This is a genomic window from Sandaracinobacteroides sp. A072 (assembly GCF_052616365.1).
On the sequence record NZ_JBQXGU010000005.1, the window covers coordinates 1 to 111,011 of the forward strand.

Sequence of the window (111,011 nt, forward strand, 5' to 3'; positions counted from 1 at the left end):
GTTCGAAATCTCCCCATGTGACACCTCCAAATCCATCTTCAGGGTGTCCACCAAAGCGGGTCAACTCCAACTCCAAAGAGGCGTCTTGACGTAGATGTGCTCCATCCCAAAGCCCGTCCCCGTTCGGACCTCGGCCAAGAGGCCAGCCCACGCCAAAGGTCGCAGCACATAGCAATACAGGATTGCTGTAAGGATGTAGTCGCGCTTGGCCTGCTCCTCGCTCACACCGAGAATGGCTGCGTAAATCTTGTCGTCAGTCGCGCCGTCGTGGGCCTCGAAATTGATTATGTTCAGGATCACCCGCCAGTCGCCGTCGAACTGGTCGGGACGGCGCATGTATCGCCCATGGTCCGTATGCCACAGGATTTGGGCCGTTAGGAGGTGCCATAGCCGGTCAGGCTCCTTGGCAAATGTCCGTCCCTTGTTCGTGAGCGCCAGGTGCCCCTTGTAGTGGCGGGCCAGCTTGGTCGCGATCAGCAGATCGTGAAGCACGACGAGCGGAGGGAAGTCATGCTCGTTCAGGACCTTGTTGACGGCATAGAGATCGTCGGCGGTGAAATGTGGCCATTCGAAAGCCCCGGCGGCCCATTCGACAAAGTAACGCTTCAATGCTTTGGAAGGGGTCAATGCAATCGGGCCGTTGGCTTCGATGTAGCGAAGCGTGTGAAGCGTGGCACGCAGCAGGGGCGAGTGCTGAAGAGCAAGGTCGGTCTCAATCGCAGAGGCAAGTGACGGATGGGTCGTCACTAGCTGAGATTCCATCCACCGCCGCGCACAACGTGCGCATCACGTTCCCGCAAGGCGAGATCAAGACCCAGCTCCGCGTTCAGCAGTGTAGCCACCTCGCCGATGAGATTGTCGAGAGGCCGCATCTCTTGCGAGAAGTTGGCGGACAGGCCTTCTATGGTTTCAAGGAGCTCTCTTGCTGTTGAAACCAGGATCCTTCTCGCGCCAGCAGCAGGAATGCCAAGAGCGACGGAAAAAATCTCCAAGTCGGCGGCCGTTATCTCATGGGGGAGTTGGGCATTCCCGATCCGAAAAGCGAGATCCTCGCGGAAGCCCGCAACCATCTGCACCGGCACCAAGTCATAGAATGGTGCCAGCACGGGGGCCTGGCCCGGCACATGCAGGAGGGCGTGGTTCTTCGCGTGGTTGTCATTGTTCCCGACGAGCAGATTGAACAGCGTCAAACGTAGAAACTGCTCTCGGGCCAGTGCGGGCCGGTCCGTAGCATCAAGCACGCGGGCTATGGCTTCGGTATCGAAGCGGCGTCCCTCACGGCCACGCCGTTCGTACTTAAGATCGGCAGGAAGACCTAGTGCTTGCGCGAAGTCTTCCTGATGGACACGGTAAACCCGGTCTTCCTCCACCCACCGATCATAGCGGGTGATGAGCAACACCTCTTGACCCTCGACTTCCCCCGCAACACACGCGCCGACATTGAAACCGGCCTGTTGGGCCAGTGCAGTAACAAACTCTTCGTGGCGGGCTTCGTGGCGATGGTTCGGGTCAGGAATTTTGAGGATGTGGGTAGTCGGTGCCCCTGAGCCTACTTTTGGCAGTCCGAACCGGTCGCCCGGCAAGGCGGCAAGCGAGATCTTCCTGCGAAAGCCTGCGACCGGCGATGGGTCGCGCATCTCTGCTGGCAGCGGGCGCCCTTGTGCAAGGCGCAAGACGAGATCGGCAAAGTCCTTTTCACTCAGGACATCGTAGTCCTGTCCGAGCGAGCCCGGGCGCTTGATCGGGGGATGATCATCCGGGAGGACGCTGACCGACCCCGAGCAATCCGCGCCGACATGGGCCAGCAGGCCTACGATGTCCCCGCGATCAAGCCCTTCTCGCGCGATGACTCGTTCGAGTTGATCGTTTTCTTGCAGAAGGTTGCTGAAGAAAGCGCGCGAGATCGAATCGCCAAAAGGATCCTCGCGCGGAGGCAGGGACAGGGACAGCGGAAAGTTCGCGGCAGATTGGATCCACGCCGGTGCGTAGCTGAATTGTATCGCTCCGTTGTCGTCCGAATTCAGCAGACCAACAGGCTCAGAGAATGCTTCAACCCAGACGTTAAGGGAGCGCATCAGACGCGGCGCTTCTTGGCGAAGAGGTCGACACCAGCGGCTGCAGCGCAGGCTAGGACTTTATCGAACTCCAGGCTGGGCTTGCCTCCCTCGAGCTCGGAAACGAACCGGCGGCCAACACCGGCATGTGCCGCGAATTCGGTCTGGTTCATCTTCATCGCCTTGCGGGCATCACGGACCATCAGCCCAAGCTCGGCAATTGATGTGAACGGCGTGCGGGTCGTACCGACCGCTTCGGCGATGACCGGTTTCGGATTTCTCTCTGCCGCGTAGAGTTGGGACGGGATCGCAACGTTGGGATGCAGCGCATTGAGCACTTCACCCCGCGCGACTAGCGGATGCTTTCCAAGTGCCGTGATCAATGCCGCGCCCGAGCCCGCCGGCAACATGCGTGATGCGAGTAGCAGGTTTGCGGCTGCCGGCAGTTTGGACTCTTTGCTCATGACTTGCGCCCTTTCGGGAGCATATAGGCTGAAAATTGCCCCCAAGTCAATGAATGCCCCCGTTCGGGATCAATTACTTCATTCGCGAGCATTCTCCGGAAATTTGCTACCGTTCGGGAGCGACATAGCTGCTACGGCTTCGAGCACCTCTGCACCACGCACCACGCACCACAACGCGGTGAGCTATTCTGACTGGCCTGCATCCCTCCATTTCGAGGTCATAAACAGCTTTCAACCCTGAGGCAGAAGGGATCGCTAGAGAACAACTGGAACATGCTGGAACGTTCCATGAACGATTTTTCGTGGGCCTTTCGGTCCTTTCAAGCTACAATTTTCTGCTTTTGTTCACGGTTAGAGAATGGCGGAAATCCGCCACTTTTTGAAGATTCGAGTCCCATGAAAAGACTCGAACCTCTAAGCCACATTGAAATGCGGGCTTTTCTGCGGGCCTTCACAAAAACCACATCGACTATGTTGCTGTTATATCACACAAAATATAATAAGATGCGAGTCCTCTCCTGGCACCAAGGGTCTGATTAAAGCCCTTTCATTCCCGATAAATCAGTTGTGACGCGGGGATCAGGACCGGCCACGGGCGGGCCTTTGCATTGGTGGTTGCGACATTCTCCGCGCAGATGCGGAGTGGGGCATTTGCGGCGATTTCGTGCATTTCCTGTTGCGCCGGTGGCGATTTTCCGCCCCAAGGGCCGTGCAAAATGAGAGAAGACGCACAGGAACCGGAAAATTGCACAAGATCGACGAAAAGCTGCAGCCCATCCTGGAAGAGGTTCTGCGCCGCAACGCCGGCGAGGCGGAATTTCACCAGGCCGTCCGCGAAGTTCTGGAGAGCCTTGGCCGCGTGATCGCCAAGCATCCGGAATATGCCGACAACGCCCTGATCGAGCGAATCTGCGAACCCGAGCGCCAGATCATCTTCCGCGTTCCATGGGTTGATGATCATGGCAAGGTCCATATCAACCGGGGTTTCCGCGTACAGTTCAACTCGGCGCTGGGGCCATACAAGGGCGGCATCCGCTTCCACCCGTCCGTCAATATCGGAATCATCAAGTTCCTCGGTTTCGAGCAGATCTTCAAGAATGCGCTGACCGGCATGCCCATCGGCGGCGGCAAGGGCGGGTCCGATTTCAATCCGCGCGGGCGGTCCGACGGCGAGATCATGCGATTCTGCCAGTCCTTCATGACCGAACTCTACCGCCATATCGGCGAATATACCGATGTGCCCGCCGGTGACATCGGCGTGGGCGGGCGCGAAGTGGGCTACATGTTCGGCCAGTACAAGCGGCTGACGAACCGCTACGAAGCCGGTGTGCTGACGGGCAAGGGCCTTGTCTATGGTGGCTCGCGCGCCCGCACCGAGGCGACCGGCTATGGCGCGGTCTATTTTGTCGAGCGCATGCTTTCCACCCGTAACGAGGGGCTGGAGGGCAAGCGGGCCGTGGTTTCCGGATCGGGCAATGTCGCCATCTACACCATCGAGAAGCTCCAGGCCTTCGGCGCCAGGGTCGTCGCCTGCTCCGATTCCAATGGTTATGTGGTGGACGAAGCGGGGATCGACCTCGATCTCGTGAAGGACATCAAGGAAATCCGCCGCGGCAGGATTTCCGACTATGTCGCAGCGCGCGGCAAGGGCGCCCATTATGTCGAGAAGGGCTCGGTATGGGATGTGCCCTGCGACATCGCCATGCCCTCGGCCACCCAGAACGAACTGACAGGCAAGGATGCGCGCGTGCTGATCGGCAATGGTGTGAAGGCCGTTGGCGAAGGCGCCAACATGCCCTGCACCCCCGAGGCCGTGCGCCTGTTCCAGGAAGCGGGCGTGCTGTTCGGCCCCGGCAAGGCGGCCAATGCCGGCGGTGTCGCCACATCGGCGCTGGAAATGCAGCAAAATGCCTCGCGCGACAGCTGGAGCTTCGAAAAGACCGAGGACCGGCTGGCTGGCATCATGCGCGACATTCACGACAGCTGCGCCCAAACTGCCGAGGAATTCGGCACGCCGGGCGATTATGTGCTGGGGGCGAACATCGCCGGCTTCGTGCGCGTGGCGGAAGCCATGCGCGCCATGGGCGTCATCTGAGGCAGGACGTTGCCGGGCAGTGCGTGGCCGGGCAGGCTGCTCTGCCCGGCCGCGGCTGCCCGACCTGTTTCCCGGTCAGCTCATCAGTGCTTCGGCTGGCTCATCCTGTCGACATAGGCGATACCGATTGCCGAGATGATGAAGACGCTGTGGATGATCGTCTGCCACATCACGCCTTCGGCCGTGACAGTTGCGGTATCGCGGCCGATGTTCGAGGCCTCGATGAAGGTGCGGAGCAGGTGGATGGAGGATATGCCGATGATGGCCATCGCCAGCTTCACCTTGAGCACTCCGGCATTCACATGGCTCAGCCATTCCGGCTGATCCGGGTGGCCCTGCAGGCCAAGGCGCGAAACGAACGTCTCGTAGCCGCCGACGATCACCATCACCAGAAGATTGGAAATCATCACCACGTCGATGAGGCCAAGGACGACCAGCATGATCTGCTGTTCGCCGAACTCGGTCGCGTGCGAGACAAGGTGCAGCAGTTCCTTCAGGAACAGGAACACATAGACGCACTGGGCGACGATGAGGCCGAGATAGAGCGGCAACTGCAGCCAGCGCGAGCTGAAGATGAGAAGCGGCAGGGGCCGAAGCGGGGATGCGGGATCGGTTTTCTTCATGGCGGCGCCGTCTAGCCCAGCCACGCCCCGGCTTTCCAGATGATTTGATGGCGGGACATGGCCAAGGCGTGCCGTGCCGCCTGGCGCGCCTGCCCGTCAGCGCGAAATGGTGGTCCCGACAGGATTCGAACCTGTGGCCTACGGTTTAGGAAACCGCCGCTCTATCCTGCTGAGCTACGGGACCATGAAGCCTCCATGCGCGAAGCCGGCGAAAGGTTCAAGCGGCTGGCGCATGCCGGCTAGACTCAGGCATCGGCCCTCTGGCGCGGACGGAATGGCAGGGGGGCAATCTCGATACCCTCCGACAGCAACTCGACAGCATCGGCAAGGCTGGCCTCGCCGTAGATGCCGCGCACTTGTGGCTTGCCGGCTTCAGCATATGATCGGGCACTGTGGTCCGAAGGCGTTTCGTCATCCGGCCCGGCGGCTGCGCTCTTGTGGCGCCGCCGCGCTTCGGCCACGAAATCCGCGCCGACATAATCGCACTCGGATTCCAGCCTGGCCTGAAGGGCCGCCAGTTCGCGCAGGGCTTCCTTGCGCGCCATATCGCTGGCTGTCTGGTTGCCCTTGGGGCCGACCGAGGGCGCCATCACGGCTTTCTCGATCGCCCGGTCCTCGCAGATGGGGCAGGCCACGAGATTGCGCGCGCGCTGCTCCGCATAATCCTCGCTGGACCCGAACCATGCCTCGAAGACATGGCCGTGCCCGCATTTCAGATCGAAGACGATCACCGGCCGCCACCTGCGATGACGGGCTGGGGAAGCGGGCGGGAATGGGTCAGATTCGGGATGCGCGCGCGGGCATCCTCGACCCGTGCGAGATCGAGGCCGACCATGGCTTCGCCGGGCCTGTCGCCCATGTCGAAAAGGACATGGCCCCAGGGATCGACCACGAGGGAATGGCCATAGGTTTCGCGCCCGTCCTCGTGCAGGCCGGTCTGGGCGGCGGCAATGATGAAACTTCCCGTCTCGATGGCGCGCGCCCGCATCAGCACATGCCAATGGGCCTCGCCCGTCGGCACGGTGAAGGCCGCTGGCTGCGCGATCACATGCGCGCCGGCGCGGGCAAGCGCCGCATGAAGATGCGGGAAGCGCAGGTCGTAGCAGATGGCGAGGCCGAGCCGGCCCCAGTCAAGCTGCACCAGCCGGAGATCGGCGCCCGGCTCGAAACTGGCCGATTCCCGGTATCTGTCCCCATTGGGGAGATCGACATCGAAAAGATGGATCTTGTCATAGCGGGCCAGGATGGACCCATCCGGCCCGATCACGAAACTGCGGTTGGCAAGCTTTCCGCCACCGGTGCGGATGGCAAGCGAGCCGATGCTGACCGCCACCTGCCTTTCACGGGCAACAGTGCGCAGGGCGGCAAGCGTCGGATCATCCTCTTCCGCCATGGCATTGGCTGCCAAGCGCTTCGAATTGCGGTCGAGAAGGCCGCACATCTCGGGCGTGAAGACGATATCCGCCCCGGCTTCGGCCAGACGGTCGACCGCCGCGGCCAGATCCGCCGCGTTGCGGGACGGGTCAAGACCCGTCGTCGTCTGGACCAGCCCGGCTTTCAGCATCAGGCGGCAAGAAGAGGGTCGAGGCCACCGGCTTCATCGAGCGCGGCAAGATCATCGGAGCCGCCGATATGGCGACCGTCTATGAAGACCTGGGGAACGGTCGTGCGACCATTGGCGCGCTCGAGCATCTCCGTCCGCTTCGGCCCGCCCATGGTGATGTCAAATTCCTCGAACTGGACGCCCTTGGAGGACAGCAGCGCCTTGGCGCGCGTGCAGTAGGGGCAGAAGAATTTGGTGTAGATTTCAATCTTCGCCATGCGCGTCCTGTCTTTCCATTTCCCGAGGATAGGTGCTCGCATCGGCCATCGCAACCCGTGCGAATGTGAGGACCCCGACACGCGCGGCGCCGCCACGCTTCAGGACGCGGGCGCAGGCCGAGGCGGTCGCGCCGCTTGTCATCACATCATCGACGAGAAGGATGGCGCGCCCTCCGATCCGGGCGCCGGCTGCCGGGGCGAGGCGGAAGGCGCCCTGCACATTGCGCTGGCGCTGCCGCCGCGTGAGGCCCTGGCTGCGCGGTGTGGCGCGCACACGCCGGAGACCGTCGACGAGAAGATCGGACCTGGTCGATTCGGCAAGCGCCCGGGCAAGCAATGCGGCCTGATTGTAGCCGCGCCCGGACAGGCGCCAGCGATGCAGCGGAACCGGCACGAGCAGGGGCTGACCTTCGAGCATGGCCGGTGCGGCACGGGCCATGGCGGCGGCCATCATGGCGGCATAGGCATGGCGGCCGTTCTTGAAGGCGAGAACGGCCGAGCGCGCGGGGCCTTCGTAAAGATAGGCGGCGCGGGCGCCGTCATGGTCTGGCGGTTCGGCAAGGCAGCCAAGGCAATGGCTTTCAGCCGACCACTGAACCGGCAGCGGGTGGCCACAGGACTGACAGGACGCCGCCGGCACCATCGGCAGGGCCGACCAGCAATCCGCGCAGAAGGCATGAAGGCCCTGCGCCGGGCCGCCGCCCGCGACCGGGGCCTTGCAGGCGATGCAGGCAGGCGGCATCAGCAGATCGACAAGGCCGCGCAGTCCATGGCTGAAGCCATCGGCGAAGCGGGCTGAAAGGGCCTGCGGAAAGGGCATTGCGCGACCCTAGCGCGAACAGCGGAGGCAGGCGAGATGGAAGCTATGGAGCCATTTGACCGTGATGCGCGCCGCAGGGCACGCGACCGGGCAGCCCGCCTGCTGGGTGACCGTGACGATATCCTGCGCCACGTGGCCGGGGAACTGGCCGAAAGGGCGCGCCTTCTCGGTCCGGTGCCGGATGGTCCGGCATTACGGATCGGGCTGATGGTGCCGCCGCCGCAAGGGGTGATTTGTGCCGACCCCGGCTTCGACCTTGCGCGCAGGCATGGCGGGGTCCAGTGCGACGAGGACAGGCTGCCGTTTGCCGATGCAGCCTTTGCGCACATTGTCGGCCTGATGACGCTGCACGGCGTGAACGACCTGCCGGGCGCGCTGATCCTCTGCCGCAGGGCGCTGAAGCCCGGTGGCCGGTTTCAGGCCGCCTTCCCGGCAGGCCTGTCGCTTGGCGGCGTGCGCCAGGCGTTTCTGGCCGCTGACATGCAGTCGGGACGCGGCGTGCCTGTGCGGCTTGGCCCGGCAGTGGATCCAGCCGAGGCGGCCGGGCTGCTGCAGCGCGCCGGTTTCGTGGACCCGGTAGCGGAAGTGGAGACACTGCGTCTTCGGTTCGCAAGCCTTGCCGCGCTGGCGCGCGATGTCCGCGCCCATGGAGACAGTGGCTGGCTTGCAGCCCGCGCGCGTGGGCTGACGACGCCGCGCCGCTGGATGCTGGCCGAGCGTGCATTTGCCGAAGGCGCCGACCCGGATGGTCGCATCGGCGTGGATCTGCAAATCCTCTACCTTTCGGCGCGCGCGCCCTGACGGCTTCGCTATCGGACGGCCTTCAATCAGGCCGTTCAGGAATCAGGCTGTTCTGGAATCAGGCTGTTCAGGGCATCCGTTCCAGATAGGGGCGCACCAGATCCGGGTGCGTGACAGGCAGGAAGTGGCCGGTGCCCGGAAAACGCAGCACGGTTGCGTCCGGGTGCATGGCGGCGATCAGCTGCTCTTCCCGCTCGGGCACGGTGCTGCCGTCTGAAGCACACAGGAGCGTGAAGGGAAAATCACAGGCCTTCATGCTGTCTTCGAGGGTGGTTGAGACACCGCGGAAGCTGGTGGATTCCCATGCCGGCGAGCAGGCCAGACGGACGCCTTCGCCATCGGGCAGGAAACCGCCCTCAAGATAGGCATCGAGTGCGCTGTCGGACCAGTCGGCGAAGACGCCCCGGCCATGATAGGCCTCTCGGGCCGCGGCAAGGCTCGGAAAACTGCCGCGCCGGCGGGCCGCCCGGTCGGCCATGAAATTCGAAGGCGCCCCGCTTGCCTCGCGAACGGCGCGATAGGCCGAAGCCTCGGCAAAGGGAATGAAAGGCGGATCGATCAGCGTAACACTGCTGGCAAGACCGGGGTTTTCAACGGCCGTCTCGAAAGCCGAAGTGGCCCCGAAGCTGTGCCCGGCCAGCCGCACCGGGCCGCCGCCCAGCGCATCCAGAAGCGCCTTCATGTCCTGCCGGTAGATGTGCCAGTCGACAGGAATGGCCGCCGGGTCGGCCTCCAGTTCGGTGCGCCCGTGGCCACGGGCGTCGAAGGCGACGACGCGGAACTTCGCCCCGAGCGGCCGGAGAAGATCGACATAGAGGCGGGCGCACATGCCGGTTGCATGGGCAAACAGGAAAAGCGGGCCTTCCCCCCATTGCAGGGTGAAGATGCGGCCGCCCGGCACCGCTACGTAGCGTTCGAGAATTTCAGTCATTGCAGAAGTACATGCACGGCTTCGGCGTGCCATCCAAGCCAGACATCCTCGTCCCAGCTGAAATCCTCCTGGTCCCAGCGGGTCAGGTTGGGCCTGATCACGCGCACGCGCCGCCCCCCTTCCAGACGCACGTCATAAACGGATTCCGAGCCGAGATAGGCAATATCCATGATCCGGCCCTTGAGGACATTGTAGCCGGGTGGCGTGCCCTCCATCACGGGCGGCGGCTCGTTGTTGGAGCGCTTGTGAAGCTCGACCTTCTCGGGCCGGACCGAAAGCCAGATCTGGACGGTTCCCGAAGCGCCCGTGCCATGATCGAGCCAGGCGCGGATTCCCACCTCGGGCAGGTTGATGATGGCATGATCGCTTTCGTCAGTCTCGACCCGGCCCTCGAACAGGTTCACCGAGCCGATGAAATCGGCCACCAGGCGCGAAGCCGGAAATTCGTAGATGTCGGCCGGCGTCGCCACCTGCATCAACGATCCCTTGTGCATCACGGCGCAGCGGGTCGCGAGGGCGAGGGCTTCGTCCTGGTCATGGGTCACCATGACGAAAGTGATGCCGAGCTGATCCTGCAGCGCGGACATTTCGAAGCGCAGTTCCTCGCGCAGCTTGGCGTCGAGCGCCGAAAGCGGCTCATCGAGCAGGAGCACGCGCGGCCGCTTGACGATGGCGCGAGCCAGCGCGACGCGCTGGCGCTGGCCACCCGAAAGCTGGTCCGGCATGCGGTCGCCATAGCCCTCGAGCTGGACGAGCGCGAGTGCAGCCTCTGCCCGCGCGCGCCGCTCGGCAGCGACCACGCCTTCCATCCTGAGGCCATATTCGATGTTCCGCATCACCGAGAGGTGCGGAAACACGGCATAGTTCTGGAACACCATGTTCACCGGCCGCCGGTTGGGCGGGACATGTGTCACATCCTTGCCGTCGATCAGGATCTGGCCGCTCGAGGGAGTCTCGAAACCGGCCAGCATGCGCAGCAGGGTGGTCTTGCCGCATCCGGATGGGCCGAGCAGGGCAAAAAACTCCCGCTCTTCAATGCTGAGGCTGACATTGTCGACCGCCGTGACCGCGCCGAAGCGCTTTGTGATGTTGCGGAATTCTATGATGGAACCCATCAGCGGCGGACCTCGGCAAGAGCACGCGCCTGCAGGCGCAATGCCATGAAGGTGAGCGCGATGGTCAACAGAAGGAGCATGGTGGAAATGGCGTTCACCTTGGGCGTTACCGAGAAGCGGACCATCGAATAGACCTTCACCGGAAAGGTGACGGTGTCCGGGCCGGCCGTGAAGAAGGTGATGACGAAATCGTCAAGCGAAAGGGTGAAGGCCAGCAGCGCCCCCGCAAGAAGCGCCGGCCTGATATGCGGGATCACGACGTCGCGCAGGGCCTGCCACTGGCTGGCGCCAAGGTCCCGCGCAGCCTCTTCCTGTGACCTGTCAAAGCTTTGCAGCCGCGCCCGGACGACGACGGCGACAAAGGGAAAGCTGAAGGCGACATGGGCGATGACGATGGGGCCAAGGGAAAACGGCCAGGGCATGCCGACAGGCCAGGGCATCACCCGCGCGAAGAAGATGAGCATCGCGACACCCATGCAGATTTCGGGCACCACGATCGGCAGGGCGAAGGCGCCATCGACAAGCGTGCGCCCGCCGAAGCGGAAGCGCCACAGGGCAAGTGCGGCCAGCGTGCCGAGCAACAGGCTGATGATGGTGGAAAGCGCCGCGATCATCAGCGAATTGCCAAGCGCCGCAATCAGCTCAGGATCGCGAAAGACGGCGGCATACCAGTCAAGGGTGAAGCCCTTCCACTGGGTGGTTCGACGGCTGTCGTTGAAGCTCATCAGCACGAGGACGAGCAGGGGCAGATAGAGAAACAGCCCCACGCCCGCGAGCACGAGCCGAAGCGGCCAGCGGCGCGCATAGTCAAGCAGGCCGGGCGGCTCGCGCATCAGCCGGCGTCCGCCGCGCGTCGACGACGCGCCATTGCCTGCAGCGCAATGCCGATGAAGGTCAGGTACATCAGCATGAAGGCCAGCGCAGCGCCGAACGGCCAGTCGTTGGCGCGCTTGAATTGCCGCTCGATCACATTGGCGATCATCTGGCTGTCCGGCCCGCCGAGAAGATCAGGAGCGAGGTAACTGCCAAGCACCGGAATGAAGGTGAGAAGCAGGCCGGACAGGATGCCCGGCAGGGCCAGCGGCAGGACGATCGCGAATATGGTGCGAACATGCCCGGCACCCAGATCGAGGCTCGCCTCGATCAGCGATCGGTCAAGCCGGTCGAGCGCGGCATAAAGAGGCAGGACCATGAACGGCAGATGCACATAGACCAGGCCGACAAGCACGGCGAAATTGCTGTGCATCATGTTCAGCCGCTCGAAGCCGGCCCATCCGAAGGCGCCTTCGAGCGCCATGTTGATGAACCCCTCATCCCGGAGCAGCGCGATCAGTGCATAGGTGCGGATGAGCAGGTTGGTCCAGAAAGGCAGCATCACGCCGATCAGCAGCAAGGCTTTCATCTGCGGCGTGGCGAAGCTGATGGCGAGCGCGACAGGAAATCCGATGATCAGGCAGACAAGCGTTGCAAGCCCCGCGAAGGCGAGGGACTTGGCCAGGATGCCGAGGTAGAGCGGTTCCAGGGCGCGGGCATAGTTGGCGAAGGTGCCGGATATCCGTATGTCGGCGACCCCTTCGTTGGTTCCGAAGCTGTAGGCCAGAACCACGGCCATGGGCACCGCGAAGAAAATGAGGAACCAGCCAAGCGGCGGCCCCAGAAGGGCGGCGAGGCCCGCCGGGCTTCGCCGCCAGTCAACCCCCTGCTCCATGCCCTGCCCCTCTCAGCCGCGTCAGTCAGCCGCGTCAGGCGGCCCGGACGCGGGTGATCGCTTCCTCGAAGATCCGGGCCTGTTCGGAACCCTCGAACCGCCCCCATTCGCTGGCCTCGATGCCGGCGCCGGTGGGGAAGATGATGGAATTCTGCTGATAGCTTTCGGGCATCAGCGCCTTGGCCGCCGTGTTGGGCGTGGGGTAAAGGATGGTCTCGGTGATATGCTTGCCGACTTCCCCGTCCAGCAGGAAGTTGATGAACCGGTGCGCCTCCGCCATGCGGGGCGCGCCCTTGGGAATGCACAGCGTGTCGGCATTCAGGAGCGAGCCTTCCTTCGGCACCACGAAGCCGATGTCGGGATCTTCCTGCGCGACCTGCGCGATGTCGCCGTTGGTTTCGAGCACCAGGTCAACGTCGCCGGCGAGCAGCATGTCCTGACCATTGTCTTCGTGGAAGGCCTTGATGTTGCCCTTCTGCCGGATGAGCATCTCCTCCACCGCCCTGGTCGTGGCGGCATCGATGCCGTTCAGCGACTTGCCAAGATATTTGGCGCCAAGGCGGATGAGATCCGCAGCTTCCGACGTCATGGCAATGCGGCCCTTGTAGAGATCGCTGTCGAACAGCCATTTCCAGCTGTCCGGCACGCCGTTCACGCGGGATTTGCGATAGCCGATGCCCAGCACCAGCCAGGTGTAGGGCACGCTGTGCTTGGGCGCCGGATCATATTCGGCATCCTGATATTCCGGGGCGATGTTGGCGAAATTCGGTATGAGCGACATGTCGAGCGGTTCGAGCATGTCGGCCTCGCGCATGCGGGTGACGAATTCGTTCGATGGAACGATCACATCATAGCCGGGATTGCCCGCCTTGAGCTTTGCAAACAGCTCGTCATTGGTCGCGAAATAGCTCGCCTGAACCCGAATTCCGCTTGCCTTTTCGAAATCGGCAAGGGTGTTTTCACCGATGTAGGTGTCCCAGGTATAGAAATTCAGCTTTGATGCGGGCTCTTCCCCGGATCCCGAACCCGAGCCGCAGGCCTGCAGGCTGAAGCCGACCGCTGCGACGCCGAGGGTGGAAAGAAGACCCCGTCGGGAAAGACGCTTCTGGGCAAGACCGGACCAGATTGCCATCCCCTGAGTGTCATGCCGGTCATCGCTTGCCATGAAAGTGCCTCCTCTGAATGTGCCTGTATCAAGCACTAGAGCAGCCACGCGCGCAGGTTAAGCCTCTTTGTGCGGCGCACCAGGCGCGGTTCGCCCCGGGGTCATCGCCTGGGGACGGGGCCTCCTTCGGCGCTGCCCTGCTCGGCGCTGCCCTGCTCGGCGCTGCCTTGCTCGACCAGCGCCTCGAGGATTCCGTCGTTCAGGTCACCGGGCTCGGCAAGCATGTCCGCCACCTGGATGCGGCGGCCAGTGTCCCGGGCGGCAAGAACGGTAAAACCGGAGGAAAGCAGCGTTTCGACATTGCTGTCCCGCGCCACGCGAGAGGGCCCGCCAAGGACAACAGCAATCAGGCGACGTCCGTCCCGAACGGCGGAGGCCGCAAGGGTGAAGCCCGCAGCGCGCGTGAAACCCGTCTTGATCCCGTCAACGCCGGGCATTGTGCGCAGAAGATGGTTGTGATTGCGCAGTACCTGGTTGCCAAAGGCGAACTGCTGCTGCTGAAAATATTGATAGTATTGCGGAAAATGCTGGATCATCGCCCGCGACAGAATGAAGATGTCACGTGCGGACGTCACCTGACGAGCATCTGGCAGGCCATGGGGGTTGACGAAATGGCTATTGGACATGCCCAGCGTCTTTGCACGCGCCGTCATCAGCCGGCCAAATTCGGGCACGCTGCCGGCGACATGCTCGGCAAGGGCAACCGACACGTCATTGGCGGATTTGGTGGCAAGGCTGCGTATGGCCTGATCGACAGTCAGGCTTTCCCCCGGCTTCAGTCCCAGCTTGGATGGCTGCTGCCGCGCGGCATTCTCACTGAAAACAACCCTGTCGTCCAGCTTGAGCGTTCCCGCCGCAAGGCGCTCGAACACCATGTAAAGCGTCATCACCTTCGTGATGGATGCAGGGAAGCGCTGGGCATCGGCATGCCGCGAATAAAGCACTTCACCAGTTTCGGCATCGGCAAGAAAGGCGGCATATTTCGGCTGCTCGAACAGGCTGGACGCCTGCACCGGCGCCACCGCCAGCAACCCGGATGCAACAAACAGGGACGCCGAAACGCCCATGCAGCGGAAGAAATGTCCGAATATCTTCGCCATTTCTTGATGCTAGCACGCATGATGCACATCGGCCAAGGGGGCACATGTGGACAGAGGTCCATCCCGGCACTGGTTTTGCCGGGCAACGAGGGCTATCTGGCGCATATGAACGAGCCCGGCTCCGCCCCTCGCCCCGCGCCTGTCTGGCGCCATGAATCCGGGCCTGTTCCCTATCCTGAATCGCTTGCGCGCATGGAAGCCCATGTCGAAGCCATGGCCGCGGGCGCGGCGGGGGAGGAAATATGGCTGGTCGAGCATCCGCCCGTCATCACCGCCGGCACGAGTGCCAAGCCGGAAGATCTTGTGGAGCCTGACCGTTTTCCCGTGCTGCAGGCAGGACGTGGCGGGCGTTACACATACCATGGACCGGGCCAGAGGGTCGTCTACCCCATGCTCGATCTTGGGCGACGCGGGCGAGACGTCCGCCGCCATGTCGAGAAGCTGGAACGCTGGGTGATCCTCGCCCTCGGGGATCTGGGCATCAAAGCTTTCACCAGCGATATCGGCACGGGCATTTGGGTGGAAGGAGCCGATGGCCTGGCAAAGATCGGTGCGATCGGTGTACGTGTGCGCCGATGGATCAGCTTTCACGGCCTCTCCATCAATGTGTCCACCGATCTAGGGCATTTCGGAGCCATCATTCCATGCGGCATCAGCGGCCATGGCGTGGCGCGCATCATCGATATCAACCCCGATGCCACCATGGCTGACCTCGACATGGCCCTGTTCAACCGATGGGCCGACGCATTCGATGGCGGGCTTCGCAACTGACAATCGCTTCCGGAAGCGGCTTGAGGCAATATGAGAATGCAGCTAGGTTCCCATGCAGTTCGGGGCCTGCGACATGGCAAGGCTCCTGAACTCCGAGGGAAATATTCAGGAGTCAGACGATGGGTGAAGTTTTGCAAAAGGTGAAGACGGCCGCTCTGGTTGCCGGCGCGGCTCTTTTCATCGTGGCCTGCAACAATGCAAAGCCGGCCGAAGAAGCCGCCCCGGCTGAAGCCGAAGCTGCGCCGGTCGACGCTACGGTAGAGGCTCTGCCGAGCGAGCCTGCTGCGGACATGGCTGCAGCAGACGCAGCCGTCGTCGACCCGATGGCGGATCCGATGGCCGACCCGATGGCCGAACCGGCTGCGACAGAATCGGCCCCCGCACAATAAGGCGGCTGCCAACCGGGCCATTCGGCCCGGCTGGGTTTTGAAGGGCCGCCACGATGGCGGCCTTTCTTGTGATCAGATGGGGAGATGACCATGAGCCTTAACGAAATCACGCAGGGCATGTCCGAAAAGGTCGCCAAGAATGGCGCCATTTCCGGAAAGGCTGTCACCTTCGATTTCGGTTCCGACGGAGCCGTGCGGATCGATGGACGTGCCGATCCGGCAACCGTTACCAACGACAATGGCGACACGGATTGCCGCATCAAGGTTTCCATGTCCGATTTCATGGACATGGCTTCGGGTAAACAAAACCCGCAAATGGCCTTCATGATGGGCAAGCTCAAGGTCGAGGGTGACATGGGCATTGCCATGCAACTCGGAAAGCTGCTCGGCTGATGCTATCGCACGGGAAGACAATGTCACATTCCACAGCGCACAAGAGCTGGAGAATACTGCGGGTCTCCTGTGCAATTCTGGGATTGGCCCTTGCGGGAGCGCCGGCGCATGCAACACCGGGCGCTCTCGCGGGGCTTTCACCCCAGGAAATGAAAGCGGATGCTGTCTGGAAGGTGCGCGCCGGCCTCAATGTCGCGGCGCTGCAATGTCAATTCTCACCTTTCCTCGCCACTGTCCCGACCTACAATGCGCTCCTGCGCCAGCACTCCGATGAACTCGCACAGGCCTTCAAGGTCATGACCGGCTACTTCGTTCGCACCATGGGGCAACGCGCCGGCCAAAGGGCTTTCGATACCTACGCCACGCGCACAAACCAGTCCTGGGCCACTTTCGACGCCCAGTTGAGTTTTTGTGACGCCGCAGCCAGAACCGCAAGGCGTGCGCTGTGGGCGCCGAAAGGCACCTTTGCCAGTTTCGCTGAAGCAGAATTGCCTGGAATGCTTGAAAGCCTGACAGGCAATGCGCGGTCTCCCCTTATCGATGTGCGTCTCGAATGGGCCCAGGTTCCCGATCTGACTGATCCCTGCTTCGGCAAATCACGCAGGCGCTGCCGCTAAGACTTCAGGAAACAGCCCGGAAGCGAAATCCTTGGCTGCTCATGGTTCGGGCCTGCACTTGTTGGCGCCTTGAATCGCCACTCATCCGCATAAAATCAGCGCCAGCTCGGCTGAAGACGTGGTGCACCATTCTGCGCTCATCATAACGCCATCCGGATTGTGGCTACGGGGCATATCGTTAGCTACGCTGCCACGGTTCCGGATCGATGCGACGTATCTGGTTACACGCTAAAAAGAAAAGGTCCGCTACCCGTATCCGGGTAACGGACCTTCATTGCCTGATGACAGGGGCGGGAGTTAGCCGCCCCTGAACTATCAGTTCGCCTGACCGAAGATGATTTCGGCGCGACGGTTTTGCGGCTCACGCACGCCAAGCGGCGTGTCAACCAGCAGGCGGTTGAAGCCGAAGCCACGCGTGGTCATCTGGCTGTCCGGGATGCCCTTGCCAGCCATGTAGGACTTCACGGCGCCAGCGCGACGCTCGGAAAGACCCTGGTTGTAGGTGGCGGAGCCCGAAGTGTCGGTATGACCTTCGATCACAACCGAAGACTGGCCGGTCTGCATGTAGGCCTCGGCAGCGCGATCGAGGATCGCGGCAGCTTCCGGCGTGATGTCAGCCTTGTCCCAGTCGAAGAAGACCAGGAACGGTCCCGGAATCACCTGAGCCGGCGGCGGAGGCGGCGGAGGCGGCGGGGGCGGAGGCGGCGGGGGCGGGGGCGGAGGCGGCGGAGCCGCTTCTTCACCCAGGTTGAACGCCAGACCCAGCAGCACGCTGTGGCTGCGCCAGCGACCGTCAAGGTCCGCACCGGTGGTGGACTTCAGGTCAAGACCCGACACGTTGAAGAAACGATACTTCAGCGAGAGGTCGACACGATCGGACAGCGAGCGACGCACGCCGGCGAGAACCTGCCAGGCAACACCAGTGTCGCTGTCGTCGGAGAAAGCCGGACCGGTTTCGTCGACGAGCTGATAAAGGTGCGCCTTGGTGCGGGCGATGCCGACACCACCGCCAACGAAACCACCCCAAGCGGATTCGTCATTGTTGCCGAAGTCGAACATGCCGTTCAGCATGAACGACAGGATCTTGGTGCCACCACCGGCTTCGGTGTAGGTGCCGGCCGGACGCTGGTTCGGCTCGACAAAGGCGCCACCGGCAACGGTCACGCGATCAAGGTTTGCGGTCTTGTAGCCGACTTCGAATTCCGTGCGGAAAGCACCGAAGTCATAGCCAAGCGTACCACCGAAATCCCAGCCGGCATCATGCTTGGTGCGGATGCCCTTCGAGAGGCCCACGCCTGCCGGGCTGGTGACGTCGAAGCTCGTGGCTTCTGACAGCATCCCGCCTGCATCCAGGCCAATGTACCAAGCCTGGTCGCGCGCACTTGCGCTCCCGGCGAGCACCGTGGTCGCAAGTGCGACCCCGACGGCGAACTTCCTCATGATTATCCCCTTCTACGTACTAGTCGCACTCAGGCCCATTCATTTAAACGAGCATCACTGGGGATAGCAAGGGGCTGCACAACACAAACTGTGCCTTAACTGCAACAGACTGGTCGACAAATCATTCCAGTCACGGTTTCTCAGGCTGACAACAGTCCCGCTCCGACAAGCCGCGCGACCAGAGAACCGATGGCATCACGCGCCTGCTGATCGACGACATCGCCACCCCCCGGCACGGGAAGCGCTTCCAGCGGTTCGCCAAAAGGCAGGTCCAGCACCCAGCCCCCGTCGGAGTGGCGCAGGCGCCTGCCCTCGTCCTTTACCCAGAGCTGCCCGCCCTCCGGCATGCCAAGGTAACGCCAGCCCCCCTCGGTCCAGCACGCAAGCGCCCCATCCCGCCCCTGCCACGCACCCTCGCATCCTTCCGGCAACAGCCAGCACGTTCCCGCCACCGGCATGGCAGGCGGCACTGAAACTGACCGGCTGACGACCGCGCACTGTAGCAGCAGGTCAATGGAGACGACCGCTTCATTATGGGTCACATCCTTCTGGCCCTGTCCCGGCTGGAGCAGGGAAAGCGCATGCCTTGCAGTCCGTTCCACCATCATTCCCCTTTCATTTCACATTCGCCCCACCCCTCGGGCGGGCGGGCTCAGTTCGCTCAGATTGCATGGCGGCGGCTCGTCCGCATCCACGCCGGCCCATCCCCTATCGCCACGATCTCGACAGTGCCTGAAGGCAACAGCCCGCCCGCCCGTTCCATCTGGGCATCAGGGGAAAGCTCCAGCATGGTTCCGCTCACCTGCCAGTCGAACACAGGCCCCGAGTCGCTCCTGAAACGCCAGATAAGGTTCGCCGCTGCGGGCTCGGCATCATTCCAGCTCCAGGCCTCGCGCCCCCGCATGATCCAGCTGCTGCGAATCGCACCATCCGGCTGTCGTTCCACCCGCACATGCACCGGCGCCATCGGCCCGAACCCTGCGCCACTCACCACCACCTGCGCGAGCGTCCCGCCAGCCGGGTCGCCAGGGCCGATTGCCAGGACCGAAAGTATCCGCCCGATCGAATCGGCGCCAATGCCGTACGCTGGCAGGCTGTCAGGCCGAACAAGATGAACGGCTGACCCGGCCATATGGCCCGCCACCGGCTGCGCCGTGCCGAAACAGCCGCGCAACAGGCCCGAAAGGCGGACAAGCCCGCCCTCTTCTGGCCAGGCATCCCGAAACTGGAGCAACTCCTCGCCCACGCGAACCAGGTTCGCGCCCTCCAATATGGCCGCGGCAGACCGGCTCTCGAACATCTCCTGTCCCGCCTGTTGCCGAACCAGCAGGCTGTTCCGCTCATCCCAGAGGTTATCAGGCCCGATTCCCAGCGGCGCCACAAGCTCGCCTTGCGGAAATGCCCGGGAAACCGTGCCCAGGGCAATGTCCTCGCCCTGCCCTGCGATGCTGAGCTCCGCGCCTCTCCAGCCTGCCCCGCCCGTCGCCAGAATCCGGAGCGCAGGCAGCCCTTCCCGCAAGGGCACTGGCGTCTCGAACGCGACAATCCGCGTCACCGACGCAGGAATCACGGGCGCCGGAAGCACACGGCCAGGGTCGGCAGGTCTCTGCACAAGCGGCAACGCCTCGCTCAGCATTTCCGCCACCACAATGAGCCTGAGGCCGCGAACATCCAGCCGCACCACCCGCCATCGTCCGGGCCGGCCCTCCAGCTCCACATGATCCCCAGCCGAAAGACCAAGCCACCGCCACCCCAGGGCGATTTCAAGCGTCTCGACTGCGGCCTCGGCCTCGCGCAGCCAGTGCCCGGCAAGCGCCCTTGCCTGATCAGCCCGCGCGACAACCAGAGCAGATACCGACAATTCCTCTCCCGTGCGCCCACGCGCGACCAACTGCCGGCCAGCCTGATAATCCCTGTCAGGGTCCAGATAGGTCAGGCTGCAACCCGCAGGACGCGCATTCGCGGCCAGACCACGTCGCGCGACCATCCAACCACCGTTGCCGCCACCCACGGCATCCTCATCGGCCTCGGCCAGATCACTGGCAGCGATACTGTGCAGTGGCGGCGCCCCGTCCAGAACAAAGGCGCCATGCCTGTATCCGGCCCCTGTCCCCGACAGACGCGCAAGCGCCTGGACATCCCCGGCAATCCGCGGACGCGTCGCCACATAGCCCTGCGCCATCCGCGCGCCATCAGGTCCCCGCACGACCTCGCCGGCCAAAGCCCTGATCCAGTCCTGTGGGCTGCCCGAATCCGCGAAGACCTCGAAACCAAGATTGGGCAACCTGTTACCGAAGGCCTGCAAGCCGAAATCCTCGAACACGACATAGGCGCAACCAGGATAGGCGGGCGCACGCCCGACCCCTTCGGCCGCCACGATCAACGGATCGGCCACCCCGGAACCGCGGCCGTCATGCAGCCGCATGGTCGTCGGCATTTCGAACTGCCCGTCGGCACCACGGATCTCCCGCCCGTCAGCCCAGATCCGCCCGATGCCCGTAATGGGCCCGCTGGAAAGAAGAATGGCGAAACTGGCCATCGAGCCAGAGCGCCGGCTCCCCTTGCCACCTGGCGTCGCAAAGGGAAGCGCCCACACGAGCTGGCCGGCAACCCGGCAGGTCCCGAAAAGCCGCGGCAAAGGCTCGCCATAGGCCGACTTCTGAAAAAAGATGTCCGCCACAGGCATGGAAGAGCGTCGCCCGGACAAGGCACCATCGAGGGTCCCGCCTACAACTGCACCCACGGCAGCGCCCAGCGGGCCGCCTATCGCCTGGCCCACCGTCGAAAATACAACAGACGCCATCAGTTCCCCTCCATCGGAAGCCGCCACGCCGAATCCCAGCACTCACCCGGCCACAACGGGCGCTCGGTCACACGCCGCACGCCGGCATGCGCTTCCAGAACCCCGACATCGGTCCTGATGGCCAGATGCACCTGCAAGACTGCAGGGGCCGCAAGCAGCACGTCACCCGGTCGTGCCAGACCAGTACTGCCCAGCGGCGCCAGCCCGGCCTCCAGAAGCGCAGTGCGCGCGAACGTTATCGCAGTCCCCCGCATCGGGAAGGCCGGCGGCATGCGAAGGCCAAGCCCCGCACCATGCGCCGCCAGCCAGACAAGACCCACGCAATCCAGCCCGTCGCGCCCGCGCCCCTGCGGCCTGAACCTGCAGCCTGTCAGGGCACGCGCCGCAGCCACCAGCGCATCGGCTGCGGGGTGGGCGTCACGCGTCACCATAGCGGAACAGGGCGTCCATTCCGGGCACATGCGGCTCGCCGTGAAAACGCCCGGCGTTTGCGAACCGCGACACGCATGTCTCGAACCGCTTGTCGCACCCCTCCCATATCCGGATCATCGCCCCCTCAAGGCCCTCCCCGCGCAGCGGTTCTTCCAGATGGAGATGCACCCCGTCGATGGCGGCAATGCGCCGGTCGATACCGGCCATCGGGCCGGAGATGATGCGCAAACGCCCCCAGGCATAGGCATCCGGCTGCTCCGGAGGCCCCTCCAGCATCAGAAGGCCCCCCCCAGCGGACAGGATTCGCGCCTCGCGCCGACGAGAGGCCATGTCCACGCCGCAGGCGCCATCACCCAGTTCCGCACGGCACAAAGGTGAGCACAGGGGCGCACCCGCCGCCTGCAGCCGCTCTGCATCCGAAATCAGCTCCAGCACATAGCTTCCGGCATTGTCGTCGCCGCCAGCACCGAAATCCCGGCTCACATCGCCGACTGTTCCCTGCAGCACCCGCAAGGCCCCGGCTTCGGGCTGCGTCCAGTCGCACACCGAAAGATCGACCCGCGCGCCCGTCCAGCGCCCGCAATCAAGGTCGCTCGCCGAAAGGCTGGCAGCGGAAAGCACACCACCAATCTCCATGCTTCCGGCCTCGAAGCTGTTCGTCAGGCTGATTGCAGAGGGCGTCATTCCTGGTCGCGCGGCATGCCGCACACCCTCCAGCCAGATATCGGCGTCATGGCTGGTAAAACCCAGGACCAGCCCGTCCCCGCGCGTCAGCCGCCAGCACAATGCCAGCGTCGTCAGCTCGCCCGCCAGTGCGGCCTCGGGAATCTTGCTCATTCGCGCACCTCCACCAGCGGCACGGAAAGCGGCTCACCGGCCCGCCAGCCGGAAAGGGAAATATCCAGACGGTCGGTGGCAAAGCGCACCGGCACGTCAAAGGCAAAACCGGCACGCACCTCGGCGCCATCGCCCGGCGGGTCGTCAAACTGCACCATGCCATAGGGCAGCAGCTGCCACCCGCTCTCCAGGGCCAGGCCTCCCACGGAAATGCGAAGGCTCCCGGTGACCGGGCGGCTGATCCTGCGCGCATCCGCCATTCCATCCGGCCCATAGGTGCGCAGCAGCGGGAACCCCAGCCGCGCCCCGTCCCCAACGCCGATCAGCTGGTCGAAGGGCGTGATCGCAGCGAGGCTCCCGGCCGTGCACCAGTCCAGCGGATCCCGGAATCGAAAGCCGAAAGCCCGTCCACGCCGTGCCCTGAAAAAGTCGAGCAGCCGCAACAGATCCTCTTCCGAGCGAATGCCAAGCCCGGCGTCATAGCGCAGCCGTGCCTGGCTCCACTGCATGTTCCGCTGTTCGTGGCCGGATGCCAGGGTCACGACCTGAGTGGCAAACTCCGGCCCGCCCACCGCCTCGAACCCGGGCTCGAGCGGAAAAAGCACATCATGAAAAGCCTGCACCCCCGCCTCCTCATCTTCGGTCGCTCCGCCAGCCTCGTCCACGAACGGCCCGGTCCACTGAAAGCCGTCGCGGGCAACCTGCGGCCACGCCCACACAAAAACCTGCGGCACCCCACGCTTCATGGCCGCCTTCGCCGCTTCGCCAATCCGCTGCCATTCCAGGATTGCCCGCTCGGGGGTCAGCACAAAGCCGGCAAGATAATGCTGCCTCTCAACGGGATAGCCGAGGCGGGCCGCCACGGCCGCGCGCCCGCGCGCCATCCCCGCCTCATCCGCTTCGGTGACGAAGCTGTAATCCTCCAGCTGCAGCACATCCCATTCGGGAAAGGCCCAGCCCGTCGGCATGTTGGCGCGCGCAACTTCGGGCCGCGCGCTGTCGAGCACCTGCGGCGCATAGAAAAGCAGATGCGAAACAAAATCCGTATTGCCCGACGCCGCGCGGCCCGCCTCGCGCACTGCAGCCGTTGCCGCCGCAAGCCGCGCCCCCAGCCAGTCTAGAAACAGCAACTCCGCTTCCGACCGTTCGCCCACGACATCGGCCATCGGTGGCGGCGTGACTCCAGTCTCAGCCAGATAAAGCGAAACCGTCGCCGCATCGTGGAAACAGGGTGCGCCATCGGGGCCCACCCACCACCATGGCTCGCCCACCTGGAAGCGCACGGGCAGCCCTTCGGCCGCAAGCAGGGCACAGAACGACGCGGCAATTCCCTCCAGCCAGCCGACCGCTTCGGCATTGCAGGGTGAAAGCAGGGTCGATGGCGGCTCCCAGCCCGTCAACGCCCGGTTGCCCTCCACATCCCGCTGCACCCAGGCGTCTGGCGCATGGGCGTCGAACAGCTCGAAGGAAAGCGAGACGATCGGCTCCATGCGCGCCTGCCGCAGGGCGCGGAACAGGGCCGCATGCCATGCCACGGCCGAAGCACAGAGTCCGCCAGCAGCTTCATACCGGCCCCCGCCAACATCGGCGAGGGCAGGAAAGTGGCTCATACCGACATAATGGTTGAGAAGTCCGCGATAGCCGAGGGCCTGCCACTGCGCCACAAGGCGCTCGGGCGCCTGATTATAGCTGTCGTCATAGCCCGAGGCCATGCGCAGCCCATGCTCGGGCAGAAAGGCATCGCCGGTCACAAGGGTCGATCGCGGCCCACTGGCCACCATCCCGCGCAACTCCACATGGGTCGAAACCGGCTGCGCCAGCGCCACGCCGCTGCCTTCGTAAAGGGCTGGCACCAGCGAAATGAAAAGGCGGTCGATATCGGCTGCATGGACAATGTCGCCATCAGGCCCGAAACCTGCCCGCAACGCATCGAAATCCAGCCTGATGCGCGCTTCCGCCGGGCTGCCCTCGGCATAGTTCCAGAGCCGCACATACCAGGTGCGCGGCACGCCTTCGGCATCCCGTCCCTCGATGGTGAGCACCGCACCGTTCAGCGCATCGAGCGGCATCAGCCCCGGCGCCGCCACCCAGTCGAATTCCAGCCGCACCCCCCGATAATCCCGGTCGGTGCGGTAGGCGAGCAGCGGATGCGACCAGCGATCCCCGCTCTCCCAGACAAGGCCGGCCAGATCCGATGTCGTCAGGAAATCGAGATCGAGGCGCAGCGTGCCCGGATCGGGCGCCGTCACGGCCGCCATCATCGGGCGCGGAAAATCGACAGTCCAGCAGGCCGGCGCAAAGCGCTTCATCCAGCCGGTGCGCTGCTGGTCGCCGGCAGAGGCAAGAAAATGCGCCACCTCAGCCCTCCCAGCGCGACAGCGCGCGGCGCACGTCGCGCGCCACCTGCCGCCCCGTCTGCGCCATGAAGGCAGCGCCCGCCGCACCCTCGCGCGGGGCAGCCACATGCACGTTCACCGTCACCGGCCCGCGGCTGCTGCCACCCGCCTCGACACGCCCGCTCATGGTCGGCACGAACAGTTCCGGCCCGCGCTCCCCCACGACATAGGCGCGCCCCGGAGAGACAGGTCCGCCCGTCGCCCGGCCCGGCAAGCCCGAAACGGCGGCCGAAGCGCCCGCCAGGATCCGCCCCGCGCCGGCAAGGCCGCCGCCTGCATCCAGCTTCAGCGCCGCCGCGGCCAGTTCGCCAAGCGCCCTCGCACCGGCCCGCGCCAGATCCTCGAACTCGATCCGCCCGCTGCGCGCCGCCCGGCGCAAGGCCGTCTCGACACCCCGCGCCGCTGCATCTGCGCCCGAGGACAATCCCTCGGCCAGCACGCGGCGCATCTCGCCCACCTCGCGGACAAAGCCATCGCTGTCCGTCCGCACTCGCAGGGCAAGACCTTCGAAATCCTCAACCATCGGGAAATTTCTCCTTCAGTCGCACAAGCTCCGGAACACCAAGCGGCCCGTCGGCCGCCGCATCGGGCAGCAGCCCCTCGATCGCGATGCGAAGCTCGGCCGGCGTTGCCTGCCAGAAATCCCCGGGCCGCCAGCCAAGGCGCCCCGTGGCCAGCCCGGCCGCCTGTCGGGCAAAGGCGGCATAGGTTCGCACGTCAGTCCCCGAAGATGGCGCCCAGAAGCGCGCGATAGGGGCGCAGCAGGGCCTGCGGCCCGGCTGCCAGCAGCCGCGCCTCGAAATCCGCGCGCGCACCCCGGTCCGCTGCCGCAAGGCAATGCCAGAACAGGGCGCCCATGTCGGCCAGCCGCAAGTCGCCCGCCCCGGCCCGCTCCAGCATGGCGAACAGGCTGCCCGCTTCCGTCTCGGCCGCCACCAGCGCCGCAAAATCCGGCCGCAGGCAAAGCCGTGCCTCGCCCAGAACCAGCGACACCTCCCCGCGCACGGGGTTCGCCGTCTTCGTCAAGCCCGGCACGCTCAAACCCTGCCCGCTCAAATCCGGCACGATCACAGGGCCTCCACCACGCCCGAGCTTTCAAGCGAAAGCGTGTAGCTGCGCTCCCCGTTGAAATCCCCGGCATAGTCCAGCCGTGTCACCTGGAAGCTTCCACGCAGCCGCTCGCCCCCTTCGAAGCTCACCTCGAAACGGTCCATCGCCCCGTTCAGCACCCGCGCCTTCAGGGCCATTTCCGCGTCGGAACCGGTGAACACCCCCGCCCCGGAAATCGAAACGGAGCGGATCCCGCCACTCGGCAGAAGCTCGCGCCATCCGCCGGACCCCTTGTTGGTCACCACCACCGGCTCGGCCATCAGGCTCATCTGCGTCGTGCGCAGCCCGGCCATCGTCCTGAAGCTTTCAGGGGCGCCACCATCGCTCATCTTCAGAAGAAACGCCGCCCCGCTCTCGATCGCCATTCCGGTTCTCCCCACTTTTCCATCACTGTCAGTTTTCCATCACTGTCAGGGCACGAAACTCCAGCACCCCCTGGATCCACCCCCGGTTCGCCCGCCGCACGCTCGCCCGCAGCAACCGCAGCTGCACCAGCCGGAAGCCGGCGAAACTGCGCGGCATGGCCAGGACCACCCGCTCAACCTCCGCCAGAACCGATTTCACCGCCGCCAGCCCGTCGCGCGTTTCCCAGAGCGTCAGGGAAAACCGGTGGTCCCAGCCACCGCCTCCTTTCCACCCCCGCTCGGTCACAACGTCGGCGCCCACCGAAAGATAGGGCGGCCTGGCATCGGCCGGCGGCCCGTCGAACAGCCGCAGGCCCGAAGCATCGAGCACGGCATCGGCGGTCAGCGCGGCCACGAGCGCGCGCTGCAATTCAAGACTTGCCCGCATGTCTGTCTCCTCAGGCGGCCGGGTCTTCCACCCACAGCAGGGTCAGCCCCGGCCGCGCGGGATCGCGAGCGATCCCCGAAATGCGCAGGGCCTCGCCCCGCCACACAAGCCGCATGCCCAGCTGCACCGCGATCCCGTCGCGCAGCGTCACCCGCCAGCGACGGGCAGGGTGCCGGGTGTCGGCGGCCAGTACCGAAGCCGTCACCCTTTCCACGGGCTCCACGGCAGCCCAGCGTTCCGCCAGGGTGCGCCATTGCGCGCTGGCCTCGCCAGCCTCGCCTCGGCCCTCGGGCAGCACCTCGATACGAACACGCTCCGAAAGCCGCCCGGCAAGCTCCTCTGTCCGGGCCAAGGTCACAGCATCCGCCGCGCGCGCCATGGGGCCAGCATGCGCGCCACCGCCACCGGCAACCCCGGATCATCCGGTGCATCGCGGACACGGTGAACATGGGCTGCGGCCCGCAGCACGGCCAGGCGCAAAAGCTCCGGCAGGCCGTTCCAGTCCTCCGCCATCCCGGCCCGATAGGAAGCTTCCACCTCCACACCGTCGGCAATCCCCGAAAGCCCCACGCGCCCGCGGCCATGAGCGGAAAGCTCCAGCAACGCCCTGCCGGGCTCCAGCATCCCCCATTCGCCATCAGCCCCGGGCAACAACACCCCCTCGAGCGCCAGCACCGGCTCCACGCCAAGGGCCACCACCCCGGATCGCACCCGTTGCCGCTCCACCACCGCCCGTGCGATCAGCACACGCCCAAGGCTGGCTTCGACTGCTTCGGTCGCCGCCCGCAGAAAGGCGGCCAGCAGCGCATCCTCCTCATCCCCCTCGATCCGCAAAAAGGCCTTCAGCTCGGCCACCGCCGCTGCGGGCGGCGCCTTTTCCCCTGCCGCCATCAGCGTTCCTCCACCCGCACCATCAGGCTGCGCTCGTCGCGCCCGCCATCCGAAAAGCCCACCCGGTTCGTCACCCGGTAAAGATGCCCCGCCACGCCGCCGTCCAGGCGGGCAATGGCAAGATTTCCCGCAAGGGCATCAGACACCACGGCCACGCCGCCGGCTTCCGCCGGCACCACCATCCACTCGCTCGCGGCAATCGTCACATCGGCGCCAAGCGCCTCCGTCCAGTCAACCCGATAGTCGACCCGCGCCGCCGGATCCTTCAGGAACATGCCCCTCTCCCCCCAGGCCTCCGCCAACCCCTCAGAGTGGCGCGCCAATCTCCACCGTCCAGGTGTCGAAGTTCACGCTTCCGCCCGCCGGCAGCTGCCTTGCAGGGCAAGTCGTCACGTAAAGCAGCCGCGCATTGGCGCTGTCGGCAAGCGCTACATGGCTGGCGCTTCCTTCCTGCAGCACGGAAAGCCCGGCTTTCGCCGAGACTGCCACCTTGCGCCCCGAAACATCGCCGGCCGAAAAGCTGAAATCCCCGGCCGCAAGCGGCGCCGCGGCCAGTTGCGATGCAACCGCCCCGGCATAATCCGCCGGCTGTCCCGGCAAGGCCAGCATCAGGTCGGCGCCCGCAAGAACGGCAAGCGCTCCATCAAGCACCTCATCCGCAACCCATTTCCCCATGTCGGAAACTCCTCTCCAGATTGTTCGCCGCTCAGTTCGCGCCCGCCGGCAACGTCCGCGGCCCGGCCCGCACGGTGATGCGCCGCCCCGCGCCAGGCCCCGGCTCATTGCCCTTTCCGGGCGGCTCCTCCGCTTCGGGCGGCACTGCCGTCAGCACGGGCGGCGCGCCACCGGTCGCCAGTCGACCGGACGCACCTGCCACCACGCCGGACCAGCCAGGCCCCGCACCCGAATCCGCAGACAGATGCCGCGCAGAATCGGGCGTCAGCACCGCCACCATGGGTGCCTCGCCTTCCAGCGCCCCGGCGGCAAAGGGCGCCAGTCGCGGCTGGCCGGCCATGTCCACGTCGATCTGCGCCCGAAGCCCGCGTGCCATCAGCGGCGATCCGGGCTGCGGCCGGTAATCGCCCCAGCCGCTGTTGGTCCCGTAATAGCTGCGGTCATCGCCAAAGGCCGGCCAGCCCATGTCGGGCACCGGGTCCTTGCCGTCATTCGGGTTGGTGGCAGCCCCCGGGCCGTAATATTCCATCACCTGCCCGTTGAGGCCGCCATCCCCGAACCGCTGGCCATCCACCATGCCCTCGTGCAGCTGCCCCATCAGGGCCACCCAGCCCCGGGTCAGATGCCGCCGGCGGCCATTGCCCGCACCGCCGCCGCGCAACGCATTCACCACCGGGTTGTCGAAACAGTCCTGCTTGATGGCAATGCGGTCGTAATAGCTGTTGGCCACCCGGCAGTGGCCATAGCTGTTGTCCATGGTGAAGGTCGCCGCCAGATCCGGCGGGTTGGGGTCGTTGTACAGGCTGTTCGCCCGGTCCCCCAGGAATGTGCAGCCCTCGATCACCAGCCCGCTCACATCGAGCGGGGTCGTATTGCCCTCGCCAAGCACATAGGCGGGCGCAGTCCCCGCCCCGATCTTCTCGAACAGCGAATTCACGCACACGAAGCGCAGCGCCTTCAGCCGCCCGTCCGCGCCGATGCGCTGCGGAATGCTGAAGGCCCAGCCGGTCACCGGGTGGACACCCCGGCCATCGCAACCCCAGATGAAGCGGTCCGCAACGGACTCCACCGATGTCGTCCCGGCAGGGTAGGTGGTCACCGCATGGGTCGGGTCGGAAGGCTGCGGCAGGCTCGGGTCGGCGATGCGGGCGCAATTCGCCGCCACATTGGTGGCGATGCCGCGCGCATGCTCCACGCTGCGCGCCAGTTCCACCACCATTGACGATCCGCCAAGCGTCGTGCCCGATTTCCACCACCGGCTCTTCACCTGCCAGTGGTTCACTTCTTCCGCAGCCGCCGCGGCAGACCAATAGGAACCCGCGCTCGCCTCGTAACCGGGCTTTGCCGATACATCCACGTCCGGTCCCACCAGCCGCACGGTCGTGCCCGGCAGGCTGACCTGCCCACCCAGAAGCCGCATGTCCCGGAACTGCACCATGGCCGCACGGATGCCGCTACTCGATGCAGCGGACACCAGCGTCGTCGCATCCGCTCCGGCGCCTTTCAGCACCACCGGGCATTCAGTGGCAGACGTGCCCACCACCGCATTGCCACCCGGGATCTGGTGCGTCCCGGCCGGCAGGAAGATTTCCCAGCCGTCGATGGCGCCCACTGCAATGGCGGCCTGGCCGTTGGCCGCCGGCAGGGCGCGCCCCAGGTAACGCAGCACATTGGTGGCCGTCACAAGGTTGGCGGGCCGGTTGGCCACGGCAAGGGCGGCAGTACGCGCTTCCTCGGGCGTGTTGCCGAAACCCGCCAGCCCTTCAGCCGCCGTCCGGTTGCTTGCTGTCGCAGTCCCGGCGGGGTCCACCGCCACGCAGACATAGGGGAAATAGGTCGACGGCGCCGGCGCATGGCTTGCCTGTGTGGTATAGCCATAGCGCTGCCCGCCGGGGTCATGGGCGATCGCCAGCGGCTTCTCGGCCGTCGCGGCGCGCGCGGCGACGGCGACGGTCGCGGAATGCTGCGGGCTCAGCGCCGGGTCGGCCGCTCCGCTGCTGTGCCGCACCGCCCCCACCCACGGAAAGACGGACCAGTGGGCCGAAACAAGGCCCGGAGAAAGCCCGGTCAGGTCCACCTCGGCTGTCCAGCAGCGCAGGGCATCGCCATAAAGCGTCGATGTCCCGATCACCGCCCAGGCCGTGCGGATCGCCACGCCATCCGTCACCGAAAAGCGCACGCCCGCCACGGCGGATTGTCCTTCGGGCGCCCAGTGCGCCACCAGCAGGTCAAGGCGCACACGGTTGTCGGTCACCCGCTCGAAGGGCATGCGTGCCCAGCGCGCCGCCGGTTTCTCATGCACCAGCTGGGAAAGGTTCACGGCAACAAGGGCAGCGCCCGGCTCGCCCGCGCGCCACCCGGGCGCAAATGCAAGGCTCACGGCCTCGCCCGCCGCCACCGGCTGGTGCAGCATCATCCGCACCCGCCTGAGGCCATTGCCCAGTTCGGTCTCGTCCAGCGGCAGGATGGGCTTGCCCTTGTCCTCGCCCGTCTCCACGAAATCGGGCACCGGCCCGCCTTCCACGGGCGCTCCGGCCGGCACCCGCAGCATCCGGATCGCCGGAAACTGCCGCACCCGTCCCGGCGCCGCCACGGCTTCCACGCCCTGGCGCTCATGGCCCGGTCCCGTGGCTGTCAGCACCACGCGGGGGCTGCCATCCGGATCCAGCATGAAATCCGCGAAGGCCGAAGCAGGCCAGTCGCCATCCACAGCCAGGATGCTGCCATTGCTCTCGATGGATGCCGCAAGGATTGCCATCGCCCACTCCGAAATCGCCAGTCAAAAAAAGGGGGGGCGCATGGCCCCCCCCCAGTTCGCGCCCTGCGCTGGCAGGGCGGCAGCCTGCGCTCAGCTTGCCGAGAAGCGCATCAGCTTCACGGCCTCGCTGTTCACCAGCGCCCCGCCCACGCGACGGGTCGCATAGAAATGCACGAACGGCTTGTTCGAATAGGGGTCGCGCAGAACGGCGGTCTCGCCACGCTCGGCGATCACATAGGCCGAACGGAACTGTCCGAAGGCGATGGAAAGGGCGTTGGCCGCAATATCCGGCATGGCATCCGACTCGATCACCGGATAGCCCAGCAGCGTCGCCGGCTCGCCTTCCGAAAGGCCCGGCCGCCAGATGAAGGCGCCGTCCCCGTCCTTGAACTTGCGGATGACGGACAGGGTGCTGGAATTCATCACCCATGCCGCACCCTGGCGGTAGGGTGTGCGCAGCGCGTGCACCAGATCGATCAGACTGTCGGCCGGGCTGGATGCGGCAAAGGCGCCGGACGCACCCGAGGGCACATATTGCACCGTACCCAGCGGGCGCGTCGCATCGCCTGCGGTCGATACCGGATAGGTCAGGAAACCCTTGGGCTGGTTGACGCCCGTGCCGTTCACGAAGGCCACGCCCTCGGCGCGGGCGAATTCGGTCGCGATTTCGCCAGCCAGCCAGGCTTCCACGTCGAACATGGCGTCGTCCAGCATGGCCTGGGTGGCGGCCGGGTTGGCATAGATCTCGCCCATCGGCGGCACGATCTCGGCAAAGCCAGGCGTCGCCGTCTCGGGTCTCTCGGCCACTTCCGAAACCCAGCCCGAGGCAACGCCGCCCAGCGCCACCAGCTTGCGGTAACTGGCGCTCCCCACCTTCACCACATCGGCAATGGCGCGCAGCGGGGAAATCTGCTTCAGCGTCGCCTCGATGCGGGCATCGATCTCGGTTGGAACGGCAAGGCCGCCCTCGCCAGCCACGCCCACCGAAAGCCGCTTGGCCTCGAAATCGGCCTCGATCCCCTTGCGCAGATAGCTGTCGGCGAATGCGGACCGCCCCACGCTTCCCGCTGCCCGGCCAAGCGGCGGCGGCGCCAGCATCCGGCGCGAAAGCTGCGCCACGTCCCGCTTCACTTCCAGGCGCAGGGCGTCCAGAGCCTGCCGGATATCCGCATCGCCCTGCACCATGTCCGCCGCAACATCCCCGGAAACGGCCGCATCTGCGGCCGTCACCACGGCATCGGCCTTGGTTTCATAATAGGTCATCGCCTTCTCCTCACTGAAACACTCTGGTCCCTGCGCCCCCGGCGCAGTCCTCATGCGCGGCCATCAGCCGCCGATCCGCTCCACCCGCGCATCCGCATGCATCGGCAGCGTCACGACCGAACATTCGATCAGATCCACCGCCAGAAGCTCGCGCCCGCCACCGGGCCGCTTGCGCGCCCGCTTCACCCGGTATCCGAACGAAAGCCCGTCGACGGCGCCGGCGCGCATCAGCGCCAGCGCGTCCTGGCCGTCGCGGCAACCGGCGCTCAGCGCCGCTTCCATCCGCAGGCCCCTTGCATCCTCCTGCAACCGCAGCACCCGGCCGATCGGTCGTGCCGGGTCATGCTGCCACAAAAGCGGCACATCGGCCCTCAGGCCCAGGAAAGCCCGCGGCCGTACCACGTCCCCGCTCCTGTCCGGCGTATCGAATCGGCTCACATAGCCGGTCAGGGTCACCGTCCCGTTCATGTCCACCTCCCCGGGGTCAGCCATCGGCCCGACGGGCCCAGCCCAGCATCTCGCGCTTCTCGTCGTCACTCAGGAAGGCGGCGCTCCCCACGTGTCGCCACAGCCGCTCCCGGTCGCCCCACAGGGCCGGCACCATGTCGAGGTCAGGCTCCAGCCGCAGCTCCGGCCACCATGTGCCCAGATGCACCGAAAGCCCGTCCAGAATGCGCGCCAGCAACGGCAGGATGGTCAGCCGCCACAGCGCGACATTGGCCTCGGCATAATTGGCATGGGTCGAATCCCCCGGCAGGCCCAGCAGCATCGGCGGCACGCCAAAGGCCAGCGCCACTTCACGCGCCGCGCTTTCGCGCGCCTTCTGGAAATCCATTTCGGCAGGCGTCATCGCCAGCGGCTGCCAGCGCAGGCCGCCTTCCAGCAGCATCGGGCGTCCGGCATTGGCAGCCCCCTGGAATCCCGCCTCGATTTCCTCCAGCAGCCGGGCATGCTGTTCGGCCGAAAGCGGCCCCTCCTCGCTGTCCAGCACCAGCGCCCCCGAAGGCCGCGCCGCATTGGCCAGCAAGGCCCGGTTCCATCGCCCCGCTGCCTGCAACATGGCAACCGGCTCCGATGCCGCCTCCAGCACCCCCATCCCAAGATGGTCATCCAGCGGGTTCATCGCCTTCAGGTGCAGAAGCGCCGGCGTCGCTGCATCGCCTTCGGCAGGGTAGCGCTCCACGCGGCTCCCCACGCGGTAAACCCATTCACGCGGCCAGCCGTTTGCATCCGTCTCCAGCCGCATCCGCTCCGGCCGGAGAACCCACAGCGCCGCCGGCAGGCCGCGATGGTCGAGCGCCGTATCGATATAGGCGTTTCCATGCAGCAGAAGATGCGTGGAAACCGCTTCCATCAGCCCCGGCGCAATCAGGCCCAGCGCCGGATGGTCCTCGCCGCCCGCCACCAGCCTGACACTCGAAAGCCCTTCCGAAACCAGCCTGATGGCGCGCAGCGCCACGGCATTGGCAAAGGCTGCGCGCACCTGCGCCTCATAACCGCGTGGTCGCTCTGTGGCGGCCTGTGCAAGGCCTGCCCAGGCGCCGGGCCGCGGGGCTGATTTTCGCTCCAGCCCGAGCATCCGCCGCGCCCAGCTCACCAGCTGCCGCTCCGCGGGTCGTCATCACCGGCATCCCCGTCCGCAGGCGGGCCGGCCGTCACCAGCCCGCCGCCGATGATCAGCGATACCGCCTGCACGATACCATGGGCCTGCATCGGGTCCGAACCCATCACGATGGCGATCATCGCCAGCCCAGCCCATGTCGAAGGCTCCCGGACACGCTTCCGCATCCAGCACAGAAAATGCTGCATTTCCCTGTTCTCCAGCTATCCGCCCAGCACCCGCACGCCGGGCCGTCCTCCGGTCGCGCCAAGCATCAGCTCGGTCAGCGCCCACACCAGCGCATCCGCCCGGTCGGGGGATTGTCCGGGCCCGGCATAGCCCCCGCCCAGCATCAGCCCGCACATCTCGTCCTCGAGCGGCGCGAACATGCCCACATGCCGCACGCGCCCGGCGGCATAGAGGGTGGCGACAGGCTCCGCCCGCGCCGCCTTGCCCCGGCTCGCCCGCACCTGCTTCACTGGCAGGCTGGCGCCCGCGGCCCGCAGCGTCGCCTCCACCATGTCGCCGCCATTGTTCGTTTCCACGACGATCCGGTCCGCCCCGTGCCGCCGGTAGGCAGCCGCCACCGCTGCGGCCCAGATCTCGGGCTTCACCGCCCGCAGGCTTGCATCGGCAAGCACATGGCCGATCCCGTCCGCATCGATTCCGGCGACGATGATTCCGCAACCGCCAGGCCCGGCCGGGGGGTCCACCCCCACCACCACCCGCGTCATCGGCGGCGCCTCGGCCACCCGGCACCCGTCCAGCCCGTCCCGGCTCCACAGCGCGCCTTCGCGGCTGTCCAGCAGTTCACCCATCACTTCCTGGCGTCCCAGCGACGTCCCGGCATAGGCCCGCGTCACATCCTCCAGAAAGCCGGGCGGCAGATTGGCCCGGTTGTCATAGGTGGACCCGCGCGCCACCACCACGCCCGGCGCTTCGGCAAGCTGCTTCAGAAAGGGCAGAGGCCTCGGCGTCGTCGTCACAACGGCGCGCGGCCGCGCACCCAGCCGCAGGCCCATGCGCAGATTGTCCCAGTTTTCCTTCGGTCGCGGCCAGGCCGCAAGCTCGTCGCACCAGGCGAAATGAAACTGCGGCCCGCGCAACTGGTCCGGCTCCACCGCCGACAATAATGTCGCGATCGATCCGTTCGGCCAGCGCAATTGCCGCTTCGAAGCCTTCCAGTCAGGCCGGAACCCTGGTGGCGCCACCGCCAGCAGGCCCGATTCCCCTTCCAGCATCACCGCCACGGTATCGTGGGCCGTCGTCCCGATCAGCGCGAACCGCGCCCCGGCGTGGCGCCGCGCCATGGCCGTCACCCATTCGGAGCCCGCCCGGGTCTTGCCGAAGCCACGCCCGGCCATGATCAGCCAGACAGACCATTCCCCGTCCGGCGGCAATTGCGCCGGACGCGCCAGCATCGGCCAGCTTTCCAGCAGCGCCAGCCGCTCCGACGGCGCCAGTCCCCCCAAAACCCTGTCCCGCTCGGGGTGAGGCAGGCGCACCAGCCGCTCCAGTCGCGAAAGACTGCGCTCCACCCCACCCCCCTTTTCCAGACGCCACCACACACGGCCCGACAGAAGGCCCGACAGAGGGCCGACGCCACGCCATCCGGCGGCCCGCCCCCATCAGACCGCCGGACAAGCCTTGCCGACTTGCTTAGCCGACATGCTGGCCCACCCGCGCCGGAATGGCCCCCCAAAGCCTCCCGTCACCCGGCCCCGCCAGCACCATAAGGCCCGCCCTGTCGGAAATGCCGCCATGCGGCAGCGCCCGCTCCATCACCCGCCCGATCCGCCAACCATCCTCGGGCGCAATTCCGGAGCATGCATGAACCCCTATACCAGATCGTCACGCTTGTCAATTAGAATTAACCAGAATGGTTATCATAATGATCGGCCAGCCGGTCCAGTGCCATGCCAAGCACCAGCTTGGCCGCCCGCGCAGGCCATCCAAGCCCCCTTTCCGCCACCGAAAGCCCCTCCCCCTCGCAGGCGACCCGCCACAATATGTCCGCCAATCCCGGGCCAACAGCTGCCAGAGCAGCATCGAATCGCCGCCTGGCGTCGATACCCCCCAGCATCTGCCGGTCCGCACCGCCACCGCTCCGCCCACGCGAATCGGCGGGCGCCACATCCCAGCGCATCGTCACGCGCGCGCCAAGCCCCGAAAGCCCATGGTCTGTCCGCAACCGTTCGCCGGCAGTCACCTGCCGCTCCGTCAGATGCCCGCGCCGCGCCAGCCAGGCGAGCGGCGATTCGGTCAGGTTCACGGCCACTTCCAGCCGGTCCACGGCATCCGAAGGTGCCAGGCGGCGTATCCCCAGCATCCGGTTCGGATATTTCTCGGCATCGATCATCGGCAAAACCCTTCTTTCCTGCTGGACATTCCGGGCCGTTAATTGCCATATTGGCATTTCTGTAGGAAAGGGCTTAACCAGATCATGAAAAACCGGCTCCGGGAACTTCGCAAGGCCCGCAACCTGACACTCGCCGATGTCGCCGCCCGCTGCCGGCCGGAAACCACAGCCGTCACCATCGGCCGGCTGGAAACAGGCACACGCCAGCTCACCCTCGCCTGGCTCGATCGCCTCGCGGCGGCGCTTGCAGTCGATCCAGGCGAAATCCTGGCCCAGCCGGGCGATACAAGGGTGCCTGTCGCCGCCACCCTCGATGCCGATGGCCCGCACGCCCTCTCCGCCACGCTCGATTTTCAGCCACCGGTCCCCGGCGCCGGCCACATCGGGCTCCTCGTCCGCGCGTCACAGGGCGATTACCGCGCCGGAGACCAGCTGTGGCTGGAACAGCTCCCGCCCGAACGCTTCAGCGAAGCCATCAACACAGACATCCTCGTGCAACGCCCCGTCGGCCGCTTCGCCTTCGGCCGCCTTCTCGCCACGTCGGATGGCAGGCTGCACCTGCTGCCGGCACGCCCCGGCAGCCGCCAGGCCGTGCTTGCCGAAGCCCCATGGATTGCGCGAACCCGCCTGCTGATCCGTGCGCTCTGAACCCACCGCCGCCCACTGTCGTCAATTAACTTGAAAGGCGCGGCAAACGGGGCCAGAATAGCAAGCAATTGAACGAATGTGGAAAAGCCCGGTTTTCCACCGGATTCAGACTGCGAAACCCCACCTTCCGCAGCCCGTTTGACAATTTTGTTGACGATTATCCCCCCGCAGCCATAACCTCCCGCGCAACAGGGCCGGCATGAATCTGGCCCATCCATGGGAGGATCATGAAGTGCAAGGACTATCCAGACACCTGTCGACCGTCGCTCTCGGCCCCCTTCTGCTGCTGGGTGGCACGGCCGTCCATGCACAGGAAGGCTTCGGCGACATCATCGTCACCGCCCAGAAGCGCGAGACCCTGCTCGAAAAGACCCCGATGACCATCAACGTCGTCAGCGGCGACCAGCTCGGCGAACTCGGCGTCGTCGAGATCAAGGGTCTCGCCGCCAATGTTCCGGGTCTCAGCCTGCATGAATCGCCGGGCGGCCTCAGCGGCGTCAGCATCCGGGGCGTCGGAACCTCGGCCGGCAGCCAGGTGTTCGAACAGTCGGTCGGCCTCTTCGTCGATGGCGTCTACCACCCCCGCGCCCGCCAGTATCGTGATTCCCTGTTCGATATCGCCCGCGTCGAAGTCATCAAGGGCAGCCAGGGGGTTCTCTTCGGCAAGAACACCAGCGTCGGCGCCGTCAGCGTCGTCACCCGCGATCCCGGCACCCGCACCGGCGGCCATGTCCAGGGCCAGGTCGAAGCCAATTACGGCAAATGGTCGCTCGAAGGCGGCCTCGACATCGTCGCCACCGATACGCTCAGCTTCCGCGTCGCCGGCCTCTACGAAAGCGATCCGGGCTACATCCGCAACCTCGCGCTCGATCGCAAGGAACCCTCGGGTGACCGCCATGTTCTGCGTGCCGTCGCTGTCTGGGAACCGGCCGACGGCCTTCGCGTCCGCGCCAAGGTGCAGACCAGCCGGATGAGCATGTCCGGCACCAGCTTCGAATTTCTCGGCAACCAGAATGTCGCCGGCCTCCAGGCCCTTGGCGTTCTCGACGGCGGCCTGACCAACTACACGAAATATGAGAACAACGGCGCGGGCGATTACCAGAAGAGCTGGGATCCCTCGCTGGAAATCAGCTACGAATTCGACAGCGGCTACTCCATCACCTCCATCTCCGGCTATTCCGGGTTCAACTTCCAGAACAGCTTCGATTCCGATTCCACCCCCCAGCCTTTCCTGATGTCGACCTTCAACGAGGATTTCGACCAGTTCACGCAGGAAATCCGCCTCGCCTCGCCAACAGGCCGTACGCTGGAGTTCATCGTCGGGGGCTTCTACCTCCATTCCACGGTGAAATATGATTATATCAGCAATTACAATGGATTCCCGGTTCTGGGCGGCCTCTACGGCAAGACTTCGCAGAAGTTCGACCAGACCGAGAATGCCTTCGCCGGTTTCGGCCAGCTCACCTGGCACATGGCGGATAATCTGCAGCTGAACCTCGGTGGCCGCTTCTCGACCGACACCAAGGATGCCGATTACGAAAAGTCCCTGCTCGACGACAACGGCTACCCGAACAATCTGGTGTCCATTCTCACCGTGGGCTCCGGCACCAGCAAGAAAATCACGGATGACACCTTCGATTTCTCGGCGACCCTCAGCTACAACCCCACGGAAAGCTCCACCCTCTATGCCTCGGTCGGCCAAGGCAACAAGGGCTCGGGCTTCGTCAACCAGTCGGCGCTCGCCCTGCCCTTCCCGGATCCCTTCCTGATCCCGGTCGAAAAGGTCACCACCTTCGAGGCCGGCTTCAAGGGTCGCTTCCTCGACGGTCGCGGCTATGTCTCGATCGCCGCCTACCACCTCGACATCAAGGACTATCAGGACAGCTTCTACAACGCAGAAGCGCGCGCCTTCCAGGTCCGCTCGCTCGATGCGAAGAGCACGGGCGTCGAGGCGGAAGCCCGTTTCCAGCTGGCTGACTGGCTCAGCGCCTATGGCAACCTGGCGTTCAACCCCACGGCGGAACTCGACAATGGCGAACGCATGCAGCGCTCGCCGCGCTTCACCTCCACGCTGGGCGCGCGCTTCAACGCCGATCTCGATCAGGAATTCAACGTCGGCGGCTTCGTGCAGTGGGTCCATTCCGATGCCATGCTGCACCAGCCCGCGTCCGCGCCGGGTGACAACTGGAGCCTGCCCTCCGATCTGCTGAGCGCCCGCCTCCAGGTCACGCACATCCCCAGCGACTTCAGCGTCTATGTCACGGGCAGCAACCTCACGAAGAATGTGTATCGCACCTTCGTGTTCGGCAGCCCCATCGGCATGGGGATGGTCGGCGCGCTCAATGAACCGCGGATGATCACCATCGGCGTCCGCAAGAACTTCTAGAAACCGACAGGAAATCACCCCCGGCGCGCGCCTTCGCGCCGGGGGTTTTTCATGCTCCCGAAAGCAGCAAGGCCATGAACAGCGATAAAGCCGGCAGCCGGCCGGGCGCCTATGCCTATTATGTCGTCGCCCTCCTCACGCTGGCCTATATGCTCTCCTTCCTCGACCGGATCCTGATCAGCCTCGTGGTCGATCCCATCCGGCAGGAATTCGGCGTCGGCGACGCGGCAATCGGCCTTCTCGTCGGCTTCGGCTTCGTTCTTCTCTACTCGATCATGGGCCTTCCCTTCGGCAAGCTGGCCGACAGGGGAAACCGCCGCAACCTCATCGTCTTCGGCATCATCGGCTGGAGCCTCGCCACCATGGCCTGCGGGCTGGCCGGCAGCTTCGCCATGCTTGCAATCGCCCGCGCCCTTGTCGGAATCGGCGAAGCCACCCTGTCGCCCGCCGCCTATTCCACCATTGCGGATCGCTTCCCGGCCGCCAGCCGGGGCTTTGCCATCAGCCTCTATTCGCTGGGCGTCACGCTGGGCGGCGGCCTTGCCATGGTCTTCGGCGGGCAGCTCGTCGAATGGACCAGCGGCGTCAGCCTCAGCCTGCCTTTCGGAATCGAAGTCGGCGAATGGCGCCTCGCCTTCCTCGCCGTCGGCTTCCTCGGATTCCCGCTCGCGCTCCTGCTCCTCGCCACCATGCGCGAAGCCGGCCGCCAGGTCCCGGCCATCCAGCCGGCTGACGGCAGCAAGGCCAGCGAAGACGGCGGCTTCGACATTCTCTTCGCCTGGATGCGCCAGCACCGGCGCGCCTTCATCACGATCCTGTCCGGCTATTCCGTGCTCATCATTGCCACCTACATGCCCATGCTCTGGGCGCCGGCCCATTTCGCCCGGCTGCACGGCATGTCCCCGTCCGAAATCGGCAGCCATTTCGGCCTGATGATCGGTGGCCTCGGCTCGGCGGGCCTCATCCTCGGCGGCCTCTGGTCAGACAGGCTCGCCCGCCGCGGCCATATCGACGCCCCCGTGCGGATCGTCATCCTCTCCATCCTGATGCAGCTTGCCACCATGGTGGCCGCCTATCTCGTCACCGATCGCAGCCTTGCCCTGCTGCTGCTCGCCGCCGGCATGCTTGCCGTCTCGCTCATTGGCGGGCTTCAGGCCGCCACACTTCAGGCCATGGTCCCGCCGCTGCTGCGCGGCCGCGTCAGCGCGGTCTATCTGCTGTTCGCGAACCTCGCCGGCATGGGCATCGGCCCGCTTCTCGTCGGCCTCTTCAGCGAGCATGTCTTTGCCGGCCCCAACAGCCTCGGCCTTTCGCTCGCGTCCCTCAGCGGTACATCGCTGGTCGTGGCGCTGGCCATCCTGCTGGCCGGCCGCAGGTCGGTCGCGGCAACCATGCGCGCCACCAGTTGACAGTGTCCCGACTCAGGCCGCGCCCGGCTTGTCAGGGGGAATGCGGATCGCATCCTCGCCAAACAGGGCAATCTTTGCCGCGCGCGTTTCCTTCGTCCAGTCTGCAAGGCGCGCCCGGCCGGTCCGCTCCTCCTCGGCCAGGATCGCGTCATGGTCCGGCACCCGGCAGGTGAACTCCACCTGCAGCCCATTGGGGTCATACATATAGACGGATTTCACGAACCCATGGTCGATCGGCCCGTGGCAGCTCTTGCCATGCGCCCGCATCCGCGCCTGCATGGCCAGCAGATCCTCTTCCGATTTCACCTCGATCGCGAGATGCACGTCGAAACTGTCCTTGCGCGCGGCGGATTCAGGCCGCGCCCCGTCCGGCTGGTCGAAGAAGGCGATGTAGGACTTGTCCGGCAGTTCGAAGAAGATATGGGCGTAGCACGAATCGACATAGGTGCCCTCGATGCCGTCGGCCAGCACCACCCCGGCAAAGCGCAAGCCGATCACCTCCTCGTAAAACCAGAGGGTCTGCGCCGCATCCAGGCAGCGATAGGCCGCGTGATGTATTCCCTTCAGATGTCTGGCACTGCTCTCGCTCATCGCGGCCTCCTGTTCATGCTGCGCAACATAACGTCAAAAAAGTTGACGGAATATCCGGCATGCACACCGGCATGTCAGGGGAAAATCCCCCATGACAGCTTGCCGCCATTCCTCCCCGCCACGCTATCGCACAGGCTGTTACAGTCAACTAAATTGACACTCTTGCACTGCCTGCACTAACCTCGGACCATATTTGGCCGGGGCATCAGCCCCGGATTTCAGCCTGGAAGCACACGTGGAACTCACCCAAGGCCTGCACAGATCGGCGCGTCTCAGGCCCGATTCCATCGCCACCGTCGACGGCACGCGCACGCGCAACTGGCGCCAGGTCAGGGCCGATGTCGCCTGCCTCGCAGCCCTCTTCCGCGCCAATGGCATCACCGTCGGAGACCGCATCGCCGTCCTCGCCCACAACAGCGACCATTTCTTCGACTGCTATTTCGCCTGCTTCTGGGCCGGCGCGATCATCGTGCCGCTCAACACCCGCCTGTCCGTGGCCGAACTCGCCTTCCAGCTCAGCGATGTCGGCGCCAGCCTGCTGCTCGTCGGCGACGGCTTCGCGGCCCAGGCAGAAGGGCTGGCAAGCGAATTGCCCGGCCTCGCCATGCTTGCCCTCGACGAAGCGGGCGGCAGCCTCCGCGCCCGCGCCGCAGCCCTCGCCCCGATCAAAGACGCCGCCCGCGCCGATCAGGACATCGCCGGCATCTTCTACACCGGCGGCACCACGGGCCGCCCCAAGGGCGTCATGCTCACCCATCGCAACCTCGTGTCGGTTGCCTCCAATCTCATCATGATGATCGGCTTCGATGAAAGCTGCATCAATCTCCACGCCGCCCCGATGTTCCACCTGGCCGACATCGGCCTGTTCAGCGTCACCATGGTGGCAGGAACCCATGTCTTCGCGCCACGGCTCGATGCCGCCAGCCTGCTGCCCCTCGCGGCCCGGCACCGCGTCACCCATCTCTTCACCGTGCCCGCCGTCATCGACCAGATCGCGCGAAGCGGCCATGCCGCCCTTGATCTCGGCGCCCTGCGGATGCTGGGCTACGGCGGTTCGCCCATGCCGCAGGCCACGTACGAGCGCGTGCGCGCCACCCTGCCCGACATCCAGCTGATCCAGGGCTTCGGGATGACGGAAATGCCCTCGCTCACCTTCCTGCTTCCGCGCCATCATCAGACCGAAGACAAGCTGCGCTCGGTCGGCATTCCCGGCTATGGCTATGACGCCCGCGTTGTCGATGCCAATGGCCGCGAACTGCCCCGTGGCCAGACTGGCGAGATCGTCGGCCGCGGCCCCTGCGTCATGGCGGGCTACTGGAACCGCCCCGCGGAAACGGCCGAAGCGCTGCGCGGCGGCTGGATGCACTCGCAGGATGCCGGCTACATGGACGAGGACGGCTTCCTCTACATCACCGACCGCCTGAAGGACATGATCGTCTCCGGCGCCGAGAACATCTATTCCATCGAAGTCGAAAACGCCCTTGGCCTGCACCCGGCCATCCGCGAATGCGCGGTCATCGGCGTTCCGGATGACCGCTGGGGCGAACGCGTCCATGCCATCATCGTGCCGAACAAGGGAATGGCGGTCGATGACGCCAGCATCGCTGCCCATCTCGAAGGCCGGCTGGCCCGCTACAAATGGCCGAAAAGCCTCGAACTGCGCGAAACGCCCCTGCCGCGCAGCCCCATCGGCAAGATCCTGAAGGCCGATCTGCGCAAACCCCATTGGGCCGGACGCGACCGACAGGTCTGAATACGCCTATTCGGCGGCGCTGGCAGAGGGTTTTACCCGTTCCTCCGTTTCGAAATCGACCGGCTCGCCCCAGTCCATGCCAAAGGCCGTGAGCAGGGCGGCCACCGGCGCCGCCCCGATCCGGTCGGCAAGCCGCCGCGTCATCAGCTGCACCGAATGCTGGGCGTCACGCCGCATCGGCTCGCCCATCTCCGTCAGCACCACGATCTTCGATCGCCGGTCGGACGGATCGTTGCGAAACTGGATCATGCCCAGCTTTTCCATCTGCATCAGGGTGACATGAACCGCCTGGCGGCTCACTCCGATGCTGCGGGCAATGTCGGCCGGCCGCGTCGTCCCGGTGGCGATGTGCAGCATCACCATGGACTGGCTATGCGTCAGCGTCGGCCAGCCGCGTGACCGCAGAAAGCTCTGCAACCCGGCGTCAAACCAGTAGAAACCCTGCAGCAGGGATACGATCAGATAGGGGGATTTCATCCGGCTCCTCCGCACATGGCGGGAAAGCGGTGCAGGCCGTCAATCATGCTTACTTTATCCGGCAAGCACGCCGCCACGGCAACGGGGAAAACGCATCCCATATAGTAAACTTCATTGACAATATGGCACTGTCATGATGCATTCCCCGAAAGTGACATGGTCCGCCCGTGCGGCGACCATCCAGCGGGAGGATCCGGCAATGCACACAACGCCCCTCAAGACGGCGCCCCTCAAGACGGCGCCCCTCAAGACGACCACGGGCCAGCCTTGGTCCGAATGGGCCGACTCCATGGCCCTGCGCCTTGCCGAACGCGCGCAACAGGCCGAGGAAATCCGTTCGCTGCCGGAAGACACCGTACGCGAAGCAACGGAAGCCGGCTTCTTCGCCATGCTCGCCCCCCGCGGCGCGGGTGGACAGGGCGCCACCTTCGCGGACTTCATGGACGTCGTCCGCCGCCTCTCCAACGGCTGCACCTCCAGCGCCTGGACCCTCTCCTTCCTCGCCCTTCACGCCTGGATGCTGGCGAAGTTCGGCGCCGAGGCGCAGGCCGATTTCTTCCACGATGGCGCCATGCCGCTCGCTCCGGCCCCGCTCGCCCCAACCGGCAAGGCCGAGCGCACGGAAGGCGGCTTCCGCGTCAACGGTCGCTGGGAATGGGCCACCGGCATCAACCATGCCGACTGGGTGCTCGTGAACGCAATCGATACCGAAACCATGATCCCGCGCTTCTGCGCCCTGCCCGTCGCCGATGTCACGGTGGAAAAAGTCTGGCAGGTCTCCGGCATGGTCGCCACAGGCAGCCACGCCGTCGTCGTCCGCGATGTCGTCGTCCCCGAATATCGCACGCTTCCCGCCATGCAGATGGCGGCCGGCGCATCGCCGGGCGAAGCGCTCCATCCCGGCTCGACCCTTGCCTATCCCATGCGCGCCGCCCTCGCGCTGGTGGCTGCAACGCCCGCGCTCGGCGCGGCCGACAGCTCCATCGCCTGGTTCACCAACCGCATGAAGACCAAACTTCAGGCCTTCAGCGGCGGCGCCCGCCAGGTCGAGGTCCAGTCCACCCACCTGCGCCTCGGCGAGGCCATGGCGCTGGCGAACGCCGCCCGCCTCCTCTGGGAAGACACGGTTGCCCGTCTTGAGGAAATCGGCCCCGATGGCGCTTCCGCGCCCACCGAAACCGTCGTGCAGATGCGGCTTGCCTGCGCCCAGATCGTCCGCCTCGCCCAGCAGGCGGTGGACACGCTCGGCGCATCGGCCGGCGCAAGCTCGGGCTTCCTCTCCGTGCCGCTCCAGCGCAACCTGCGCGATCTCCAGATGATGCGCGGCCATGTCGTGTTCGACTGGGATCGCACGGCAAGCCTCGCCGGCCGTGTCGCCCTCGGCTTGCCGACCACCCCCGCCGATCTGTTGTGACACCGTCCGCCTTCACCCTGCTGGAGCCCGTGGCCTTCGCCGAAGGCCACCCGCACGCCGTCTACGACAGGCTGCGCGCCGAAGCCCCCGTCTACCGGGATCCCGGCTCCCCCACGCAGCCGCCCGTCCATCTGCTCACCCGTCACGAGGACATCCGAAGCGTCTCCCTCGATGGCGCGAACTTCACCTCCACCCGGGGCTTCCGGATCGCAACCGACCGGCGCGCGGCAATGGATCCGGAAATCGCCCGCACCCTTGCCCGCTTCATGCTGGCGATGGACGATCCCGAACATGCCGCCTTCCGCGGCCTCGTCGCAAACGCGTTCCTCCCATCGGCGCTCGCCCGGCTCGAGCCGCGCATCCGCGCCTCAGTGGACAGGCTGCTCAACAGCCTGGAAGGCGAGAGCGACGTCGATTTCGTGAACGATGTCGGCGCGAAGGTTCCAATCCAGACCATCTGCGCCATCATGGGCGTGCCGGAAGAGGATGAATGGCGCGTCTTCGAATTCACCAACGCCGTCTTCGGCACCGATGATCCGGATTACGCGCCCAGCCTCGAGGTTGCGAACGAACGCTATCTCGCCATCTTCGACTATGGCTGGCACCTGCTCGAAGACCGCCGCCGCAACCCGCGCGATGATCTGCTGACAATCATCGCCAAAGCCCGGGTCGATGGCCGCCCGCTCGACCGGACGGAACAGGTCAGCTTCTTCTCCAACATGATCGCCGCCGGCAATGAAACCACCCGCAGTTCGCTGGCAGGGGCCATATGGGCGCTGCATCTCCACCCGCAGGAACGCAGCCGTATCGTCGCGGATCCGGGCTGCCTGCGCCATGGCGTGCAGGAATTGCTGCGCTGGGTCAGCCCTGTCTTTCACATGGCGCGAACGGCAACGCGGGATGTCGAGATCGCCGGCTCGCCCATCCTCGCCGGGGAGCGCGTGGCCATGCTCTATGGCGCGGGCAACCATGATCCCGCCTTGTTCGATGATCCCCACCGGTTGTGGCTGGATCGCCCCAACGCCAACCGGCACCTCGGCTTCGGCCATGGCATTCACCATTGCCTCGGCGCGCGCCTCGCACTCATGCAGCTGCGCATCCTCCTGGAAGCGCTGCTGCCTGCCTTCCCTGACTATGAAGTGCTCGAAAAGCCGGCCTATATCCGGTCCAGTTTCGTGGCCGCAATGAAGGCGCTCCCCATCCGCCTTCGCCGCTAGACTGGAGCGGGGGCGGGGGCGGCGCGGAAGACCGCACCGCCCCCGCCGACATCACTCAACCAGCATCACACCAGCGGGTTGTTCGGCGGCAGGTCCAGCAATTGCCGGCCCACCAGCTCGCGGGTCGCGTCCCAGTCCCAGAAGGCATGGGAACAGACCGTATTCAGGTCGCGCCAGAAACGCTGCAGCGGCATGTCCGCATGAAAGCTCGATGCACCGGCATTGGCCATCATCGCGTTCACCGTGTCGCGGCAATGCTTTGATACAAAGGCCACATGGCCCTTCATCGCCAGCCTGTCCTCAAGCGTGATGGGCCGCTTGCCGATCATCGCCTCGGCACGGTCGAAAGTCTGGCGCGCCAGATCCCCGGCAATCCGGGTCCGGATTTCCATGTCGCCCAGCTCGATGTGGGCATGCTGCTGGTCCTTCACCACCACGCCGCTGAAGTTCCGCACCCGGCGCTTCACCAGCGTCTCATATTCGCCCATGGCGCCCTTCAGCCCGCCCGTCAGCACGCCGACGATGGTGCAATAGGCCAGCACCAGGAAGGGCGTCGCATAGAGCGGGTTTGCATGGATGGCGGACCCGGCCGTCGCTCCCTGGTGAAAGTCGATCCCGCTGACGGTGCGGTGATCCGGCACGAACACCTTGTCCACGACAAAGTCGTTGCTGCCCGTCCCGGCCATGCCGGTATAATGCCAGACATCCTTCACCTCGACATCGGTTACAGGCAGCAGGAAGGACCGCGGGCCTTCCTCGGTCCGCCCGCTCACCAGCACCCAGTCGGCGTGCATGATCCCCGTCCCCCAGGAAGCGCGGCCGCTGATCTCCCAGCCACCCGGCCGCCGCTCGGCAACCATGGTGGGCGCGGTCGCGGCGGGCAGCAGCGTGTAGCCGCGCGGCCCGAACACCTCTTCCTGCGCCTGCTCGTCGAACTTCCCCACATAGATGTTGTGACCGATGTAGAAGGCCGTAACCCAGCCCGTCGAAACGCAGGCGCTGCTGATTTCCTCCACCACGTCCAGCATGGTGCCAAGGCGGGCTTCCGATCCGCCCCAGCGCTTCGGCACGAACATCTGCAGGATCCCGGCCTCGGCCAGTTCGCGCATCGTGTCGTCATGCGGGCGGCGCAGCCGCTCCGTCTCGGCAGCGCGCGCCCTGATGGCGGGCGCAAGCGCGCGGGCGCTGGCAATCAATTGCTCGTCGGTCGGCACAGGCATCTCCTTCCCTGGTTGCCGGATTCGGGTGCCATATAAATATACACTTGTCTATTATTCTTCTGCATCGCCCCTGACCATGCTAGGCAGGGCGCATGGAGCAGCCTGAAACCCGCCGCAAAAGGGGGCGACCCTCCGCCGAAGACGGCGAAATCCTGAACGAGTCCGCCTGCCTCGAAACCGCGCTCGCAGCCTTTGCCGAGCGCGGATTCGAAGGGGCTTCCATACGTGAAATCGCGCGCCAGCTCGGCGTCAGCCATGGCCTCCTGAACGCCCGCTTCGGGTCCAAGCACAGTCTCTGGCGCGCCGCCGTCGATCACGGCATGGAACGCCTCCTCGCCTGCATGTCCCGCATCAACGACGATAGCGCCGCCGCCACAGACATTCCCGGTCAGATGCACCGCGCCTGCGTCAACTTCCTTCTCGGAATGGCCGAACAGCCCGCCATCCTTCAGGTCATGAACAACGAAGGCACGCGCCCAAGCGACCGGCTCGACCATGTGGTCGAAACCTTCTTCCGCTCCCGCGCCTGGCCGTTCGCCACGCTCCTCAGAAAAGGGCAGGAAAGCGGGATCTTCCGGCCCGTCAACATCATCGTGCCCTTCACCATGCTCGCCCATGGCGCCGGCGCAATCGTCGCCCTGCGCCCCTTCATGGCTGCGGTCGATGCGGGCTGGAGCACGGCCCCCGGCAGCATCCGGCGCGCCGCCGAAGATGCCGCCGACATCCTTGTCAACGGCCTGATGGCGAAAGGCGCGGCCTCAGCCAGCCAGGATCAGTAGATGCCGCCCTGCTGGCGCAGGAAGTCGCTGTCCGAACGCACCCGCTCCTGCGGTTGCACCGGCTGCAGGGCCTTCAGGTCCTGGGCGGTGCGATAGATCCGCCGTGGCTCGCTGTCGGCCTTGAAGGCCTCCCAGATCACGGCCGAGCGCGGGTCTGCCGAAGGCCAGGCCCCGAACACCCGCCTGCCGGAGCGCCGGTCGATCCGCACCATCCGCACGCCGGCCGGCGCGATGAAGGGGTCCGGGTCGGGCGGATTGTCCTTGAAGGCGCGCAGGTAGAAATCGCGCCATATGGGCGCCGCGAAGGTGCCGCCCTGAACGCCGCCCAGGTTCCGCGGCTGGTCGAACCCGATGTACAGGCCGGCCACGAAATGCGGTGTCCCGCCCACAAACCACACATCCTTGGGTCCGGTCGTCGTTCCGGTCTTGCCCATGATCGGCACGCCCAGCGAACTCAGTGTCCGCGCCGTTCCGCGCTCGATCACGCCTTCCAGCATGTGGGTCACCTGATAGGCGGTGCGCGCGTCCATCACCTGCCGCCGCGCATCGGCCGGCCGCGGCATCGCCTGCCCCTGCCAGCGTGTTGCATTGCAGCCATCGCAGGGGCGCGTGTCCGCCCGGAAGATGGGCTTGCCCGTCCGGTCCATCACCAGGTCGTAAAGCACCGGCTCCACGGCCCTGCCGCCATTCACCAGCATCGAATAGGCGTTCACCAGCTTCATCGGCGTGGTCTCGCCAGCCCCCAGCGCGATCGCCAGCACCGGGTCATAGTCGCCAATGCCCAGGTCCTTCGCCAGCTTCACCACATTGTCCATGCCGCTGTTGTAGGCGATGCGGATGGTCATCAGGTTGCGCGACTGCTCCAGCCCCCAGCGCATGGTCTGGGCCCCGGCATAGCCGCCGCTGAAGTTGCGGAAGCATTTCGTGCCCAGCCTGGCGGACTGGTAGACGCAATAGGGCGCGTCCGAAACGATCGAGGCCGGCGTCATCCCGTTGTCGAGGCCGGCGGCATAGACGAAGGGCTTGAAGCTGGAACCCGGCTGGCGTTTGGCCTGGGTCGCCCGGTTGAAGCTCGATCCGCGCACGTCGAAGCCGCCCACCATGGCCAGCACGCGGCCCGTCTGCGGCTCCTGCACCACCAGCGCGCCCGAAACCTCGGGGATCTGCCGCAGGGCATAGCGGTTGCCGCCCGTGCCCGTCACCGGCACCACGTCACCCGGCTTCAAAAGCTGCCAGGCCGGAACCCCGCCCTTCGCGCGCACGGCATCGCCATTGGCCATGAAACCGGTCGCGCCATCCTCGAATCCCAGCCGCATGCCGCCAGCCTGCTTTTCCAGCACCACGGCGGCGCGCCATTCCGGATAGCCCGTGCCGACGGCCTTGGCACGCAGGCGCCGCGCCCAGCCCTCGCCAGTCTCGATGGTGGCCGCCGGCCCGCGCCACGCCCGCCCCGAATCATAGCGCACAAGACCGTTGCGCAACGCCCTCTCGGCAGCTTCCTGCATCAGCGGGTCGATGGTCGTGCGCACCCAGAGGCCGCCGGCATAGACGCTGTTCGGCCCGTCCTTTGCCTCCTCGCCGAATCGATCAATCAGCTGGCGACGAACCTCCTCGATGAAATAGCCGCCCACGTCGGCCTGCCGCAGCGGCATGCTGCCTTCGGTCACGGCCAGCGGCAGGGCCTGCAGGCTGCGCGAGGTTTCCGGGCTGATGTGGCCATTGCGCGCCATTTCGCCCAGCACATAGTTGCGCCGCTGCAGCGCGCGCGCGTAATTGCTGTTGGGGTTGAACGCCGAGGGCGCCTTGGGCAGGCCACCCAGGAAGGCAGCCTCCTCCACCTTCAGCTCGGCGGCCGGCTTGCCGAAATAGGCCTGCGCCGCCGCCTCGATCCCATAGGCGTTCCGGCCCAGGAAAATCTCGTTCAGATAGAGTTCGAGGATTTCCTCCTTGCTGAACTGCTGCTCGATCCGCCGCGCGAGAATCGCTTCCCGCAGCTTCCGCGCAATGGAAAGCTCGTTCGAAAGCAGCAGGTTCTTGGCAAGCTGCTGGGTGATGGTCGATGCCCCGATGGGCCGGCGGTCGCCACCCAGATTCTGGATGTTCACCCACACGGCATTCAGGATGCCGGCATAATCCAGCCCCTCATGCTCGAAGAAGGTCCGGTCCTCGGCCGAGGTGAAGGCCTGCACCACCACCGGGGGGATTTCCGCATAGGGCAGATAGACCCGCCGCTCGCGCGCGAAGGTGTGAAAGGGGCTGCCGTCGGCTGCCCGCAGGTTCGTCGGCAGCGGCGGCTGATAACTGGCGAGGCTCGCGGCATCCGGCAGGCCACGGGCCATCATCACCCACAGGAAGAGGCCCGCCAGCAGCCCAAGCCCAAGCAGCACGGCAAGGGCCAGCAACAGCCGGCGCCCCCACCTGCCCGCAGGCATGGTGGCGGCCCTGTCCTCAGGCGCTGGGGTCGCGGCATCCATCGCTGCCCCTTAAAGCATCTCGCACGGCCTTGGAAACAGTCTCGGCCGGCCATCGCCGCGCAGGCGATGAAGCCATGCTATGAAGGGGCCAAATTTTGCCTTGTGGCTCTGGAAGCGCGCAGGCGGCATCAGGGCGGCATGGAAGATCATGGCACAACCACAGGTCATCTGTGGCTCGTCGGCGCCGGTCCCGGCGATCCGGACCTGCTCACGCTGAAGGCAGCGCGCCTCATCGCCGCGGCCGAGGTCATCGTCCACGATGGCCTCGTCGGCCCTGGCGTGCTGGCGCTCGCCAGCCCCGACGCACACTGCATCAGCGTCGCCAAGCAGCGTGACCGCCACAGCATGCCGCAGCCGGAAATCAACGCGCTCATCGTCCGCCTCGTGCGCGAGGGTCGCCGCGTCGTCCGCCTCAAGGGCGGGGACCCGTTCGTCTTCGGCCGTGGCGGCGAAGAGCTGGAAGCCGCCCGCGCGGCCGGCATCCCCTGCGCGGTGGTGCCTGGCGTTTCGGCCGGCATCGGCTGCGCCGCCGAAGCCGGCCTGCCCCTCACGCACCGCGCGCTCTCCAGTGCCGTCAGCTTTGTCGCCGGCACCTGCCAGGGCCTGAAGGAGCAGGACTGGCGCGGCCTCGCCGGGCCGGGGCGCACGCTCGTCATCTACATGGGCGTCACCACGGCGGGCCTCATCGCCGACAAGCTGATGGCCGATGGCGTCTCGCCTGACATGCCCGTCGCCATCCTCGAGCGCGGCACCCTGCCGGGCTCCCGCGCCATCCGCACCCTGCTCGCGGGTCTGGGTGATGTCGTGGCGCGCGAAGGCGTGCGCAGCCCGGCAATCCTCGTCGTCGGCCGGGTGGCCGGCCTTGCCGAGGCAGAAGACAGTCTCGTGGGCCACGCCGCCCGCGCCTTCGAGGAGGCATCGCAATGACAAGACTTCTCACCGCCAACGAACTGCTGCGCGGCGACGTGCTCTGGTGGAAGGGCGACGGCTGGAGCCGCGCCCTTGCCGACGCCGTCCCCGTGGAAGAGGTCGCCGCCCAGACCATCATCGCGCGCGAGGCTGCTGCCGAACGCGTGAGCGACCTTGCCCTGATCGACGCGGAGCCAGTCGCTGGCGGCTTCCGCCCCCTGAAGATCCGCGAACGGATCCGTGGCTACGGCCCCACCGTCCGCCCCGACCTCGCCCTCAGCCAACAGGACTGGCGCTAGATGTACCGCTATGATTCCATCGACCAGGCCCTCGTCGACGCCCGCGTCGACGAATTCCGCGACCAGGTCAGCCGTCGCCTCTCGGGCAAGCTCGACGAGGATCACTTCAAGCCCCTGCGCCTGAAGAACGGCCTCTACCTGCAGCTTCATGCCTATATGCTGCGGGTCGCCATCCCCTATGGCACGCTGTCGTCGCGCCAGATGCGCATGCTGGGCCACATCGCCCGCACCTACGACCGGGGCTATGGCCATTTCACCACACGCCAGAACATCCAGTACAACTGGATCCGGCTCGAACAGGCGCCCGACATCCTCGCCGATCTGGCCAGTGTCGAAATGCACGCCATCCAGACCAGCGGAAACTGCATCCGCAACATCTCGTCCGACCAATATGCCGGCGCCGCAGCGGACGAAGTCGAAGACCCGCGCCCCTGGGCCGAACTGCTGCGCCAGTGGTCGAGTTTCCACCCGGAATTCAGCTATCTGCCACGCAAGTTCAAGATCGCCGTGATCGCATCCGAAACCGATCGCGCCGCCGTCCGCCTGCACGACATCGGCCTCCAGCTCCGCAAGGTCGATGGCCAGACGGGCTTCCGCGTCTTCGTCGGCGGCGGCATGGGCCGCACCCCCATCGTCGGCCCCGCCATCCGGGAATTCCTGCCCGCCGACCAGTTCCTCAGCTACATGGAAGCGATCCTGCGCGTCTACAATCGCCACGGACGCCGGGACAACATCTACAAGGCCCGAATCAAGATCCTCGTCTCCGAACTGGGCGCGGCGGAATTCGCCGCCCAGGTGGAAGCCGAACATGCCCATGTGCTGGCGCTCGGGATCGACGCCCCGCAGGCCGAATTCGACCGCATCGCAAGCCATTTCGCCCCCCCGGCCTTCGAAAGCAGCCCAGATTCCGGCCTGGATTCCGGTCCCGATCTTTCCGACCCCGGCTTCGCCCGCTGGGTCGAACGGCAGGTCGTCGCCCACAAGGCGCCCGGCTACGCCATCGTCAACATCTCGCTGAAACCTGTCGGCGGAATCCCCGGCGACGCCTCGGCCGACCAGATCGACACGGTCGCCGACCTCGCCGAGCGTCACGCCTTCGACGAGATCCGCGTCACCCACGCCCAGAACCTCGTTCTGCCGCATGTCCGCAAGGCCGACCTGCGCACCGTCTACGACGCCCTCGTGGCGGCGGGCCTCGCCGACGCCAACCTCGACCTCGCGACCGACATCATCGCCTGCCCCGGCCTCGATTACTGCACGCTCGCCAATGCGCGCTCCATCCCGGTCGCCCAGCGCATCGCCGAACGGCTGCAACCCGCCGAATCCGATCTCGGCGAGCTGAAGATCAAGATTTCGGGCTGCATCAACGCCTGCGGCCACCACCACGCCGGCCACATCGGCATCCTCGGCGTCGACCGGAAGGGCGTCGAAAACTACCAGATCCTCCTCGGCGGGTCCGGCGCCGAAGACGCAAGCCTCGCGAAAATCCTCGGCCCCGGCTTCGACGAGGATGGCGTCGTCGACGCAGTGGAAAAGGTCACTGCGGCCTACCGCCGGCTGCGCACCCCCGGCGAGCGCTTCCTCGACACCTATCGCCGCCTCGGCGCGGCACCCTTCAAGGAGGCCGTCTATGGCTGAGCTCTTCCCGCTCGACGATCGCGCCAACCCGGCCGCCGAACCCGAACTCGTGCTCGCGCCCGAAGAGGATGTCCGCGCCCATGCCGGGCTCGGCAATCATGCCGTGATCGGAATCGCCTTTCCTGCCTGGCGGGACGGGCGCGGCTATTCCGCCGCGCGCATCCTGCGCGAATCGGGCTTCACCGGCGACATCCGCGCCATCGGCGACCTCACGGTCGATCAGCTTGTCTTCCTCAAGCGCAGCGGCTTCAGCTCGCTGCAGCCTGCCCGCCCGCTCGATCCGGAAGCCGCGCGCGCGGCCCTCGCGCGCTTCCCCCACGTCTATCAGAAGGCCACGGACGGCGCCGCCCCGGCATGGGCGCTGCGCCACCCGCGCAAGGCAGGGGCGGCAGAGTGACCATGGCGGCAGGCGCCAGTGCGGCAACGGGCGATGCCCCCGTCCGGCAATGGGCCGCGGGCGATGCCCCGCGCCTCGCAGCCCGCCACGCCGGCCAGCCGACGGAGCGCCTCCTCGCCGACATCCTCACCGACCGGTCGTTCGGCCGGATCGCCATCGTCTCCTCCTTCGGCGCGGAATCGGCGGTGCTCCTCCACCTCGTGGCGCAGGTCCGCCGCGACATACCCGTGCTTTTCGTCGAAACCGGCTGGCTGTTTCCTGAAACCCTCGCCTATGCCGAGGCGCTCGCCGCCCATCTTCGCCTCACCGATGTCCGCTGGCTCCGGCCTGATCCCGCCCGCCTCGCCGAAGCCGATCCCCGCCGCCTGCGCTGGTCCTGGGATCCCGATGGCTGCTGCGAAATCCGCAAGGTCCAGCCGCTCGACGCGGCACTGCAGGGCTTCGATCTCTGGCTCAGCGGCCGCAAGAGCCACCAGTCCAGCACCCGCGCCGCCCTGCCGCTGCTCGAAGCGGATGGCCCCCGCCTCAAGCTCAACCCGCTGCACGACTGGACAGCCGAACGGCTTGCCGCCCATGCCGCAGCCCACGCCCTGCCGCCGCACCCGCTGGTTGCCGATGGCTATCCCTCCATCGGCTGCTCGCCCTGCACCAGCCGCGTGCGCCCGGGCGAGGATCCGCGCGCCGGCCGCTGGCGCGGCTGGGACAAGACCGAATGCGGGATCCACAAGCCGGCAGGCCCCGACAGCGACCCGGTCTTCTGAAGCGCCCGGCCTTCTGAAGCGCCCGTCCGAAAGGGCCGGAAGGCCGCCCGGATGCCTGCTGCCCGCACGAACGATGGTTGCAACAAGCGCCTGATGCGGGCGCCTGATGCGAGCACTTGTTGCGGGTCATCACGGGGGCGCTTGCCTTCGCCGCTGGCGGGCTTAGGGTTGGGCGGATGTCTGATCACAGGATCGTCTCGGTCGAGCTTGATGAACGCACCGTCATCTGGCGCAACGCCGATGTCGAACAGGAACGCCGCGTCGCCATCTTCGACCTTCTCGAAGGCAACAGCTTTCACCCGGTCGAGCTTGGCGGAAACGGCCCGTGGCGCCTGCTTCTGCGGGTCGAGGACGGCCGCCTCGCGATGGACGTCACGGAAGACGGCGGCGATGCATCCGGCACCATCCTCCTCGGCCTTGCCCCCTTCCGCCGCACGGTGCGCGAATATTTCGCCATCTGCGACAGCTACTACAAGGCCATCCGCAACGCCTCGCCCAGCGCGATCGAAACGATCGACATGGCCCGCCGGGGCATCCACAATTCCGCCGCGGAGCTGCTGATGGAACGGCTCGAAGGCCGCGTCGAAATGGATTTCGACACCGCCCGCCGCCTCTTCACCCTCATCTGCGTGCTCCACATCCGCCAGTAGGCCGCTGGAAGCTGGACTTTGAAAGCATCCGCGGCCAATCGCGCGCAGCAACAGGAAGCGCGCTTCGACAGGAACAGGGAGATTTCGAATGGCCGTGATGCCGGACAGCTGGATTCGCGAACGGGCGCTGAAGGACGGCATGATCGAGCCCTTCGTCGAACGCCAGCATCGCGAAGGCTGCATCTCCTATGGCCTCTCCAGCTATGGCTATGACGCCCGCGTCGCCAACGAGTTCAAGATCTTCACCAACGTCGACAATGCGCTGGTCGATCCCAAGCAGTTCTCGCCGGACAGCTTCGTCGACCGACAGGCCGATGTCTGCGTCATCCCGCCCAACAGCTTCGCCCTGGCGCGCACGGTCGAATATTTCCGCGTGCCGCGCGATGTGCTCGTCATCTGCCTGGGCAAGAGCACCTACGCCCGCTGCGGAATCATCGTGAACGTCACCCCGCTCGAACCCGAGTGGGAAGGCCATGTCACGCTCGAATTCTCCAACACCACGCCGCTTCCGGCCCGCATCTACGCCAATGAAGGCGCCTGCCAGTTCCTGTTCCTGAAGGGCGACACCCCTTGCGAGGTCAGCTACGCCGACCGGGCGGGCAAATATATGGGCCAGCGCGGCGTCACCCTGCCGAAACTCTGATGCCCGGCGCCGGGAAACCGGCGAATCCACTTGCCCCGTCGCCGGGAAACCGGCGAATCCACTTGCCCCGGCGCCGTTCCAGCGCCTAGAGACCCGCCCATGCGTGCAGAAGCCCAGAACCATGTCGATAAAATCAGGCAGGCCCTTGCCCTGCTGAGGAGGTTTCTTTGACTGGGATCGCGCCCTCCAGCGTCTCGACCAGCTGAACCACCGCGCCGAAGATCCCACGCTCTGGAACGATCCCAGGGCCGCGCAGGATCTCATGCGCGAGCGGCGCAAGCTCGATGAAGCCATCACCGCCACCCGCAAGATCGAAAGCGACCTCGAAGGCACGGTCGAGCTGATCGAACTGGCCGAAGCCGAAGGCGACGAGGCGCTGGCCGACGAAGCCGTCGCCGCCCTCGCCGAACTCGCCGTCCGCGCCGAACGCGACAAGGTCGAGGCCCTGCTTTCCGGCGAGGCTGACGGCAACAACGCCTATATCGAGATCAACTCGGGCGCCGGCGGCACCGAAAGCCAGGACTGGGCGGAAATGCTGCAGCGCATGTACATGCGCTGGGGCGAACGCCGTGGCTTCAAGGTGGAACTGGTGGATTATAACGCCGGCGAACAGGCCGGCATCAAGTCCGCCACCATCCTGCTGAAGGGCGAAGGCGCCTATGGCTGGGCCAAGACGGAATCAGGCGTCCATCGCCTCGTCCGGATCAGCCCCTATGACAGCTCGGCCCGCCGCCACACCAGCTTCGCCAGCGTCTGGGTCTATCCGGAAATCGACGATTCGATCGAGATCGAGATCAACGACAAGGATCTCCGGATCGACACCTATCGCGCGTCGGGCGCCGGCGGCCAGCACGTCAACACCACCGACAGCGCGGTCCGCATCACCCACGTGCCCACGGGCATCGTCGTCGCCTGCCAGACGGAACGCTCCCAGCACAAGAACCGCGCCACCGCCTTCAAGATGCTGCGCGCGCGCCTCTACGAGGCCGAACTGCAGCGCCGCGAAGCCGAGGCCAATGCCGTCAACGCCACCAAGACGGACATCGGCTGGGGCCACCAGATCCGCAGCTATGTCCTCCAGCCCTACCAGCTGGTGAAGGATCTGCGCACCGGCGTCACCAGCACCGCCCCGCAGGATGTGCTCGACGGTGCCCTCGACCCGTTCATGGCAGCCGCGCTCAGCCAGCGCGTCACGGGCGAAAAGGTCGAAGTGGACGATGTCGACTGAGGCATCCCCCGCCACCGGCACTGTCGGGCGGGATGATGACTATGTGCGCCGGGTCGAAGCCGTGCTGTTCGCGGCTGCCGAGCCGCTCAGCCCGTCCGACATCCGCGCCCACGCCGGCGAAGGTGATCTCGGCGGCGCTCTCGACACCCTCGTGCGCGATTATGCCCGCCGTGGCGTCAACCTCGTCGAACGCGGCGGCCGCTGGCTCTTCCAGACCGCGCCCGACTGCGCCATCGTCCTCGAACGCGCCCGCGACGTCCCGCGCAGGCTCGGCCGCGCCGCGCTCGAAACGCTCGCCATCATCGCCTACCACGAGCCCGTCACCCGCGCCGGCATCGAGGAGATCCGCGGCGTGCAGACCGCGCGCGGCACCCTCGACACCCTGATGGAGGCAGGCTTCATCCGCCCCGCGGGCCGACGCGAGACACCCGGGCGGCCGATGCAATATGCCACCACCCCGGCCTTCCTCGCCCATTTCGGCCTCGAAAGCCGCCGCGACCTGCCCGGCCTTGCCGAACTGAAGGCCGCCGGGCTTCTCGAACCCCTGCCGGAAACCGTGCCCGGTTCAGCGGCCGCAGTGGCGGACGATGCACTGGCGCAATCCGGGCCGAGCGACTAGATAGGCGCCACAGACCCGCCGCAGCCAATCCGGCCGGCAATGATGGAGTGATCTGGCATGGGCAGCATGAGCATCTGGCACTGGGTCATCGTTGCCCTCGTCGTGCTCCTTCTCTTCGGGCGCGGCCGCATCTCGGAAATGATGGGCGATCTCGCCAAGGGCATCAAATCCTTCAAGAAGGGCCTCGCCGAAGACGATGCGCCCGCCACCGGCCAGGCGCCGCCGCAGGTCACGCGCCAGACCGATGCCGACCATGGCGATACCGGCCAGACCGCAACCGACAGGACTGGCGCCGACGGCGGCCAGCGCTGATCGGCGGGCGCCGGCCAGGGCGGCCCTGATCCATGTTCGATATCGCCAGCACCGAACTGCTGCTCGCCGCCATCGTGGCGCTTCTCGTCATCGGCCCGAAGGAGCTGCCGAACGCCTTGCGCACGCTGGGCCGCTTCACCGGCCGCGCCCGCGCCATGACCCGTCACCTGCGTTCCGGCTTCGACGAGATGATGCGCCAGGCTGAAATGGAAGAGATGGAAAAGCAGTGGAAGGAGCATAACCGCCGCATCATGGAATCCGCTCCCGCCGCGTCGGATTTCGAGATCGACCGCCCCGCTGCCACCGGCACGAACACGGCTGCCGGCACGAACACGGGAGCACCGGAAACAACGACTCCGCAAACAGGGGGAACCGGAAGCCAGCCCGACACAGCCGGGGACTCCGCGCCCGCTCCCGACAACCGGCGCACGCTGCCATGAACGACCTCGACGAAACAAAGGCCCCGCTGATCGACCATCTGATCGAACTGCGCTCGCGCCTCCTCTGGTCGGTCGCGGCCATCCTCGTCGCCTTCTTCCTCTGCTTCGCCTTCGCGCGCCAGATCTTCACCATCCTCGTCCAGCCACTGGCGCAGGCCGGACAGGACAGGGTGATCTTCACCCAGGTCTTCGAAGCCTTTTTCGTCCAGGTCCGGGTCGCCTTCTTCGGCGCGCTGATGGTCAGCTTTCCGGTCATCGCCACCCAGCTGTGGCGCTTCGTGGCGCCCGGTCTCTACGCCAAGGAAAAACAGGCGCTCCTGCCCTTCCTTCTCGCCACGCCCTTCCTGTTCGCGCTGGGCTCGTCCTTTGCCTATTTCGTCGCCATCCCCACGGCGCTCCGCTTCCTGCTCGGCTTCCAGGGGGATCTCGGCGCCGGCATCACACAGGAAGCGCTGCCCTCGGTCGGCGCCTATCTCAGCTTCATCATGCAGTTCCTGTTCGCCTTCGGCCTCGCCTTCCTGCTGCCGGTGCTGCTCATGCTGCTGAACCGCGCCGGCATCGTCAGCCTGGAACAGCTCCGCGCCTTCCGCCGCTATTTCATCGTCGCGGCCTTCGTCATCGCTGCCATCTTCACGCCGCCCGATGTCGTCTCGCAACTGCTCCTCGCCATCCCGCTGGTGCTGCTCTACGAAATAAGCCTGGTTGCCATCCGCTTCACCGAACGCCGCGAAGCCGCCCGCACACCCGGCACGGATCTGGAAAGGACCGGCGAATGACCCTCACGCTCGACCGCCCCGATCTTCTTCGCGGCGCCAACCGCATCGCCGGCCGCTGGGTCGACCCCGGCGCCGAATCCATCGCCGTCACCAACCCCGCCACCGGCGAAACCCTCGCCCATGTGCCGCGCCTCGGCCGCGCCGAAGCCGCCGAGGCGATCGCAGCGGCCGCCGCCGCCATGCCCGCATGGGCCGGGCAGACCGCGAAGGCACGCAGCCTCGTGCTGCGCCGCTGGTTCGATCTCATCCTCCTCCACCAGGAGGATCTCGCCCGCATCATGACGGCCGAACAGGGCAAGCCGCTCGCCGAATCGCGCGGCGAAATCGCCTATGCCGCCAGCTTCATCGAATGGTTCGCCGAGGAAGGGAAACGCGCCTATGGCGACATCATCCCCCCGCACCAGCCTGACAAGCGCATCCTTGTCCTGAAGCAGCCCGTGGGCGTCACGGCCGCCATCACGCCCTGGAATTTCCCCGCCGCCATGATCACCCGCAAGGCCGGCCCGGCGCTCGCCGCCGGCTGCCCGATGGTGGTGAAACCGGCCAGCGCCACGCCGCTCACCGCCATCGCGCTTGCAATCCTCGCCGAAGATGCCGGCCTGCCGCCGGCCCTCCTTTCCGTCATCACCGGCCCGGCGTCCGATATCGCGGCGGAATTCACCGGCAACCCCATTGTCCGCAAGATCAGCTTCACCGGCAGCACCGAAATCGGCAAGTCACTCTATGCCGCCGCCGCCGGCCATGTGCAGAAGATCAGCCTCGAGCTCGGCGGCAACGCCCCCTTCATCGTGCTCGACGATGCCGATCTCGATGCAGCGGTCGAGGGCGCCATCGCCTCCAAGTTCCGCAACGCCGGCCAGACCTGCGTCTGCGCCAACCGCATCTACGCCCAGGCAGGCATCCACGACGCCTTCGTCGAGCGGCTGGCCGCCCGCATGGGCCAGCTCCGCATCGGAAACGGCGCCCATCCCGAAACCGACATCGGCCCGCTGATCGATCTGGCCGCCGTCGAAAAGACCGAAGAGCATATCGCCGACGCGCTCGAAAAGGGCGCCCGGCTCGTCACCGGCGGCCGCCGGATCCGGGTCACCGGCCTTGAAGGCGACAGCTTCCTCGAACCCGCCCTCGTCACCGGCGTCACCGCCGACATGGCGGTCGCCACCGAGGAAACCTTCGGCCCGCTCGCGCCCGTCTTCCGCTTCGAAACCGACGAAGAGGTGGCCCGGCTCGCCAATGCCACGCGCTTCGGCCTCGCGGCCTATTTCTACGGCCAGAATCTCGGCCGCATCGTCCGCCTCGCCGAAGCGCTCGAATATGGCATGGTCGGAATCAACACCGGCATCATCTCCACCGAAGTCGCACCCTTCGGCGGAATCAAGGAATCGGGCATCGGCCGCGAAGGCAGCCGCTACGGCCTCGATGAATATCTCGAGACGAAATATCTCTGCATCGGAATCGGCTGAGGGCGGGGTCGCAAACAGCGCCCCCAGCCGCTCCAGCCATCAGAATCGCGTGCGCAAGGTCACGCCATAGGTGCGCGGCTCACCCAGGAAGCCGCCGAACAGCGTCGTCGAATTGCCGCCGCCGGCCACCGTCCGGGCGATGGTGCCCGAACCCTGCAAGGGCGCGTTGAACATCACCTGCCGGTATTCCTCATTGAAGAGGTTCTGCGCCCACAGCTCCACCGCCCAGCGCCGGTCATCGGCACCCAGCCCGATACGCGCATTCACCACCGTGAAGGGCGCCTGCCGCTTTTCGGGAAACAGGTCGGAACCGGTGTTGATCGCCGACTGGAAGCGATAGTCCGCATAGACAAGCCCGCGGAGGCCATCGCCGACAGCCGGCGTCCAGGCGAGCGACCCCGTCTGCACCCACGCGGGTGCATTCGAAAGCGCGCTGCCCGGCAGGTTGAACAGCGCCGACGGCAGCGGCCGCCCACTGTCGCCCGTCAGGTTCCGGCGATAGCGCGTATCTGCATAGGTCAGGCCGATGTTGAGGGCGAGGTCCGGCGCCGGGAACAGGGCCGCCTCCACCTCCACCCCGGTCGAGACCACGCCGCCGCGCACCCGATCCGGGGCGCAGGCGCCGGTCAGCGCGGCATCGGGCACCACGGGTGCGAAATCGCTGTCCCCGCCACCCAGATCGTCCCGGCAGGACTGGATATTTTCCACCACGAACACCAGCCCGTTGAAGGTGTTGAGCTGGAAACGGTCGAACACGGACCGGAAGGCGGCCAGGCTCAGCTTCACGTTGCGAAGGTCGAGCTTCGCGCCCAGCTCCAGGCTGTCCACCGTTTCGGCGCCGAACCGCAGGCTGTCGAGGTCGATGGCGGCCGGGTCGAGCGAAGCCCGGTCGAGGTTGAATCCGCCGGCCTTGTAGCCGCGCGCATAGCTCGCATAGGTCATCAGCCGCTCGACCGGCTTGTAGGAAAGAACGACCGTGCCGGTCCATTCATCCTCCTTCAGCCGCGTCGATCCGCTGAACTGCTGAATCTCGTTCAACGCGCAGGGCACCGCCGCAAAGGCGGCATAGGCCGAACCGCGCAAGGCCCCGCACAGCGTGTTGTTGCCGGCAAGGTCCACGTCCAGCGTCTTGCGCTCGTTGGTGTAGCGCGCGCCCAGTGTCAGGCTCAGCCGGTCCGGCACGATGTCGATCACATTATGGGTGAAGATCGCGAAATTGCGGCTGTCCTGCCAGTAGCGGTCCTCATCAAGGCCACGCCCGTTCAGCGTGTCGCCCGGCCGCCCGAGGGCCGTCGCCAGGGCAGCATAGCCCGGAAAGGCCGGAACCGAGAGCCGGACAAGGGCGTCGGCATAGTCCATCATGTCCGCGCCAAAGCGCAGATTGTCCTGGAAGCGCAGCCGCTCATGCGCGAAATAGCCGCCCACCAGCCAGTCCAGCCGCCCGTCAAGCGCCTCGCCGGTCAGCCGCACCTCCTGGCTGAAGGTGCGGAAGTTCCGCACCTGGTTCGAGCGCCAGAACAGGTCCAGATTGTTGTAGTCATTGTCCTGGCTCGAGGAAACCTTCCAGTCCCTGTAGGCCGTGATGGCGGTCAGCTCGGCTGCGCCCAGTGGCCATGTCAGCTCACCCGAAAGGCCCCAGTCCGTCACCTTGGAACGATAGCCCTGCCCCGGCGTGATCGAGGTGCGCCGCGCGAAACTGTCGTCGCTCAGCACCGCCCCCAGCGATTCCAGAAGCGGCACGACCGGGTTTCCGGGCACCACCTCCACGCGCCCGTCCGGAAGCGTGATGGCCTGGCTGAAGGGCAGGTGCGTGGCCGCGCAGCATTCCTCGTCGCGCCTGGCGAAATCGCCCGAAAGGCGCAGTTCCATGCCATTGCCGGGCGTATAAAGCAGCTGGCCGCGCAGCATGGTGCGGTCACGGTCATTCAGGCCCCGGCCCGAGATCACGTCGGTCACGAAGCCATCCCGCTTCATCAGCACGCCATCCAGCCGCGCCGCCAGCCGGTCCTCGATGACAGGGCCGGTCACCCCGGCGGACAGGCGCACAAGATCATAATTTCCAAGCGTCAGCTCGGCATTGCCGCCAGCCTCGAACCGGGGCTTCGCCGTCACCACGTTGATAAGACCGGCCGAGGCATTGCGCCCGAACAGCGTGCCCTGCGGCCCGCGCAGCACCTCGATCCGCTCCACCTCGCCCAGTTCGGTCAGCCCGGCGCCCGAGCGGGGCCGGTAGACTCCGTCCACGAACACCGCGACGGATGCCTCCAGGCCGACATTGTCGCCGACCGTGCCGATGCCGCGGATTCGCGCCGAGGCCCCGCCATGCTCCGACGAGGTGGACGACACGAAAAGCGATGGCGCCAGCTGGTTCAGCTGGCGGATGTCGCTCGCGCCCGTCTGCTGCAGCGCATCGCCGGAAACGGCCGAAACCGCGATCGGCACGTCGCTCAGCCGCTCGGCGCGCTTGGTCGCGGTCACGATAATGTCGCCCGCTCCCGTCGCATCAGCCATGCCCGGCTGCTGCGCAAGAGCTGCCGGTGAAAAAAGAAACGCAACAGATGCAAGAAGAAAGGCGCGCATGTCATCTCCACATAAAGGTCCGGGCAAGACCGGAAGCCGCTCGCGCTAGCGCGAACCATTCGCAGTTGCAACCACGTGGCACTGCTAGGAATGTCCGCGCCCTCTATGCTGCGCCGCAACATCGGCAACCTGCCATCATCATCGGGGTGAAAGTCCGCGCCCGCTCCCCTAAGCCGGCCTGAAACATGGCATGAGGAGGAAGCCCATGGCAGGCAGGCTCGACGGCAAGATCGCGCTCATCACCGGGGCCGCCTCCGGTCTCGGGCTTCGCATGGCGGAACGTTTCGCGGCCGAAGGCGCGCGCGTCCTCCTCACCGACATCGATGCCGATGGCGCCGCCCGCGCGGCCGCCGGCATCGGCGCATCGGCGGGCTCCTTCGCCCATGATGTCACCAGCCAGGCGCAATGGGCGGCTGCCCTTGCCCATGCCGGGGCGCGGTTCGGCGGCCTCCACATCCTCGTCAACAATGCCGGCATCGGCACGCCCGGCAGCGTCGAGGACACCAGCCTCGAAGACTGGCGCCGCGTCCACGCGATCGACCTCGACGGCGTCTTCCTCGGCTGCAAGCTGGCGCTTCCGCTCATCCGCGAAACCACGCGCCGCGAAGGCACGCGCGGCAGCATCCTCAACATCTCGTCTATCGCCGGCGTCATCGCCTCCGGCCGCATGGCCGCCTACAACAGCGCCAAGGCCGGCGTGCGTCATCTCACCAAGTCGGTGGCGCTCCACTGCGCCACCAGCCGTGATCCCATCACCTGCAACTCCATCCACCCCGCCTTCATCGACACCCCCATCCTCGATGGCTTCCAGTCAGCCGGCGCCAGCCGAGAGGCGGTGAAGGCGAAGCTCGGGCGGCAGATTCCGCTCGGCACGGTGGGCGAACCCGATGATGTCGCCTACGCCGCCATCTACCTCTGCTCCGACGAGGCGAAATTCGTGACCGGCGCGGAACTCTACATCGATGGCGGAATCTCGGCGATGTAGCCCGCCGCCCTTTGCCATGGCCCCGCCATCGGCTAGCGTTCACAGCAGCAAGCGAACCCCGCGCCGCCACGGCGGCCACACAGACCGGGAGACATGACGACATGAGCCAGCCCCTCTATCCCGTGCCAGCCGAATGGGCCGCGCGCGCCAAGGTGGACCGGGCGAAACGCGAGGCCATGTACCGGGAATCGCTCGACAACCCGGATGCCTTCTGGCGGCGCGAAGCGCACAGGATCGACTGGGCAAAGCCCTTCACCCAGGTCTCTGACTGGAGCTTCGACGAAGCCGATTTCGGCATCCGCTGGTTCGCTGACGGCGAACTGAACGTCAGCGCCAACTGCGTCGACCGCCACCTCGCCACACGCGGCGACCAGCCCGCCATCATCTGGGAGCCCGACAGTCCCGACGAAGCCGGCCGCACCCTCAGCTTCCGCGATCTCCACGAAGCCGTCTGCCGCCTCGCCAACGCCCTCAAGGCCCTCGGAATCCGCAAGGGCGACCGGGTCACCATCTACCTGCCGATGATCCCCGAGGCGGCGATCTCGATGCTCGCCTGCGCCCGCATCGGCGCCATCCACTCGGTCGTCTTCGGCGGCTTCTCGCCCGACAGCATCGCCAACCGGATCCAGGATTGCGACAGCCGCCTCGTCATCACCGCCGATGAAGGCCTGCGCGGCGGCCGCACCATCCCGCTCAAGGCCAATGTCGACGCGGCGCTCGCCCACTGCACCTCTGTCGAAAAGGTGATCGTCGTCGCGCGCACGGGGGCCGCCGTTCCCATGCTGGAAGGCCGCGACATCGCCTATGAACCGCTTGTCGCGGCGCAGGCCGCCGATTGCCCGGCAACGCCGGTGAACGCCGAAGATCCGCTCTTCATCCTCTATACCTCAGGCTCCACCGGCAAGCCCAAGGGCGTCCTGCACAGCTCGGGCGGCTATCTCACCTGGGTCTCGATGACCCACGAATATGTCTTCGATTACCGCCCCGGCGAAATCTTCTGGTGCGCCGCCGATGTCGGCTGGGTCACCGGGCACAGCTATGTCGTCTATGGCGCGCTCGCCAATGGCGCGACGACGCTGATGTACGAAGGCATCCCCAACTTCCCCGATCACAGCCGCTTCTGGCAGATCGTCGACAAGCATTCGGTGGACATCTTCTACGCCGCCCCCACGGCCCTGCGCGCCCTGATGCGCGAAGGCGATGAATGGGTGAAGAAGACCAGCCGCGCCTCGCTGCGCCTGCTTGGCACCGTCGGCGAACCGATCAACCCCGAAGCCTGGGAATGGTATCACCGCGTCGTCGGCGAAGGCCGCTGCCCCATCGTCGACACCTGGTGGCAGACGGAAACGGGCGGCGCGATGATCACGCCGCTGCCTGGCGCGGTGGATCTCAAGCCCGGCTCGGCCACCTTCCCCATGTTCGGGGTGGAAGCCCAGCTCGTCGATGGCGAAGGCAAGGTGCTCGAGGGCGCAGCAGAGGGCAATCTCGTCCTCACCCGCTCCTGGCCCGGCCAGATGCGCACCGTCTGGGGCGATCATGCCCGCTTCTTCCAGACCTATTTCACAACCTACCCCGGCAAATATTTCACCGGTGACGGCTGCCGCCGCGACGCCGATGGCTATTACTGGATCACCGGCCGGGTGGACGATGTGATCAACGTTTCCGGCCACCGCATGGGCACGGCGGAAATCGAATCCGCCCTCGTCGCCCATGCGAAGGTCGCGGAAGCCGCCGTCGTCGGTATGCCGCATGACCTGAAGGGCCAGGGAATCTACGCCTATGTCACCCTCAACGCCCATGAGCAGCCTTCCGAAGAGCTGCGCCGGGATCTGGTTCAGTGGGTGCGCAAGGACATCGGCCCCATCGCCACGCCGGATGTGATCCAGTTCGCACCGGGCCTGCCCAAGACCCGGTCCGGCAAGATCATGCGCCGCATCCTGCGCAAGATCGCCGAAAATGACGTCTCGAACCTCGGCGACACCAGCACGCTGGCCGACCCGTCGGTCGTGGCGGATCTGGTCGCCAACCGCGCGGGCGCGCAGGCATGACAGGGCCGGGCGGCGGGGAGATCGCGACCCAGCGCCTGCCCCGCAGCCACTTCGGCCTCATCTTCGCCTCGCTGCTCGTGACGGCGGCCGGCAACACGGCGCTGCAATCGGTGCTCCCGGTCATCGGCCGGGAAATCCGCATCCCCGACATGGCGATCGCCGTGATCTTCTCGCTGTCGGCCCTCATCTGGACCTTCTCGGCCCCCTATTGGGCGCGCAGGTCCGATATCGAGGGCCGCCGCAAGCTGATCCAGCTTGGCGTCATCGGCTTCGGCGTGTCGATGTTCCTGTGCGCCATCATCATCCTCGCCGGAATCCGGGGGCTGATCGCGCCGCTCGTCACCTTCGGCCTCTTCACGCTGGCGCGCGCCATCTTCGGCATATTCGGCTCGGCCGCCAACCCGGCCGCCCAGGCCTATGTCGCCGGCCGCACCAGCCCAGCCGAACGCACCGGGGCGCTCGCCATCCTCGCCTCGGCCTTCGGCCTTGGCACCATCATCGGCCCCGCCATCGCCCCCCTCTTCATCCTTCCCTTCGTCGATCTCTCCGGCCCCATGTTCGCCTTCACGCTGATTGCGGTGGGGGTGTTCCTGGCGGTGCGCATCGGCCTTCCGGATGACAATCCCGATACCGGTCCCGAAGCCCGCGCCGGGCGCGGCGCGGCCGCCTCCATGCCCAGCGTCGGCTCGATGAACATGGGCGCAAGCGCCCGCGTGGCCGAGGAAACCACCGTCTCCGGCAAGCGCGAGCGGATGCGCGTCTTCGACCCGCGCATCAAGCCCTTCATGATCTACGGCTTTGCGGCGGGCTCGCTGCAGGCGGCCACCGGCCAGGCCATCGGCTTCTTCATCATCGACCGCATCGCGCCCGGCGCCGGCATGCACGCCACCCAGCTCATCTCGCTCACCTTCATGGCGGGCGCCGGGGCAACGCTTCTGGTCCAGTGGGGCGTCATCCGCGTCCTCGATCTCAACCCCTCGCAGCTCATGCGCTGGGGCGCCGTCATCGCCGCAATCGGCACGCTGGGCATTGCCTTCGCCCAGAATTTTCACATGCTGCTGCTGGCCTTCGCCCTTTCATCGGCGGGTTTCGGCTTTGCCCGGCCCGGCTTCACTGCCGGCTCCTCGCTCGCGGTCGCCCGGCACGAACAGGGCGGGGTCGCGGGCGCTGTCACCTCCGTCAACGGCGCCTGCTTCATCTTCGCCCCGGCGGTCGGAATCGGCCTTTACGAACTTGTGCCCGAACTTCCCTACTGGCTTTCGGCCATCGCCGCCGCGGCGCTTGCCATCTACGCCTGGCGCAACCAGCAGCTGCGCCAGGTGGTCATGGAAGAGAATTGAGGCAGGTCAGCTCAGGCCGGCACAAGTCAGGCCGGCACAAGTCAGGCCAGAACCAGCTGCCAGTCCGCCCGCCCGCGCAGAAAGGCGACCATGCCGGTCGGCGTCACGCCCACGGGCACGTCAGCGGCCACCAGCCCATGCTCGGCCATGGCCGTCTGGCAGATGCCCGCCTCCACACCCAGCTCTGCAAGCAGCGACAGCGCCGGCCCCAGCCGCCCGTCGCGCAGTCCCGCGGCCGCCGCGCCGCGCAACAAAAGCGCCACCTGCCGGCCAAGGGCCGCGGCCGTCGCGGCCAGTTCCACGCCGGCGCGGAACCGCTCGCCCTCCACCTCCGTCAGAATCAGGAGCAGACCGGGCATGCCGGGTCCCGGGGTACGCGCACGGTCCGCGCCTCCAGCGCCAGCCCCTCGAACAGCCACAACAGGCCGATGCGCGGCGCGCCGAAGCCGGCCAGCAGGCGCAGCACCTCCAGCGCCTGCGCCGCGCCCATGATGCCCGCCACCGCCCCCAATATGCCGGTGTCGGCACAGCTGCGGCCGGGCACATCCTCGGGCAGGCCGGCATAGCAGGCATAGCAGGGCTGGCCCGGCACATGGCCGGCAAACACCCCAAGCTGCCCCTCGAAGGGGCCAAGGGCCGCCGAAACCAGCGGAATCCCCAGGGCCACCGCCGCCCGGTTCACGGTGGAGCGGGTCGCGAAATTGTCGCAGCCATCGGCAATCACGTCATGGCCCGCCAGAATGTCGGGCGCATTCTGGTCGGTCAGCCGGTCGCGCAGCGGCGTCACCGCCACATGCGGGTTCAGGGCCGCCAGCCGGTGCACGGCAATATCCACCTTGGCCTCGCCGACATCCCCGCCGGCGTAAAGCGTCTGCCGCTGCAGGTTCGACAGGCTCACAACGTCATCGTCCACCAGCGTGATCCGGCCGACACCCGCCGCCACCAGATACTGGAGACAGGGGCTGCCCAGCCCGCCGGCCCCAACCACGCAGACAGAGGCGCGCTTCAGCTTCAGCTGGCCCTGCCCGCCCACCTCCTTCAGCACGATGTGGCGCTGATAGCGGTCCAGCTCGGCATCGCTCAGCATCAGTGCCGGCCCGTCGATCCGAAACCGCCGTCCCCGCGCGCCGTTTCATCGAGGCTTTCCGCCTCGGCCCAGCGGCAGGTCGCATAGGGCGCCAGCACCAGCTGGGCGATCCGCATGCCGCGCGTGATGGCAAAGGGCCGGTCGCCCAGATTGGCGAGGATGATCTTCACCTCGCCACGATAGTCGCTGTCGATCGTGCCGGGGGCGTTCAGCACCGCCAGCCCCTCCTTCAGCGCCAGCCCGGATCGCGCGCGCACCTGCATTTCATGCCCCTCGGGCACCGCCATCATCAGGCCGGTTGGCACGGCCGCCCGTGCGCCGGGGGCCAGCACCAGATCCGCGTCCACGGCGGCCAGCACGTCCATGCCTGCGGCTCCCGCCGTCCCATAAGCCGGCAGCGCCAGCCCCTCGGCATGGGGAAGCCTGACCACGCGCACGTCAGTCATGCAGCATCTCCGCGATCTTCCGGGCGAGCGCCTCGGCCACCTCTTCCTTGGGCGCTTCCGGCAGGGTCTCCATCCCGTCCGGCCACACCAGATGCACGAGGTTGCGCGCCCCCCCCATCACGTCGCCCGAAACATCATTGGCCACGATCAGGTCGCAGCCCTTGCGCTTCAGCTTGGCCTCGGCATTGGCCAGCACGTCATGCGTCTCGGCGGCAAAGCCCACCACCAGCTTCGGGCGTTGCGGGCTGCGCGAAATCTCGGCCAGGATATCGGGGTTTTCCGTCAGGCTCAGGGGCGGCGGCCCGTCAGGCCCCTTCTTGATCTTCAGGCCCGATGCCTCCACCCGCCAGTCGGCAACGGCGGCCACCATCACGGCGGCATCGGCCGGCAGCGCCGCCAGCGCCGCGTCCCGCATTTCGCGCGCCGTCTCCACGTCCACCCGGCTCACGCCCGGCGGAGTGGGCAAGGTCACCGGTCCGGCCACCAGCGTCACCCGCGCGCCCAGGGCGGCAAGCGCCCCGGCAATGGCAAAGCCCTGCCGCCCGGAAGAGCGGTTGGCGATGTAGCGCACCGGGTCGATCGGCTCGTGCGTCGGCCCCGCCGTCACCAGCACATGGCGGCCCTTCAGCGGCCCGTCCCCGAAATGGGCGCGCACGGCATCCATGATGCGCGGCACGTCCGGCAGGCGGCCCGGCCCATGCTCGCCGCAGGCCATGGCCCCCACATCCGGCTCCAGCACCGTCACCCCGCGCGCCCGCAGCGTCTCCACATTGGCGCGGGTGGCGGCATGCGCCCACATGCGCACATTCATGGCGGGCGCGGCCATCACGGGCGTGTCCGTCGCCAGCAGCAGGGTGGTGGCAAGGTCATCGGCAATCCCGGCCGCCATCCGCGCCATCAGGTCGGCGGTCGCCGGGCACAGAAGCACCAGATCGGCCGATCGCGAAAGCCGGATATGCCCCATCTCCGCCTCGGCGGTCAGGTCGAACAGCTCCATGTGCACGGGCGATTCGGCGAGCGCCGCCACCGAAAGCGGCGTCACGAACTGCGCCCCCCCCTTCGTCAGCACCGGGGTCACGGCCCCGCCTTCCGCCCGAATGGCGCGGATCAGCTCCAGCGCCTTGAAGGCGGCAATCCCGCCACCGATGATGAGAAGAATGCGTCGTCCGGCCAGCATGCTGCAAGCGTTAGCCGCTCGGGCGTGATATTCCAATGGCGCATGCCTCCGCCGCGCTTGCCGGAAAGCGCCCCGTGCCGCTAGGGAAGTGCACACTTCAACCCAATGTCCAAGGTCAGGAAAACCGTGTCCGAACTCGTCCGCCTCACCCTTCCCGATGGCTCCGTCCGCGAAGTCGCGGCCGGCACCACCGCGGGCGATGTCGCGCGGGCCATCGGCCCCGGCCTTGCAAAGGCCGCGCTCGCCGCCCGCCTAGATGGTGAACTCGTCGATCTCGAACGCCCGATCACGGCCGATGCGGCCCTTGCCATCGTCACCGCAAAGGACGAAGCCGACGCCCTGGAACTCGTCCGCCACGATTTCGCCCATGTCCTCGCCGAGGCCGTGCAGGCGCTGTTCCCCGGCACCCAGATCACCTTCGGCCCCGCCACCGACGACGGCTTCTATTACGATCTCGCCCCGCCGGCCGATCGCGGCCCCTTCACCGATGACGACCTCCCCCTGATCGAAGCCGAGATGCGCCGCATCATCGCGGCCGACAAGCCGCTGGTGCGCGAAGTCTGGGAGCGCGACGCCCTCATCGAACGCTGGAAGGCCGGGGGCGAGCTGTTCAAGGCCGAATGGGCGGCAGAGCTTCCCGAAGACGAGGAGCTCAGCGTCTACTGGTCGGGCGCGCCGGGCAGCCCCGGCGCCTGGATGGACATGTGCCGCGGCCCCCACCTGCCCTCCACCGGCCGGCTCGATCCCGCCGCCTTCAGGCTCACCCGCGTGTCGGGCGCCTACTGGCGCGGCGATCAGCGCAACCCGCAACTGTCGCGCATCTACGGCACCGGCTGGCTCAACAGGAAGCAGCTCGAAGCCCATCTCCTCCGCCTCGAGGAAGCCGCGAAGCGCGATCACCGCAAGATCGGCCAGGAGATGGACCTCTTCCACCTCCAGTCCGAAGCGCAGGGCTCGGTCTTCTGGCACCCGCGCGGCTTCGTCCTCTGGCGCCAGCTCGAGGCCTATATGCGCCGCCGCCTCGACGCCTCCGGCTACGAAGAGGTGAAGACCCCGCAGCTGATGGACGCGCGCCAGTGGGAACAATCCGGCCACTGGGGCAAATATCGGGAAAACATGTTCGTCGTCCCCGACGAAGTCCCCAATGCGGACGAGGACGGCCCCGTCCTCTCGGGCGAGGGCGATCTGATGGCGCTCAAGCCGATGAACTGCCCGGCCCATGTCCTCATCTTCCGCCAGGGCATCAAGTCCTACCGCGACCTGCCGATCCGCATGGCGGAATTCGGCTGCTGCCACCGCAACGAGGCGCATGGCGCGCTGCACGGGATCATGCGGGTGCGCCAGTTCACGCAGGATGACGCCCACATCTTCTGCCGCGAAGACCAGCTGATCGACGAGATCCGCGCCTTCTGCGACCTGCTCGACAGCGTCTACAAGGATCTCGGCTTCGACAGCTACGCCATCAAGCTGGCGCTGCGCCCCGAACTCCGCTTCGGCTCGGATGAAATGTGGGACAAGGCCGAACAGATCCTGCGTGACGCGGTTGCCGCAACCGGCCGCAACACGCCCGAATTCGGCTGGGAGGAACTGCCCGGCGAAGGCGCCTTCTATGCGCCCAAGCTCGAATTCCACCTCACCGACGCCATTGGCCGCACCTGGCAGGTGGGCACGATCCAGGCCGATACGGTGCTGCCCGAACGGCTCGACGCCAGCTACATCGGCGAGGATGGCAACCGCCACCGCCCGGTGCTGCTGCACCGCGCCATCCTCGGCACCTTCGAACGCTTCATCGGCATCCTGATCGAGCATCACGCCGGCCGCTTCCCGCTGTGGCTCGCCCCGGTGCAGGTGGTGGTCGCCACCATCGTCTCCGACGCCGATGCTTACGCCCTCGGCCTCGTCGCCCGGCTGAAGGCCGCCGGAATCCGCGCCGAGATCGACCTGCGGAACGAGAAGATCAACTACAAGGTGCGCGAACACAGCCTCGCCAAGGTGCCGGTCCTCATGGTCGTCGGCCGCCGCGAAGCCGAGGAAGGCACTGTCGCCATCCGCCGCCTTGGCGAGGAACGCCAGCAGGTTCTCGCCTTCGACGAAGCCCTCGCCGCCCTTGCCGGCGAAGCCCTCCCGCCCGACCTGAGGAGCCCCGCATGATCGACCTGCGCCGCCTGACCGGAGACTTTGCGGCCGCGCCGCAGATCGATCCGGAAGACATGGCCGAAATCGCCCGCCTCGGCTTCGGCCATGTCGTCTGCAACCGGCCCGACAGCGAAGTCCCCGCCAGCCACGCCATCGCCGTCATGGAAAAGGCAGCGCACGCGGCCGGGCTTGGCTTCACCGCCATCCCGGTCGACCAGACTGGTCTCACGCCGGAAAAGATGCTGGCGCTGAAGGCGGTGCTGGAACAGGCGGACAAGCCCGTCCTCGGCTTCTGCCGCTCGGGCACGCGCTCCACAAACCTGTGGGCGCTGGCGCAAGCCGCGCGCGGCGCCGATCCCGAAACCCTCGTCGCCGCAGCCGCCACGGGCGGCTATGACATCAGCGCCCTGCGCCCCGCGCTCGAACAGCTTTCGTCCGGCGCCAGATAAACGGCCAGAATCGCCCAGCCAGAATCGCCCTCCCCGACAGCCCCGCCAGGGACCGCCGGGGGAAATAGGCGTAACCGGCCGAAGCCGGCCTGCTCAGAATCGGGTCGGCGCCGAGCTCACCGTGGTGAAGCCCGTGGGCGTCACCTGCTGCACCTCCAGCCCGCGCTCGGCGACATTGTTGCGGAAGCGGAAGATCCCGTCGACACCGGCAAAGCCCTCGGGGTCGGCCAGCACAGCCTTCGGGAAGGGCGTGCCGGGCTTCCAGCGCCCGCCCGCCACGCTCACGGCCAGCAGCATCGCATCATAGGAAAGGCTGGCCAGCCGCGAGGGCGTGCCGCCGAACCGGGCGCGATAGCGTTGCGCCATCGCCTGGAAGCGCCGGTCGGGCACCGCTGCAAAGATCGCCCCGTGCAACGCCGCCGAGCGTGACAGCCCCGGCTCTGTGTTCCAGATTTCGGTGCCCATCAGCAGATAGCTGCCGGGCCGCGCGCCATAGCGGGCAAGATGCGGCCCGAAGGCGGCCGCGATCGCGCCCGAATCCGCCACCAGCAGCGCCTCGAAGGCAAGGGGGCCTTGCGTCGTCGTCACCGGGGCGATGGTGCCATCCGGCCGGCGCTGCCCGCCGCCTGACTGCTGCATCCGCCGTTCATGATCCGTGACTTCGCTGGCAGCCGGGCCAAGGGCCTTGGGGTTGCGGGCGAAATTGGCCATCGCCACCACCTGCCCGCCAGCGCCCTGCACTGCGCGGGTAAAGGCCACGGACGTGCGCTGACCGTAAAGCCCGTTCGGCACCAGCGCCGCAAAGCGCGACATGCCGCGCCCGGCCGCATAGCTCACCACCCGCTCGACGGATTGCGACGGCTGGAAACCGAGCACATGGACATTGCCGCCGGCCATGGCCGAATCGTTGGAAAAGCTCAGAACCGTCACGCCACGCGCTTCGGCGGCCTTCTTCACCGGCCCCACATTGGCCGACAGAAGCGGCCCCAGAATCAGCTGCGCGCCATCGGCCAGCGCCCGCTCGGCTGCCCCCGCCGCGCCCAGCGCCGCCGTGTCATAGCTTGTCAGCCGCAGCCCTTCCTGCCCGCTGTCCACAAGCGCCAGCGTCGCGGCATTGGCAAGGCTGATTCCAACCGGCGCGTTGGAGCCGGTCAGCGGCGCGAGGATCGCCACGCGATGCGGTTCCACGGGCTTTGGCGCGACGGGCTTTTCGGCCACGGGCGGCGGCGGCGGCGCCACGGGGGGCTTCTGCCGCGGGGCGCAGGCCGCCACGACGGCAAGCCCGGCCACCAGGCCCAGTTGTGCCGCACGGCGCGCCGCCGGTCTTTCGGCGCTTGCCCTTCTCTCTCCGGCCGCCCAGATTGCCACCATGAGTCCGGCTCCCTCTTCCTCGCCTATGATCGTCCAGGGCAATGATGCGCCCGGCCTTGCCCCCGGGCTCTACATCGTGGCCGGCCCCATCGGCAACCTCGGGGACCTGTCGCCCCGCGCCGCCCGAATCCTGCGCGAGGCCGATGTCATCGCCTGCGAAGACACGCGCGTCACCGCAAAGCTTCTGCGCGCGGCCGGAAGCGACCGCCCGATGCTCGCCTATCATGAACACAGCCGGGCCGAAGTGGGGGAAGGGCTGCTCGAGCGCATGGCGTCCCGGTCCGTGGCGCTCGTCTCCGATGCCGGAACGCCCCTCGTCTCCGATCCGGGCCATGAACTGGTCCGCGCGGCGCGCCAGCGCGGCATCCCTGTCACCACCGCGCCCGGCCCCTGCGCCGCCATCGCCGCGCTCAGCATCAGCGGCCTTCCATCCGACCGCTTCCTCTTCGCCGGCTTCCTGCCGGCCAGGGCCGTCGCGCGCGACAAGGCGATCGCCGCACTGGCCGCCCTGCCCTTCACGCTCATCTTCTACGAAAGCGGCCCGCGCCTCGGGGCGACGCTGGCAGCCCTCGCCACGGCCCTCGGCCCGCGTGAAGCAGCCGTCGCGCGCGAGCTCACCAAGCTGCACGAGGAACTGGTCACCGGCACCCTCACCGACCTCGCCAGCCGCTATGGCTCAAGCCCCCCGCGCGGCGAGATCGTGCTGCTCGTCGGCCCGCCCGAGGCCGAGGTCGCCACCGCCGACGCGCTCGACCAGGCGCTCGAAGCCGCGCTGCGCACCATGGCCCCGGGCAAGGCGGCGGCCAGTGTCGCAGCCGCCCTCGGCCTGCCGCGCGGGGAAGTCTATGCCCGCGCGCTGGACCTGAAAAACACGAACCCCGAAAGCGGAGACCCCCGATGAACGGCCGGCGCATCCAGGCCGAACAGCGGGGCCGGCGGGCGGAAAGCCTCGCCGCCTTCTGGCTCCGGCTGCAAGGCTGGCGCATCCTCGCCCGCCGAAAGCAGCTTCCCATGATCGAGGTGGACATCGTCGCCCGCCGTGGCGGCATTCTCGCCGTGGTCGAAGTGAAGCACCGCGCCACGATCGAGGCCGCGCTTGCGGCGCTCGACCAGCGCGCCGCCCGCCGGCTGATGGAAGCCGCGCGCCAGCTTGCGGCAACCGCCCCCGGCCAGCCCTGCGCCCGTGTCGATCTCGTGGCGCTGGCGCCGGGGCGGTTTCCGCGCCATGTCCGGGGCATCCAATGCTAGACGAATCACCCCCCGCCACGCTCGATGCGATCGGCTGCCTCGATGACGAGGACATCTACCTCGATCTCGCCGCCCTCGACCTCGCCGCGGCAGACCGGGCGGATCCCGACCTCGCAACCCCCATCGCCATGATGGAGGCGCTGTCGAACCGGCTGGATCGCGGCGTGACAGCCGCAACAGACCGGGCGGAAGCGCTTTCGGCCCTGCTCGCCGGCCGCGAAGGCTTCCGGGGCGCCCGCGAGGATTATGACAGCCCCGCCAACGCCGATCTCATCAGCGTGCTCGAACGGCGGCGCGGCCTGCCGGTGGCGCTCTCCATCCTCTATGTGGCGCTCGCCCGCCGCGCCGGCTGGCAGGCCCATGTGCTTGGCCTTCCCGGCCATGTCCTCATGGCGCTTGGCTCCGGCATTCCGGGCGGGGAACCGGTGGTCATCGACCCGTTCGACCATGGCGCACTGGTGGATACAGGCTTCATTCCCACCGCCCACGCCAGCGCCCGGCTCGGCAATCGCGAAACCCTCGTCCGCCTCGTCATGAACCAGATCACCCGGGCCGAAGCCGGCGGCAATGGCGACCGCGCCCTCACGCTGCTCAGGCGGCTCACCCGGGTCGCGCCGGCGATGCCGCAGCTGTGGTGGGAACGCGCCCGGCTCGAACAGGCGGCCGGCAATCTCGATGCCGCCCGCGATGCGCTCGCCGCCATGGGGGAAACCACGCGCGATCCTGTGCTCATCCGGCGCATCATGGCGGCCCGGCGCATGCTCTCCACCCTTTCGGGCCGCCATTGACGCCCGCGCGCGGCCAACCCTAGGAACCTCCCATGCCCAGCACGCTCCGGATCGCGGTCCAGATGGACCCTCTCGAAACCATCAATGTCGCCGGCGACTCCAGCTTCGCCCTGATGCTCGAGGCGCAGAAGCGCGGCCACCGCCTGTGGCATTATCTCCCCGACCAGCTCGACTGGTTCGAGGATCATGTCGTCGCCACCGCCCGCCCGGTGGAAGTCATGCGCCCCGAACAGCCGGGGGCCGCGCATTTCCGCTGGCTCGGCGAACCCCAGCGCCTGCGCCTCGCGGATGACATCGATGTGGTGCTGATGCGCCAGGATCCGCCGTTCGACATGGGCTACATCACCGCCACCCACCTGCTCGAACGCGCGCAGGAAGCCGGCGTCCTGGTGGTCAATGATCCGGCCTCGGTGCGCAACGCGCCGGAAAAGCTCTTCGTCCTCAACTACGCCGATCTCATGCCGCCCACACTCGTCACCCGCTCGCTGGAATCGGCCATCGCCTTCCGTGAGCGCCATGGCGAAGTGGTGGTGAAGCCGCTCTACGGCAACGCCGGCGCGGCGGTCTTCCATGTCCCGGCGGGCGATTCCAACCTCCCCGCCCTTGTCGAACTGTTCACGCAGGTCTGGCGCGAACCCTTCATGGTGCAGGCCTTCCTCCCCGATGTCGCAAAAGGCGACAAGCGCATCGTCCTCATCGACGGCGAGCCGGTGGGCGGAATCAACCGCCTGCCCAAGCATGGGGAAATCCGCTCGAACCTCGCCGCCGGCGGCTCCGCCCACGCCACGACGCTGACAGCAGAGGAACAGGCCATCTGCGACCGCATCGGCCCCGATCTCAGGCGGCTCGGCCTCGTCTTCGTCGGCATCGACGTGATCGCCGGCCGCCTCACCGAGATCAATGTCACCTCGCCCACCGGCATCGTCGCGATAGACCGGTTCAACGGCACCAACATCCCCGCCATCTTCTGGGCACGGGTGGAAGCGAAGCGGGCCGGCGCATGACGGACTGGATCGGCGCCTTCATCGCGTCGAGCGGCTACTGGGCCGTGGCCATACTGATGTTCGTCGAAACCATCTTTCCGCCGATTCCGTCGGAAGTGATCATGCCGCTCGCCGGCATCGGGGCCGCCCAGCAGGAACTGAGCCTCGCCGGCGTCATCCTCTCGGGCACGGCGGGCGCCATGGCGGGCAATATCGCCTGGTTCCTGCTCGCCTGGAAGCTGGGCCTCGACCGGTTCGAGCGCTTCCTCATCCGCTACGGCCGCATCCTCACACTCGATGAAGCCGAACTCGCCCGCGTCCGCCGCCTGTTCGACCGCCACGGCGGTGGCATCGTCGGCGTGGGCCGCGTCCTGCCCACCCTGCGCACGCTGATTTCCGTGCCGGCAGGCCTGGTGCGCATGAACCTGCGCACCTTCCTCCTCTATTCCACGCTTGGCACCTTCCTGTGGACCATGGGCCTCGCCATCGCCGGCTATCTGCTCGGGTCGAATGTCCGCCAGATCGACACGATCCTCGGGCCGCTGTCCACGCTCGTCATCCTTCTGCTCTTTGCAGTCTATCTCTACCGCGTCGTCACCTGGAAACGGCGCAGCTCCACGCAAAGCAGCGGCAGCTGAGGCCCCCGCTCAGGCCTTCCCGTCCAGCATCCGGATGATGGCCGAAAAATCCTTGCCGCCCGCTCCGGCGTTGGCAAGCATCTGGTAAAGCGATTCCGCCAGCGCCCCCATCGGCACCGAGGCGCCGGCCCCTTGCGCCGCCTCCATGGCGAGCTTCAGGTCCTTCAGCATCAGGGCAGTGGCAAAGCCGCCTTCATAATCCCGGTTGGAAGGGGCGGCCGGAACCGGCCCCGGCATCGGGCAATAGCTCGTCATCGACCAGCACTGCCCCGAGGCCTTCGAGGAAATGTCGAAAAAGGTCTGGGCATCCAGCCCCAGCTTCTGCGCCAGCAGGAAGGTTTCTGCCGTCGCCACCATCGACGCGCCCAGAAGCATGTTGTTGCAGATCTTGGCCGCCTGGCCCGCCCCTGCGCCACCGGCATGGATCACGGCCTTGCCCATGGCCGAAAGATAGGGCTCGGCGGCGCGAAAGGCGTCTGCCTCGCCGCCCACCATGAAGGTGAGAGTGCCGCCGGTCGCCGCCGCCACCCCGCCCGACACCGGCGCATCCACAAAGGCAAGGCCGCGCGCGGCGGCATCGGCAGCCACGGCCCGGGCGCTGTCGAGATCGATGGTCGAGCAATCCATCAGGATCACATCCGGCCGCACGGCGCCGAACAGCTGTTCGCCATAGACCTGACGGACATGCACGCCAGCCGGCAGCATCGTCACCACGGCATCCGCACCGGCCGCTGCTTCGGCGGCGCTCGCGGCGGCAGTCGCGCCTTCCGCAACGACACGGGCGACAGCCGCTGCGTTCAGGTCGAAGGCGCGCACCCTGTGGCCTGCCTTCACGAGGTTCGCGGCCATGCCCGAACCCATGTTGCCTAGCCCGATGAAGCCGACGTCAGCCATGCCATTCCTCCCTCAAGTTCGCAGCCGTCAGGCCTTCAGCAGTTCCCGCGCGGTGATCATCCGCATGATTTCATTGGTCCCCTCAAGGATGCGGTGCACCCTCAGGTCGCGCCACAGCCGCTCGACCGGATAATCCATCAGATAGCCATAGCCGCCGAACAGCTGCAGCGCCCGGTCAACGACGCTCGAGCCCGTGTCGGTCGCCAGCCGCTTGGCCATGGCCGCGAACTTCGTCTTGTCGGCTGCGCCCGCCGTCACCTTGGCGGCGGCCAGATAGAGCAGCGCACGCGCCGCCTGAAGGTCGGTTTCCATGTCGGCGAGGGTGAACTGGGTCGCCTGGAAGTCGACGATCGCCTTCCCGAACTGCCGCCGCTCGCGCACATAGGCCACAGCCTCGTCGAGCGCCCGCTGCGCCCCGCCCAGGGAACAGGCGCCGATGTTGAGCCGCCCGCCATCCAGGCCGGCCATGGCGATGCGGAAGCCCTGCCCTTCCGTGCCCACAAGATTCTCGACAGGCACGCGCACGCCATCGAAATGCACCTGCGCCGTCGGCTGGGAATGCCAGCCAAGCTTGCGCTCCTGCGCGCCGAAGGTCACGCCGGGCATGTCCTTCTCGATCACCAGGCAGGAAATGCCGCCGGCGCCCTCGCCGCCGGTGCGCACCATGGTGACATAGATGTCATTGACGCCGCCGCCTGAAATGAAGGCCTTGCCGCCCGTCACTACATAATGGTCGCCGTCACGCACGGCCACGGTCTTCAGCGCCGCCGCGTCCGAGCCGGACCCCGGCTCGGTCAGGCAGTAGCTGGCAATCAGGTCCATCGGCACCAGCGCGGGCAGATATTTCTGCTTCACCCGGTCGCTGCCGAAACAGTCGATCATCCAGGCCGCCATGTTGTGGATGGAAATGAAGGCGCTGGTCGAGGGGCAGCCATAAGCCATGGCTTCCATCACCAGCGCTGCTTCCAGCCGGCCCAGCCCGATGCCACCCGAATCCGGGCTCACATAGATTGCGCCAAAGCCAAGCCCGGCCGCCTTGGCGATGGCCTCGCGCGGGAAGACATGGCCTTCGTCCCACGCCGCTGCATGGGGCGTGATCTCGGACGCGGTGAACTTCTGCGCCGCTTCCTGGATGGCGCGCTGGTCCTCTGTCAGTTCGAACTGGCTCATGCGTCTGTTCCCGCCCCTCTTGCTCAACCCATCGTCGGGATCACGAAGGCGTTGGACCCGTCGGGCGACCCGTCCGGCCAGCGCTGCGTGATGGTCTTCACCTTCGTCCAGAAGCGCACGCCTTCCGTGCCATGCTGGTTGTGGTCGCCAAAGGCCGAACGCTTCCAGCCGCCGAAGCTGTGATAGGCGACAGGCACCGGAATCGGCACGTTGATCCCCACCATCCCCACATTCACCCGCGCGGCGAATTCGCGCGCGGCATGGCCATTGCGGGTGAAGATCGCGACACCATTGCCATATTGATGTCGGCTCGGCAGGGCGAGCGCATCCTCGAAGCTTTCGGCCCGCACCATCTGCAGCACCGGCCCGAAGATCTCCTCACGATAGCTCGACATGTCGGGCGTCACATGGTCGAACAGGGTCGGGCCGATGAAGAAGCCTTCCTCATGGCCCTGCAGCTTGTAGCCCCGGCCATCGACGACCAGTTCCGCGCCCTCGTCGGCGCAGGTCTGGATCCAGTTTTCCACACGCGCCTTGTGGGCGGCGTTCACAACCGGGCCGTAATGGGCCTCGGGGTCGGTGGAAATGCCCACCTTCAGCTTCGCCATCGCCGGTACCAGCTTCTCGCGCAGGGCGAGGGCGGTCTTCTCGCCCACCGGCACCACCACGGGCAGCGCCATGCAGCGCTCCCCGGCGGAGCCGAAGGCGGCGCCCGTCAGGTCGTTCACCACCTGGTCGAGGTCGGCGTCGGGCATCACGATGCCATGGTTCTTGGCGCCGCCCATGGCCTGCACCCGCTTTCCGGCGGCAACGCCGCGCGAATAGACATAATGGGCAATGTCCGAGCTTCCCACGAAGCTCACGGCGGCAATGTCCGGATGGTCGAGGATGGCGTCCACCATTTCCTTGTCGCCATGCACCACCTGCAGGATGCCGGCCGGTGCGCCGGCTTCCAGCATCAGTTCGGCCAGCCGCATCGGCACGCCCGGGTCGCGCTCCGAAGGCTTCAGGATGAAGGCGTTGCCGCAGGCGATCGCCACGCCGAACATCCACATCGGGATCATCGCCGGGAAGTTGAAGGGCGTGATGCCGGCCCCGATGCCAAGCGGCACGCGCATCGACAGCACGTCGATCCCCGGCCCGGCGCCCGGCGTATGCTCGCCCTTCAGCAGGTGCGGAATGCCGCAGGCAAACTCGATCACCTCCAGCCCGCGCTGAATGTCGCCCTTCGAATCGGCGATCACCTTGCCATGTTCGGCGGAAAGCAGATGCGCCAGTTCCTCCATATTGGCTTCGACCAGACGCTTGAACTCGAACATCACCCGCGCCCGGCGCTGCGGGTTGGTGGCGGCCCAGCCCGGCTGTGCGGCGCGCGCCGCAGCCACGGCCCGCTCCAGAACAGCGGCATCGCCCAGCCCCACGCGGGCCTGCACCGTGCCCTGGTTGGGGTCATACACATCGCCATGGCGGGCAGCCGCCGGCTGCGGCGCACCATCGGCCAGGAAATGCCGGATCACGCGGATCGCGCCATCGGCCCCGTCTTGTCCGGCCCCGGCTTGTCCGGCCCCAGCTTGTCCGGCGTTGTCTTGTCCGGCCATTGTTCATCTCTCCCAAATATCGGTCATCTGCTCCATGACGCCTCGGAGGCGCGCATGCAATTGCCCTGTTTTGCAAGGTCTGCTTGCAAAAATGCAGCCACCGCCCGATGACCTCCAGATGACCGCACTGCTCAACTGGGACGACCTGCGCATCTTTCTCGCCGTCGCCCGTGCGCCCACCATGGCTGCGGCCGCCGCCCGCCTCAGGATCGATGCCTCCACGGTCGGCCGCCGCATGGCTCGCCTGTCAGCCACGCTCGATGCCGATCTCTTCGAACATGGCCCGGCCGGCCACGTCCTCACCGATCAGGGCCGCAGGCTCCTCGCCCATGCCGAAGCCGCCGAACAGGCCACCGCCGCCGCCCGCGCCGACCTGTCGGGCGAGCGCGGCCTGCTTGCCGGCACTATCCGCGTCAGCCTGCCCGAGGGGCTGGCCAGCTGGATCGTCGCCCGGCACCTCGCGGGGTTCCACGTGGAACATCCGGCCATCCGGGTCGAACTGGTCGTCACCAACGGCTTCCTCAACCCCTCCCGGCGCGAAGCCGACATCGCCATCATGCTGGCCCGCCCGGCGCGCGGCCCCCTCCTCACCCGCAAGCTCACCGATTACCGGCTCAACCTTTACGCCGCACAGGCCTATCTCGACCGGCGCGGCCGCCCCGAAACCCCGGACGGTCTCGAGGGCCACACGCTCATCGGCTATGTCCCCGATTTCATCTACGCCGACGAGCTCCGCTACCTCGACGAAGTCGCCCCCGGCCTCGAGCCCTCGCTCGTCAGCTCCAGCATCAACGTCCAGCACGCGCTGACCCGCGCCGGCGCCGGGCTGTGCATCCTGCCCGGCTTCATCGGCGAACAGGATCCGGCCCTCGTCCGCCTGCTCGATGGGCAGGTGGAGATCACGCGCAGCTTCTGGCTTGTCACCCACCGCGATGCCCGCCCGCTGGCCCGCATCGCCGCCTTCATCACCTGGCTCGACAGCCGCCTCGCCAGCGAAAAGGCCATCATCACGGGCCAGCCCTGAAAGCGCGCGACCAGCGCCCCGGGTAGACAGGCCCTCCCCGCTCATCCACCCTCGGGCCGGAAGGGAGACACCATGGCAAAACCGCTGAAGGTCGGCGTCATAAGCGCCAACTGGGGGATGGCAGCCCATCTGCCTGCCTGGCACGCGATCGAAGGCGTCGAGGTCGCCGCCGTCTGCACATCGCGCCGCGAAACCGCCGAGGCCGCAGCAGCCCGCCATGGCATCACCCGCGCCTACTGGGATCACCACGCCATGGCGGAAGACCCGGACCTCGATATCATCGACGTCGGCACCCGCCCCGATCTGCGGCGCGACATGGTGCTGGCGGCCCTTCGGGCGGGCAAGCATGTCTTTGCCGCCGCCAATTTCGCCGCCACGCTCGAGGCCGCGAACGACATGCGCAACGCCGCCCGCGCCGCCGGCGTGGTAACCGCGCTCGACAGCACGCTCGCCCACAATGCCGCCCACCGCCGCATCGCCGAACTCATCGCCGACGGCACGCTCGGCCGGCCGGTCTCGGCGCTCGCCCGCCTTTCCATCCCGCTGTTCCAGGGGGCGCAGCCCGTGGGCGATGGCTGGCGCTGGTTCGCAAAGGCGGCGCACGGGGCATCGGCCATGCGCAACCTCGGCACCCACAGCCTGCACCTGCTGGTCGCCCTCCTCGGCCCGGTCGAGGCCGTCAGCTGCCTCGGCCTCACGGCGCTGCCGGAATGGCGCTTTCCCTCGGGCGATCGCGTCACCCCCGAAGTGGAAGACACGGCCCATCTTCTGCTGCGCTTCGAAGGCGGGGCCATCGCGTCCCTGGTCGTCGGCTGGGCCGTTCCCGGCCTCGTCGGCTGGCGGCTGGAACTGGCCGGCGACAAGGCAACGGCCATCGCCGTGAGCGAAGGCTATTTCCCCGCCGGCGATTCCGTCACGCTGGCGCTGGGCGAAGGCAACGCCCCGCTCAGGCCGCTCGCCATCCCCGAACGGCTGCGCCGACCGGAACGCCTCCACCTCCCCGTAGACGGCCCCTTCCCGCCCCAGACCCGCGACATCGCCCCCCTGATGCTGTCCTTTGTCGAGAGAATCCGCGGCGGCGCCCCCGTCCAGCCCGATTTCGAACGGGCCTGGCACATCGAGGCGATACTGGAAGCCGCCAGACAGGCCACCGCAACCCGCCGCGAAGTGCGCATCGAAGACGTCACGCCACCCCCGCCCGGCTGACGCCGTTACCTCACATTAGTTTTCAGATCTTGCTCCCAATGTCCCGTAACCGATGGATCGTACGCCCACCATGCAAGGCATACATTTTCGATGGTCAGTCGTTTGCGCTCATCAAAACCTAGAACCTGCCTGTCGAATCATACCATGCAAGAATAAGAAGGGCTGAACGTTGACTATATTAAAAACACATCTCAAAAAAAGATGACCATATTCATTTATCGAAGATAACTCTGATTATAAAAGGTTATTATCAGAAGGCTACAATATATTATGGTCTCAATCTCAGCTTATTGATGCAGGGACTTCTGAACGAAATAGCCTATTCGTGAACTGAACAAAGACTAACTAATAAGGAGAAGCATGCGTGAAAAAATGTCCTTACTGCGCAGAAGAAATCCAAGAAGAGGCGTCAGTCTGTCGATTCTGCCACCGTGATATGCCAATTAAACAAAATCAGAAAAGAATACGAAAAAAAGGTTGTCTGGGACCTTTTCTAATCATCTTTGCAATCATTGCTGCAAGTGGAATATTTTCAACGACAAATGAAAATACTGAGGAGCCACACAAAGCATCCCCAGCAATAAATGATCCCGCACCTGATAGAGAAAAAACTACCTCAAGAAAGGTTGTCCCAGAATCAGAAAAACAATCTGCAAAATGGAAATACACTATGAGAAATGATGAGCTTAGAAATAAGCCTATCGTGACAGCATTTGTAGATAGTGAAAATAGTGCAAACTTTGATTTCCCCTATCATGGGGACAATCGATTAACGATTGCCATACGCCAGAATCCGGAATGGGGAACGGATCTTATATTTCGTATCAATCGCGGCCAGATTCTTTGTAATTCATATTCATCGCCATGCAAGGGAAATATCAGCTTCGACGGCAATATTGAACAACTTACGTTTTTAGAGGCTGCAGACAACAGTTCTGAAACAGTCTTCGCAAAATACCCTGCAGCGCTCATCCGTAAGATTCGAGCAGCCAATCAAGTCATCGTGGAACTTCCCTTCTATCGAGAGGGAAGCCAGCAGTTCACATTTGAAACTGCCGGTCTAGAATGGCCGCCAAGAAGTTAGCGGCCTCATCTATATGAAAGAATTGATGAATTCTGCCTTGTCTAGACTAGGCAGATTTAAACCGGATAGGCGCACATTAATGCCACGCCAGCATGCCCAATGTCGGCAAGCAGAGCGAACAATCAGATGAGTAGTCCTGTGCGGCAGGTTTATCGAGGCACTTCTGTCGCGCGTGAAGTATTCAGAAAAGCTGTGCTGGTCGCAGGATGAGGAAAGACTTAGAGAGTGGAATCAGCACCACATTACCGAGAACCGCGATTCTGGAAAAACGACGGATGCCAACCTTTGAAAAGGTTGGTGACCCCTACGGGACTCGAACCCGTGTTTTCGCCGTGAAAGGGCGACGTCCTAGACCGCTAGACGAAGGGGCCATCGTGCGGAGGCGGCCAGTTAGCCGGCCAGTGCAGCGTCGTCAAGCTGAAGATCAGCCGATTCGCGGCCATTCCAGAAATTCCGTGTCACCCGACCCGCCAGATGCACCCGGTTCTGCCCCGCCGAAAGCAGCATCTGGCCGAGTTCGCCCTCGGCCGCGCGAAAGGCAATGCCCTTCACCCGCCCGCCATCCGGCCCCAGCCCCACAAAGCGCAAATGGGTGCGCGGCTCCGTCCGCCCCACGGGGCGCACCTCCTGCAGGCGCACGGGCCCCACCGCCACGCGCGGCGCCGGCCAGGCCTGCCCATAGGGGCCAACCGCTTCCAGCGCCTGTGCAAGCGCGGGCGTCACCGCAGCCGGCGCCACGGCAATGTCGATGGAAAGCGAACGCTGGCCCTCGGCCGCCGCAACCGCCGCGCCCAGCCGCTCGCCCAGATAGGCGGCAAAGGCCTCTATGGATTCCGCCCGCACCGTCACGCCTGCGGCCATGGCATGGCCGCCGCCTTCGAGCAGCAGGCCCTCCGCCTTGGCGGCCAGAATCGCTGCGCCCAGGTCCACCCCGGCGATCGAACGGCCCGATCCCTTGGCGATGCCGTCGGCGCCCAGCGCCAGCACCAGCGCCGGCCGTCCCAGCCGCTCCTTCAGTCGCGCCGCCACGATTCCAACCACGCCGGGGTGCCATCCAGCGCCTGCCACAACGGCCACGGGCGCATCGCCCAGTGTGGATGCCGCCGCCATGGCCTCGGCCGTCACCGCCGTCTCGATCTCGCGCCGCTCCACGTTCAGCCGGTCAAGCTCGGCCGCCAGCAGCGCCGCTTCGGCCGGATCGTCGGTCGAAAGCAGCCGCACGCCCAGGTCCGCTTGCCCCACGCGGCCCCCGGCATTGATCCGCGGACCGAACTGGAAACCAAGATCATCGGATTCCGGCGCGCGGTCCATGCCTGCAATGTCGGCCAGCGCAACCAGCCCCGGCGTTGCGCGCAAGGCCATGCGCTTCAGCCCCAGCGCCACCAGCGCCCGGTTCAGCCCGGTCAGCGGCACAACGTCGGCCACCGTCCCCAGCGCCACGATGTCCAGCATGTCCTGCACGCGCGGTTCGGGGCGGGAGGCAAAGAAACCGCGCCGCCGCAGTTCGCGGTTCAGCGCCACCGAAAGCAGAAAGGCAAGGCCGGCCGTGCACAGCGTTCCGTGGATGGCGGCTTGCGGGTCTTCATCCAGCCGGTTCGGGTTCACGATGGCCAGTGCCGGCGGCAGGGCGGTGGAGGCCTTGTGATGGTCCACCACCATCAGGTCGAGGCCGGATGCGCGCGCCGCCTCCAGTGGCCCGAAAGCCTGGGTGCCGCAATCCAGCAGCACCACCAGCGTCGCCCCGGCGGCCTGGATGGCGGCCAGCGCCTCGGCGGAAGGGCCATAGCCTTCGAGCAGCCGGTCGGGAATGTAATGGCCCACATCCGCCCCCAGCAGCCGCAGATGGCGCAGCAGCACGGCAGCAGAGGTCGCGCCATCCACGTCATAGTCGGCAAACAGCACGATCCGCTCGCCGCGCTCCACGGCATCGGCAAGCCGGCTGGCGGCCGCATCCATGTCGCGGAAGAGCGAAGGGTCTGGCAGCCAGTCCCGCAATGTGGGTTTCAGGGTGCGCGCAACATCGCCAGGCGCACAGCCGCGCGCGGCCAGCAGCTGGGCGGCCAGATCGTCCACGCCCATGCGCTGGGCCGCGCCCAAGGGCAGTGGCCGGCTGCGCCACGCCCAGGCCCGGCCCGTGGCCGACCGCGCAACGCCCAGCGGATGGGCGCTGCTGTCCGTCGTCATGCCACGATCAGCGGCGGGTCCCCGCAACGGTCACCCTTCACCCAGCGGATGGTGCCCGAAGACGCCCGCATCACGACGGATTCGGTGGTGATGCGCCCCGTTTTCCAGCGCTTCACGCCATCCAGCAGCGAGCCGTCGGTCACGCCCGTGGCGGCGAAGATAACGTCACCCTTGGCCAGGTCTTCCAGGTGGTAGATGCGGTCCAGATCGGTGATGCCGATCTTGCGGGCGCGGGCCTTCTCGTCCTCGTTGCGGAACAGCAGCCGCCCCTGGAACTGGCCACCCACGCAGCGCAGGGCCGCGGCCGCCAGCACGCCTTCCGGCGCCCCGCCCGAGCCGAGATAGATGTCGATGGTGGTTTCCGGGTCCGTCACGGCGATCACGCCGGCGACATCGCCATCGGGGATCAGGTTGATGCCGCAGCCAAGCCCGCGCAGCTCGCGGATCAGCGCCTCGTGGCGCGGCCGGTCCAGCACGCAGGCGATGATGTCGCCGGGCGCCACGCCCTTGGCTTCCGCCAGCGCCTTGATGTTCTCGGTCGGCGTCTTTTCGAGGCTGACGATCCCCTCCGGATAGCCGGGGCCGATGGCCAGCTTGTCCATGTAGACATCGGGGGCATAGAGCAGCCCGCCTTCTTCGGCGATGGCCAGCACGGCCATGGCGTTGGGGCCGGCCTTGGCAGTGATGGTCGTGCCTTCCAGCGGGTCGAGCGCGATGTCGATGCGCGGCCCGCCATTCTGCGACGCGCCAACCCGCTCGCCGATGAAGAGCATCGGCGCCTCGTCGCGCTCACCCTCGCCGATCACGACGGTGCCGTCGATGGGCAGCTGGTTGAGGGCCGCGCGCATGGCGGCCACGGCGGCGGCGTCGGCGGCCTTCTCGTCGCCCCGGCCGGTCAGGCGGGAGGCGGCGATGGCGGCATATTCGGTCACGCGCACCATTTCGAGCACGAGAACGCGGTCGAGCACCTGGCTCGGGGAAAGACTGGAACGGTCGGTCATGGTCATCCTTCGTGAGGCAGAATGGGCATGAAAAGCGGGGCGCCGGACACCGAGGACAGGCCGGCCATTGTCTCCAGGGCAGCCAGAACGGCCGCCTCGGCGCAATCATGGGTCACCATCACCACCAGGGCGGTGCCATCGGCCCCGCCTGCCGGCTGGATCAGGCTTTCGATCGAGACGCCGCTGTCGCGCAGCGCCGCCGTCAGGTCCGCCAGCACGCCCGGCTGGTCGAGCACCTGAAGGCGCAGATAATAGCGACCCGAACGGGCGTCGCGCCCGGCGGGCGCCATGGGCACGAGCGCATCCGTCGGCATGGCGAAGGCAGGGCCGGCCTCGCCCCGGGCGATGTCGATGAGGTCGGCCACCACGGCGCTCGCCGTCGGGCCTTCGCCAGCGCCCGGCCCGATGAAGGAAAGCCGGCCGACGAAATTGCCCTCGGCCACCACGGCGTTGGTCGGCCCCTCGACAGCGGCGAGCGGATGACCCAGCGGCACGAGGCTCGGATGCACGCGCTGCAGCAGCGCGCCGCCGATATCCTCGGCAAGGCCCACCAGCCGCACCTTGAAGCCAAGGGCCGCCGCCTGCTTCAGATCGGCAAGGCGGATGTCGCGGATGCCGCCCGTTTCCACGGCGGCGAAATCCGGGCGCGAGCCAAAGGCGATGCTGGCCAGGATGGAAAGCTTGTGGGCGGCGTCCACCCCGTCGATGTCGAAGCTGGGGTCGGCCTCGGCATAGCCAAGGCGCTGGGCGTCGGCGAGCACGTCCGCGAACTCCAGCCCCTCCTTCTCCATGCGGGTCAGGATGTAATTGCAGGTGCCGTTCAGAATGCCGTAGACCCGGCTCAGGGCATTGGCGGCAGCACCTTCGCGCAGGCCCTTGATCACCGGAATGCCGCCGGCAACCGCCGCCTCGAACTTGAAAGGCGTGCCGGCGCTTTCGGCCAGTTCGGCCAGCAGCAGCCCATGATGGGCCAGCATCGCCTTGTTGGCCGTCACGAAGGGCTTGTGGGCATGAAGCGCCCCGCGCGCCAGCGTCAGGGCCGGGCCGTCGGCGCCGCCCATCAGTTCCACCACGACATCCACATCGTCGCGCAGCACCAGCGAGGCCGCATCTTCTTCCCAGGCGAAGCGGCCGAGGTCGACGCCGCGATCGCGGGAACGGTCCCGCGCGGACACCGCCGTCACCAGGATCGGCCGGCCCGCCCGGCGGCTGATCAGCGCGGCATTGGCATCGAGCAGCCGGATCACGCCAGCTCCCACGGTGCCAAGCCCCGCAAGGCCGACTCTCAAGGGTGCTTCCGTGTTGGTGCCATTCATTGCCACAGCCGTTTCCTCAACCTCTGTCCCAGTTCCACATGATGTCCGCACAATGCCCGGAATGGCCTAGCCGCAAAGCAGGGGCGGGGGAAAGCCCCCGCCGCAAGCACCGGTATCAGCCGCAGGTATCAGTCGGCAGACTGCGCCGGGGCGTTCACGCCGCGTTTCTGCAGGAAGCGCTTCACGTTGCGCGCCGCCTGCCGCAGCCGCTGCTCGTTTTCCACCATGGCGATGCGCACGAACCCCTCGCCCATCTCGCCATAGCCGACGCCCGGCGCCACGGCGACACCGGCCTCGGTCAGCAGCTGCTTTGAAAACTCCAGGCTGCCCATCTGCGCCAGCGCCGGCGGCAGCGGCGCCCAGGCAAACATCGAGGCCCGCGGCGAAGGGATCTCCCATCCGGCGCGGCCGAAACTTTCCACCAGCACGTCGCGGCGCTTGCGATAAAGCTGCCGGTTCTGTTCCACGATGTCCTGCGGGCCGTTGATGGCGGCAACGGCGGCAGCCTGGATCGGCGTGAAGGCGCCATAATCCAGATAGCTTTTCACCCGCGTCAGCGCGCCGATCAGCTTGCGGTTTCCCACCGCGAAACCGATCCGCCAGCCAGCCATGGAATAGGTCTTGGACATGGAGGTGAACTCGACCGCCACGTCCTTGGCGCCCGGCACCTGCAGGATGGAGGGCGTCGGCACATCGTCGAAATAGATTTCGGAATAGGCCAGGTCCGAAAGAACGTAGAGCCCATGCTCCTTCGCGAAGGCCACGACATCGGCATAGAAGGCAAGGTCCACCACCTCGGCCGTCGGGTTCGAGGGGTAGCCGATCACCATCACCGTCGGCTTGGGCACGGTGAAGCGCACGGCCCTTTCGAGGCTGTCGAAAAACTCCGGTCCCGGCGTCGTCGGGATCGAGCGGATCGTGGCGCCCGCGATGATGAAGCCGAAGGTGTGGATGGGATAGCTGGGGTTGGGCGCCAGCACCACGTCACCGGGCGCGGTGATCGCCTGCGCCAGATTGGCCAGCCCTTCCTTCGAACCCAGCGTCACCACCACTTCCGTCTCCGGATCGAGGTCGACACCGAAGCGGCGCTGGTAATAGCCGGCCTGCGCGCGCCGCAGGCCGGGAATCCCCTTGGAGGCCGAATAGCCATGGGCATCGGGCTTGGCCGCCACTTCGGCCAGCTTCGCGATCACGTGCGGCGGCGGCGGCAGGTCGGGGTTGCCCATGCCCAGGTCGATGATGTCCTCGCCGCGTGCGCGCGCGGCTGCCCGCATCGCGTTCACTTCGGCGATGACATAAGGGGGCAGGCGGCGAATGCGGTAGAATTCCTCGTCCATCATCAGTCCATCGGGCATGTGCGCCGGCAAGAATCATGCAGGCGCACGGATTTCAGGAAGCGGCGGGCCGCACACGGCGGCCGCCACAGGCCACGCCATGGCGCAGATGCGGGCAAAATGCCAGTCATCCGCCCGGTTTTTCGCAAGGAATCCGCTGTCGAAAGGCGCTGTCGGGCAATATCCGTTCGCGCCCTGCCCTGCCCTGCGCACGGCTTGCCGGGCCGTTCGCCATGGTGCAATCATGCTGCACCAGACCGGAATCCACCAGAGCTGACGAATGCAGATGTGGGGAGCATCGAGATGACAGGCCAGCCGGAAGACCCTGCCGCCGACGCGATCCAGTCCTTCGAGCAGATGGCCGGGATGATCGGCAAGGCCCAGCAGATGATGCTGGAATTCTGGGCTAAGAGCGGCGGCCATCTTTCCGGCAAGGCAAGCCCCGATTCCGAAGCGGCATCGCTTGCCGATCTCTGGGGCGATATGGCGGGCAACTGGGCCAGGACCTGGGCCACCGCCGATACGGCGGCGCTGGCCCGCCTCACGGGGGATTACTGGGCCGATTCAATGCGCCTGTGGACCGGGGTGCTCACCGGCAAGGCCGATCTGGTGCCAGACCCGGCCAAACGTGCCGACCGCCGCTTCCAGGGCGAAGCCTGGGGCGCGGCCCCGGTCTATGACCTCATCCGCCGCTCCTATCTTCTGGCCAGCCACTATCTGGCCGAAGGCGTGGCCAGCTTCGCGCACCTGCCGGAGGAAGAGCGCCGCAAGATGGAATTCATGGCGAAACAGTTCATCGACGCTATGAGCCCGGCCAATTTCGCCGCTCTCAACCCCGAGGTGCTGGCGGAAGCGAAGGCGACCGGAGGCGAAAGCCTGGTGCGCGGCCTGTCGCACATGCTCGATGACCTGAAGCGCGGCCAGCTCACCATGACGGATGAAAAGGCCTTCGAAGTCGGCCGCAACGTCGCCGTCACGCCCGGCAAGGTCGTGTTCGAGAACCGGCTGTTCCAGCTCATCCACTATCAGCCGACGACGAAGACGGTGGCCGAAATCCCGCTCCTCGTCATCCCGCCCTTCATCAACAAATTCTACATCCTCGACCTGACCCCGGAAAAAAGCTTCATCCGCTGGGCCGTGGACCAGGGGCTGAGCGTGTTCGTGGTGTCATGGGCGCAAGGATCCGAAGCGCTGGCCGATGTCGATCTCGATGCCTACATCACCGAAGGCCAGCTCACCGCGATCGACAAGGTTCGCGAAGCCACCGGCGCGCCGGCCGCTCATGTCATCGGCTATTGTGTCTCGGGCACGCTTCTCGCCATCACGCTCGCCTTGCTCGCCGCCCGGGGCGAAGCCGAAAAGGTGCGCAGCGCCACCTTCTTCACCGCCCAGGTCGATTTCACCGACGCGGGGGATCTCAAGCATTTCGTCGATCCCGCCATGCTCGACGCCATCGATCGCATGGCCGCCGAAAAGGGCTATCTCGACGGCCGCTGGCTCGCCACCACCTTCAACCTGCTCCGGCCAACCGATCTCATGTGGAATTATGTGGTCAACAACTATCTGAAGGGAAAGGAATATGCGCCCTTCGACCTGCTCTACTGGAACTCCGACCCGACCCATGTTCCCGGCCGCTTCCTCTCCACCTACCTGCGCGACTTCTACGGCGCGAACCGGCTGGTCCAGCCCGGCGCCGTCACGGTGGATGGCGCCCCCATCGATCTCGGCCGGATAAAAACGCCCGCCTATGTCCAGGCCGGAAAGGATGATCACATCGCCCCGGCCAGCAGCTGCCTCCGTCTCGCCCACACCCTCTCCGGCCCGGTCCGCTTCATGCTTGCCGGCTCCGGCCACATCGCCGGTGTCGTGAATCCGCCGGCATCCGGCAAATATCAGCACTGGACCCTGCCGGAAGGTGCCGCACTTCCCGAAACGCTCGACGCCTTCCGCGCCGCCGCCACCGAAACGAAGGGAAGCTGGTGGCCGGACTGGATCGCATGGCTGAAGCCGCAGTCCGGCGACACGGTGAAGGCGCGCGTGCCCGGCAAGGCGCGCGGCTTTCCCGCCATCGAGGATGCGCCCGGCCGCTACGTCAGGGAGCGCATCTCCTGAGCCAGCACCCTGCGGCCGGACAGGGCGTGCAGGCACGCCCGGCCCCCGGCCCCATCCTCTTTCTCGATTCCGGAATCGGCGGGCTGTCCGTGCTCGCTGCGGTGCGCCGCGCGCTTCCCCATGCGCCGCTCGTCTATTGCGCCGACAGCGCCGGCTTCCCCTATGGAACCCGCACCGAGGCCGAAATCGCCACCCGCGTGCCCGCCCTTCTCGGCCGGCTGGTCGAGCGCGTCCACCCGTCCATCATCGTCATCGCCTGCAACACCGCCTCCACCATCGCCCTGCCCCATGTCCGCGCCGCCCTCGATCTGCCCGTCGTGGGCACGGTGCCGGCGATAAAGCCAGCGGCCGAACGCTCGAAAACGCGCGTCATCGGCGTGCTCGGCACCCGCGCCACGGTGCGCCAGCCCTATGTCGACGATCTCTCGGCCCGCTTCGCAGCCGACTGCACCGTGCTTCGCCATGGCTCGGCCGAACTGGTCGAGGCCGCCGAAGCGAAGCTGCGCGGAAAAACGCCGGATCCGGCCATCTTCCGCGCCGCGATCGAAGGGCTGGCGCACCAGCCCGGCGGCGACAGGATCGATGTGATCGTGCTGGCCTGCACCCATTTCCCGCTGGTCGCCGAGGAACTGGCCGAGGCCGCCCGCGCCCTTCTGCCCGGCCGGCCCGTCAGCTTCGTCGATGGCGCAGAAGGCATAGCCCGGCGCACCGCGCACCTGCTGTCGGGGCTGCACTGGCCCGCCCCCGCACCCCCGGGCCGGGCCATCTTCACTGGCGGGACCGAGAGTGTTGCGCCATACCGCCCAGCGCTTAAAGCCTTCGGGATCGAAACTGTGGAAAGCCTCTGATGTCCCTTCCAGACGACGAACTGCTCCAGCGCATGCGCAAGCGCCAGGCCCCCACCTCGGCGCTGCTCGGGATGGAACTGGTCGCCCTCGACAGCGCGGCAGGCACCTGCCGCTTCCGGATGGAAGCCGTGCCGCGGCTGTGCAACCCGATGGGCAACCTGCAGGGTGGAATCATCGCCACCGCGCTCGACGATGCCGCCGCCACCGCCTGCATCGTCAAGGCCGGCCGGCGCGTCGGCGTTCCCACGATCGAGTTCAAGGTCAGCTTCTACGGCCCCGCGCCGATGAACTCCGAAGTCTTCTTCGATGGCCGTGTGCTCAAGCTCGGCCGCACCATCACCTTCGCCGAAGCCGACATGACGAACGCCGACGGAAAGCTCCTCGCCCGGCTCTCCACCAGCGTGATGCTGGTCGAAGTCGAGGGGCCGGGCCATTTCGTCGAGGAAGGCGCCAGCGACCAGCAGAAGGGCAACACGCCATGACGAACGAAACGCCCGAAGGCGAGATCCTCTTCACCCGCGAGGGCCGCATCGGCCTCGTCACCCTCAACCGCCCGCAGGCGCTCAACGCGCTGAACCGCGCCATGTGCGTGGCGCTGCACCGGCAGCTCATGGGCTGGGCGGCGGATTCCGCCGTCGAGGCCGTGGTGGTGCGCGGCGCAGGCGGCAAGGCTTTCTGCGCCGGCGGCGATGTCGTCGGCCTGCATGCAGCCGGCCGCGCCGGCAGCCCGGACTGGGAAGGCTTCTTCCACGACGAATATCGCATGAACCAGGCGATCGCCCATTATCCCAAGCCCTATGTCGCGCTTGTCGATGGCATCTCCATGGGCGGCGGCGTCGGCATTTCGGTCCACGCTCCCTATCGCGTGGCGACGGAAAACACCCTTTTCGCCATGCCCGAAACCGGAATCGGCCTCATTCCCGATGTCGGCGGCACCCATGCGCTGCCGCGCTTCCCCGGCTTCCTCGGCACCTGGGCCGGCCTCACAGGCGCGCGGGTGAAGGGGGCGGATACCGTCGCCATCGGCTACTGCACCCATTATGTACCCGCCGCCGAAATCGCCCTCCTGACCGAGCGGCTCGCACACAGTCACGAAACGGTCGGGCATGTGCTCGCCACCTTCGATACCGATCTCCCGTCAGACGGCATCAGCCCCTTGCGCGACGGCATCGATTATCACTTCAGCCAGGACACCGTCGAAGACATCCTCTCCTCCCTCGACGAAGGAGACGACTGGGCGCTGGCGCAGGCAAGGACCATCCGCGCCATGTCGCCCACCAGCCTGAAGCTCACGCTGCACGGGCTGGTCGAGGGCAGGGGCGACAGCATCGAGGCCTGCCTGCGGCGGGAATACCGGATGGTCTGCGCCATCAAGTCGGGGCATGATTTCTACGAGGGCGTCCGCGCCCAGCTGATCGACAAGGACCGCGCGCCGAAATGGTCTCCGGCCACCCTCTCTGCAGTCGACATCACGCCCTACCTCGACGAACCCGCCGGCGGCGACATCGACTTCGACTGAGCGCCGGACCGGACCTTCGGGCGGCCGTTCATGCGGCCGCCCCCGCCTGCCGGATTGCGCGAACGGGCGCGTGAACGGGCGCGCCAGGGCCTTGGGGAATCACCTGAAAACCATGCGCAGCCGGCGGCCTCCCCGCCCTGCCCTTGCAATTTCCACCCATTTGCCCCATATGGCCATCTGTTCACGTCGCCTGAGACGAAGTCGAAGTCCAAGTTTGCGCCCGATAAGGCGCTCCTGAGAGCAAGTCTTCCTATCACAGCAACATGGCGCCGGCGCCCCATTTCGCACGTCGTGAATTGGGCACCCGCCGGATAATTGCATGGAAAGGAATTCACATGCTCACAGGTACCGTCAAGTTCTTCAACACCGACAAGGGCTATGGCTTCATCTCGGCCGAAGATGGTTCGGGCGACAGCTTCGTCCATATCAGCGCAGTCGAGCGTTCCGGCATGGCCACGCTCGATCGCGACCAGCGGGTCAGCTACGAACTGGAGCAGGACCGCAGGGGGAAGATGTCGGCCGTCAATCTCAAGCAAGCCTGAGGACGAATGGCCAAGGAAGAACTTCTCACCCTCGACGCCGTGGTCGAGGAAATCCTTCCGGACGGACGCTTTGCCGTCCGTCTGGAAAATGACCACCGCATCATCGCCTATACGGCGGGCAAGATGCGCAAGCACCGCATCCGTTCCGTCGTGGGAGACAGGGTCATCGTCGAGATGACCCCCTATGATCTGGAAAAGGGCCGCATCATCTTCCGCGAGAAGACGGTGGGCCACGGCGGCGGGCAAAAGCGGAACTTCCGCCGCTGATGGCCGGGCGCGCACGGTGCGCGCCCGCCACACATCACCCTGAAAAACAAGAAACAAAACGAAAAGAAAGAGGCGCGCATGGCACGCGCCCGGGATAGTATCATGAAAAATGCACGACATCACCGGCCGATGGCCGGAACCTTCGCCCCTGCGCGGTCCGTCACCCTGCGGCTCGCGCCGCACCCTGTGCCGGGGCCTGACACGGGCACACTCAGCCGGTGCGACCTGCGCCGCCTCGTCGCCGACATGGTGGACTGAAGACACGCAGGTCAGAACGGTAGCGGCCAGAGCGTTACCGAAACGGCACAGGCAGGGCTGCCCGACATGATCGGGCCAGCCCCGCCACAGCCCTCCGGACAGACGGGCCGACAGCCGCACCGACAGACGCGCCGGACGGCCCGGCCAGCCATCCTCTGCCAATTGCACGATTGACAGCCCCGCGGCCAAGGCGTCATGCCCCCCGCAAGTCAAGGAGGCAGTGATGGCAGACGAACCGACGATCGAAGACTGGAAGGCGCTCGCCGCCAAGGAAGTGAAGGGGCGCGACCTCACCTGGGAGACGCCCGAGGGCATCGCCGTGAAACCGCTCTACACCGAAGCGGACCTTCCCGCGATCAGGCCCGGCCTTCCCGGCTTCCAGCCCTACACGCGGGGCGTGCGCGCCTCCATGTATGCCGGCCGCCCCTGGACCATCCGCCAATATGCCGGCTTCTCCACGGCCGAGGAATCCAACGCCTTCTACCGGCGCAACCTCGCCGCGGGCCAGAAGGGCCTTTCGGTCGCCTTCGACCTCGCCACCCACCGCGGCTATGACAGCGATCACCCGCGCGTCGTCGGCGATGTGGGCAAGGCCGGCGTCGCGATCGACAGCATCGAGGACATGAAGATCCTGTTCGACGGCATCCCGCTCGACAAGATGTCCGTCTCCATGACGATGAACGGCGCCGTCCTGCCCTGCCTGGCCTTCTACATCGTGGCGGCCGAGGAACAGGGCGTTCCCATGAAGGCGCTCGAAGGGACCATCCAGAACGACATCCTGAAGGAGTTCATGGTCCGCAACACCTATATCTATCCGCCCGAACCCTCGATGCGGATCATCGCGGACATCATCGCCTTCACCTCGAAGGAAATGCCGAAGTTCAACAGCATCTCCATTTCCGGCTACCACATGCAGGAAGCCGGGGCGACGGCGGTTCAGGAACTGGCCTTCACGCTGGCAGACGGCATGGAATATGTCCGCGCCGCCATGGCGCAGGGCCTCGATGTCGATGCCTTCGCCGGCCGCCTGTCCTTCTTCTTCGCCATCGGCATGAACTTCTTCATGGAAGTGGCGAAACTGCGTGCCGCGCGCATGCTCTGGTCGGGCATCATGCAGGGCTTCGGCGCCAAGGATCCGCGCAGCTGGATGCTGCGCACCCACTGCCAGACCTCCGGCGTCTCGCTGCAGGAAAAAGACCCTTACAACAACGTCATCCGCACCACGGTCGAGGCGCTCGCCGCGGCCCTTGGCGGCACCCAGAGCCTCCACACCAACGCGCTTGACGAAGCCATCGCCCTGCCGACCGACTTTTCGGCCCGCATCGCCCGCAACACCCAGCTTGTCCTGCAGGAAGAAACCGGCATCTGCCAGGTCGTCGATCCGCTCGGCGGCAGCTATTATGTCGAGGCGCTGACACAGGAACTGGCAACCAAGGCCTGGACCCTCATCCAGGAAGTGGAAGCCATGGGCGGCATGACCAAGGCCGTGAACTCGGGATGGCCCAAGGCCGAAATCGAGAAGGCCGCCGCCGCCAAGCAGGCCGGCGTCGATACCGGCGAAACCGTGATCGTGGGCGTCAACAAATACCGCCCCGCCAACGACGACACGCCGGAACTTCTGGAAGTCGACAACAAGGCGGTCCGCGAATCCCAGATCGCCCGCCTGTCGAAGATGCGCGAAACGCGCGACAACGCCCGCGCGCAGGCCGCCCTCGATGCGCTGCGCGAAGGTGCGCGGTCCAACGGCAATCTGCTCGCCCTTTCGGTCGACTGCGCCCGCGCCCGCTGCTCTCTCGGCGAAATCTCCGATGCGCTCGAGGATGTGTTCGGCCGCCACGTCGCCCAGGTGAAGACCGTGACCGGCGTCTATGGCCCGCGCTTCGCGAAGAACCCGCTGGCGGTGCGGGTCAGGGACGGAATCGACAGCCTCACCGCCCGCAACGGCCGCAAGCCGCGCATCTTCATCGCCAAGATGGGGCAGGATGGCCACGACCGCGGCGCCAAGGTGGTCGCGTCCGCCTATGCCGACCTCGGCTTCGATGTCGAAGTCGGCGCGCTCTTCCAGACACCGGACGAAGCCGCGCAGTCGGCGCTCGCCTTCGGGGCCGATGTCGTGGGCGCCTCCAGCCTCGCGGCCGGCCACAAGACGCTGGTGCCAGACCTCATCGGCGCGCTGAAGGCCGCCGGCCGGCCCGACATCAAGGTCGTGGCGGGCGGGGTCATCCCCGCGCCCGATTATGATTTCCTGCGCGAACATGGCGTCCAGGCCATCTTCGGCCCCGGCACCAATGTGGTGGAATCGGCGGCCGAAGTGCTGCGCCTGCTCGGCCACAACATGCCGCCGGTGGACGAAGCCGCCGAATAGGCGGCAAGGCTATCGCCAATAAAAAGGCCCGGCACCCCAACGGCGCCGGGCCTTTTTCAGGCCAGCATTTTCAGGCCAGCTTCTTCAGATCGGCCTTCAGCACCTTGCCATTGGCGTTGCGCGGCAGCGGCTCGTGGCGGATGTGAATGGCAACCGGCACCTTGAAGCGCGCCAGCCGCTCCGAAACAAAGGCCTGCAGCCCGACTTCCTCGGCCTCCATCCCCGGTTTCAGCGACACGAAGGCGACAGGCACCTCCCCCAGCGCCACGTCTGGCCGGCCAACAAGGGCAGCGTCCATCACGGCGGGGTGCTCGCACAGCACGCCCTCCACTTCCACGCAGTAGATGTTCTCGCCGCCACGGATCAGCATGTCCTTGGCGCGGTCGACGATGGTGATGAAGCCTTCCGCATCGATGGTGGCAAGGTCGCCGGTGCGCACCCAGCCATCGGGGAAGGTCTCGGCGGTCGCCTCCGGCTTGTTCCAGTAGCCCTTCACGATATTGGGGCCAAAGCCGAACAGCTCGCCCACTTCGCCCGGCGGAAGCACCTGGCCATCGGGGCCTCGCACCTCGGCATCGCACACCGGCACCGGCGGTCCGGCGCTTTCGGGCCGCGCCAGATAATCCTCGGCCATGTGGTGGCTGAAGGTGGCGCTGGTCTCCGTCATCCCCCAGCCATTGCCCGGGTGCAGCCCGCGCGCGCCGATCTGGCGCACCAGTTCGGGGGCCGAAGGCGCGCCGCCATAGGAAATCGCCTCCAGGCTCGAAAGGTCGTATTTGTCCCGGTCGGGGTGGGTCAGGAGCTGCCAGGCAATCGTCGGGACCCCTCCGGCCGACGTGATGCGCTCTTCCTCGATCAGCCGCAGCGCATCGCCGGCATCGAACTTGCGCTGCATCACCAGCTTGTTGCCTGTCACCAGCGTCGCGTTCAGAATGGCGTGGCACCCCGTGGCGTGGAACAGCGGCACGCTCAGCAGCATCGCCTTCTGCGGCGCCGCCGGGTCGGGCTGGGGCGGCATTTCCCCGCGCCGCAGATAGCTGCGCGCCACGGAAAAGCCGCTGGACAGGATGTTGGAGCAGATGTTGCGCTGGGTGCCCAGCGCGCCCTTGGGCTTTCCGGTGGTCCCCGATGTGTAGAAGATGGTGGCCTCATCCTCCGGTTCCAGGAAGGGCTCCGGAGTCGGCACGTCGGGCAGGTCCGCCCAGCGCATCGGCGGCCCGATCACCGCCTCGAGCGACTGGTCGCCCCCCCGCGCCACCAGCACATGGTGCAGCCCCGTCAGCACGTCCATGTGCGGGCGGATCCGCTCCCATCGGTCGCCATCGGCCACCAGCAGCGCCGCGCCGGAATCGAGCAGGCCATATTCCAGCTCCGGCCCGGTCCACCAGGCGTTGAGCGGGGTGCAGATCGCGCCCACCAGCTGTCCAGCATAGAAGGCGACCGGCCATTCCGGCATGTTCCGCATGGCGATCGCAACCCGGTCGCCCTTCTTCACGCCCAGCCGCCGCATGTGCGTTGCCAGGTGGATGGTCGCCCGCGCGAAGGCCTCGAAGGTCACGCGCTCGCCTTCGTGCACCAGGAACACCCTGTCCCCATGCGCGCGCCCGGCGGCGAAACAATGCTGCAGGCTGGGCGGCGCATTCTTCCAGCTGCGCGTCGGGCGGCCACGGATCGTCACCGTCTCCATCTCGAACGGCATGCCGGGCGCGGTCAGCGTCTTGACCGCCTCCGCGATCGTCATCGCAGGCCACGCTTTGGTCATCGGGGTCTCCTTCCTCTCTCCAGCCACCATCAAACCGAAACGCCCCCTGTCCGCAAGCCCCCCCACCTTGGCCCACCCGGCCCGGCCGGCTAGACAGGCCCGGGCCAGAGGGAGAGCCGAATGCCGGATACCGACCAGACCGCCACCGTCCGCAACCACACCTATGCGGAAATCGCCGTGGGGGACCGCGCCACCCTAACCCGCACCCTTGGCGAGGACGACATCCGCCTCTTCGCGCTGGCCGGCGGAGACCTGAACCCCGGCGATGCCGCCCTGCCCCCCGCGGAACGATTCGAACTTCTGGCCCAGGGCCTCTGGGCGGGCGGCATGCTCACCTCGCTTCTGGGCACCGAACTGCCCGGCGCGGGCGCTGCCTATCTGGGCCAGGCGCTGGATTTCCACGCCCCGCTGCTGCCCGGCGACACCCTCACGATCACCGTCACCGTCACGGGCAAGCAGGATGAAGGCAGCCGGGTCATGCTCGACTGCCACGGCACCAACCAGAGGGGGGAAGCCGTGCTGTCCGGCAAGGTCACGCTGCGCGCACCCGAAGAAGTCATCAGCCACCCGCGTGGCGACAGGCCCGGCGTGCGGCTGTCCACCCATGATGCCTTCCGCCGCCTGATGGTGGAAGCCGCCGCCTCCGGGCCGCTGCTTACGGCCATCGCCCACCCCTGCAGCGCCGCAGCGATCGCCGCCGCCCATGAAGCAGCGGAAGCCGGGCTGATCACCCCCGTCCTCGTCGGCCCGCAGGCGAAGATCCGGGCCGCGGCCGAAGCCGCTGGCGCCGACATAAGCCGCTACCGCATCGAGGATGCGCCCCACAGCCATGCAGCAGCGGAACAGGCCGTGGCCCTCGTCCGCAAGGGCGCGGCACGGCTTCTCATGAAAGGCTCGCTCCACACCGACGAACTGATGGGCGCGGTCCTCTCCACCGCCAGTGGCCTGCGCACAGAGCGCCGGGTCAGCCACGCCTATGTGATGGACGTTCCCGGCCACCCCGGCCCGCTCATCATCACCGACGCCGCCATCAACATCGCGCCGGGCCTCGTCGAAAAGGCCGACATCATCCGCAACGCCATCGCCCTTGCCCATGTGCTGGGCATCGAGGAACCGCGCGTCGCCATCCTGTCGGCGGTGGAAACGGTGAATCCGGCCATGCGCTCCACGCTCGATGCGGCGGCGCTGTGCAAGATGGCCGATCGCGGCCAGATCAGCGGCGGCCTGCTCGATGGCCCGCTGGCCTTCGACAACGCAATCAGCGAAGCCGCGGCCCGAGAAAAGGGCATCGTCTCCCCCGTCGCCGGCCGCGCCCAGATCCTCGTCGTCCCCGATATCGAGGCCGGCAACATGCTGGCCAAGCAGCTCAGCTTCCTGGGCGGCGCGGATGCGGCCGGAATCGTGCTCGGCGCACGCGCCCCCATCATCCTCGCCAGCCGGGCGGATTCGCTGCGCACCCGCCTCGCTTCGGCGGCCGTTGCCGTGCTGATGGCGCGCGGCGCGGCCCCCCAGGCTCCCCAGGCCTCCCAGGCAGGCGCATGATGGAAACAAGCCTCATCAGCATCAACGCCGGCTCGTCCAGCATCAAGTTCGCCCTGTTCACGGCCGATGGCGACAGCCTCGCCCATGCCGGCGGCGGCAAGCTGGAAGGGATCGGCACGGCCCCCCGCCTCACCGCCTTCGCGGCCGATGGCAGCCCGCTGGTCGATCGCCACTGGCCCGGCGGCAATGGCGAAAGCCATGAATCCCTCCTCGCCCACCTGCTCGACTGGGTGAAGGGCCAGCTTCCCGGCCGCACGCTGGCGGCCGTCGGGCACCGCATCGTCCATGGCGGACGCCATTTTCACCGGCCCCGGCGGGTGGATGACACGCTCGTCGCCGCGCTCGAACAGCTCGTCCCGCTGGCGCCGCTGCACCAGCCGCACAATCTCTCCGCGCTGGCTGCCCTGCGCCGCCTGCTGCCGGGCGTGCCGCATGTCGCCTGCTTCGACACCGCCTTCCACCACGACATGCCCGAAACCATGGCGCGCCTGCCGCTGCCCCGCCGTTACGCCGAAAAGGGCATGCGCCGCTACGGCTTCCACGGGCTTTCCTATGAACATGTCGCCCACAGCCTCGCCACGACAGACCCGGCGCTGGCATCCGGCCGCGTCATCGCCGCCCACCTCGGCAACGGCGCCAGCCTGTGCGCCATGCGCGCGGGCAAGAGCATCGATACCAGCATGGGCTTCACCGCCCTTGAAGGGCTGATGATGGGCACCCGCACCGGCAGCATCGACCCGGGCGTCATCCTCCACCTCATCCGCCACGAAGGCCTCGCCCCGGAAGAGGTGGAACAGCTTCTCTACCGCCAGTCCGGCCTGCTCGGCGTCTCGGGCGTCTCCAGCGACATGCGCGCCCTCCACGCCTGCACCGACCCGCATGCGGAAGAGGCCATCGCCCTCTTCGCCTGGCGCGCCGCGCGCGAGGCGGGCGGCCTGATGGTTGCGCTCGGCGGGCTGGACGGAATCGTCTTCACCGCCGGCATCGGCGAAAATGATCCCGACATGCGCGCCCGCATCGCCGCCCATCTCGCCTTCACCGGCCTCCGCCTCTGCGCGCACGCCAACGCCCGCAACGCCGCCATCATCAGCACGCCCGAAAGCCGCGTCATCGCCCGCGTCATCCCGGCCGACGAGGAACTGATGATCGCCCGCCACAGCCTCGCCGTCGTCCGCAAGGGCTGAATCGGGCAAAAACCCCATTGCTTCAGTGCATTTGTCGAATCCATCCAAGACAGGCCGCGCCCAGCCCGACTAGTGCGGCGCCAATGGCCGTTCGGCTCGGCCTTTACGGATCGGCCGGCGCCGGATGGCCAGGCCGGTCCACCCGCACGGGCCTGTCCTGCGGATCGTCACGAAGGCGGGGCCGGCGCGGCAGGGGGCCGCGCCGCCCGCCCCTTTCCGGCAAGCCTGCCGGAATCCGCCTGCAACAATGCGTCGCCCCGTCCAGTCCGGCCCTTGCCTTTGGCCCGGCGCCGCGCCACCTGCCGCACATGTCCCGCCCCTTTCCGCCGGCCGGGAACAGAGGTAGAACGGCCAAATGTCTCTCACCCACATCTCGGTCCGCGGCGCGCGCGAACATAATCTGAAGTCGGTCGATATCGACCTCCCGCGCGACAGGCTCATCGTCATCACCGGCCTGTCCGGCTCCGGCAAATCCTCGCTCGCCTTCGACACCATCTATGCCGAGGGCCAGCGCCGCTATGTCGAGAGCCTGTCTGCCTATGCCCGCCAGTTCCTCGAACTGATGCAGAAGCCAGATGTCGATCATATCGAGGGCCTTTCGCCCGCCATCAGCATCGAGCAGAAGACAACCAGCCGAAACCCGCGCTCGACTGTCGGCACCGTCACCGAAATCTATGATTACATGCGCCTTCTGTGGGCGCGCGTCGGCGTTCCCTACAGCCCCGCGACCGGCCTGCCCATTTCGGCGCAGACGGTCAGCCAGATGGTGGACCGCGTGCTGGGCCTGCCCGAAGGCACGCGCCTGCTTCTGCTCGCGCCGGTCGTGCGCGGGCGCAAGGGCGAATACCGCCGCGAAATCGCCGAATGGAAAAAGGCCGGCTTCCAGCGCCTTCGCATCGACGGCGATATCCACGACATCGAGGACGCGCCCGCGCTCGACAAGAAGCTGAAGCATGACATCGACGTGGTGGTCGACCGCCTCGTCGTCCGCCCCGACATTGCCGGCCGCCTTGCCGAAAGCTTCGAAACCGCCCTGCGCCTGGCCGATGGAATCGCCACGGTCGATCTGGTCGACAGCGGCGAGACCATCACCTTCTCGGAAAAATTCGCCTGCCCCGTCTCCGGCTTCACCCTGCCGGAAATCGAGCCGCGCATCTTCTCCTTCAACGCGCCGCAGGGCGCCTGCCCCAGCTGCAACGGCCTTGGCGAACGGCTGTTCTTCGCGTCCGATCTGGTCGTCCCCAACGAGGGGCTGTCGGTGAAGGAGGGCGCCGTCGTCCCCTGGGCGAAATCCTCGCCCCCCAGCCCCTATTACATGCAGGTTCTCTCCTCCGTCATCCGCGCCTTCGGCGGCACGCTCGACACGCCCTGGGCCAGCCTCCCGGTCGAAACGCGCGATGCCATCCTCCACGGCACCGATGGCAAGCCCATCGCGCTGGTCTTTGAAGATGGCCGCAAGCGCTACGAGGTGCAGAAGCCGTTCGACGGCGTCCTGGCGAACCTCGAAAAACGCTTCCGCGACACCGAATCCGCCTGGATGCGCGAGGAACTGGGCCGCTACCAGGCCTCCGCCCCGTGCGAGGCCTGCGGCGGCGCCCGCCTGCGCCCGGAATCGCTCAGCGTGAAGATCAGCAGCGAAAGCATCGCCGAAAGCACCCGCCGCTCCGTGGCCGAGGCCGCCGAATGGTTCGGCAACCTGTCCCACCGCCTCACCCCCAAGCAGAACGAGATCGCCGCCCGCATCCTCAAGGAAATCAACGAGCGCCTCGGCTTCCTCGTCAATGTAGGCCTTGGCTATCTCTCGCTCGACCGCACCTCGGGCACGCTTTCGGGCGGCGAAAGCCAGCGCATCCGCCTTGCCTCCCAGATCGGCTCCGGCCTGTCGGGCGTCCTCTATGTGCTCGACGAACCCTCCATCGGCCTCCACCAGCGGGATAATGACCGCCTGCTCGAAACGCTGAAACGCCTGCGCGATCTCGGCAACACCGTGCTGGTGGTCGAGCATGACGAGGACGCCATCCGCACCGCCGATCATGTGGTCGACATGGGGCCGGGCGCCGGCCGCCACGGCGGCGAGGTGGTGGCCGAAGGCACGCTGGCCGACATTCTCGAAAACCCGCGCAGCCTCACGGGTGATTATCTCTCGGGCCGCCGCGCCGTGCCGCTGCCCGCCAGCCGCCGCCCCGGCAACGGCCTGCACCTGCTGCTGAAGGGCGCGCGCGCCAACAACCTGCGCGATGTCACCGCCCGCATTCCACTCGGCACCTTCACCTGCGTCACCGGCGTATCCGGCAGCGGCAAGTCCAGCCTCGTGATCGACACGCTCTTCCCCGCCGCCGCCCGCGCGCTCAACGGCGCGCGCGTCTCGGCCGGCCCGCATGATGTGCTGGAGGGGCTGGAACATCTCGACAAGGTGATCGACATCGACCAGTCGCCCATCGGCCGCACGCCGCGGTCGAACCCGGCCACCTACACCGGCGCCTTCACCCACATCCGCGACTGGTTCGCCGGCCTGCCGGAATCGAAGGCGCGCGGCTACAAGCCCGGCCGCTTCAGCTTCAACGTGAAGGGCGGCCGGTGCGAGGCCTGCCAGGGCGACGGCATGCTCAAGATCGAGATGCACTTCCTGCCCGATGTCTATGTCCAGTGCGATGTCTGCGACGGAAAGCGCTACAACCGCGAGACGCTGGAGGTGCGCCACAGGGGCCACAGCATCGCCGACGTGCTCGACATGACGGTGAGCGACGCGGTGAAACTGTTCGAGGCCGTCCCCCCCATCCGGGATCGCCTGCGCATGCTGGAGGAAGTGGGCCTCGGCTATGTCCATGTCGGCCAGCAGGCGACGACATTGTCAGGCGGCGAGGCGCAGCGCGTGAAACTGGCCAAGGAGCTGGCCCGCCGCTCCACCGGCAAGACCCTCTACATTCTCGACGAACCGACGACGGGCCTGCACTTCGAGGATGTCCGCAAGCTCCTCGAAGTCCTCCACGCGCTTGTGGAACAGGGCAATTCCGTGGTGGTGATCGAACATAATCTCGAAGTCATCAAGACCGCCGACTGGGTGATCGACATGGGCCCCGAGGGCGGCTCCGGCGGCGGCATGGTCGTGGCCGAAGGCACGCCGGAACAGGTGGTGAAAAGCGCCAAGGGCTACACGGGCGGCTACCTGAAACCGCTGCTGAAACGCAAGTGAACGAAAAAGCCCCCCAATCGTTCCAGGGTTGGGGTTGGGGTTGAGGTTGAGGTTGGGGCCGAGGGTTCGAATCCCTTGGATGACAGGCACGAGCCACAGGCCCCGCTCGTTACAAGGGGCGTCCATCTAGGCGGCGTGGCGCGCCACGCGCCTGTTGTCATCGAACAGGGCCAGCTATCCGTTGCGCCCTCTAGGACTCAACTCCCATCCACACCCCGCTTCTCCATCACCTCCGCCACGAACCAGCACTGCGGCACCACGGTCAGCCCCTGCCGCTCGGCGTCGTCCAGTGCCGCCGTCACCAGCCGCCAGCCCACGCCGCGTCCGCCGATGGCGCGCGGCACCAGCGTGTGCGGAAAGATGATGCGCCCGCCCTCGATCCGATAGTCGCAAATGGCCAGATGCCCGTCCACGTCCAGCTCATAGCGGCTTTTCGCCCGGTTGTTGGTCACCCCTTTGCCCACAGCGTCCGTCTCGCCCATTCCATCCTCCCGCCTTCTTCCGCCGGCCGGCTCGCCGTCTTGATGCAGATCATTTGCAGTCCAGCGCCTGCCCCTCTACCCTGCCCTGACATCCCCTCACAGTGAAAGTGTTCTGTCCATGTCCCACCTGCCACAGTCCCTCCACGACATGTTCCCCGCCGATGCGGATCTGATGCGCAAGCTGAAGCAGGAAGACCGGCACTTCCAGCACCTCGCCAGCCAGCTCGAAGTGCTCGACGAAGACATGCAGAAGATCAACGCCGGCGAAGACCCCGCCTCCGATGAACGCTCTGAACTGGTCCACAAGCAGCGCCTTGCCCTGCTGGATGAAATCGCCACAGTCATCAACGCCGCCCGCAAGGCCGCCTGAACGGTCAGGAAGAATCATGCCCGATAACCAGGCCATCAAGGCGCGCCTCGAAGCCCGCCTCGTCGAACTCGGGGCAGAGGTGGAAAAGCTGGAAGGCGAATTCACCCAGCCGCTCGATGCCGATTCCGAGGAACAGGCAAACCAGCTTGAAGACATGGAAACAAACGAAGCGCTGGAAGCCGCCCATGTCCAGGAAGCGCGCCAGATCCGCGCCGCGCTGAACCGCATCCGCGAGGGAAACTACGGCACCTGCGCCAACTGCGGCGATGCCATCGCCCCGGCCCGGCTCGAAGCCCTTCCCACGGCCACGCTGTGCATCAACTGCGCGCCCTGAAAAGCCGCCCGAAGACACCGGCCTGAAGACGCCGGCCCGAAGACGCCGGCCTTTACCGGAACGCAAAGCCGCCCTCGCGCAAGTCGCCGGGGCGGCTATCCCTTTTGCCCCCGGTTCCACCCTTCCGCTTGACAGCCCGCGCCCCTGCCCGGCACCCATGCAGCCATGGAATCCGCGTTCGCCCCCACGCCGCTGTTCGCGCAGACCATCCAGCTGTCCATAGCGCCCGTCTTCCTGCTCACGGCGATCGGCTCGGTCCTCGCCGTCATCACGACCCGCCTCGGCCGCGTCATCGATCGTGCCCGCACGCTGGAAACCAGCCTGCCGGAAGAAGGCCCGATGCGCGCCGCTGCCATCGCGGAACTTGCTACGCTCGACAGGCGAATGGTGCTCGCCAACCGCGCCGTCATGCTGGCCGTCGGTTCCGCACTCACCGTCAGCCTGCTCATTGTCGCGCTCTTCTTTTCCGCTGTCACCCGCAGCCGCCCGGATCAGCTGATCGCCATCCTCTTCATCCTGGCGCTCGTCTTCCTCACGGCGGCCCTCACAAGCTTCGCGATAGAGGTGCGCATCGCCCTGCGCACCGTGCGCGTGCGCGCCGAACTCATTCGCAACGAACCCCGCCCGCCGGGTGACGTGCATTTCCCCCGCTGATCAGGAACAGGAGCGGCCCCCGTGAAGATCGAGATCGAAATCGAAGCCACCCCGCAGGAAGTCCGCACCTTTTTCGGCCTGCCCGATCTCACCCCGCTGCACGAAGCCTGGGTCGAGCGGATGAATTCCCTGGCCATGAACGGTCCCACCCAGGAAGACTGGAACAGCCTGATGCAGGGCTGGGCCCGCGGCATGCCCGGCATGAACGAGGGTCTGGAGGCCTGGCAGAAGATGATGGGCGCAATGTCCGGCAGCCCGCAGCCCGAGCGCAAGGCAAAGCCCGAACCAAAGGGCTGAAAAGGGCAGGGCGGGCCGCAAAAAAAAGCGGCGTGAGGTTTCCCCCGCGCCGCAGAAATATCCATCCAAAAAATACCATATTGCGGCCGAAGCCACCGTCATGAATAGCCATGCAACAAGCATGCCATCCGCAGCCATGATGCAAATCAAGGAAAAATCCGCCCGCCACCTCCGCAAGCGTCAGATTTTCCGACAACCGGCAGCCAATTAACCATCATCTTCCTTAACGCAGCCTGACCAGGCCAGCTGAAACCAGGCGCCAGAAACGAAAAGGGCGCGGCGCCGGGAAGGCGCCACGCCCCATTCCGTTCAACCGGGCAGGTCAGGCCTGCGGCAGGCCAGCACGCCGGCGGCGTGCAACACCGCCCACAAGGCCGAAACCGGCGATCAGCATCGCCCAGGTCGCCGGCTCGGGAACGCCCGGCACAGGCGGCGCAACGTCTTCGGTAATGCCCGCATAAAGCACGTTCGACTGGCTGTAGTTATAGAAACCGAAGGCCCCGTCAGCAAAGCTGCCGTTGATGTCGATTTCCTTCACCCCGTCCACGAACACCTGCACGTTGGAAGCGGTGAAGATCAGGTCGAAACTATATTCCTGATTGTCCACCCAGCCGGTCGCGCCCAGATTCGTGGCCCGCGCCAGTTCCGTCACGCCATTGCCCTGGTGGCACCATGCGCCGGCATTGTCGCCAAGCCCCTGCGTTGCCAGCGAAATGGAAAGTCCGGCCTGCCCAAGGCAGCCAAAGAAATTCTGGTTCGTCTGTTTCCAGTCAACCACGAGGAAATTGGTGGAAGCCGCAGCCAGATCGCCGGCATGATAGCCCAGCACGAACCCGATGAAGTCATCGTCGCTCGTGGTTTTCACCTGGATCGTGCCAGAAAGCTGCAGGCCCTGTGCATTGCCGGGGCCATAGAAAACGGTTGGCGTGCCATTCACAGTCTGCAGAACGGAATTATTGCCCGGCTGCAGGTTCCAGTTACCACCACCTTCGGCGGTCCAGCTCGAAAGATCGACCGGCGCCGCCATCACGGGCCCTGCAAGGCATGCGGCAGCAGTCGCAAGAATCAGCTTGTTCATGATAATCCTCCTGTTAGGCGCACCTGAGGCGTGCGCATGAGCGAGGTGACTGCGTCATTTCAGGGATGGAATGCCCATTCCAGCCCGCGGCCCCACGCGCAGCAACTTCCTCGGCCAATCAAGGCCCCTTCTTTTAGACAGAAGCGTGCCAGAACTCAAACCTTGAGCAGCCGTAAAGATAGTTAGCGCTTTTCGGTCGAAGCAGGCACGCGCAGCGGCTATTCCACGCCCATGGCTGATATCATCCACGCCCTTTCTTCCGGCGCACCGCCTTCGGGCGTTGCCGTCATCCGCATCTCAGGCTCAGGCTGCCTCGATCTCGTCAGAAAGCTCACCCGCAACCGCAACCTGCCACCGGAACGCAAGCTTATGCTGCGCAGCATATATGCAGCAAAATCAGGCCAACCTATTGATAAGCCTCTCATTGTCATTTTCTCTGGCCCCAACAGTTTCACCGGCGAGGACAGTGTCGAAATTCACTGCCACGGAAGCCCTGCTGTTGTCGCTGCCGTGCAGCAAAGCCTTGTCGAACTCGGCAGCCGCCCTGCGGAAGCCGGTGAATTCACCCGGCGCGCCTTCGAATCCGGCCGCATCGATCTCACCCAGGCAGAGGCCCTGTCCGACCTCATCGCGGCCGAAACCGAAGCCCAGCGGGACATGGCGCTGGCCAATGCGGAAGGGCGACTGCGCGGCCGCATCACAGCCTGGCGCGAACAACTGATAGACCTGATGGCGGAACTGGAAGCGGATCTCGACTTTTCCGACGAAGCCGATGTTGCCGGCTCAGCAGGCAGGGAAGGGCGCGACAGGCTGGAGCCGTTGATCACGGACATGCGAACAGCCCTCGGCTCGCAGCGCCTGGCAGAGCGTGTCCGCCATGGCCTCACAATCGCCATCACAGGCGCCCCGAATGTCGGAAAATCCAGCCTTCTCAATGCCATGGCTGGAAGGGATGTCGCCATCGTCACGCCACATGCCGGCACAACGCGAGACCTCATCGAAGTGCATCTCGATCTCGGAGGTCGCCCCGTTACATTGGTCGATACGGCAGGGCTACGCGAAACCGCCGATCCTGTCGAAGCAGAAGGCATAGCCCGCGCCCGGTCGCGTGCCAGCGAATCCGACCTTGTCCTCGATCTCGGGCCGGACCCGCAGGCGGGTGAAAAACGCGTTGCCATCATCAGCAAGATCGACCTCACCGGCGCGGCAGCGGGCTTTCATGATGGGGCCTTCCACATTTCAACCCGAACCGGGGCAGGCATGGATGCGCTTGAAACATGGTTGGCGAATTGGGCGGCAAGCCAGATTCCCTCCGGAGAAACGCCTCTCGTCACAACGGAAAGGCAAGGGCACCTTCTGTCCGAAACACTCGCACATCTGGAATCCGCCCG

112 protein-coding genes and 2 tRNA genes (1 of these 114 running past the window's edge) are annotated in these 111,011 nt (G+C 66.4%); 55 read left to right on the forward strand and 59 right to left on the reverse strand.

The window, feature by feature from the left end:
* Positions 1–60: 60 nt before the first annotated feature.
* The 3 genes from ACUJ46_RS11725 to ACUJ46_RS11735 are packed head-to-tail and all read right to left on the reverse strand — an operon-like array spanning position 61 to position 2,518.
* The gene (locus tag ACUJ46_RS11725) at positions 61–747 is read right to left on the reverse strand and encodes a hypothetical protein (RefSeq protein WP_445390683.1); all 687 of its coding nucleotides are present in this window, start codon (positions 745–747) and stop codon (positions 61–63) included.
* Positions 747–2,075, reverse strand: coding sequence for a HipA domain-containing protein (locus ACUJ46_RS11730; protein ID WP_445390684.1), 1,329 nt, complete (start codon positions 2,073–2,075; stop codon positions 747–749). Before ACUJ46_RS11730 ends, ACUJ46_RS11725 begins: the two co-directional genes overlap by 1 nt.
* Positions 2,075–2,518 carry a helix-turn-helix transcriptional regulator gene (locus ACUJ46_RS11735; RefSeq protein WP_445390685.1) on the reverse strand — a complete coding sequence of 148 codons (444 nt, stop codon included), beginning with the start codon at positions 2,516–2,518 and terminating at the stop codon, positions 2,075–2,077. The genes ACUJ46_RS11730 and ACUJ46_RS11735 overlap by 1 nt, the downstream gene beginning before the upstream one ends.
* A 745-nt stretch (positions 2,519–3,263) precedes the next feature.
* Between ACUJ46_RS11735 and gdhA the strand changes: the two genes are divergently transcribed.
* Entirely contained in the window at positions 3,264–4,613 is a 1,350-nt protein-coding gene (gene gdhA / locus ACUJ46_RS11740) for an NADP-specific glutamate dehydrogenase (RefSeq protein WP_445390686.1), read from the forward strand.
* 83 nt (positions 4,614–4,696) lie between these two features.
* Here the strand turns inward: gdhA and ACUJ46_RS11745 are convergent, their stop codons facing one another.
* The 6 genes from ACUJ46_RS11745 to ACUJ46_RS11770 all read right to left on the reverse strand — a co-directional run bounded on the left by ACUJ46_RS11745 (position 4,697) and on the right by ACUJ46_RS11770 (position 7,877).
* Positions 4,697–5,236, reverse strand: coding sequence for a TIGR00645 family protein (locus ACUJ46_RS11745; protein WP_445390687.1), 540 nt, complete (start codon positions 5,234–5,236; stop codon positions 4,697–4,699).
* Between the two features lie 107 nt (positions 5,237–5,343).
* Positions 5,344–5,420 (reverse strand) — tRNA-Arg (locus ACUJ46_RS11750).
* 61 nt (positions 5,421–5,481) lie between these two features.
* The gene (locus tag ACUJ46_RS11755; RefSeq protein ID WP_445390688.1) at positions 5,482–5,967 is read right to left on the reverse strand and encodes a DUF1178 family protein; all 486 of its coding nucleotides are present in this window, start codon (positions 5,965–5,967) and stop codon (positions 5,482–5,484) included.
* Positions 5,964–6,797 (reverse strand): carbon-nitrogen hydrolase family protein, encoded by an 834-nt coding sequence (locus ACUJ46_RS11760; protein ID WP_445390799.1) that lies wholly within the window; start codon positions 6,795–6,797, stop codon positions 5,964–5,966. Before ACUJ46_RS11760 ends, ACUJ46_RS11755 begins: the two co-directional genes overlap by 4 nt.
* Positions 6,798–6,799: 2 nt before the next feature.
* On the reverse strand, positions 6,800–7,057 hold the full coding sequence (grxC, locus tag ACUJ46_RS11765; RefSeq protein WP_445390689.1) for a glutaredoxin 3: 258 nt from the start codon (positions 7,055–7,057) through the stop codon (positions 6,800–6,802).
* Entirely contained in the window at positions 7,044–7,877 is an 834-nt protein-coding gene (locus tag ACUJ46_RS11770) for a ComF family protein (RefSeq protein WP_445390690.1), read from the reverse strand. The genes grxC and ACUJ46_RS11770 overlap by 14 nt, the downstream gene beginning before the upstream one ends.
* A 45-nt stretch (positions 7,878–7,922) precedes the next feature.
* On the opposite strand from ACUJ46_RS11770, the gene ACUJ46_RS11775 reads away from it, so the two are divergent.
* Positions 7,923–8,678, forward strand: a complete 756-nt coding sequence (locus ACUJ46_RS11775; protein WP_445390691.1) for a class I SAM-dependent methyltransferase — start codon at positions 7,923–7,925, stop codon at positions 8,676–8,678.
* A 67-nt stretch (positions 8,679–8,745) separates the two neighbouring features.
* Here the strand turns inward: ACUJ46_RS11775 and ACUJ46_RS11780 are convergent, their stop codons facing one another.
* The 6 genes from ACUJ46_RS11780 to ACUJ46_RS11805 all read right to left on the reverse strand — a co-directional run bounded on the left by ACUJ46_RS11780 (position 8,746) and on the right by ACUJ46_RS11805 (position 14,697).
* Positions 8,746–9,609 (reverse strand): alpha/beta fold hydrolase, encoded by an 864-nt coding sequence (locus ACUJ46_RS11780; protein ID WP_445390692.1) that lies wholly within the window; start codon positions 9,607–9,609, stop codon positions 8,746–8,748.
* Positions 9,606–10,724, reverse strand: coding sequence for an ABC transporter ATP-binding protein (locus ACUJ46_RS11785; protein WP_445390693.1), 1,119 nt, complete (start codon positions 10,722–10,724; stop codon positions 9,606–9,608). Before ACUJ46_RS11785 ends, ACUJ46_RS11780 begins: the two co-directional genes overlap by 4 nt.
* Entirely contained in the window at positions 10,724–11,557 is an 834-nt protein-coding gene (locus ACUJ46_RS11790) for an ABC transporter permease (protein WP_445390694.1), read from the reverse strand. The genes ACUJ46_RS11785 and ACUJ46_RS11790 overlap by 1 nt, the downstream gene beginning before the upstream one ends.
* Positions 11,557–12,432: an ABC transporter permease gene (locus ACUJ46_RS11795; RefSeq protein ID WP_445390695.1), complete on the reverse strand. Its 876-nt coding sequence runs from the start codon at positions 12,430–12,432 to the stop codon at positions 11,557–11,559. The genes ACUJ46_RS11790 and ACUJ46_RS11795 overlap by 1 nt, the downstream gene beginning before the upstream one ends.
* A gap of 34 nt (positions 12,433–12,466) precedes the next feature.
* A complete protein-coding gene (locus ACUJ46_RS11800; protein WP_445390696.1) occupies positions 12,467–13,597 on the reverse strand; it encodes an ABC transporter substrate-binding protein in 1,131 nt (376 codons plus the stop codon).
* A gap of 101 nt (positions 13,598–13,698) precedes the next feature.
* A complete protein-coding gene (locus tag ACUJ46_RS11805) occupies positions 13,699–14,697 on the reverse strand; it encodes a D-alanyl-D-alanine carboxypeptidase family protein (protein WP_445390697.1) in 999 nt (332 codons plus the stop codon).
* 105 nt (positions 14,698–14,802) lie between these two features.
* Here ACUJ46_RS11805 and lipB point away from each other — a divergent pair, with 105 nt between their 5' ends.
* The 4 genes from lipB (at position 14,803) to ACUJ46_RS11825 (ending at position 16,867) form a co-directional block, all read left to right on the forward strand.
* On the forward strand, positions 14,803–15,468 hold the full coding sequence (lipB, locus tag ACUJ46_RS11810) for a lipoyl(octanoyl) transferase LipB (RefSeq protein WP_445390698.1): 666 nt from the start codon (positions 14,803–14,805) through the stop codon (positions 15,466–15,468).
* A gap of 119 nt (positions 15,469–15,587) precedes the next feature.
* Positions 15,588–15,857, forward strand: coding sequence for a hypothetical protein (locus tag ACUJ46_RS11815; RefSeq protein WP_445390699.1), 270 nt, complete (start codon positions 15,588–15,590; stop codon positions 15,855–15,857).
* A 90-nt stretch (positions 15,858–15,947) separates the two neighbouring features.
* On the forward strand, positions 15,948–16,250 hold the full coding sequence (locus tag ACUJ46_RS11820; protein WP_445390700.1) for an SCP2 sterol-binding domain-containing protein: 303 nt from the start codon (positions 15,948–15,950) through the stop codon (positions 16,248–16,250).
* Between the two features lie 149 nt (positions 16,251–16,399).
* Positions 16,400–16,867: a hypothetical protein gene (locus tag ACUJ46_RS11825; RefSeq protein ID WP_445390701.1), complete on the forward strand. Its 468-nt coding sequence runs from the start codon at positions 16,400–16,402 to the stop codon at positions 16,865–16,867.
* A 315-nt stretch (positions 16,868–17,182) separates the two neighbouring features.
* Here ACUJ46_RS11825 and ACUJ46_RS11830 read toward each other — a convergent pair whose 3' ends face one another.
* From ACUJ46_RS11830 to ACUJ46_RS11940, 23 genes are all read right to left on the reverse strand, one after another.
* The gene (locus ACUJ46_RS11830) at positions 17,183–18,307 is read right to left on the reverse strand and encodes an OmpA family protein (protein ID WP_445390702.1); all 1,125 of its coding nucleotides are present in this window, start codon (positions 18,305–18,307) and stop codon (positions 17,183–17,185) included.
* Positions 18,308–18,447: 140 nt separating this feature from the next.
* Complete coding sequence (locus ACUJ46_RS11835; RefSeq protein WP_445390703.1) at positions 18,448–18,915, reverse strand: DUF2793 domain-containing protein; 468 nt, start codon at positions 18,913–18,915, stop codon at positions 18,448–18,450.
* A gap of 53 nt (positions 18,916–18,968) precedes the next feature.
* Positions 18,969–20,846, reverse strand: a complete 1,878-nt coding sequence (locus ACUJ46_RS11840; RefSeq protein ID WP_445390704.1) for a phage tail protein — start codon at positions 20,844–20,846, stop codon at positions 18,969–18,971.
* Between the two features lie 263 nt (positions 20,847–21,109).
* Positions 21,110–21,541: a peptidoglycan endopeptidase gene (locus ACUJ46_RS11845; protein WP_445390705.1), complete on the reverse strand. Its 432-nt coding sequence runs from the start codon at positions 21,539–21,541 to the stop codon at positions 21,110–21,112.
* Positions 21,528–22,379, reverse strand: a complete 852-nt coding sequence (locus tag ACUJ46_RS11850) for a DUF2163 domain-containing protein (protein WP_445390706.1) — start codon at positions 22,377–22,379, stop codon at positions 21,528–21,530. Before ACUJ46_RS11850 ends, ACUJ46_RS11845 begins: the two co-directional genes overlap by 14 nt.
* On the reverse strand, positions 22,376–24,688 hold the full coding sequence (locus ACUJ46_RS11855; protein ID WP_445390800.1) for a DUF2460 domain-containing protein: 2,313 nt from the start codon (positions 24,686–24,688) through the stop codon (positions 22,376–22,378). Before ACUJ46_RS11855 ends, ACUJ46_RS11850 begins: the two co-directional genes overlap by 4 nt.
* 49 nt (positions 24,689–24,737) lie before the next feature.
* Complete coding sequence (locus ACUJ46_RS11860; RefSeq protein WP_445390707.1) at positions 24,738–25,298, reverse strand: tail tape measure protein; 561 nt, start codon at positions 25,296–25,298, stop codon at positions 24,738–24,740.
* Positions 25,291–25,491, reverse strand: coding sequence for a phage tail assembly chaperone (locus ACUJ46_RS11865; protein ID WP_445390708.1), 201 nt, complete (start codon positions 25,489–25,491; stop codon positions 25,291–25,293). Before ACUJ46_RS11865 ends, ACUJ46_RS11860 begins: the two co-directional genes overlap by 8 nt.
* Before the next feature lies 1 nt (position 25,492).
* Complete coding sequence (locus ACUJ46_RS11870) at positions 25,493–25,801, reverse strand: GTA-gp10 family protein (RefSeq protein ID WP_445390709.1); 309 nt, start codon at positions 25,799–25,801, stop codon at positions 25,493–25,495.
* Positions 25,802–25,842: 41 nt separating this feature from the next.
* Positions 25,843–26,250 carry a phage tail tube protein gene (locus ACUJ46_RS11875; protein ID WP_445390710.1) on the reverse strand — a complete coding sequence of 136 codons (408 nt, stop codon included), beginning with the start codon at positions 26,248–26,250 and terminating at the stop codon, positions 25,843–25,845.
* 28 nt (positions 26,251–26,278) lie between these two features.
* A complete protein-coding gene (locus ACUJ46_RS11880) occupies positions 26,279–26,677 on the reverse strand; it encodes a DUF3168 domain-containing protein (RefSeq protein ID WP_445390711.1) in 399 nt (132 codons plus the stop codon).
* Between the two features lie 10 nt (positions 26,678–26,687).
* Positions 26,688–27,029 (reverse strand): phage head completion protein, encoded by a 342-nt coding sequence (locus ACUJ46_RS11885; RefSeq protein ID WP_445390712.1) that lies wholly within the window; start codon positions 27,027–27,029, stop codon positions 26,688–26,690.
* A 2-nt stretch (positions 27,030–27,031) separates the two neighbouring features.
* Positions 27,032–27,568 carry a head-tail connector protein gene (locus tag ACUJ46_RS11890; protein ID WP_445390713.1) on the reverse strand — a complete coding sequence of 179 codons (537 nt, stop codon included), beginning with the start codon at positions 27,566–27,568 and terminating at the stop codon, positions 27,032–27,034.
* A complete protein-coding gene (locus ACUJ46_RS11895) occupies positions 27,568–27,843 on the reverse strand; it encodes a phage fiber-tail adaptor protein (RefSeq protein WP_445390714.1) in 276 nt (91 codons plus the stop codon). Before ACUJ46_RS11895 ends, ACUJ46_RS11890 begins: the two co-directional genes overlap by 1 nt.
* A 31-nt stretch (positions 27,844–27,874) precedes the next feature.
* Positions 27,875–28,243 carry a hypothetical protein gene (locus ACUJ46_RS11900; protein WP_445390715.1) on the reverse strand — a complete coding sequence of 123 codons (369 nt, stop codon included), beginning with the start codon at positions 28,241–28,243 and terminating at the stop codon, positions 27,875–27,877.
* Between the two features lie 31 nt (positions 28,244–28,274).
* Positions 28,275–31,001 carry a hypothetical protein gene (locus ACUJ46_RS11905; protein ID WP_445390716.1) on the reverse strand — a complete coding sequence of 909 codons (2,727 nt, stop codon included), beginning with the start codon at positions 30,999–31,001 and terminating at the stop codon, positions 28,275–28,277.
* A 90-nt stretch (positions 31,002–31,091) separates the two neighbouring features.
* Positions 31,092–32,264 (reverse strand): phage major capsid protein, encoded by a 1,173-nt coding sequence (locus tag ACUJ46_RS11910; RefSeq protein ID WP_445390717.1) that lies wholly within the window; start codon positions 32,262–32,264, stop codon positions 31,092–31,094.
* Positions 32,265–32,327: 63 nt separating this feature from the next.
* Entirely contained in the window at positions 32,328–32,732 is a 405-nt protein-coding gene (locus ACUJ46_RS11915; RefSeq protein WP_445390718.1) for an HK97 family phage prohead protease, read from the reverse strand.
* A 16-nt stretch (positions 32,733–32,748) separates the two neighbouring features.
* Positions 32,749–33,861, reverse strand: a complete 1,113-nt coding sequence (locus tag ACUJ46_RS11920) for a phage portal protein (protein ID WP_445390719.1) — start codon at positions 33,859–33,861, stop codon at positions 32,749–32,751.
* Entirely contained in the window at positions 33,858–34,052 is a 195-nt protein-coding gene (locus ACUJ46_RS11925) for a hypothetical protein (protein ID WP_445390720.1), read from the reverse strand. The genes ACUJ46_RS11920 and ACUJ46_RS11925 overlap by 4 nt, the downstream gene beginning before the upstream one ends.
* A 36-nt stretch (positions 34,053–34,088) precedes the next feature.
* Complete coding sequence (locus ACUJ46_RS11930) at positions 34,089–35,402, reverse strand: DNA-packaging protein (protein WP_445390721.1); 1,314 nt, start codon at positions 35,400–35,402, stop codon at positions 34,089–34,091.
* Between the two features lie 121 nt (positions 35,403–35,523).
* Positions 35,524–35,646: a hypothetical protein gene (locus ACUJ46_RS11935; protein WP_445390722.1), complete on the reverse strand. Its 123-nt coding sequence runs from the start codon at positions 35,644–35,646 to the stop codon at positions 35,524–35,526.
* 88 nt (positions 35,647–35,734) lie between these two features.
* Positions 35,735–36,193: a DUF6456 domain-containing protein gene (locus ACUJ46_RS11940; protein WP_445390801.1), complete on the reverse strand. Its 459-nt coding sequence runs from the start codon at positions 36,191–36,193 to the stop codon at positions 35,735–35,737.
* A gap of 114 nt (positions 36,194–36,307) precedes the next feature.
* Between ACUJ46_RS11940 and ACUJ46_RS11945 the strand changes: the two genes are divergently transcribed.
* The 3 genes from ACUJ46_RS11945 to ACUJ46_RS11955 all read left to right on the forward strand — a co-directional run bounded on the left by ACUJ46_RS11945 (position 36,308) and on the right by ACUJ46_RS11955 (position 40,666).
* The gene (locus ACUJ46_RS11945) at positions 36,308–36,871 is read left to right on the forward strand and encodes a helix-turn-helix domain-containing protein (RefSeq protein ID WP_445390723.1); all 564 of its coding nucleotides are present in this window, start codon (positions 36,308–36,310) and stop codon (positions 36,869–36,871) included.
* 232 nt (positions 36,872–37,103) lie between these two features.
* Entirely contained in the window at positions 37,104–39,257 is a 2,154-nt protein-coding gene (locus ACUJ46_RS11950) for a TonB-dependent receptor (protein ID WP_445390724.1), read from the forward strand.
* A 74-nt stretch (positions 39,258–39,331) separates the two neighbouring features.
* Positions 39,332–40,666, forward strand: coding sequence for a spinster family MFS transporter (locus tag ACUJ46_RS11955; RefSeq protein ID WP_445390725.1), 1,335 nt, complete (start codon positions 39,332–39,334; stop codon positions 40,664–40,666).
* Positions 40,667–40,678: 12 nt separating this feature from the next.
* Here the strand turns inward: ACUJ46_RS11955 and ACUJ46_RS11960 are convergent, their stop codons facing one another.
* Positions 40,679–41,257: a VOC family protein gene (locus ACUJ46_RS11960; RefSeq protein WP_445390726.1), complete on the reverse strand. Its 579-nt coding sequence runs from the start codon at positions 41,255–41,257 to the stop codon at positions 40,679–40,681.
* Between the two features lie 235 nt (positions 41,258–41,492).
* Here ACUJ46_RS11960 and ACUJ46_RS11965 point away from each other — a divergent pair, with 235 nt between their 5' ends.
* A complete protein-coding gene (locus ACUJ46_RS11965) occupies positions 41,493–43,010 on the forward strand; it encodes an acyl-CoA synthetase (protein ID WP_445390727.1) in 1,518 nt (505 codons plus the stop codon).
* Positions 43,011–43,016: 6 nt separating this feature from the next.
* Here the strand turns inward: ACUJ46_RS11965 and ACUJ46_RS11970 are convergent, their stop codons facing one another.
* Positions 43,017–43,487, reverse strand: coding sequence for a MarR family winged helix-turn-helix transcriptional regulator (locus ACUJ46_RS11970; RefSeq protein WP_445390728.1), 471 nt, complete (start codon positions 43,485–43,487; stop codon positions 43,017–43,019).
* 199 nt (positions 43,488–43,686) lie between these two features.
* On the opposite strand from ACUJ46_RS11970, the gene ACUJ46_RS11975 reads away from it, so the two are divergent.
* Both ACUJ46_RS11975 and ACUJ46_RS11980 read left to right on the forward strand, forming a co-directional pair.
* A complete protein-coding gene (locus tag ACUJ46_RS11975) occupies positions 43,687–44,901 on the forward strand; it encodes an acyl-CoA dehydrogenase family protein (protein WP_445390729.1) in 1,215 nt (404 codons plus the stop codon).
* The gene (locus ACUJ46_RS11980; protein ID WP_445390730.1) at positions 44,898–46,118 is read left to right on the forward strand and encodes a cytochrome P450; all 1,221 of its coding nucleotides are present in this window, start codon (positions 44,898–44,900) and stop codon (positions 46,116–46,118) included. Before ACUJ46_RS11975 ends, ACUJ46_RS11980 begins: the two co-directional genes overlap by 4 nt.
* Before the next feature lie 65 nt (positions 46,119–46,183).
* Here ACUJ46_RS11980 and ACUJ46_RS11985 read toward each other — a convergent pair whose 3' ends face one another.
* Positions 46,184–47,332: an acyl-CoA dehydrogenase family protein gene (locus ACUJ46_RS11985; protein WP_445390731.1), complete on the reverse strand. Its 1,149-nt coding sequence runs from the start codon at positions 47,330–47,332 to the stop codon at positions 46,184–46,186.
* A 98-nt stretch (positions 47,333–47,430) separates the two neighbouring features.
* Between ACUJ46_RS11985 and ACUJ46_RS11990 the strand changes: the two genes are divergently transcribed.
* The gene (locus ACUJ46_RS11990) at positions 47,431–48,117 is read left to right on the forward strand and encodes a TetR/AcrR family transcriptional regulator (protein WP_445390732.1); all 687 of its coding nucleotides are present in this window, start codon (positions 47,431–47,433) and stop codon (positions 48,115–48,117) included.
* On the opposite strand, the gene ACUJ46_RS11995 is transcribed toward ACUJ46_RS11990, so the two are convergent.
* Positions 48,111–50,549, reverse strand: a complete 2,439-nt coding sequence (locus ACUJ46_RS11995) for a penicillin-binding protein 1A (protein ID WP_445390733.1) — start codon at positions 50,547–50,549, stop codon at positions 48,111–48,113. The genes ACUJ46_RS11990 and ACUJ46_RS11995 overlap by 7 nt on opposite strands.
* A 180-nt stretch (positions 50,550–50,729) precedes the next feature.
* Between ACUJ46_RS11995 and cobA the strand changes: the two genes are divergently transcribed.
* The 13 genes from cobA (at position 50,730) to ACUJ46_RS12060 (ending at position 60,726) form a co-directional block, all read left to right on the forward strand.
* Positions 50,730–51,518: a uroporphyrinogen-III C-methyltransferase gene (gene cobA, locus ACUJ46_RS12000; RefSeq protein ID WP_445390734.1), complete on the forward strand. Its 789-nt coding sequence runs from the start codon at positions 50,730–50,732 to the stop codon at positions 51,516–51,518.
* Positions 51,515–51,799 (forward strand): DUF2849 domain-containing protein, encoded by a 285-nt coding sequence (locus tag ACUJ46_RS12005; protein WP_445390735.1) that lies wholly within the window; start codon positions 51,515–51,517, stop codon positions 51,797–51,799. The genes cobA and ACUJ46_RS12005 overlap by 4 nt, the downstream gene beginning before the upstream one ends.
* A complete protein-coding gene (locus tag ACUJ46_RS12010) occupies positions 51,800–53,437 on the forward strand; it encodes a nitrite/sulfite reductase (protein WP_445390736.1) in 1,638 nt (545 codons plus the stop codon).
* Positions 53,430–53,834 carry a DUF934 domain-containing protein gene (locus ACUJ46_RS12015; RefSeq protein ID WP_445390737.1) on the forward strand — a complete coding sequence of 135 codons (405 nt, stop codon included), beginning with the start codon at positions 53,430–53,432 and terminating at the stop codon, positions 53,832–53,834. The genes ACUJ46_RS12010 and ACUJ46_RS12015 overlap by 8 nt, the downstream gene beginning before the upstream one ends.
* Positions 53,835–53,836: 2 nt before the next feature.
* On the forward strand, positions 53,837–54,595 hold the full coding sequence (locus ACUJ46_RS12020) for a phosphoadenylyl-sulfate reductase (RefSeq protein ID WP_445390802.1): 759 nt from the start codon (positions 53,837–53,839) through the stop codon (positions 54,593–54,595).
* A gap of 176 nt (positions 54,596–54,771) precedes the next feature.
* A complete protein-coding gene (locus tag ACUJ46_RS12025) occupies positions 54,772–55,245 on the forward strand; it encodes a UPF0262 family protein (protein ID WP_445390738.1) in 474 nt (157 codons plus the stop codon).
* A gap of 88 nt (positions 55,246–55,333) precedes the next feature.
* Positions 55,334–55,888: a dCTP deaminase gene (gene dcd / locus ACUJ46_RS12030; protein WP_445390739.1), complete on the forward strand. Its 555-nt coding sequence runs from the start codon at positions 55,334–55,336 to the stop codon at positions 55,886–55,888.
* A gap of 99 nt (positions 55,889–55,987) precedes the next feature.
* A protein-coding gene (gene prfB, locus ACUJ46_RS12035; protein WP_445390740.1) for a peptide chain release factor 2 occupies positions 55,988–57,116 on the forward strand; the annotation gives its coding sequence in 2 pieces (ribosomal slippage) (positions 55,988–56,056 and positions 56,058–57,116; 1,128 coding nt in all).
* Positions 57,106–57,735: an SMC-Scp complex subunit ScpB gene (gene scpB, locus ACUJ46_RS12040; RefSeq protein WP_445390741.1), complete on the forward strand. Its 630-nt coding sequence runs from the start codon at positions 57,106–57,108 to the stop codon at positions 57,733–57,735. Before prfB ends, scpB begins: the two co-directional genes overlap by 11 nt.
* Positions 57,736–57,792: 57 nt before the next feature.
* Positions 57,793–58,047 carry a twin-arginine translocase TatA/TatE family subunit gene (locus ACUJ46_RS12045; RefSeq protein WP_445390742.1) on the forward strand — a complete coding sequence of 85 codons (255 nt, stop codon included), beginning with the start codon at positions 57,793–57,795 and terminating at the stop codon, positions 58,045–58,047.
* Positions 58,048–58,079: 32 nt separating this feature from the next.
* Positions 58,080–58,487: a Sec-independent protein translocase protein TatB gene (tatB, locus tag ACUJ46_RS12050; RefSeq protein WP_445390743.1), complete on the forward strand. Its 408-nt coding sequence runs from the start codon at positions 58,080–58,082 to the stop codon at positions 58,485–58,487.
* The gene (gene tatC, locus ACUJ46_RS12055) at positions 58,484–59,263 is read left to right on the forward strand and encodes a twin-arginine translocase subunit TatC (protein WP_445390744.1); all 780 of its coding nucleotides are present in this window, start codon (positions 58,484–58,486) and stop codon (positions 59,261–59,263) included. The genes tatB and tatC overlap by 4 nt, the downstream gene beginning before the upstream one ends.
* Positions 59,260–60,726 (forward strand): NAD-dependent succinate-semialdehyde dehydrogenase, encoded by a 1,467-nt coding sequence (locus ACUJ46_RS12060; RefSeq protein WP_445390745.1) that lies wholly within the window; start codon positions 59,260–59,262, stop codon positions 60,724–60,726. Before tatC ends, ACUJ46_RS12060 begins: the two co-directional genes overlap by 4 nt.
* 39 nt (positions 60,727–60,765) lie before the next feature.
* Here the strand turns inward: ACUJ46_RS12060 and ACUJ46_RS12065 are convergent, their stop codons facing one another.
* Positions 60,766–63,237, reverse strand: coding sequence for a TonB-dependent receptor (locus ACUJ46_RS12065; RefSeq protein ID WP_445390746.1), 2,472 nt, complete (start codon positions 63,235–63,237; stop codon positions 60,766–60,768).
* Positions 63,238–63,511: 274 nt separating this feature from the next.
* Here ACUJ46_RS12065 and ACUJ46_RS12070 point away from each other — a divergent pair, with 274 nt between their 5' ends.
* From ACUJ46_RS12070 to ACUJ46_RS12080, 3 genes are all read left to right on the forward strand, one after another.
* A complete protein-coding gene (locus ACUJ46_RS12070; RefSeq protein WP_445390747.1) occupies positions 63,512–64,291 on the forward strand; it encodes a glucose 1-dehydrogenase in 780 nt (259 codons plus the stop codon).
* 101 nt (positions 64,292–64,392) lie between these two features.
* Complete coding sequence (gene acs, locus ACUJ46_RS12075) at positions 64,393–66,339, forward strand: acetate--CoA ligase (RefSeq protein ID WP_445390748.1); 1,947 nt, start codon at positions 64,393–64,395, stop codon at positions 66,337–66,339.
* Complete coding sequence (locus ACUJ46_RS12080) at positions 66,336–67,679, forward strand: MFS transporter (RefSeq protein ID WP_445390749.1); 1,344 nt, start codon at positions 66,336–66,338, stop codon at positions 67,677–67,679. The genes acs and ACUJ46_RS12080 overlap by 4 nt, the downstream gene beginning before the upstream one ends.
* Before the next feature lie 41 nt (positions 67,680–67,720).
* Here ACUJ46_RS12080 and ACUJ46_RS12085 read toward each other — a convergent pair whose 3' ends face one another.
* Genes ACUJ46_RS12085 through coaBC form a run of 4 tightly spaced genes read right to left on the reverse strand, consistent with a single transcriptional unit; the run spans position 67,721 to position 70,389 of the window.
* Complete coding sequence (locus ACUJ46_RS12085) at positions 67,721–68,038, reverse strand: DsrE family protein (protein ID WP_445390750.1); 318 nt, start codon at positions 68,036–68,038, stop codon at positions 67,721–67,723.
* On the reverse strand, positions 68,020–68,769 hold the full coding sequence (locus ACUJ46_RS12090; protein WP_445390803.1) for a HesA/MoeB/ThiF family protein: 750 nt from the start codon (positions 68,767–68,769) through the stop codon (positions 68,020–68,022). Before ACUJ46_RS12090 ends, ACUJ46_RS12085 begins: the two co-directional genes overlap by 19 nt.
* Positions 68,766–69,212 (reverse strand): dUTP diphosphatase, encoded by a 447-nt coding sequence (gene dut, locus ACUJ46_RS12095; RefSeq protein WP_445390751.1) that lies wholly within the window; start codon positions 69,210–69,212, stop codon positions 68,766–68,768. Before dut ends, ACUJ46_RS12090 begins: the two co-directional genes overlap by 4 nt.
* A complete protein-coding gene (gene coaBC, locus ACUJ46_RS12100; protein ID WP_445390752.1) occupies positions 69,205–70,389 on the reverse strand; it encodes a bifunctional phosphopantothenoylcysteine decarboxylase/phosphopantothenate--cysteine ligase CoaBC in 1,185 nt (394 codons plus the stop codon). The genes dut and coaBC overlap by 8 nt, the downstream gene beginning before the upstream one ends.
* Before the next feature lie 126 nt (positions 70,390–70,515).
* Here coaBC and thrS point away from each other — a divergent pair, with 126 nt between their 5' ends.
* Together thrS and ACUJ46_RS12110 are read left to right on the forward strand one after the other, a co-directional pair.
* A complete protein-coding gene (thrS, locus tag ACUJ46_RS12105; protein WP_445390753.1) occupies positions 70,516–72,540 on the forward strand; it encodes a threonine--tRNA ligase in 2,025 nt (674 codons plus the stop codon).
* Positions 72,537–72,974, forward strand: coding sequence for a TIGR01244 family sulfur transferase (locus ACUJ46_RS12110; protein ID WP_445390754.1), 438 nt, complete (start codon positions 72,537–72,539; stop codon positions 72,972–72,974). The genes thrS and ACUJ46_RS12110 overlap by 4 nt, the downstream gene beginning before the upstream one ends.
* Before the next feature lie 93 nt (positions 72,975–73,067).
* Here the strand turns inward: ACUJ46_RS12110 and ACUJ46_RS12115 are convergent, their stop codons facing one another.
* Positions 73,068–74,345, reverse strand: a complete 1,278-nt coding sequence (locus ACUJ46_RS12115; protein ID WP_445390755.1) for a penicillin-binding protein activator — start codon at positions 74,343–74,345, stop codon at positions 73,068–73,070.
* A 25-nt stretch (positions 74,346–74,370) separates the two neighbouring features.
* Here ACUJ46_RS12115 and rsmI point away from each other — a divergent pair, with 25 nt between their 5' ends.
* Genes rsmI through ACUJ46_RS12140 form a run of 5 tightly spaced genes read left to right on the forward strand, consistent with a single transcriptional unit; the run spans position 74,371 to position 78,002 of the window.
* Positions 74,371–75,246 carry a 16S rRNA (cytidine(1402)-2'-O)-methyltransferase gene (gene rsmI, locus ACUJ46_RS12120; protein WP_445390756.1) on the forward strand — a complete coding sequence of 292 codons (876 nt, stop codon included), beginning with the start codon at positions 74,371–74,373 and terminating at the stop codon, positions 75,244–75,246.
* Entirely contained in the window at positions 75,243–75,593 is a 351-nt protein-coding gene (locus ACUJ46_RS12125; RefSeq protein WP_445390757.1) for a YraN family protein, read from the forward strand. The genes rsmI and ACUJ46_RS12125 overlap by 4 nt, the downstream gene beginning before the upstream one ends.
* Entirely contained in the window at positions 75,587–76,381 is a 795-nt protein-coding gene (locus tag ACUJ46_RS12130) for a transglutaminase family protein (protein ID WP_445390758.1), read from the forward strand. The genes ACUJ46_RS12125 and ACUJ46_RS12130 overlap by 7 nt, the downstream gene beginning before the upstream one ends.
* Before the next feature lie 32 nt (positions 76,382–76,413).
* Complete coding sequence (gshB, locus tag ACUJ46_RS12135; protein ID WP_445390759.1) at positions 76,414–77,385, forward strand: glutathione synthase; 972 nt, start codon at positions 76,414–76,416, stop codon at positions 77,383–77,385.
* Positions 77,382–78,002: a DedA family protein gene (locus tag ACUJ46_RS12140; protein WP_445390760.1), complete on the forward strand. Its 621-nt coding sequence runs from the start codon at positions 77,382–77,384 to the stop codon at positions 78,000–78,002. Before gshB ends, ACUJ46_RS12140 begins: the two co-directional genes overlap by 4 nt.
* A 9-nt stretch (positions 78,003–78,011) precedes the next feature.
* Here the strand turns inward: ACUJ46_RS12140 and mmsB are convergent, their stop codons facing one another.
* The 3 genes from mmsB to ACUJ46_RS12155 are packed head-to-tail and all read right to left on the reverse strand — an operon-like array spanning position 78,012 to position 81,589.
* Positions 78,012–78,896: a 3-hydroxyisobutyrate dehydrogenase gene (gene mmsB, locus ACUJ46_RS12145; RefSeq protein ID WP_445390761.1), complete on the reverse strand. Its 885-nt coding sequence runs from the start codon at positions 78,894–78,896 to the stop codon at positions 78,012–78,014.
* A 27-nt stretch (positions 78,897–78,923) separates the two neighbouring features.
* Positions 78,924–80,066: an acyl-CoA dehydrogenase family protein gene (locus ACUJ46_RS12150; protein ID WP_445390762.1), complete on the reverse strand. Its 1,143-nt coding sequence runs from the start codon at positions 80,064–80,066 to the stop codon at positions 78,924–78,926.
* Positions 80,067–80,089: 23 nt separating this feature from the next.
* A complete protein-coding gene (locus ACUJ46_RS12155; protein ID WP_445390804.1) occupies positions 80,090–81,589 on the reverse strand; it encodes a CoA-acylating methylmalonate-semialdehyde dehydrogenase in 1,500 nt (499 codons plus the stop codon).
* A 193-nt stretch (positions 81,590–81,782) separates the two neighbouring features.
* On the opposite strand from ACUJ46_RS12155, the gene ACUJ46_RS12160 reads away from it, so the two are divergent.
* The 3 genes from ACUJ46_RS12160 to ACUJ46_RS12170 all read left to right on the forward strand — a co-directional run bounded on the left by ACUJ46_RS12160 (position 81,783) and on the right by ACUJ46_RS12170 (position 84,978).
* Positions 81,783–82,688 (forward strand): LysR substrate-binding domain-containing protein, encoded by a 906-nt coding sequence (locus ACUJ46_RS12160; protein WP_445390763.1) that lies wholly within the window; start codon positions 81,783–81,785, stop codon positions 82,686–82,688.
* Between the two features lie 72 nt (positions 82,689–82,760).
* Positions 82,761–83,894: a Gfo/Idh/MocA family protein gene (locus ACUJ46_RS12165; RefSeq protein ID WP_445390764.1), complete on the forward strand. Its 1,134-nt coding sequence runs from the start codon at positions 82,761–82,763 to the stop codon at positions 83,892–83,894.
* Between the two features lie 364 nt (positions 83,895–84,258).
* Complete coding sequence (locus ACUJ46_RS12170) at positions 84,259–84,978, forward strand: hypothetical protein (protein WP_445390765.1); 720 nt, start codon at positions 84,259–84,261, stop codon at positions 84,976–84,978.
* Positions 84,979–85,273: 295 nt separating this feature from the next.
* Here ACUJ46_RS12170 and ACUJ46_RS12175 read toward each other — a convergent pair.
* The 5 genes from ACUJ46_RS12175 to ACUJ46_RS12195 all read right to left on the reverse strand — a co-directional run bounded on the left by ACUJ46_RS12175 (position 85,274) and on the right by ACUJ46_RS12195 (position 90,816).
* Positions 85,274–85,349: transfer RNA gene (locus ACUJ46_RS12175), tRNA-Glu, on the reverse strand.
* A gap of 19 nt (positions 85,350–85,368) precedes the next feature.
* Positions 85,369–87,162 (reverse strand): single-stranded-DNA-specific exonuclease RecJ, encoded by a 1,794-nt coding sequence (gene recJ, locus ACUJ46_RS12180; RefSeq protein WP_445390766.1) that lies wholly within the window; start codon positions 87,160–87,162, stop codon positions 85,369–85,371.
* Entirely contained in the window at positions 87,159–88,163 is a 1,005-nt protein-coding gene (gene glpX / locus ACUJ46_RS12185; protein WP_445390767.1) for a class II fructose-bisphosphatase, read from the reverse strand. The genes recJ and glpX overlap by 4 nt, the downstream gene beginning before the upstream one ends.
* A gap of 2 nt (positions 88,164–88,165) precedes the next feature.
* Positions 88,166–89,479, reverse strand: a complete 1,314-nt coding sequence (locus ACUJ46_RS12190) for a homoserine dehydrogenase (protein WP_445390805.1) — start codon at positions 89,477–89,479, stop codon at positions 88,166–88,168.
* Positions 89,480–89,607: 128 nt separating this feature from the next.
* Positions 89,608–90,816, reverse strand: a complete 1,209-nt coding sequence (locus tag ACUJ46_RS12195; RefSeq protein ID WP_445390806.1) for an LL-diaminopimelate aminotransferase — start codon at positions 90,814–90,816, stop codon at positions 89,608–89,610.
* A gap of 300 nt (positions 90,817–91,116) precedes the next feature.
* Between ACUJ46_RS12195 and ACUJ46_RS12200 the strand changes: the two genes are divergently transcribed.
* The 8 genes from ACUJ46_RS12200 (at position 91,117) to scpA (ending at position 98,724) form a co-directional block, all read left to right on the forward strand.
* A complete protein-coding gene (locus tag ACUJ46_RS12200; protein ID WP_445390768.1) occupies positions 91,117–92,925 on the forward strand; it encodes a PHA/PHB synthase family protein in 1,809 nt (602 codons plus the stop codon).
* Between the two features lie 26 nt (positions 92,926–92,951).
* Positions 92,952–93,773, forward strand: a complete 822-nt coding sequence (murI, locus tag ACUJ46_RS12205) for a glutamate racemase (protein ID WP_445390769.1) — start codon at positions 92,952–92,954, stop codon at positions 93,771–93,773.
* Positions 93,773–94,255 carry a PaaI family thioesterase gene (locus tag ACUJ46_RS12210; protein WP_445390770.1) on the forward strand — a complete coding sequence of 161 codons (483 nt, stop codon included), beginning with the start codon at positions 93,773–93,775 and terminating at the stop codon, positions 94,253–94,255. Before murI ends, ACUJ46_RS12210 begins: the two co-directional genes overlap by 1 nt.
* The gene (locus ACUJ46_RS12215; RefSeq protein WP_445390771.1) at positions 94,252–95,292 is read left to right on the forward strand and encodes an enoyl-CoA hydratase/isomerase family protein; all 1,041 of its coding nucleotides are present in this window, start codon (positions 94,252–94,254) and stop codon (positions 95,290–95,292) included. The genes ACUJ46_RS12210 and ACUJ46_RS12215 overlap by 4 nt, the downstream gene beginning before the upstream one ends.
* Positions 95,293–95,627: 335 nt before the next feature.
* Positions 95,628–95,834 carry a cold-shock protein gene (locus ACUJ46_RS12220; protein WP_445390772.1) on the forward strand — a complete coding sequence of 69 codons (207 nt, stop codon included), beginning with the start codon at positions 95,628–95,630 and terminating at the stop codon, positions 95,832–95,834.
* Positions 95,835–95,840: 6 nt separating this feature from the next.
* Positions 95,841–96,101, forward strand: coding sequence for a translation initiation factor IF-1 (gene infA, locus ACUJ46_RS12225; RefSeq protein WP_445390773.1), 261 nt, complete (start codon positions 95,841–95,843; stop codon positions 96,099–96,101).
* Positions 96,102–96,203: 102 nt separating this feature from the next.
* The gene (locus ACUJ46_RS12230) at positions 96,204–96,359 is read left to right on the forward strand and encodes a hypothetical protein (RefSeq protein ID WP_445390774.1); all 156 of its coding nucleotides are present in this window, start codon (positions 96,204–96,206) and stop codon (positions 96,357–96,359) included.
* Positions 96,360–96,582: 223 nt separating this feature from the next.
* On the forward strand, positions 96,583–98,724 hold the full coding sequence (gene scpA / locus ACUJ46_RS12235; protein ID WP_445390775.1) for a methylmalonyl-CoA mutase: 2,142 nt from the start codon (positions 96,583–96,585) through the stop codon (positions 98,722–98,724).
* Positions 98,725–98,794: 70 nt separating this feature from the next.
* Here the strand turns inward: scpA and ACUJ46_RS12240 are convergent, their stop codons facing one another.
* Positions 98,795–100,486, reverse strand: a complete 1,692-nt coding sequence (locus tag ACUJ46_RS12240) for a class I adenylate-forming enzyme family protein (protein WP_445390776.1) — start codon at positions 100,484–100,486, stop codon at positions 98,795–98,797.
* Positions 100,487–100,606: 120 nt separating this feature from the next.
* Here ACUJ46_RS12240 and ACUJ46_RS12245 point away from each other — a divergent pair, with 120 nt between their 5' ends.
* From ACUJ46_RS12245 to uvrA, 3 genes are all read left to right on the forward strand, one after another.
* The gene (locus ACUJ46_RS12245; protein ID WP_445390777.1) at positions 100,607–102,028 is read left to right on the forward strand and encodes a bifunctional enoyl-CoA hydratase/phosphate acetyltransferase; all 1,422 of its coding nucleotides are present in this window, start codon (positions 100,607–100,609) and stop codon (positions 102,026–102,028) included.
* Complete coding sequence (locus tag ACUJ46_RS12250; RefSeq protein ID WP_445390778.1) at positions 102,025–103,212, forward strand: acetate/propionate family kinase; 1,188 nt, start codon at positions 102,025–102,027, stop codon at positions 103,210–103,212. The genes ACUJ46_RS12245 and ACUJ46_RS12250 overlap by 4 nt, the downstream gene beginning before the upstream one ends.
* 355 nt (positions 103,213–103,567) lie before the next feature.
* On the forward strand, positions 103,568–106,405 hold the full coding sequence (uvrA, locus tag ACUJ46_RS12255; protein WP_445390779.1) for an excinuclease ABC subunit UvrA: 2,838 nt from the start codon (positions 103,568–103,570) through the stop codon (positions 106,403–106,405).
* Positions 106,406–106,602: 197 nt separating this feature from the next.
* Here uvrA and ACUJ46_RS12260 read toward each other — a convergent pair whose 3' ends face one another.
* Positions 106,603–106,887, reverse strand: coding sequence for a GNAT family N-acetyltransferase (locus tag ACUJ46_RS12260; RefSeq protein WP_445390780.1), 285 nt, complete (start codon positions 106,885–106,887; stop codon positions 106,603–106,605).
* 118 nt (positions 106,888–107,005) lie between these two features.
* Here ACUJ46_RS12260 and ACUJ46_RS12265 point away from each other — a divergent pair, with 118 nt between their 5' ends.
* The 4 genes from ACUJ46_RS12265 (at position 107,006) to ACUJ46_RS12280 (ending at position 108,542) form a co-directional block, all read left to right on the forward strand.
* Positions 107,006–107,257, forward strand: coding sequence for a YdcH family protein (locus ACUJ46_RS12265; protein WP_445390781.1), 252 nt, complete (start codon positions 107,006–107,008; stop codon positions 107,255–107,257).
* A 16-nt stretch (positions 107,258–107,273) separates the two neighbouring features.
* Positions 107,274–107,591, forward strand: coding sequence for a TraR/DksA family transcriptional regulator (locus ACUJ46_RS12270; protein ID WP_445390782.1), 318 nt, complete (start codon positions 107,274–107,276; stop codon positions 107,589–107,591).
* Positions 107,592–107,756: 165 nt separating this feature from the next.
* Positions 107,757–108,245 carry a DUF2721 domain-containing protein gene (locus ACUJ46_RS12275; RefSeq protein WP_445390783.1) on the forward strand — a complete coding sequence of 163 codons (489 nt, stop codon included), beginning with the start codon at positions 107,757–107,759 and terminating at the stop codon, positions 108,243–108,245.
* Positions 108,246–108,266: 21 nt separating this feature from the next.
* Positions 108,267–108,542, forward strand: coding sequence for a DUF6489 family protein (locus tag ACUJ46_RS12280; RefSeq protein WP_445390784.1), 276 nt, complete (start codon positions 108,267–108,269; stop codon positions 108,540–108,542).
* A 322-nt stretch (positions 108,543–108,864) separates the two neighbouring features.
* Here ACUJ46_RS12280 and ACUJ46_RS12285 read toward each other — a convergent pair whose 3' ends face one another.
* Complete coding sequence (locus ACUJ46_RS12285) at positions 108,865–109,620, reverse strand: PEPxxWA-CTERM sorting domain-containing protein (RefSeq protein WP_445390785.1); 756 nt, start codon at positions 109,618–109,620, stop codon at positions 108,865–108,867.
* Between the two features lie 231 nt (positions 109,621–109,851).
* Here ACUJ46_RS12285 and mnmE point away from each other — a divergent pair, with 231 nt between their 5' ends.
* Positions 109,852–111,011, forward strand: partial view of a tRNA uridine-5-carboxymethylaminomethyl(34) synthesis GTPase MnmE gene (gene mnmE, locus ACUJ46_RS12290; protein WP_445390786.1) — the 5' portion only. 133 nt of this gene lie beyond the right edge of the window; only the first 1,160 of its 1,293 coding nucleotides appear in the window; the start codon lies at positions 109,852–109,854; its stop codon lies beyond the right edge, outside the window.

What these genes read in the sequence shown, in the direction of transcription:
- ACUJ46_RS11775 (WP_445390691.1), top strand. Translation starts at nt 7,923, where the DNA reads ATGGAGCCATTTGACCGTGATGCGCGCCGCAGGGCACGCGACCGGGCA.
- ACUJ46_RS12080 (WP_445390749.1), top strand. Translation starts at nt 66,336, where the DNA reads ATGACAGGGCCGGGCGGCGGGGAGATCGCGACCCAGCGCCTGCCCCGC.
- ACUJ46_RS12200 (WP_445390768.1), top strand. Translation starts at nt 91,117, where the DNA reads ATGACAGGCCAGCCGGAAGACCCTGCCGCCGACGCGATCCAGTCCTTC.
- dcd (WP_445390739.1), top strand. Translation starts at nt 55,334, where the DNA reads ATGGCCGTGATGCCGGACAGCTGGATTCGCGAACGGGCGCTGAAGGAC.
- ACUJ46_RS12165 (WP_445390764.1), top strand. Translation starts at nt 82,761, where the DNA reads ATGGCAAAACCGCTGAAGGTCGGCGTCATAAGCGCCAACTGGGGGATG.
- ACUJ46_RS12005 (WP_445390735.1), top strand. Translation starts at nt 51,515, where the DNA reads ATGACAAGACTTCTCACCGCCAACGAACTGCTGCGCGGCGACGTGCTC.
- ACUJ46_RS11850 (WP_445390706.1), bottom strand. Translation starts at nt 22,379, where the DNA reads ATGAGCAAGATTCCCGAGGCCGCACTGGCGGGCGAGCTGACGACGCTG.
- ACUJ46_RS12060 (WP_445390745.1), top strand. Translation starts at nt 59,260, where the DNA reads ATGACCCTCACGCTCGACCGCCCCGATCTTCTTCGCGGCGCCAACCGC.
- ACUJ46_RS12260 (WP_445390780.1), bottom strand. Translation starts at nt 106,887, where the DNA reads ATGGGCGAGACGGACGCTGTGGGCAAAGGGGTGACCAACAACCGGGCG.
- ACUJ46_RS11785 (WP_445390693.1), bottom strand. Translation starts at nt 10,724, where the DNA reads ATGGGTTCCATCATAGAATTCCGCAACATCACAAAGCGCTTCGGCGCG.
- ACUJ46_RS11905 (WP_445390716.1), bottom strand. Translation starts at nt 31,001, where the DNA reads ATGGCAATCCTTGCGGCATCCATCGAGAGCAATGGCAGCATCCTGGCT.
- ACUJ46_RS12215 (WP_445390771.1), top strand. Translation starts at nt 94,252, where the DNA reads ATGACGAACGAAACGCCCGAAGGCGAGATCCTCTTCACCCGCGAGGGC.
- ACUJ46_RS11940 (WP_445390801.1), bottom strand. Translation starts at nt 36,193, where the DNA reads ATGCTGGGGATACGCCGCCTGGCACCTTCGGATGCCGTGGACCGGCTG.
- ACUJ46_RS12250 (WP_445390778.1), top strand. Translation starts at nt 102,025, where the DNA reads ATGATGGAAACAAGCCTCATCAGCATCAACGCCGGCTCGTCCAGCATC.
- ACUJ46_RS11840 (WP_445390704.1), bottom strand. Translation starts at nt 20,846, where the DNA reads ATGGCCAGTTTCGCCATTCTTCTTTCCAGCGGGCCCATTACGGGCATC.
- ACUJ46_RS11975 (WP_445390729.1), top strand. Translation starts at nt 43,687, where the DNA reads ATGCACACAACGCCCCTCAAGACGGCGCCCCTCAAGACGGCGCCCCTC.
- ACUJ46_RS11935 (WP_445390722.1), bottom strand. Translation starts at nt 35,646, where the DNA reads ATGGAGCGGGCGCTGCCGCATGGCGGCATTTCCGACAGGGCGGGCCTT.
- ACUJ46_RS11805 (WP_445390697.1), bottom strand. Translation starts at nt 14,697, where the DNA reads ATGGCGAAGATATTCGGACATTTCTTCCGCTGCATGGGCGTTTCGGCG.
- ACUJ46_RS11910 (WP_445390717.1), bottom strand. Translation starts at nt 32,264, where the DNA reads ATGACCTATTATGAAACCAAGGCCGATGCCGTGGTGACGGCCGCAGAT.
- ACUJ46_RS11830 (WP_445390702.1), bottom strand. Translation starts at nt 18,307, where the DNA reads ATGAGGAAGTTCGCCGTCGGGGTCGCACTTGCGACCACGGTGCTCGCC.
- ACUJ46_RS12115 (WP_445390755.1), bottom strand. Translation starts at nt 74,345, where the DNA reads ATGGTGGCAATCTGGGCGGCCGGAGAGAGAAGGGCAAGCGCCGAAAGA.
- ACUJ46_RS12085 (WP_445390750.1), bottom strand. Translation starts at nt 68,038, where the DNA reads ATGCCCGGTCTGCTCCTGATTCTGACGGAGGTGGAGGGCGAGCGGTTC.
- ACUJ46_RS12010 (WP_445390736.1), top strand. Translation starts at nt 51,800, where the DNA reads ATGTACCGCTATGATTCCATCGACCAGGCCCTCGTCGACGCCCGCGTC.
- ACUJ46_RS12110 (WP_445390754.1), top strand. Translation starts at nt 72,537, where the DNA reads ATGATCGACCTGCGCCGCCTGACCGGAGACTTTGCGGCCGCGCCGCAG.
- ACUJ46_RS11735 (WP_445390685.1), bottom strand. Translation starts at nt 2,518, where the DNA reads ATGAGCAAAGAGTCCAAACTGCCGGCAGCCGCAAACCTGCTACTCGCA.
- ACUJ46_RS12130 (WP_445390758.1), top strand. Translation starts at nt 75,587, where the DNA reads ATGCTAGACGAATCACCCCCCGCCACGCTCGATGCGATCGGCTGCCTC.
- ACUJ46_RS11900 (WP_445390715.1), bottom strand. Translation starts at nt 28,243, where the DNA reads ATGGGGAAATGGGTTGCGGATGAGGTGCTTGATGGAGCGCTTGCCGTT.
- ACUJ46_RS12045 (WP_445390742.1), top strand. Translation starts at nt 57,793, where the DNA reads ATGGGCAGCATGAGCATCTGGCACTGGGTCATCGTTGCCCTCGTCGTG.
- ACUJ46_RS11815 (WP_445390699.1), top strand. Translation starts at nt 15,588, where the DNA reads ATGGGTGAAGTTTTGCAAAAGGTGAAGACGGCCGCTCTGGTTGCCGGC.
- mmsB (WP_445390761.1), bottom strand. Translation starts at nt 78,896, where the DNA reads ATGGCTGACGTCGGCTTCATCGGGCTAGGCAACATGGGTTCGGGCATG.
- ACUJ46_RS11845 (WP_445390705.1), bottom strand. Translation starts at nt 21,541, where the DNA reads ATGGTGACGCGTGACGCCCACCCCGCAGCCGATGCGCTGGTGGCTGCG.
- ACUJ46_RS12270 (WP_445390782.1), top strand. Translation starts at nt 107,274, where the DNA reads ATGCCCGATAACCAGGCCATCAAGGCGCGCCTCGAAGCCCGCCTCGTC.
- dut (WP_445390751.1), bottom strand. Translation starts at nt 69,212, where the DNA reads ATGACTGACGTGCGCGTGGTCAGGCTTCCCCATGCCGAGGGGCTGGCG.
- ACUJ46_RS12020 (WP_445390802.1), top strand. Translation starts at nt 53,837, where the DNA reads ATGGCGGCAGGCGCCAGTGCGGCAACGGGCGATGCCCCCGTCCGGCAA.
- ACUJ46_RS12015 (WP_445390737.1), top strand. Translation starts at nt 53,430, where the DNA reads ATGGCTGAGCTCTTCCCGCTCGACGATCGCGCCAACCCGGCCGCCGAA.
- ACUJ46_RS12140 (WP_445390760.1), top strand. Translation starts at nt 77,382, where the DNA reads ATGACGGACTGGATCGGCGCCTTCATCGCGTCGAGCGGCTACTGGGCC.
- ACUJ46_RS11875 (WP_445390710.1), bottom strand. Translation starts at nt 26,250, where the DNA reads ATGGCGATCGAGAGCGGGGCGGCGTTTCTTCTGAAGATGAGCGATGGT.
- ACUJ46_RS12220 (WP_445390772.1), top strand. Translation starts at nt 95,628, where the DNA reads ATGCTCACAGGTACCGTCAAGTTCTTCAACACCGACAAGGGCTATGGC.
- ACUJ46_RS12070 (WP_445390747.1), top strand. Translation starts at nt 63,512, where the DNA reads ATGGCAGGCAGGCTCGACGGCAAGATCGCGCTCATCACCGGGGCCGCC.
- scpA (WP_445390775.1), top strand. Translation starts at nt 96,583, where the DNA reads ATGGCAGACGAACCGACGATCGAAGACTGGAAGGCGCTCGCCGCCAAG.
- ACUJ46_RS11790 (WP_445390694.1), bottom strand. Translation starts at nt 11,557, where the DNA reads ATGCGCGAGCCGCCCGGCCTGCTTGACTATGCGCGCCGCTGGCCGCTT.
- tatC (WP_445390744.1), top strand. Translation starts at nt 58,484, where the DNA reads ATGAACGACCTCGACGAAACAAAGGCCCCGCTGATCGACCATCTGATC.
- ACUJ46_RS11745 (WP_445390687.1), bottom strand. Translation starts at nt 5,236, where the DNA reads ATGAAGAAAACCGATCCCGCATCCCCGCTTCGGCCCCTGCCGCTTCTC.
- ACUJ46_RS12150 (WP_445390762.1), bottom strand. Translation starts at nt 80,066, where the DNA reads ATGAGCCAGTTCGAACTGACAGAGGACCAGCGCGCCATCCAGGAAGCG.
- grxC (WP_445390689.1), bottom strand. Translation starts at nt 7,057, where the DNA reads ATGGCGAAGATTGAAATCTACACCAAATTCTTCTGCCCCTACTGCACG.
- tatB (WP_445390743.1), top strand. Translation starts at nt 58,080, where the DNA reads ATGTTCGATATCGCCAGCACCGAACTGCTGCTCGCCGCCATCGTGGCG.
- ACUJ46_RS12230 (WP_445390774.1), top strand. Translation starts at nt 96,204, where the DNA reads ATGAAAAATGCACGACATCACCGGCCGATGGCCGGAACCTTCGCCCCT.
- ACUJ46_RS11770 (WP_445390690.1), bottom strand. Translation starts at nt 7,877, where the DNA reads ATGCCCTTTCCGCAGGCCCTTTCAGCCCGCTTCGCCGATGGCTTCAGC.
- ACUJ46_RS11730 (WP_445390684.1), bottom strand. Translation starts at nt 2,075, where the DNA reads ATGCGCTCCCTTAACGTCTGGGTTGAAGCATTCTCTGAGCCTGTTGGT.
- glpX (WP_445390767.1), bottom strand. Translation starts at nt 88,163, where the DNA reads ATGACCGACCGTTCCAGTCTTTCCCCGAGCCAGGTGCTCGACCGCGTT.
- ACUJ46_RS11970 (WP_445390728.1), bottom strand. Translation starts at nt 43,487, where the DNA reads ATGAAATCCCCCTATCTGATCGTATCCCTGCTGCAGGGTTTCTACTGG.
- rsmI (WP_445390756.1), top strand. Translation starts at nt 74,371, where the DNA reads ATGATCGTCCAGGGCAATGATGCGCCCGGCCTTGCCCCCGGGCTCTAC.
- ACUJ46_RS11945 (WP_445390723.1), top strand. Translation starts at nt 36,308, where the DNA reads ATGAAAAACCGGCTCCGGGAACTTCGCAAGGCCCGCAACCTGACACTC.
- infA (WP_445390773.1), top strand. Translation starts at nt 95,841, where the DNA reads ATGGCCAAGGAAGAACTTCTCACCCTCGACGCCGTGGTCGAGGAAATC.
- uvrA (WP_445390779.1), top strand. Translation starts at nt 103,568, where the DNA reads ATGTCTCTCACCCACATCTCGGTCCGCGGCGCGCGCGAACATAATCTG.
- ACUJ46_RS11855 (WP_445390800.1), bottom strand. Translation starts at nt 24,688, where the DNA reads ATGAAGCGCTTTGCGCCGGCCTGCTGGACTGTCGATTTTCCGCGCCCG.
- ACUJ46_RS11915 (WP_445390718.1), bottom strand. Translation starts at nt 32,732, where the DNA reads ATGAACGGGACGGTGACCCTGACCGGCTATGTGAGCCGATTCGATACG.
- scpB (WP_445390741.1), top strand. Translation starts at nt 57,106, where the DNA reads ATGTCGACTGAGGCATCCCCCGCCACCGGCACTGTCGGGCGGGATGAT.
- gshB (WP_445390759.1), top strand. Translation starts at nt 76,414, where the DNA reads ATGCCCAGCACGCTCCGGATCGCGGTCCAGATGGACCCTCTCGAAACC.
- ACUJ46_RS12245 (WP_445390777.1), top strand. Translation starts at nt 100,607, where the DNA reads ATGCCGGATACCGACCAGACCGCCACCGTCCGCAACCACACCTATGCG.
- ACUJ46_RS12210 (WP_445390770.1), top strand. Translation starts at nt 93,773, where the DNA reads ATGTCCCTTCCAGACGACGAACTGCTCCAGCGCATGCGCAAGCGCCAG.
- ACUJ46_RS11955 (WP_445390725.1), top strand. Translation starts at nt 39,332, where the DNA reads ATGAACAGCGATAAAGCCGGCAGCCGGCCGGGCGCCTATGCCTATTAT.
- ACUJ46_RS11990 (WP_445390732.1), top strand. Translation starts at nt 47,431, where the DNA reads ATGGAGCAGCCTGAAACCCGCCGCAAAAGGGGGCGACCCTCCGCCGAA.
- ACUJ46_RS11890 (WP_445390713.1), bottom strand. Translation starts at nt 27,568, where the DNA reads ATGGCGGCAGGGGAAAAGGCGCCGCCCGCAGCGGCGGTGGCCGAGCTG.
- lipB (WP_445390698.1), top strand. Translation starts at nt 14,803, where the DNA reads ATGAACGAGCCCGGCTCCGCCCCTCGCCCCGCGCCTGTCTGGCGCCAT.
- ACUJ46_RS11960 (WP_445390726.1), bottom strand. Translation starts at nt 41,257, where the DNA reads ATGAGCGAGAGCAGTGCCAGACATCTGAAGGGAATACATCACGCGGCC.
- ACUJ46_RS11835 (WP_445390703.1), bottom strand. Translation starts at nt 18,915, where the DNA reads ATGATGGTGGAACGGACTGCAAGGCATGCGCTTTCCCTGCTCCAGCCG.
- ACUJ46_RS11925 (WP_445390720.1), bottom strand. Translation starts at nt 34,052, where the DNA reads ATGCGGAAGCGTGTCCGGGAGCCTTCGACATGGGCTGGGCTGGCGATG.
- ACUJ46_RS12195 (WP_445390806.1), bottom strand. Translation starts at nt 90,816, where the DNA reads ATGGACGAGGAATTCTACCGCATTCGCCGCCTGCCCCCTTATGTCATC.
- ACUJ46_RS11995 (WP_445390733.1), bottom strand. Translation starts at nt 50,549, where the DNA reads ATGCCTGCGGGCAGGTGGGGGCGCCGGCTGTTGCTGGCCCTTGCCGTG.
- ACUJ46_RS12125 (WP_445390757.1), top strand. Translation starts at nt 75,243, where the DNA reads ATGAACGGCCGGCGCATCCAGGCCGAACAGCGGGGCCGGCGGGCGGAA.
- coaBC (WP_445390752.1), bottom strand. Translation starts at nt 70,389, where the DNA reads ATGCTGGCCGGACGACGCATTCTTCTCATCATCGGTGGCGGGATTGCC.
- ACUJ46_RS12025 (WP_445390738.1), top strand. Translation starts at nt 54,772, where the DNA reads ATGTCTGATCACAGGATCGTCTCGGTCGAGCTTGATGAACGCACCGTC.
- ACUJ46_RS11880 (WP_445390711.1), bottom strand. Translation starts at nt 26,677, where the DNA reads ATGCGGGCAAGTCTTGAATTGCAGCGCGCGCTCGTGGCCGCGCTGACC.
- recJ (WP_445390766.1), bottom strand. Translation starts at nt 87,162, where the DNA reads ATGACGACGGACAGCAGCGCCCATCCGCTGGGCGTTGCGCGGTCGGCC.
- ACUJ46_RS11825 (WP_445390701.1), top strand. Translation starts at nt 16,400, where the DNA reads ATGAAAGCGGATGCTGTCTGGAAGGTGCGCGCCGGCCTCAATGTCGCG.
- ACUJ46_RS12160 (WP_445390763.1), top strand. Translation starts at nt 81,783, where the DNA reads ATGACCGCACTGCTCAACTGGGACGACCTGCGCATCTTTCTCGCCGTC.
- acs (WP_445390748.1), top strand. Translation starts at nt 64,393, where the DNA reads ATGAGCCAGCCCCTCTATCCCGTGCCAGCCGAATGGGCCGCGCGCGCC.
- ACUJ46_RS12065 (WP_445390746.1), bottom strand. Translation starts at nt 63,237, where the DNA reads ATGGCTGATGCGACGGGAGCGGGCGACATTATCGTGACCGCGACCAAG.
- ACUJ46_RS11800 (WP_445390696.1), bottom strand. Translation starts at nt 13,597, where the DNA reads ATGGCAAGCGATGACCGGCATGACACTCAGGGGATGGCAATCTGGTCC.
- ACUJ46_RS12240 (WP_445390776.1), bottom strand. Translation starts at nt 100,486, where the DNA reads ATGACCAAAGCGTGGCCTGCGATGACGATCGCGGAGGCGGTCAAGACG.
- ACUJ46_RS12285 (WP_445390785.1), bottom strand. Translation starts at nt 109,620, where the DNA reads ATGAACAAGCTGATTCTTGCGACTGCTGCCGCATGCCTTGCAGGGCCC.
- ACUJ46_RS12190 (WP_445390805.1), bottom strand. Translation starts at nt 89,479, where the DNA reads ATGAATGGCACCAACACGGAAGCACCCTTGAGAGTCGGCCTTGCGGGG.
- ACUJ46_RS11860 (WP_445390707.1), bottom strand. Translation starts at nt 25,298, where the DNA reads ATGGTTGAGGATTTCGAAGGTCTTGCCCTGCGAGTGCGGACGGACAGC.
- ACUJ46_RS11780 (WP_445390692.1), bottom strand. Translation starts at nt 9,609, where the DNA reads ATGACTGAAATTCTCGAACGCTACGTAGCGGTGCCGGGCGGCCGCATC.
- ACUJ46_RS12265 (WP_445390781.1), top strand. Translation starts at nt 107,006, where the DNA reads ATGTCCCACCTGCCACAGTCCCTCCACGACATGTTCCCCGCCGATGCG.
- ACUJ46_RS11895 (WP_445390714.1), bottom strand. Translation starts at nt 27,843, where the DNA reads ATGTTCCTGAAGGATCCGGCGGCGCGGGTCGACTATCGGGTTGACTGG.
- ACUJ46_RS11820 (WP_445390700.1), top strand. Translation starts at nt 15,948, where the DNA reads ATGAGCCTTAACGAAATCACGCAGGGCATGTCCGAAAAGGTCGCCAAG.
- ACUJ46_RS11795 (WP_445390695.1), bottom strand. Translation starts at nt 12,432, where the DNA reads ATGGAGCAGGGGGTTGACTGGCGGCGAAGCCCGGCGGGCCTCGCCGCC.
- ACUJ46_RS12275 (WP_445390783.1), top strand. Translation starts at nt 107,757, where the DNA reads ATGGAATCCGCGTTCGCCCCCACGCCGCTGTTCGCGCAGACCATCCAG.
- cobA (WP_445390734.1), top strand. Translation starts at nt 50,730, where the DNA reads ATGGAAGATCATGGCACAACCACAGGTCATCTGTGGCTCGTCGGCGCC.